Below are 115,343 nucleotides of genomic sequence, written 5' to 3'. Positions count from 1 at the left end.
CGCGGTGGCCATGGGAGCCGCCGCGCTCACCGCACTCCCCGCCACCGCCAGCGCGGCCGGCGACGGGCTGAGCGTCCAGTACCGTACGAGCGCCACCGGAGCCACCGCCGACCAGGCCGAGCCCTGGTTCAAGGTGAAGAACACCGGTACCACCAGCGTGGCGTTGAGCGGCGTCAAGATCCGCTACTACTTCAGGGCCGACTCGGCGAGCGCCACCTACCGCTTCGCCTGTTCCTGGGCCGTCAAGGGCTGCGCCAACGTCACCGGCACCTTCGGCACGCTCGCCAACCCGACCGCCACGGCCGACCGCTACCTGGAGATCGGCTTCACCTCCGGCGCCGGCTCCCTCGCCCCGGGCGCCGACACCGGCGACATGCAGCTGCGCTTCTACCAGTCGACGTGGCAGCCGCTGGTCCAGAGCGACGACTACTCCTTCGGCGCCTCCCAGACCTCCTACGGCGACTGGGCCAAGGTCACCGCGCAGCTGTCCGGCACCACTCTGTGGGGCCAGGCCCCCGCCGGCAACGACCCGACGGACCCGCCCACCGACCCGCCGACCGACCCCCCGGCCACCGGTGCCACACTCTTCGACGACTTCAACTACAGCGCCTACAACGACCCGAAGATCTCGGCGCACGGCTGGAGCGTCCGTTCCACCTCCGGCGGCCCCGGGGTGTCCGGCGCCACCTGGGCGCCCGAGAACGTCACCTTCGCCACCTCCAGCGGCAACTCCGTCATGAACCTGGAGACCTCGACCGCGGGCACCGGCGAGAGCACCAGGCAGACCGAGGTCGTCACCAACGCGCGGAAGTTCAAGAACGGCACCTACGCGGCCCGGGTCAAGTTCGACGACGCACCCAGGTACGGCCCGGACGGCGACCACCTCGTCCAGACGTTCTTCACCATCAACGACCTCACCGCCCCGATGGCGGACGACTACTCCGAGTACGACTTCGAGTACCTGCCCAACGGCGGCTGGGGTGAGTCGTCGAACATCCTCTACACGACGTCCTGGGAGACCTACCAGCCCGACCCGTGGGTGGCGGTCAACCAGCACACCGAGGGCCGGCAGAGCTACGACGGCTGGCACGACCTGGTGCTGACCATCGACAACAACAACATCAAGTACTACGTCGACGGCCGGCTCTTCGGCACCCATGACGCCGCGTACCTGCCGGAGCGGCCGATGTCGATCAACTTCAACCAGTGGCTGATCGACTTCGGCGGCCTGACCAGCTCCACCGCGCGGGCCTACGACGAACAGGTCGACTACGTCCTGCACGTCAAGGACCAGGTCCTCACCCCGGCCCAGGTCGCCGCCAAGGTGACGGCGTACCGCGGCGCGGGCACCACGTTCGAGGACACCGTGCCCAGCAGCTGATCCCGGCGCCGCCGCGCCCCGCGCATCACCGGGACCGGGTGCGCGGCGGCACCGGACCGCTCCTCCGACGCTCCTCAAGTCGCTCGGCACCTACGGAACGTGACCGCCAGGCTGACTCCCGTCCGGCGTGATCCGGCAGCCCTGAGCACGCGGGGCGGCGGAGGCTGCCGAAAGGCGTCGCGCCGCTCAGGACGCGAGGTAGCAGGTCTTGCTCACGCCGGGCAGCGGATCGGCACCGAACGCCGCCGTCGTGCAACCGGCCCCGCCAGTGAACGACTTGTAGAGGAAGCGGCCCCGTGCGCCGTAGGCGACGGTCTGCTGTCCGCCGAAGGCGCACGTGCCGCCTTCGGCGGAGCAGGTGGTGGCGTACCCGGCCGGGCCGCCGGTGGCGGTGTAGCAGGCTTTCGACTCGCCGGGGATCGGGTCGCCGAACGCGGCGTCGGTGCACGGGGTGTCGCCGGTGGCCTTGAGCGTGGTGAACGCTCCGAACGCGCCGTACATCACCGGCTGTCCGGCGGCGGCCGCGCACGTCCCGTTCTGGTCCGCGCACTTGGTCCAGCCGCCGGCCGGTGCTCCGGCGGGCGGCAGATAGCAGGACTTGGCGACGCCGTCGATCGGGTCACCGAAGTGGGCGTTGGAGCAGGTGATGGAGCCGTTGGTGACCTGGTGGACGAAGTTGCCGTTGCCGCCGTAGACGACGTCACGGTTGTAGCCGGGCACGGCGCAGGTGCCGCCCTCGGCCACGCAGGCGGTGTATCCCGGCGGGCCGCCCGCGTCGGCGACGTAGCAGGACTTGACGAGGTTCGGCGCCGGGTCGCCGCGGAAGGAGTCGTTGGTGCAGGCGGTGCTGTCGGTCACCGTCTTGTACGTGTACGTCCCGGCCCCGTAGGCCACCGAGCGGGTGCCGCTGAAGGAGCAGGTGGCGCCCTCGCCCGCGCACCGGGTGTAGCCCGCGCGCAGTGCACCGGTGGTGGCCGGGTCGGCGGGGGCCGCCGGGTTGCCGAGGCCGGTGGCGGTCACGGTGTAGCCGCCCGGGGCGACACCGGTGAGGTGGACGTAGGTGTCGTCCTGGCTCGCGCCGGTGATGCCGGTGGCGGGGGTGAAGTTTCCGTTGCTCCAGACGACGGTGCCGTTCACGGACACCGTGATGTCGCCGCCGCCGGCCTTCGGGACGCCGATACGGCCGGTGGTGCCGGCCGGGCTGGTCAGGTGCGCCGAGTAGGTGCCGGCGGCGGGGTCGCGGGACCAGGACGCCTCGACGGCGCCCTGGGGCAGGGTGATGCGCCCCTCGGCACTGGTCAGGTCGCCGGGGTGCGGGACGAAGCGGTAGGCGCCGGTCGCCGACTCGGGTGCGGTGCCGAGCACGTCGAAGGTGAGCGTGGAGGTGGGCGCGGACGACCAGCCGTGGGCCAGGCTCATGAACGCACCGCCGTAGGCGAGACCGCCGTCGGCCTTGACGCCCTCCCAGAAGGTGCTCCTGGTGCCGATGTCGGTGGTCAGCATGTGACCCCAGGTGCGGCGGATCTGGTCCAGGGCGGTGTAGTCGTCGTTCGCCGTGAAGCGGGCGTTGAGCTCCATGCCGCCCGCGAAGGGCGAGACGTTGCCGCCCCATTCGGGCGTGGTGGGGCCGTACGCGCCCCAGTTCTTCCCGAGCCCCGCGACGACGCTCCGCGACTTGGCCGCGGAGTCGGTCAACCCGTACCAGACCGCGAGGGAGTTGCCGTCCTGCGGGTACAGACCGCTGGTGGGGTTGTCCTTGTACATGCCCTTCGAGGCGTCCCACAGGCGGGAGTTGGCCGCGGCCCTGATCGCGTCCGCCCTGCCGGTCCAGCTCGTGGCGAGCGCGCTGTCGCCCTCGGCCGTGGCCAGAGTCGCGCCGCCCCTGAGCGCGGCGTACAGCAGTGCGTTGGCGGAGATGTTCTCACCGCCCTGGCCGAACCGGGCCCAGTCCTGGGTGCGGGTCACGTCGAGCAGGTTGTTGCCGTCGATCTTGTTGATGATGAAGGCCATCCCGCGCTTGTATCCGGCCCATTCGGAGTCCAGCCACGCCCGGTCGGCGCTGTAGGTGTAGTACGTCGACGTGCCCAGCAGCGTCCAGGTGTGGTACGTGTCCGAGCCGGTGAGGTTGAACGGCGGCCCCGACCAGGGGATTTCACCCGCCGCCGACTGCGCGTCGTACATCGTCGTGAGGGCGTTGCGGGTCGAGGTGAGGTCACCGGAGTACGCGTACTGCGTGGGGACGGCGATGCCCATGTCGCCCGGCCACACCGTACGGTCGCGCTTGGCGCCGTCGACCAGCACGGAGTCACCCACGCCGACGGTCGCGCCGTTGTCCCACGCCGAGCCCGGCGGGGGCCAGGCGCGGCCCTGGTTGGAGGCGATCGTGTTGAGCTGGACCGTGTACGCGCCGGCGTACCAGATGCGGTTGAGGAGGTCGTCGCTGGAGTGGAAGTAGTTGGCGTAGTCGGCCGGGTTCGATTTCCCGGGCGCCGCGGTGAAGCCGAGGCTGACGCCCTTGAGGTCCACCCAGCCGGAGGTGTCCAGGAAGACGGTCAAATAGCGGAAGCCGCCTCGAAGTTGAGCAGCGGGGACCGTGTAGGTGCCGTTGGCGGAGGCGGTGGCGTGGAGGGCGCCGTCCTCACCGTCACGGCCGCTGCTGCGGTCGCTGTTGTTGCCCACGTACAGGGACGACTCGCTGAAGGCCAGACCGACCCGTTGGCCGCCGTCGCTCACACCCCCGAAGGATAACGTTGTCAGGCCGCCGACCTCTTCGTCGAAGTCGAGGGTGATGGCCGACTGCGAGCCGGAGATCCGGGTCGGCTGTCCGCTCAGGACGTTCTGCGGGTTCGCGACGCTGCCGGACGTGCGATAGACGGTGGTCGGCTTGAGGGTGCGTGAGGTCGGCGAGTAGTTCAGGGGGTCGACCGCCGCCGCCCGGACGCCCGTCGGGGTGGCCGTCGCGGACATCGGCACGGCGTCGGTGGAGGGGGCCGGGCCGGCGGCGAGCGCGGTGGACGCGAGGACGGCGAGGCCGAGCAGGTGACGCCGGCCCGGCGGTCTGCTCAGTGGTGAGCGACGGCGCATGGAGACCTCCTGAGTGGGAATGCCTGAGGGAGTGGATGTTCTGAAACGATTCAAAACGGTGCCGCACGAAGCCTGGTGCCTGTTGCGACCGCTGGATGCGCGAGGAGCCTCGCCGAAGTTCCACCGATGATGGGCGCCCGAAAACCGGGTGTCAACCCGTCACGGCCGCCTCTCGACTCCCTTGGAACGGGGCGCACTTACGGCATTGACAGGGCTCCGCCAAGCCGGTTCACTGCCTCGCAGACAGGTATGGACCAGTGCTCGATTCGGCCCGGCTCGACAAGAGCTCCCGGCCACCGCCACGCGCGCCGACCGTCGTCCCCCATCGTGAAATCGAGGCGAGTCCCGGGTGTCCTCACGCAGCTCAGACATCGTTGTCACACCACGCCTTCTCGGCTTCCTCCTGGCGGCCGCGCTCGCGTTCGCCGCCCTGGTGCCGGCCGCGACGCCCGCGTCCGCCGCCACCCAGGTCTGTGTCCTGGCCTGTGACAGGCTCGACCCCTCGCAGGCCCGGCAGGAGACCTTCCCGGTACCGGACAAGGACCTCAACGGCCGCCGCCTGGAACTGCACGTGTCCGACGCGGACGACATGGCGTGGGCCAGCATCGACGCCGGCGTGACCGGGGACTCGGTGTGGCTGGACCGTTCCTGGGACGGCGGCGCCACCTGGGAGGGACTGCTCGGCAAGGCGAGCATCCCGGGCACCTGGACCGGCACCAGGACGCTGATGTACAACATCACCGACCCCCGCGGCCACCGCCGGGGGCTCGTCCGGGCCTGCGGCGACGCGGCAGGCGTCGGCTGCACGAACTGGGTCTATCCCACCGTCTGCGACACCCTCTGCGACGGTACGAGCGCGGGCCAGGCGGCCGGCGACGACCAGCCGGTACCGTCCACCACCCTCTACGGCCGCACCATCCGGCTCCACGTCGACCAGCGGAACTCCATGGCCTGGGCGAGCATCGACACCGGTGGCGCCGGTGACGAGATCTGGCTGGACCGTTCCTGGGACGGCGGCTCCAGCTGGCCCGACGGTTCCTCCCTCGGCCGTACCGCCACACCCTCCGGAGCCACCGGCACCCGTACCGCGATGTACGCCACCCGCGACCCGCGCGGACTGCTCTACGGCGGCGCGGTCCGCGCCTGCGGCCGGGAGGCGAGCCACAACGAGGGCAGCTGCACGGCCTGGGTCAGGCCCGCGCCGACCAGGGCGCGCGCGGCGGCGGACGCGCTGATGACGTCGTACGACCCCTACAACGGCTGGTGGCCGAGCAGTTGGTGGAACTCGGCCGCCACGCTCACCTCCGTCATCGACTTCGCGAGGACCACCGGCACGCACGACTACGACTGGGTCATCGCGCGCACCTTCGACCGGAACAAGGGCGTCTTCGCGGCCGGGACGCGCAGTTCGGACGCGATCGAGGGCGACTTCATCAGCCGTTCCATCGACGACTCAGGCTGGTGGGCGATCGCCTGGATCGACGCGTACGACTACACCCGCGACTCCCGGTATCTCAACGAGGCCGTGACCATCGCGAACTACGTCCAGCAGTACTGGGACACCGGCACCTGTGGCGGCGGCGTGTGGTGGGACCGTGAGCGGACCTACAAGAACGCGGTGACGAACGGGCAGTACCTGTGGCTGACCACCGCGCTGCACCAGCGCATCCCGGGCGACACCGTCTGGCTCCAGCGGGCGAGGACGTCCGCCGCCTGGTACAAGGCCAGTGGGATGATCGGCTCCTCGGGGCTGGTGAACGACGGCCTGACCTCGTCCTGCGCCAACAACGGCTCCACCGTGTGGAGTTACAACCAGGGGCTGGCCATCGGCGGCTTCACCGAACTGTGGAAGTCGACCGGCGACAGCGCGCTGCTCACCACCGCGCGGACCCTCGCCGATGCCGCGATCAGCAGCCCGGCGCTGACCTCCGGCGGAGTGCTCACCGAGTCCTGCGACGTCGGCTCGGCGTCCTGCGACGACAACCAGAAGCAGTTCAAGGGCATCTTCATGCGGAACCTCGCCGACCTGGCGACCGCCACCGGCGCCGCCACGTACCGGAGTTACGTCCAGAAGCAGGCGGACACCATGTGGGCGCAGGACCGCACCTCCCTCAACGCCCTGGGCGAGCGCTGGGCCGGTACCAGCCCCAACCAGACCGACTGGCGGACCCAGGCCAGTGCCCTCGGAGCGCTCACCGCCGCCGCGGGCTGACGGCGGAACCGGCCGACACGGGCGGGCACTGCAGCCCTGGCCGCGAAGGTCTTCGACGCCGTCGCCGGATACGGCGTCCCGCGCATCCACTTCGGCGTCGGCACCGGCGAACTGCTCCTTCCCGCACTCCGGGTAGAACCCGGGCAGGCAAGCTCTTCGAGTACGGCGGCGCTGGTGGTGCCGTTGACGTTCATGAGGGGCCTTCTTTCGGTATGCGCTATGGCGAAGGGGTGGGGCGGGGCAGGTCAGCCGAGCTTCATGACGTAGCCCGCCTCCTCGAAACGAGTGTCCGGCGGCTACGGCAGCCGCCTGACCATCAGGTTCGTGGCCCGGCGGTGCCGGAACCAGGCCGCTCTGTCCCTAGGTGGCCGGCACCCACGATCCGCCCGGCTCGCGATGCTGGGTGCGCGGCACCCAGGAAGCCCTCACCTGGGGAGACGGCGGCCTGGTCGGCACCCCGCCGGGCCGATCGTGGAAGCATGGCCAGCGACGACACGCCCCGCGACCCGCATCCGTACGTCGGCATGTGGGTGACCGCCGACGGATTCATCCGCCAGGAACTGCTCCCGAACGGCCGCTACGACGAAGCCCGCGGCAACCGCCCGAGCGCCTACACCGGGCAGCTACACCGTCGCCGGCGACCACCTCGACTACGCCGACGACACCGGCTTCACCGCCACCGGTGACGTCCGCGACGGTGTCCTGTACCACGAGCACCTGGTGCTCTACCGCGAGGGCGACGAGCGTGCCCGGCGGGAGAACCGGCCATGACCAGGACCCACGGGCCGGCAACGGCCTCCGCCCCCTCGTACGGGACCGCGTGCGGGGCACCACCCGGACCCGGAGGGGGACAGCCGCCGTTCCGTCCCGGGAAGGGATCCGCGGAGATCGGCGGGTCCTGGGCCGCCGGCCGGGTGCGGTCGTAGTCGCCGTCGTCCTCGTCGCGTTCGTGACGGGACAGCGGTTTTCGCCCGAACTCTCCCACGGTGTCTTCGGCGTGCTTATGCTGCTGTCCCAGCAGAACAGCACTGTCCGGGGGGATCGTGTCCGACGCTTTCAGGTCCAAGCCCGCGCTCAAGCGGTGTGTCGTGTGCCGACAGCCGGTGGCCACGAAGAAGCTCGTCTTCGCCACGGACGGACAGCCGGTGCACCGCGCCTGCCGGACGACCACGGACCGCCCGCCGTCCCGCCCGCCGTCCCGTCCGTCGGCCCGTCCGGCGGCGGCTCCGACCCGTCTCACCCGGGCGCCGAAGGACATCAGCCGCGCCGAACTCCTCAAAAGGATCGAGGCGTTGCGGAAGCGCGACGCCAAAAAGAAGCCGGTCGCTGTGAAGACACAGCCCGGCGGCCGTCCGAAGCCGCCGAAGCCGCCGCACCTGGGCAAGCGACCGGTTCCGCCGCCCCAGCCGTACTCCGGTGTGGAGATGAAGTTCATCGGCGGCCGGTGGGTACAGATGCACCCTGACTCCGAATAGTCGCCGCCCGCGGTGCCGGGCCGGTCAGGGCGGACGGGCGTCCTGGAGGCACACCCCGTCACACCTCCGGGCCGGCGGGTGAACCTGACTGTGACGCTTGTCCGTTGACCGTGCGGAAGACCTCGGGGGTGAGCCTCGTATGGCACTCGGCTCGGGAGAGTGGCCTGTGCGGAGCCTGCTCGGGGCGGTGTCCCCGGACGCCCGTGCGGAACTGCTCGACATGGGTGCGGCCACGCGGTTCGAGGTGGGGGAGGCGATGCTGCGCGAGGGCGACGGCGACCGCCATGTGCTGCTCCTGCTCTCCGGGTTCGCCAAGGTGACCGCGCGGGTGGAGAACGGCGAGGAGACCCTGCTCGCCGTCCGGGTCGGTGGCGACAGCGTCGGGGAGATGGCGGCCATGGACGGCGCGCCGCGCTCGGCCACGGTGACGGCCTGCGGCGCGGTGACCGTGCGGGTGATGCCGCCGGACGTGCTGCACGCCTTGCTGGCCCGGCGCCCCGACGTGCACCTGGTGCTGACCGGCATCGTCGCCGACCGGCTGCGCTGGGCCAACCGCAGGCGCCTGGAGTTCCGGGGCTACCCGGTCAAGGTGCGCCTCGCCCGGCTCCTGGTGGAGCTGGCCACCCGGTACGGACGTCCCGGCGAGGGCGGTACGGTCCTCGGCTGCCGCCTGACCCAGCCCGAACTGGCCGCGCTCACCGGCGCCGCCGAGACGACCGTCCAGAAGGCGCTGCGCGAACTGCGCGCGGAGGGCCTGCTGACGACCGGTTACGCCGCGACCGTCATACGTGACCTGCCACGGCTCAGGGACCTGGGGGACCTGGCGCCCGAGGGGTGAGCGGACCGGGTTCGGGGCGGAGCCGGGCCCAGGATCCTGGGCTGCTCCCACCTTCCGAACCCAGCCACAACTTGGGACTTCCGCTGTAAGTTCCCGTAACTTTCCGCATCCCGTATTTCGACGGGGTTCGCGACGCGCGGGGCGTGTACCACTGGCCTACCGGCGTCCGCCTGTGGGGGAGCGGACGTCGGCCTGTACCGTAGCGCGCCCCTCACTGCTCATGGTCCGTCGAGGCATGGGTGCGCTGTCACTGAGTGAGCGGGGATTCCGATCATGCAAACGTTCTGGCGCCGACCGCTGCTGGCGGTCGACGCGAAAGGGTACGGCGGCGTCGACGCCGTGACCCAGCGGCAGCTGCAGGAGGCCATCGAGCGGCTGTTGGCCGACTCGGCCGCGGCGGTCGGCCTGGACTGGGAGCGCTGGAAGCTCCAGGAGGGCGGCGACTCGGTGTTCGCGGTGCTCCCGGAGGGGGCGTCCGAGCCCGACCTCGTCGACCCGTTCATGCGCCGGCTCGACGCCGGGCTGCGCCTCTTCAACCACGGACGCAAGCGGGAGTCGTGGCTGCGGCTGCGGGCCGCCGTGCACTTCGGTACGGCCTCGCCCGGCCCGATCGGCTTCGTCGGCCGCGCGCCCGTGGAGGTCGGACGGATGCTCGACAGCGCGGTGCTGAAGGCGGCCCTCGCGGCCGCGCCGGATGCCTGTCTCGCCGTCGCGGTGTCGCCGACCGTCTTCAACGAGGTGATCGCCCAGGCGTTCACGACCATCCGGACGGAGGAGTTCCGCGAGGTGCGGGTCGTGGAGAAGGAGCACAGCGGGCGGGCCTGGATCTGGGTGCCCGGGTACGACGCGGGCACCCTCGACCTCGGGGCGGCTGCCGGTTCGGGAGCGGCTGGGGCGACTGCCGGTTCGGGAGCGGCTGGGGCGGCTGCCGGTTCGGGAGCGGAGGGGACGGCTGCCGGTTCGGGAGCGGAGGGGACGGCTGCCGGTTCGGAAGCGGAGGGGACGGCCCCTGCCGCGGAGGCGGTGAGCGCGGGGGGTGGTGAAGCTGTCGGCGCGCGCCCCCCGGATGCGCCAACTGCTCCCGGAGACACGGTGGTTCAGGTCTACACCGGAACCATCCATGCTCAGGGGGCCGTCTTTGGGATCTCCAAGTGACCTTGAGTGACGGCTGAGGATGAACGAGGAACCGTGCGAAGAGGGCTCGCCGAGCGAGCCGAGTGAGCCGAGTGAGCCGAGCGAGCAGATGTCCCAGGACGCCCCTGAGTCCGCGCCTTCGGGCGGACCGGAACCGGAACCGGACCTGGACCCGGAACCGGAACCGCACTCCGAGCCGGAGCCGGAGGCGGAACCGGCGAAGCAGGAGGCGGCCCCGGAGGGCGAGGCCGGCCACCGGCCCACGTCCAAGAGCCGTCCCGGCCAGGTTCACCAGAACAACGTCAACCAGTACTTCTACGGAGCCCTCGATGCCTCCGGCGCCCTCTTCGGCGTCGGCGCCGCCGACTCCGGCAACGCTCGCCGCCGTGCCGTCGGCCGCCTGGACGCGGGCGAAGCGGAAGCGCTCATCGGGTCGTATGTGAAGCCCGACTGCTTCGGGGAGGCCCGCCAGGCCCTGGAGGAGACCGGGGTCGTGGTCCTCGTCGGCCCGCCCAGCACGGGCAAACGCTCCGGGGCGGTGGCGCTCGTGGACGCCGTGGCCGAAGGGTCGGACCATGTGGTGCTCTCCCCGGGGCGCAGTCTGGACGACCTGGCCGGTGGTCGGGTCGCCTTCGAGCGGGGCGTCGGCTATGTCCTGCTCGACTGGATGGGCGAGGAGACGTCCGCGACGGCCGACTTCGACTGGCGGCGGGTCAGGGACACCGTGCGGGAGCACGGCGCGCACCTGGTCGTCACCACCGTCCACCCGGCCGCCCGGGTCGAGTCCGTACGGTACGTGCCCTGGGCGCTGCCCGACCTCGCGGCCGTGCTGCGGGCCAGGCTGGCGAACGCGGGGTGCGACGGGGACACCGTGCGGCGGGCCGTCGGCCTGATGCCCGGCGGGTGCAGGATCACCGAGGTCACCGCGGCCGCCGAGCGGATCGCGGGCGGTGCGCGGCCGGCTGAGGTCTGGCAGGAGTACGGCAGCAGCGCGGCCCAGCCGGTGCGCGGCTGGTTCGAGGTGGACCGTACGCCGCAGGAGTGGGCCGAGCTGACCACGCTGGCCTTCGTCACCGGTGCGGGCTACCGCGAGGTCGAGACCTGCCAGAAGCGGCTGGAGCACTGGCTGGAGCCGGCTTTTCCGCCGCCGTTCACCGAGGAGGACCGGGCCGAGGCGGTGCGCCGCGCCGTGGACCGGCGGCAGTCGTTGACCCGTAACGCCCTGATCACCGTGGAAGAGCGCAAGGACGGCGCGCTCACCCGCACCGCGCTGGTCTTTCCGCAGCCCCAGTACCGGCAGTGGGTGCTGGAGGAGCTGTGGACCAGGCGCTCCACGCTGTTCTGGGACGGCGTCCGGGACTGGCTGACGGAACTCGTGTCCGACCAGCCGAGTCTCGCCCTCCAGCTGTCCGTGGCCCAGGGCCTCGCCCTGCTCGCCCGGCCCGCCTTCGACGAGGTGGCCGACAACTACCTCCACTCGTGGGCGGCCGGAGCGGCCGGCCGCTCCGGACAGTCCACCGCGAACCTGGTGCTCCAGTGCATGTGCCTGGAGGAGAACCTCGCCGCCACCGCCCTCGGTGTCGCCCGCGGCTGGGCCCGCTCGATCAGTCCGGCGCTGCGGTCCACGGCCACGGCGGCATTCAGCGGGGCGCTCGGCGTGCGCTTCCCCACGGACGCCGTGCACGGCCTGCTCCAGTTGATGGCGCGGCGTGACGGCCGGCCCATGGAGGCGGCCTACGCGCTGGCCGGGCTGGTCGCGGTGCTCGCCGAGTGCGGCGAGGACACCGGTGCGGTGTTCCGGCCGCTCGCCTACCGGCTGCGTGTCGAGCGCGAGACCCGCACCGGGCGGCTCAACGACCACACCCTCGACGGTGTGCTCACGGTCCTGCGGGCGCGGGACGCCCGCACCGGCCGGCTGGTGTGCGCCACGCTGCTGCAGAACGACCCGCGCCAGACGGACCGGCTCGGCCAGCTGTGGGCGGGCGTCCTGGAGAACCTGCCCCGCCGGCGACTGGCGTTGCGCGGCCTGTACGCCACCCTGCGCCAGCTCCCCGCCGTGTCGCAGGAGCCGAAGACGGTGGCCGAGCGTTTCGGCCGGGCCGTCGGCGCGGCACTGGCGCCGGGCGAGCGGCCCGGACTGCCCACGGCCCTGCGGCAGGCGGCCGTACCGCCCGTGGAGCCGGACGAAGAACTGATCGACCTCTTCCTTACCGCTGTACTGAGCACGGAGGACTGACACTCATGGCTGAGAATTATCCGCTCGTCGAGCAGCGGGAGTACGGACGGCCGGAGAAGCGCGGCGGCATCCTGAAGAAGCGAGCCCGGCGCACGGAGGACGACCTGCCCAGGATCGCCGCCCACCAGGTACGGGTGTTCAGGGTCGGCGAGGAGTACGTGGCGGACCACGGACAGCTGCGCGCGGACGACCCGCTGGTGGTCTCGGCCAGCTCGGTCACGGTCGTCGACCAGCGGGCCGAGGTGCCCGTGGTCGTGGAGACCCGGATCCCCTCCGCGCAGGCGGGCGAGTTCACCGTACGGGTGACGTACTTCAGCAACGTCGTCGACCCGTGCGCGGTCGTGCGGGACGGCGTCACGGAGGTGGAGGCGCTGCTGCTCGCGCAGTTGCTCGCGGTGCCCGGGCTCACCGAGGACGGCAGCGACCTGCCGATCGTGGAGTCCGCGTCGGTGCGCAGCCGCATCGACGCCCGGCTGACCGCCTACCACGAGATGCGGCCGGCCGAGGTGTCCGGCCTCAAGGTGCGCTGCGGGCAGGTGGAGGTCCGTACACCGGAGGAACAGGCCGCGCACCTCACCGAGATGGAGCACGCCGACCTGGTCCAGGAGGCCGCCCTGCGGCGGGAGATCCTGGGCGCGGAGCTGGCTCTGAAGCAGGAGGAGCTGCGCTCGCTGAAGGCCGAGCGGGAGGCGCGCAACGCGCACGCGCTGGCGATGATGGAGGAGGAGAACCGGCAGCGGCGGGACTCGCTGATCAGCCGGTTCAGGCGGTCCTCGGAGTCCGAGGAGCAGGAGCACGACCTCACGCTCCGTGCTCAGCGCAACCGTTCGACCCGCGCGGAGATCCAGGAGGACATCAATCTGCTCGGCACCGACCCGCTCGGCGCGGCCTACCTGGCCTTCCGCAGCGGTGAGATCAGCGCCGACGAACTCTCCAGGCGCCTGCACGAGGCCGAGCGGGACCGGCTCGGGCGCTCGGAGGAATGGACCCGCGAGGACCGCGAGTACGACATGCGGCGGCAGGCCGTGCGGCGGGAGGAGGAGCGCTGGCGCATCGAACGCGCCGACACACAGCGGCAGCTCAACCGGGTGGACCAGCGCGAGGACGCCGCCGCCCAGCGCGCCGAGGACGCCCGTCGCTGGAACCTGGAGCACAAGGACCAGCAACTCAAGCACGAGGAGGGCCGCGCGGACGCCCAGCGGTGGGAGCGCGACGAGCGCGAGTGGGCCCAGCAGCAGCTGGCGGTCCGCGCCGACCTGTACAAACAGGGCATCGCCCGAGGGCTGTTCGACAGCACCGGGTACGACCCTGGCACCCTCATCAACAGCGTCGGGAACGTATCCAGCAGCCCGGGCCGGCCCTCGCGCGACGGCGAGGTGGAGGCCGAGGTCCAGGGCGAGTTGAACGACGGCTCCCGGCCCGCGGACCAGGGCACGGCCGCCGCCGGGCGGGACACCGAGGACGTCGAGGACGCCGAACTGGACTTCGGCGGTACCGACCAGGAGGCCAGCCTTGTCGACTGACACCCCGATCCGCCCCGCCGACCCGGCCTCCGTCGGCGGCCACGGTGACACCGGATCCGAGCGCCGCCCGGTGGCGCTCGCCGACGGTCCGGCGGCCCGGCTGCGCAAGCTGATCGGCGTCGACGAGGGGCTGCTGGCCTGGGTTCCGGAGGACCGCCCCCGCTACACCCGGTACGGGGCCCTGGTGTTCAACACCGCTCTGGTGGGCTCGGTCTCGATGGCCCTGGCCCTCACCAGCTTCCGCTCCGACCTGCCGGGCATAGCCGTGGTCCTGGCGGCCCTGATCTGGTTCTGGGTGGTCCTCACACTGGACAGCTGGCTGGTGTCGAGCACCCACGGCACCTCGGTCAAGAAGTGGACTTTGATGCTCCGCTTCTTCCTGTCGATCCTCCTCGGCCTGTTCATCGCCGAACCGATCCTCTTCCAGATCTTCGACAAGGAGATCCGCCAGGAGATCGCCGTCGGCAACGAGCAGACGGTCGCGGACTACCGGGGGATGCTCGTCTCCTGCAACCCCACCGACGGCGCCGCCACCAGCGACCGTGCGGAGTGCGGCCGCTACCAGCTGAAGGTGGTGGGTTCCCCTGCCGAACTCGCCCGCCAGATCACGTCCGGCACCGCCCGTGCCGCCACCCTGAAGGCCCAGGTCGACGAGTTGTCCAGGGAGCACGACGACAAGCTGGCCACCGAGCAGCGCCTGTGCGGACCGAAGTACTGGATCTGGACGGCCAACGGCCGGGACGTCACCATCACCTGCAAGCGGGCCCGCACGGCTACCGCCGCCGCGGCCAGCGAACTCGCCCCTTACCAGAAGCAGTTGAAGGAGATGACGGCCAAGGGGCAGAACCTGTCCGCCGAGCAGGACAGCGCCGCCAACGCCTACCAGCCGAAGCTCCAGCGGGCCATCGACGCCAAGACCGCGCAGCGGGCCGCCGCCCTGGACACCGACGGCATCCTCACCCGCGCCCACGGCCTCAAAGTGGTCGCCGAGTCGGACGGGTTCGCGCTCTTCCTCACCGTCGTCCTGCACCTGCTGCTCGTGTGCTTCGACGCGATGCCCGTCCTGGCCAAGCTCATGAGCGGCGCGACGGCGTACGACAAGATGCTCGGCAGGCGCTTCGAGACGAGCCAACGGCTGCACGCGGACGAACTCCAGGTGCAGCAGGCCTGCGCGCGGATGGAGCACGAGGCGCAGCGGTACCAGGTGGAACAGGACACCAAGGACCGGATGCGGCGCGTGCAGCGCGGCTACCAGCGGGCCCAGGCGGAGTACGCGGCCGAGGAGCGCGCCGAACTGGAGGCCCGTATGAACCGCATCCTGGCGGCTCGCAGGGCCTGAACCGAACCCCCGGGGTGCGGTGGTGAGGTCACAGGGTCAGCGTGGCGTGCATCTCCCAGGCGAGGATCTCGGCGGGGGTGGTGGCGCTGACCCGGTGACCGCCGGCGGCGGTGAAGCGCACCGCGTCGCCCTCGTCGAGGGTGCCGGTGCCTTCCAGGTCGACGGAACCGCGTGCGACGAACAGGTGCAGGTAGGGGGCCTCGGGGAGAGTCACCCGCTGCCCCGGACGCAGCCGTGCGGCGTGCAGTGCGGCGTGCCGGTTCCGGATCCGGATGGCGCTGGCGTCCCGGTGCTTGTTCATGCCGGAGGCCACTGTGACCAGTCCGCCGGCCAGCAGTTCGGCGTCGATCTCGAGCTGCTCGTAACCCGGGGTGACGCCGGCCTCGTCGGGTACGACCCACATCTGGACGAAGTGCACCGGGTCGGTGGGGGGCCCGCCGGTGGACCGGTAGGAGTCGTTCTTCTCCGAGTGCAGGATGCCGGTGCCGGCGCTCATGCGCTGGGCCAGGCCGGGGTAGATCACGCCGGAGTGGCCGCTGGAGTCCTGGTGCGCCAGGGAGCCCTGGAGCACCCAGGTGACGATCTCCATGTCCTGGTGCGGGTGCGTGTCGAATCCGGTGCCCGGTTGCACCAGATCCTCGTTGTGGACCAGCAGTACGCCGTGGTGGGTGTTGGCCGGGTCCGGCCGACGGGTGCCGAGGGAGAAGGAGTGCCTGGAGTCGAGCCAGGACAACCGGCTGGCCAGGCGTCGGCCGCCGCGTCGCACGTCCACCGTGGGAGTCAGCAGTGCGCTCATGGGGCGCTTCCTTTCACGCAGAGATCCCGCAATGTTCAATGTTCAACCTCTACGGTACTCCGATATCACATGAATGTTCAACTGCTGGAGGTCAGATTCACTGCGTAGTTGGGTCGGATGTTCCGAAACTCACTTGAGTGTTGAAGTGGCTGTTCGTCCGCACCAGCCGCACCAGCCGCACCGGCCGCACCAGCCGCACCGGCCGGTCGCACCGGTCCCCCGGCCCGCGCGCTAGGGGATGGCCAGTTCCGCCCAGATGGTCTTTCCGGACGCGGTGTAACGGGTGCCCCAGCGCTGGGACACCTGGGCGACCAGGAACAGGCCGCGGCCTCCCTCGTCGTCCCGGCGGGCGCGTCGCAGGTGAGGTGCCGTGTGCGCGTTGTCGGAGACCTCGCAGAGCAGGCTGCGGTCCTTGATCAGCCGTAGCATCACGGGACCGGTGGCGTACCGGATGCTGTTGGTGACCAGCTCGCTCACCACCAGCGCGGCGGTGAAGGACAGTTCGGACAGACCCCAGGTCTCCAGCTGGCGCTCGGTGTCCGTGCGGGCGTTGGCCACCATGGCCGGCTCCGGCGGCAGTCGCAGGTCCGCCACACTGGCGGTGCCGAGCCGCCGGGTGCGTACGAGAAGCAGCGTGGCGTCGTCCGCCTGGGGGCCGGGGGGCAGGGTCGACATCGCCCGGTCGCACAGTTCCTCCAACGGGCAGCGCTGCCAGGTGAGCACGTGGGCGAGGCGGTCGATCCCGCTGTCGATGTCGGTGCGCCGGTCCTCCACGACACCGTCGGTGAAGAGCGCCATCACGCTGCCGTCGGACAGGCTCAGCTCGACGTTCTCGTACGGCAGGCTGTCCAGCCCCAGGGGCGGGCCCGGCGGCAGAGCGGACAGGGCCACCGTGCCGCCGGCGTCGGCCACGATAGGCGGGGGATGACCCGCGCTCGCCCAGACACAGCGGCCGCCCACCGGGTCGTAGATCGCGTAGAGACAGGTCACCCCGAGCGCCTTGTCGCTCAGCCCGTCCGCCGCGTCGGGCTCCGCGTCCTGTGCGACCAGGCCGTCCAGCCGGGTGAGCAACTCGGCCGGGTCCAGGTCCAGCAGCGCCAGGGTCCGTACGGTGGCGCGCAGCCGGCCCATCGTCGCGGCCGCGTGCACACCGTGGCCGACCACGTCGCCGACGGTCAGCCCCACCCTGGCGCCGGACAGCGGGATCAGGTCGAACCAGTCCCCGCCGACCCCCACCCGGCTGTCGGCGGGCAGGTAGCGGTACGCCACCTCGACCGCGCTCTGCTCGGGCAGATGCTGGGGCAGCAGGCTTCGCTGCAGCACCAGGGCAGTTGCGTGCTGGCTGGTGTAACGGCGGGCGTTGTCGATGCCGACGGCGGCCCGTTCGGCCAGCTCCACGGCAAGGGTCTGCTCCTCGGGACCGAAGGGGTCGGGGTTGTCGCCGCGCCGGAAGGTGGCGAGGCCCAGGACCGCGTCGCGGGCGAGCAGCGGGACGAAGAGGTTGCACCCCCGGCCTGCCGGGAACCCCTCTCCCGACGACGGGGCGTCATCGACGACGGGGCGGCTGGTGGCCAGGCTCAGGGCCTGCGGTGACGACGGCGGATAGGAGACCGGACTGGTCCGGAACTCCTCCGGGGTACGGCCGTGCATCCGCAGCAGACTGTGCCCCGGCGCGGAACCGGTCGGCGGCTGCCGTCCCTCGATGACCGCCGGCGGCAGATCCACCAGCACCTCGTCGGCCAGCTGAGGCACCGCCACGTCGGCCAGTTCCGCGGCCGTGCGCCGCACGTCCAGCGAGGCGCCGATGCGCTTTCCCGCCCGTACGAGCAGCGACAGCCGTTCCTGGGCGCGGTAGCGGTCGGTGATGTCCAGGGATTCCTCGAACAGCCCCAGCGGTTCGCCCCTGGCGTCCACCAGCCGGTGGTACGAGCAGGACCAGACGTGCTCGCGCACCGGATCGGCGGGGGCGCGCCCGCGATAGTGCATGCCGAGAACCGGTTCGCCCGTCTTCAGCACCTGCTCCATCACCTGGTCCTCGTCCGGGGGGTGATGGCGGGAGATGAACTCGCCCTCGGGAAAGAGAGCCGAGGCGGGCCGGCCGACGTACTGGGCGACCCCGGCCAGCTCCAGATCGGTGGAGGTGTTCCCCCAGACGACGCGCAGGTCCGTGTCGAAGATCGTCAGGCCTACGGAGGATTCGGTCGCCAGTCCCTGCAACATCGCCAGCTGGGCCTCCCAGCCGCGCAGGGCCGCCAGGTCCGCGGCGACCACGACGGTCGCGGCGACGCCCTGGTGGGTGAGCGGGCTGAACGTCACAGCGGCGCGCAGGGTGTGTCCGTCCCGGCAGCGGAGGTCCAGGACCGTGCTGCGGGGCCGGGACGTCTTGCAGAGAGCGGGCAGCCGGGGTTCCGGGGCCGTCGCCAGCAACCGCTCGGCCGACCGGCCGAGCACCTCCTTCGGCGGATGTCCGAGGAGACCCTGGGCCGAGGTGCTCCACCCGGAGATACGGCCTTCCGCGTCCAGTACCGCGGCGGCGGCCCTGGTGAGGTCCAGAGGACTGTGGAATTCGACGTCGGCAGCATTCGGAAAACGATCCATGGCACCGCTTCCCTTCGTGCTCCCTCAGCATCCCGTGCCACGCGACGGACGACAACCGCACGCGTCGGCGCCCCCGTTTCACGCGGGATCGAGCGCGTCGCGCCGTGATGTGCCGTTGATCGCCCCGGCGTGACAACTCGCCCGCACCGCGGCGGAGGTCCTCGCCGTCGTCGCCGTCGACCGGGCCGGCCGGTGGCCCGAGCCGGCCCTGTGGGAGCGCCCGCCGGGGCTTCACCAGCCCCCACTTCAGCAGGGCTTTGGGGAGACATACGGCAGGTCATCGGTGCGGTGGCGGCGGGCGGTCGCCGAGAACGCCCCGGGCCGCGGCCCGAACCTCCTAACCTTTGCGATGACGGCCGGATCGAACCGATGGCCCGAGCGACGATGGAGCACGTATGACCGACGAGGCGATGGGTGACGACGTCTACCAGCCGGACGGTTCGGAGGTGCAGGACGACGCGGGTGTGCTGGACGCGTCGGACACCCTGGACTACCGGGCCGGCGAGGAGGCCCTGGACGAGGGGTACTCGCCGCCGGAGAGGCCCTGGGCCGTGGAGCACACGGGTGTCACGGCGGCGGAGGGACAGCGCGGGGAGACCCTCGACGAGCGGCTCGCCGAGGAGGTGCCGGACCTCGCCGTCCCGGAGGGCGACGACATCGGCGACGCCTGGGACACGGACGGCGAACTCCTCGACGACGAGGTCGGCGACGGCCGCGCCGGACGGCTCGTCGCACCGGACGAGGGCGCCCACGAGAACACCGAGACCGACCTGTTCGCCTCCGACCGCGGCCTGGACGGCGCCGGGGCGTCGGCGGAGGAGGCCGCGATGCACGTGATCCCCGACGCGGACGGCTTCTGACGGTTCCGGACACCGGGCCACCTTGCGGCGTCGAAGCCCGCTGCGAGGTGCCCCGGGTGAGGTGCGCGGGAGGCGCTGTCGTCCGGCGCGGGCGGTGGCGAAGCCCGCGGTGAGGGGGCCGGTGCCGTGTGCAGCCGACGCCGGCGTCCCGGGCGTGCCGTGCCCGTGCCGTCGGCCCGCACGGCGTGGCGGCGGTCGGGGCGCGGGGTGCCGGGGCGTCGGGGCGTCGGGGCGTCGGGTCAGGTCATGTGCCGCAGCAGAGCCGCGACCGCGGCCGGCGGCTCGCCGGGCGGCCGTACCACCATCACCTTCCAGCTCGGTGCGTGGCGGGTGAAGCGGTAGGCGGCCAGGTCAGGGAAGCGATGGGCGATGCTCGGCGGCATGATGCAGACGCCGAGGTCGCCCCGGACCAGTTCGGACGCGGCCACGATGTCGTTGACCTCGAAGGTCGTGACCCGTTCGACGCCGGCCGCCCGGAACGCGCGGTCGGCCGCGTCACGGATCGCCCAGCCGGGGGTGAACTCCACCTGCGGCAGCTCGGCGATGTCGGCCAGGTCGACCGTGCCCTCGGGGCCGCTCGCGGTGAGGCTCCGGCGGGGCGAGGCCACCAGGACCATCTCCTCGTGGGACAGCAGTCTGGTCACCAGCCCGCGCTGCTGCTGGCGGTCCAGCGCCACCACCGCCAGGTCCACCGTGCCCTCCCGCAGCGCCTGACGGAGGTCGATGACCGCGGCCTGCCGCAACCGCACCACCACCCGCGGGTGTTCCGCCCGCAGCGCGGCCAGCGCATGGTGCAGGTTCGCCCAGACCCCCTGCATCGTGCCGACCGTCACCCGGCCGCGCAGCTCCCCCTTCGCCGCGTCGACCGCCTCGCGGGCCAGCTCGGCGGCGCGCAGCGCCTGCCGTGCCGCCGGGACGAACGCCTCCCCGGCCGGAGTGAGCCCGACCCGGTGGGTGGTCCGGGTGAACAAGGGCGTGCCCAGCTCGCGTTCCAGCGCGCGGACCGTGCCGGAGACCGCGGACTGGACCACGTGCAGCCGCCGCGCCGCCGCCGTGAACCCGCCCGCGTCCGCCACCGCGACGACGACTTCCATCTGCCGTAGGTCCATCATCCGCTCCCGCCGACGCAGCGCCCCGTCTCGGCGGGGCGGCGATCTTCGCTGCATCCTAGGCAGGCACCGGCTCCCTCCGGGGCGGACCGGGGGAGTGTCGGCCAGGCGCTCGGCGCAGAAGCGGGCCCGCGGTTCCCCGGTACGGGCCGCACGGCACTATGCCGAGCGCTTCGCGCCCGGCCGGCGCTCGGTCAGCCAGTACAGCAGCGCCAGCACCGGCAGGGCCGCCCCGAAGAGGCTGACCGCGCTCCAGCCGCCGGACCGGTAGGCGATCGAGCCGAACTGCGAGCCGAGGGCGCCGCCGATGAAGAAGATCGCGATGAAGGCGCTGTTGAGGCGGGCCCGGGCGAGGGGATCGAGCTGGTAGACGGTGTGCTGGCCGAGGATCAGGCTGGTCTGGACGGCCGTGTCCAGGGCGACGGCCGCGAGGGCGATCAGGATCACGCTGTGCTGACCGAAGCCGGCTATGGCGAAGGCCAGCGCGGCGAGCGCGAACGCGGCACCGGTCGTCTTCCGGGTCAGCCCGTGGTCCGCCCAGCGTCCGGCGAGCGGCGCCACGGCCGCACCGGCCGCTCCGACCAGCGCGAACACACCGACACCGACGGCGGAGTAGTGGAAGTACGGCCCGGTCAGGACGTACGAGACGGTGGTCCAGAAGGCGCTGAAGGCACCGAACATCGCCGCCTGGTAGAGGCCGCGGCGCAGCAGCGCGGGGTGCGTGCGCACCAGTGCCGCCGTGGAGCGCAGCACATGGTGGTACGGCTCGGACGTGGTCGGCGCGTGCTGGGGCAGGGCCAGCCGCAGGGCCACGCCCAGCAGGGCCATCAGGACGGCCGAGCCGAGGTAGACGACCCGCCAGCCGGCCACACTGGAGACCAGGCTGCTGAGGGTTCGGGACAGCAGGATGCCGGTGAGCAGGCCGCTCATCACCCGGCCGACGATCCGGCCCCGCGCGTGGTCGGGCGCCAGGCTCGCGGCGAACGGAACCAGGATCTGGGCCACCACCGAGGTGGCACCGCTGATCAGGGACGCGATCAGCAGCATGGGGAACCCGGTCGCGAGACCGGCCGCCACCAGGGCGAGCGTGGTGATCGTCAACAGGGCCGTGATCAGGCTCCGCTTCTCCAGCCGGTCACCGAGCGGGACCAGGAAGACCATGCCGATCACATAGCCGACCTGGGTGAGCGTGATCAGCAGACCCGCGGTGGCCTCGCCGATGTGGAAGACACCGCGCAGCTCTGACAGCAGCGGCTGGGCGTAGTACAGGTTGGCGACCGTCATACCGGAGGCGACGGCGAACAGCGCGATCAGCCAGCCCGGCACTCCGTGGGCGGGCTCTGCGGCGGCCTTCCGGCGCGGGGAGCGGATTTCGGACGACGACTGGGACACGGGGACCTTCCTGACAGCAGGTGTGACTCTCATCCCTCACAAGCGCTCCGCCACCCGCCCTGCTTCCCCCTGCCCGGCGCTGGTCCGGGATGTCAGTCATCTTGATCCCAGATGACCGTCGGCCACGCACGACGGGCGGGCGCCGGTCGACGTCGTCACCGGCCCCGCCGCCTTCGGCCTGGGGGCGTCGCGCGCCCCGCCCCCGACCGCAGGGCGGCCGGACACGACGTCGGCCCGGACATCGGCGTCGCCCCGCGCCGGCCGTCCTGCCCTGGTCCCCGCGATCCTCGCCGCCGACGTGGACCCGGACCCGGCCACGGTGCTCGCCGCCTCCCGGCGGCCCCTGGCCGGCACGGCCCGCAGGACCAAGCCGTCCTGGGCCCGGTGGCGGCCTAGCTTCCCGCGCTCGGTTTCCAGTCCTCGGCTAGGAGGCCCAGGAGCACCTCGTCCAGGAACTCGCCCATCACCCACGCCGAGGAGCGCAGTACGCCCTCGCGGACGAAGCCGTTGCGCTCGGCGGAGCGCAGCATCGCGGTGTTGTCCGCCAGCGTCTCGATCTGCAGCCGCCGCAGACCGCGCACGACGAAGCCGTAGTGGCACAGCACGGCGACCACGTCGGTGCCGTAGCCCTTGCCGCGGGCGGACGCCAGCAGCCCCAGCCCGACGTGCGCGGACCGGTGGTGGGTGTCGATGCCCCACAGCACCGCGCTGCCGACCAGCGTGCCGCCGTCCAGCTCCACCACGGAGAACGGGACGTGCCCTTCCTCCTCGTCGTCCACCACGAACTGCCCGGCCTTCGAGCCGGGCGCGATCGGCCGCCACGGCCGGCTCTGGGCCCGCGCGTGGTTGACGACGTCGTCGTGCAGCTCGGCCTGCAGGACCGGGATGTCCTCGTCGTGCCGGGCCCTGAGCCCGACCTTGCTACCCCTCAGCATGCGAGCTTCCTATCCGAGCGGGCCGACCGGCGGCAAGGCAATATGAGGGCAGGGCCCCGAAGGCGGCGCGCGGAACGCCGTCGGCTGTGAGCCGGCCCACCGCACCTGTGAGTTGGACACGCCACCTGTGGATCGCCGTGCGCCTCCCTGACGGACCGGCGCCGGCTGCCAGGATGATGCGCCATGACGGCAGGGTGGTGGGTGCGCACGTTACGGGCCGCGGTGTTCGCGGCCGTCTGCGTGCTGCTCGCCGCCCTGGGCCACGTCATGATGTCCGGCGGTCCGGTGCCCGGCTGGGCACTGGCGGCCGGCCTGCTGGCCACCGGCGCCCTGAGCTGGTCCCTGGCCACCCGTGAACGCGGGCTGCCGCTGGTCGTGTCCGCCGCGGTCGGCGCCCAGACGGCCCTGCACAGCGGCTTCTCCACGGCCCAGGCGGTCACGTCCCAGCGGTTCCCCATGGCCGCCGCGCACATGGACATGGCCGGCGACATGGCCGGCATGCACATGGGTCCCACCCATCTGCCCCCCGTCGCGTACCTGGGCTTCGGCACCGGCGGCACGGCCTCCACCGGCATGCTCGTCGCCCACCTCCTCGCCGCGCTGCTGTGCGGACTCTGGCTCGGCCACGGCGAACGCGCCGCCTTCCGCATCCTGCGGGCCGCCGCCGGCCGTCTCACCGCACCGCTGCGCCTGCTCCTCGCCCGGCCCGCCGCACCCGAGCGGCCGCGCCCCCGCCCGCTCCACCGCCGCTCGGACCGGGCGCCGCGGCTGCTGCTCCTCGTCCACGCGATCACTTCCCGGGGTCCGCCCGTGCGGACGGCTGTCGCCTGACGACAGCAGGTGTTCCGGGGCGCCCCCGCGCGCCCGGACGAACACGGCGGCCGTACGCCCGTGCACGCCCCGCAGGGCCGGCCGTCTCCCCCTCACCTTTCTCACAAGGACACCGAGTGATCACTTCCGTCCTGCCCGCACGCCCCGCGCCGCACGAGAAACGCGACGAGTCGATCACGGCCTGGGCGCTCGCCGCCCGTTCCGGAGACACGGCCGCCGTGGACGCGTTCGTCCGGGCCCTCCACCGCGACGTGCTGCGGTACGTCGCCCATCTGTGCGCCGACCCGCAGGCGGTCGACGACCTCGCCCAGGACACGTTCCTGCGCGCGCTGGGCAGCCTGCACCGTTTCGAGGGCCGCTGCTCGGCCCGGTCCTGGCTGCTGTCGATCGCCCGCCGGGCGGTCGTGGACAGCCACCGCTACGCCGCCGCCCGGCCGCGCCCCGCGGACGTCCCCGACTGGCAGCTCGCCGTCGAGCGGGCCCAGCCGTCCGGGCTGCCCGGCTTCGACGACGGGGTCGCACTGCTCGATCTGCTGGCGGCGCTGCCCGACGAGCGGCGGGAGGCGTTCGTCCTCACCCAGCTCGTCGGGCTGCCGTACGCGGAGGCCGCCGAGGTCAGCGACTGCCCCGTGGGCACGGTCCGGTCCCGGGTGGCCCGGGCGCGCGAGGCGCTCCAGGATCAGCTGGTCTGAGGCGCGTCGGGGGAGTCTCCGAACGCCTTCAGGATCCGCTCGGCCGCCAGCGTCGCCGTCAACGTGCCGTCCCTGACCTGCCGTTCGAGGTCGGGGGCGGCCGCACGGACCGCCGGATGGGCGGACAGCCGGCCGAGCAGCTCGTCCCGCACCATCGACCAGGTCCAGCCCACCTGCTGCTCCCGGCGTTTCTCGGCGAGCCGCCCGGTGGAGTCGAGCAGCGCCCGGTGCTGTTCAAGGCGCTCCCAGACGACATCCAACCCCGTCGACTCACGGGCGCTGCAACTCAGCACCGGCGGCGTCCAGAACGCGTCCCTGCCGTGCATCAGCCGCAGCGCACCCGCCAGCTCCCGTGCCGCGGACCGCGCGTCACGTTCGTGCGGGCCGTCCGCCTTGTTGACGGCGATGACGTCGGCCAGCTCCAGGACGCCCTTCTTGATGCCCTGGAGCTGATCGCCGGTGCGGGCCAGGCTGAGCAGCAGGAAGGAGTCGACCATGTCGGCGACCGCGGTCTCGGACTGCCCGACGCCGACGGTCTCCACCAGGATCACGTCGTACCCGGCGGCCTCCATGACCACCATCGACTCCCGGGTGGCCTTCGCGACCCCGCCGAGGGTGCCCGCGCTGGGGGACGGGCGGACGAAGGCGTTCGGGTCGACCGACAGCCGTTCCATCCGCGTCTTGTCGCCGAGGATCGAGCCTCCGGTCCGGGTGGACGACGGGTCCACGGCGAGCACGGCGACCCGGTGGCCGAGCCCCGTCAATATGGTCCCGAACGCGTCGATGAACGTCGACTTGCCCACGCCCGGCACCCCGCTGATGCCGATCCGCCGCGCCCGGCCGCTGTGCGGGAGCAGCTCGGTGAGCAACTCCTGTGCCAGCACCCGGTGTTGTGGCCGGGTGGACTCGACGAGAGTGATCGCGCGGGCGATGACTGCGCGCTTCTGGTCGAGTACACCCTTCACATAGGCGTCGACCTCGATCACAGGTCGTGCCCGAGATCCGCCGACAGCCGCTTCACCAGGTCGTAGGCCGCGTCCGGGATCACCGTCCCGGGCGGGAACACGGCCGTGGCGCCCATCTCCAGGAGGGTCGGCACGTCCTGCGGCGGGATGACCCCGCCGACCACGATCATGATGTCCGCCCGTCCCTCCTCGGCGAGCTTCTCGCGCAGCGCCGGTACGAGGGTGAGGTGACCGGCCGCCAGCGAGGACACGCCGACCACGTGGACGTCCGCCTCCACCGCCTGGCGGGCGACCTCCTCCGGGGTCTGGAACAGCGGGCCGACGTCGACGTCGAAGCCGAGGTCGGCGAAGGCGGTCGCGATCACCTTCTGGCCGCGGTCGTGGCCGTCCTGGCCCATCTTGGCGACCAGGATGCGCGGGCGGCGCCCCTCGGCCTCGTCGAAGGCGTCGACCAGAGCCCGGGTGCGGTCCACGTTCGGGGACTCGCCGGCTTCGTTGCGGTACACACCGGAGATCGTACGGATCTGGCTCGCGTGCCGGCCGTACACCTTCTCCAGGGCGTCGGAGATCTCGCCGACGGTCGCCTTGGCGCGGGCCGCGTTCACCGCCAGCTCCAGCAGGTTGCCCTCGCCGTCGGCCGCCCGGGTCAGCGCGTCGAGCGCGGCCCGGCACTCGACGTCGTCCCGCTCCGCGCGCAGCCGCCGCAGCTTCTCGATCTGCTGGGCGCGCACCGAGGAGTTGTCGACCTTGAGGACCTCGATCTGCTCGTCGCTGTCCACCCGGTACTTGTTGACGCCGATCACCGGCTGCCGCCCGGAGTCGATCCGGGCCTGCGTCCGCGCGGCCGCCTCCTCCACACGCAGCTTCGGGATACCGGCGTCGATGGCCTGCGCCATACCGCCGGCCTGCTCGACCTCCTGGATGTGCGCCCAGGCCTTGCGCGCGAGGTCGTACGTCAGCCGCTCCACGTAGGCGCTGCCGCCCCACGGGTCGATGACCCGGGTCGTGCCCGACTCCTGCTGGATGAGCAGCTGGGTGTTGCGGGCGATGCGCGCCGAGAAGTCGGTCGGGAGCGCGAGCGCCTCGTCCAGGGCGTTGGTGTGCAGCGACTGGGTGTGGCCCTGGGTCGCCGCCATCGCCTCCACGGCCGTACGCGTGACGTTGTTGAAGACGTCCTGCGCGGTCAGCGACCAGCCCGAGGTCTGCGAATGGGTGCGCAGGGACAGGGACTTGGTGTTCTGCGGCTCGAACTGCGAGACCAGCTTCGCCCACAGCAGCCGGGCCGCGCGCAGCTTGGCGATCTCCATGAAGAAGTTCATGCCGATCGCCCAGAAGAAAGAGAGCCGGGGCGCGAACGCGTCCACGTCCAGGCCGGCTTCGCGTCCCGCCCGGATGTACTCGACGCCGTCCGCCAGCGTGTACGCCAGCTCCAGGTCGGCCGTGGCACCGGCTTCCTGGATGTGGTAGCCGGAGATGGAGATCGAGTTGTAGCGGGGCATCCGCTGCGAGGTGAAGGCGAAGATGTCGGAGATGATCCGCATCGACGGCTTCGGCGGATAGATGTAGGTGTTGCGGACCATGAACTCCTTGAGGATGTCGTTCTGGATGGTCCCGGCCAGCTTCTCGGGCGGTACGCCCTGTTCCTCCGCCGCCACGATGTAGAGCGCCAGCACGGGGAGCACCGCGCCGTTCATCGTCATCGACACGGTCATCTTGTCCAACGGGATGCCGTCGAACAGCTGGCGCATGTCGTAGATCGAGTCGATGGCCACGCCCGCCATGCCGACGTCGCCGGTCACCCGCGGGTGGTCGCTGTCGTACCCCCGGTGGGTGGGCAGGTCGAAGGCGACCGACAGGCCCTTCTGGCCGGCCGCGAGGTTGCGCCGGTAGAACGCGTTGGACTCCTCGGCGGTGGAGAAGCCCGCGTACTGGCGGATGGTCCAGGGCTGGTTGACGTACATCGTCGGGTAGGGGCCGCGCAGATACGGCGCGATGCCCGGGTACGTCCCCAGGAAGTCCAGGCCCTCCAGGTCACGGCCGGTGTAGAGCGGCTTGACCGCGATGCCCTCCGGGGTCTCCCACACCGGGGCCTCGCCGCCGGTGGCGTGCTTGACGGCCGTACGCCACTCCGCGTCACCGCCCTCGGCGACGGGGGTCCCCAGCTCGATGCCGGAGAAGTCGGGGATTCCCATCAGGACACTCCCATGCGGTCAAGGGTCTGGGACAGCACGGCCACGGCGTCGCAGCCCGCGAAGACGTACGCGTCGACGCCGGCGTACTCGCCCCGGCCCGCGAGGAACACGTGCCCGGCACCGGCCGCCTTCAGCGACCGGGCGGTCGGCTCGGCCTGTTCGGCGTAGAGCGCGTCGCTGGAGCAGAGCACCGCCTCGGTGGCGCCGCTCTCCTCGAAGCTGCCCTCGGTGACGGTTTCGATGCCGCCGGCCTGGAAGAGATTGGCGGCGAAACCGGCGCGGGCGGTGTGGGCGGCGGCCGGGCCGATCGTCGCCAGGTAGATCCGGGGGCGGGCGCCGGTCGCCGCGAGGTGCGCGTCCGAGCGGGCGCGCAGCTCCTCGTACGCCTCGTCACGGCGCACCCGGGGGAGCCCGCCGGACGGCGGCTCGGGGGCGGGTTCGCGCACCGGCGGCTTCTCGGTCAGGAGCGGGAACTCGCTGACACCGGTGATGGGTTCGCGGCGCCTGGCGAGCTTCTTGGAGCGCTCCGCCCAGGTCGTCGCGAGGTCCGTGCGCAGCCGGCCGGAGCGCAGCACGGCCGCCTGGCCGCCGTCCCGCTCGATCGACCGGAAGAACTCCCAGCCCGCGTGGGCGAGTTCGTCGGTGAGCCGCTCCACGTACCAGGAGCCGCCCGCCGGGTCGATGACCCGGGCCAGGTGCGACTCCTCGACCAGGATCGTCGAGGTGTTGCGGGCGATGCGGCGGGCGAACGCGTCCGGCAGGCCGAGTGCGTGGTCGAACGGCAGCACGGTGACCGCGTCGGCGCCGCCCACCCCGGCGGCGAGCGTGGCGACCGTGGTGCGCAGCATGTTCACCCACGGGTCGCGGCGGCTCATCATCACCGGCGAGGTGACCGCGTGCTGCACCTGGGCGCCCGCGTCGGCCGCCCCGCTGACCTCGGCGACCCGCGCCCACAGCCGGCGCGCGGCGCGCAGCTTGGCGATCGTCAGGAACTGGTCGGCGGTCGCCGCGTACCGGAACTCCAGCTGCCCGAGGGCCTGTTCGACGCCGAGGCCGGCCTCGGTCAGCTCCCGGAGGTAGGCCACCCCGGTGGCCAGGGAGGCGCCCAGCTCCTGCCCGGCCGAGCCGCCCGCCTCGTGGTACGGCAGCGCGTCCACGGTCAGTGCGCGCAGCCCCGGGAACTCGTCGGCGCACCGTCGCGCCAGCCCGGCGGCCGGGGCGAAGTCCAGGGACTCACCGGTACGCGCCTCGAACCCCAGCGGGTCGGCGCCCAGGTTGCCGCGTACCGCCTTGGGATCGACGCCCTTCTCCTCGTACAGCCGGAACAGCTCGGCGGCCGCCTCCTCCACCTCGCGGCCGGCGTCGAGGACGACCGGGGCCAGGTCGAGGTAGACGCCGTCGAGGGCGCGGGCGAGGCCGGACACCGGGATGCCGCCCTGGCCGACCAGCAGCCAGAGCGAGGTGACGCCGTTCTCCAGGTCGGTCAGGACCGCGCCGTCAGGGGCCGCCGCGTGCCGCTGCCTTATGTCCCAGCCGCCCCCGGTGGCGCCCTCGGGCCGGCCGCCGCGCACATACGGCGCGAAGCCGGGCAGGCCGGGGGCGGGCGCCGTGTCGCGCGCGGTGTAGAGGGGACGGGTGCGCAGCCCGTCCTCCAGCGTCGTGGACAGAGCGTCCTCAGCGGCCTCGCCCGAGACTTCCCTGCCCGACTTGCGCAGCACACCCGCCACGAGGTGTTGCCACTGCTCGTGTGTCGCGTCAGGGAACTCGGCGGCCAGTGAGAGCCCGTCGTCAGGCAGGACCGTCATGCTCGGATGCTAGGGCAGAGCGTCAGAAGCGCACGGGTGACGGGGCTGTGACCTTGCCCTCTTCGTGGTTGTGACCTGAGCCTCCCGCAGGTGAAGTGACCGGATTCGTGCGGTCAGTGCTGGTCCTCCGCGAGCTCCGGCATCAGCGCGCACAGGGCCTCGCGCTGCTCCGGTCCGATGACATGGGCGAACGCCTGCCCGACCGTCTCGGCGAGGGTGGCGGAGGCGTCCCTGAGGAGGCCCCGGGCCTTGTCGGTGAGGGCGACCTCGATGCCCCGCTTGTCGTCGCAGACGGCCTTGCGGGTGACCAGGCCGGCGTGCTGGAGGCAGGCGATCTGGTAAGTGAGACGGGTCTTGGGGCGGCCCAGCAGCGCGGCGATCCGGGTCATCCGCAGGCCCTCGCGCGGCTGCTCGGCCAGCAGGCACAGGATCAGGAACTCGTCGTGCGAGACGTCCAGCGTCCCCTTCACGACCGACCGCAGCCGCTGCTCCACCGCCCCCGTCGCGGCCAGCAGCAGCATCCAGGCGCGCAACTCGTCCGGGAGCAGCCCGCCGCCCGCGTGGGACGGGCATTCGGGCAGCTCTGCGGGGTGTTCCTGGGCGGCGGCCATGGCATCGAGTCTACCTGTTGTCCAAATTTGGATATTGGGCTAGCGTGCAGCCGTAGCGCAGTCATCCAAATTTGAACCATCAATCTCGATCGGAGCACGGCCATGACCGTCACCGTGGAAACCGGCCTCTGGCAGCTCGACCCGACCGCCTCCACCGTCGCCGTCCGGCACAAGTCGGTGTGGGGCCTGGTCACCGTCAAGGGCACCTTCACGGGCGTCACCGGCAGGGGCGAGGTGGCCGCCGACGGCACTGCCACCGGCGCGCTGGTGATCGACGCGGCCTCCCTGGACACCAAGAACAAGAAGCGGGACGACCACCTGCGCTCGGCCGACTTCTTCGACGTCGCGAACCACCCGGAGATCACCTTCGCGGTACGCGGTGCCGAGCGGCAGGCGGGTGACGTGGTGCGCGTCGACGGTCAGCTGACCGTCCGCGGCATCAGCAGGCCGCAGCAGGTCACCGCGAAGCTGGTCTCGGCCGACGCCGGCGGCCTGACGCTGGAGGCGGAGTTCGCGGTGGTGCGCGAGGAGTTCGGGGTCACCTTCAACCAGATGCGCATGATGGGCGGCCCGACCACGGTGACCGCCACCCTCCGCTTCACCCGCACGGCGGCCTGACCGGCCCCTCCGTGTCCCGGGGGGTGTCGCGTGGGCCGCTGGTGGTGCTGTGACCGGAGAGGTTCACCGGCTCGCGACGTCCGGCACGGCACCTCGCCGCGTTGTCGCACCACCCGAGTACATCCAGTACGCGGGTGATGCTCCGCCTTGCGATGCACCGCATCGGACGCCGCGAGCTTCCCGGCAAACCTTTCCGGTCACAGCACTAGCCGACCGTCCCGCGCAGCTTGACGTCCTGGCTGGACAACGTCTGCGGATCCGCGGTGAAGGCGCGCAGCCGGATCCGGGTGCTCGGCTTGGCCGGGATGCCGAACCGGCCGTTCGGCGGCCGGAGTTCGACGCTCGCCGTGCCGTGCCCGGGAATCGTCGCCGGACCCCGCACCAGCAGCCAGTACCTGCTCATGCCCTGGCCGGTGGTGAGCGTGTAGTGCGGGGTGAGCGGGGCGCTCCCCGTGTTCACCACCTTCAGCGTCATCGCCCGGACCACCGCGGCCGATCGCTCGGACCGGCGCAGGGCGGTGATCTCCATCCGCAGCGGCGGCCTGCCGGACACCGCGAGGGCCGCGCTCACCAGCGCCGGGACGAACAGCAGGACGACCGTCGCGACCAGGACGGGCCGGCGGCGGGGGCCGGTCAGGAAGGCCGGGCGCGGCTGCCAGGCGCGCTCGAACTCCGACAGGGGCGCGGTGACGGCGGCCGCCAGCCACAGCGGGGTCATCAGCAGGTAGTAGCCGTCCTGGGAACGGGTCGCCAGGAAGAAGGCGAGCCAGGGCAGCACGGTCGCGACCGGGCCGAGGCGCCGTACGAACAACACGAACAGGGCGAGCAGGGCCGCCGCGAGCAGCATGCTGGCGTGCGAGTACCAGGCGATGCGGTCGCTGCCGTCCGTGAAGTACAGCGTGACGTCCACCAGGCCCTGGCCGTGCAGCACGGCGCCCTGGGTCAGCGGCAGCGCGATCCCGCCCAGCCAGCGGCCGGACTCGGACACGATGAAGTACGTGTTGATCAGCAGCCACACGGTGACGGCGACACCGACGATCCGCAGGACCAGCAGCGCGGCGGCCCGACCGCCCAGCTCCCCGCGCCGCACCGCGTAGATCCCGGCCAGCAGGAACGGCGTGACGAACCACGTCAGTTGCTGCGCCGCGCACGCGGCACCCAGACACGCCGCCCGGGCGATGCCGGCCGCGCCCAGCCGGCCGCCCGCGCCGATCCGCGGCCAGCGCACCACCACCGGGATCAGCAGGGCCAGACCGATGACCGCCGGGTAGCCGACCCGGGCGTACGTCGACAGGAAACCGAACCCCAGGCAGGCCAGTGTCGCCGCGGACCGCCACGGCACCGGGAGCATCCGCCACAGGGTGACCGTGCCGGCGATCAGCGCACCCGTGCACACCGCGGTCGCCGGGGCGCCGGAGTGGCCCAGCCACAGCAACGGGACGGCGAGCAGCGGGGCCAGTGGGGGATAGCCGTACGTGTAGTCGTAGCCGCCGCCTATCGTCGGCGTGACGGCGATGCCGGTGCCGTTGAACAGCCAGGGCCAGGGCTGGCCGTAGACGGCGTGACCGGCGACGAGTTCCCTGGCGGCCTGGGTGGTGAGGACGCCCTCGTCGCCGCCGTTGTGGTTCAGCGCCCAGGCGCACAGGGCGAGGGTCACCGCCGTGACCAGGACCAGCAGGTCGAGGCGGGCCAGCGACCGGGTCCTGCGGACGGTCAGCGTCAGTACGCCGGTCACCAGGATCGAGGCGTAGCAGACCGAGATCAGGGCCGCCAGGACCAGGTGGTGCGTGGCCGCCTGCGTCCACACCGACCGGGTGCCGATGAACAGGCCGATGTCGGCGAGAAGGGTCAGGACGCGGTGCCAGGGGGCGGGGGCTCCGGGACCTTCGGGATCTCGGGGATCCTCCGGGGCGGCGGACACCGCCGACTGTGTCCGCCGGTCGGGTGTCACCTGCTGTGTTTCTGCCAAGTGCACGCACCGGACGCTAATCCCGGGTGGTGAGCGGGGCGCCGCAGGACGAGAAGAGTCCGGTGTGAGGGCGGTAAGAACCCCCCAATGCGCGGCAATCGCCCTAATAGTGACAAGAGCGCTTGTTCCACGCATGAGTGCCCACAGTCGTGCGCGCTTCGTGTCGCTGTTGGGCCGAACGGGTGGCTTGGCGTAAGAATTGGCTGGTGCAGGCAACGAGTGCGAGTCAGGTCAGGGGGAGCCGGTGAGCCGTTACGACGTCACCGATGAACAGTGGGAGGGGCTCGCCCAGGTCGTGCCGCTGCGGGGCCGTGACGCGTGGCCGTCGGCGGTGGACCACCGGTCGCTGCCGGACGCGGAGACCGAGACGCGGCGCCGATTCGTCGTGCTGCGGGTGAACGTCTTCGCCGACGCGCGTGAGGTGGCCGAGACACTGATGGCGGGGATACCGGTGCTGCTCGACCTGACCGGTGCGGAGACGGAGACCGCCAAGCGCGTCCTCGACTTCAGCACGGGCGTGGTCTTCGGCCTGGCCAGCGGGATGCACCGGGTGGACCGCAACGTCTTCCTCCTCACCCCGCCCGGCACGGAGGTCAGCGGACTGATGGAGGGCGCGGGCGTCTCGGGCGGCTGAGGCCCCCGTCCCCTGCCGCCGGGCCTCTTCGGCGGAGGGGGTGGCGGCCGGCGCGGCCTGCTTGGCGGGAAGAGGTGGCGGCCGGCGCGGCCTGCTTGGCGGAGGGTGCGGTGCGGGTCTGCGGGTCTGTTGGGTCTGCGGGTCGGTGGCCGGTGCGTCAGTCGTGGGGTAGGTGCGCCCTCGTCCCTCGATCGTAGGAAGGTCCCGACGGCGGAACGGTTCGCCGGTCACCCGGAGCCCTACGGTCCGCATATGCCCGTGTCCTCCGCCTTGCCCGCGTCCCGCCCCTCTCCGTCCGCCGGTTCCGCCCCAGGCGATACGGCGACGCCACGTGAAGCCGCGCTACCACCGGCACCACCGGCACCACAGAGCGCCCCGACGGCCCCCGTGGCCATGCCCCGGCGCGACCCGCGCCCCCGGGTCACCGAGCTTCGGCTCTCCGCCTTCGCGCGGCATCGTGGGGCGAGTTTTCCGTTCGGGCGGGTCACGCTTCTCGCTGGGCCCAGCGGCAGTGGGAAGTCCGCTGTGCTCGCGGCCTACGAGGCGCTGGCGCGGCTGGGGGGCGGGGCCTCGGTCGCCGAGGTGTTTCCCGATCCCGTCGCGCTGGTGCCAGAGCGGGCGCGGCCCGACGCACAGCGACGGCGGGGGTTTCGCATCGGATGTACGGCCGACGGTGCCGAAGGGCCCGTACGGCTCGATCTCGCCGTGCAGGCCGAGCCCGAACTCCGGATCGTGGGCGAGCGGTTGACCGCCGGCGGCCTCGTGCTGCTGGAGACCGCCCTGCGCGACCCGGGGCGCCGGGCCGTGCAGGCCGCCTGGCACACGGCGGGCAGCTCCCCGGTGACCCGGGCCCCGCTGCCCGACGACCTGCTCGGTACCGCCCTGCTGCCGCTGCGCGTCGCCGGGAAGACCGACGGCCAGCGCCAAGTCCTCGCCGCCGCCGAGCAGATGGTCGTCGCCCTGCGGTCCGTGTTCGCCTGCGACCCGCGCCCCGAGGGCATGCGCACCTCCGTCCTCACCGGCTCGGGGCGGCTGCTGCGCGGTTGCGACAACCTCGCCGACGTCCTGTGGCGCACCCGTTCCGAATGCGGTCGCCGGCACGGACTGCTCGTCGACGCGGTACGCACCGGCTGCGCCGGCCCCGTGACCGACCTGCTCGCCGAGTCGCTCGGCGACGGCACGGTGCGGGCGCTGCTCGACCGCGGCGACGGCCACCGCTCGGAGCTGGCGCGGCTCGGCGACGGCGAACTGCGTTACCTCGCCCTCGCCCTGGTCCTCTTCACCGGCCCCGGCGTCCTGGAGGTCGACGCACCCGGCGAGGTCCCCGACGCCATGCGCAGCCTCACCGTCCTCGCCGACGGCTTCGACCGCTGCCTCGACCCCCGCCAGCGCGCCGAACTCCTGCGCACCGCCTTCCTGATGGGCGAGCGCGGCCACATCCGCTTCGTCGGCGCGGTGAGCGACGCGGCCTGGGCCGCCGAAGCCGGGCCGATCACAGTGGTACACCTCGACGCGTGACCGACGAAGAGCCCCTCGACGTGGCGAAGCTCCAGCACCGGCTGGCCGAGTTCGCCGCCGCCCGCGACTGGCGGCAGTACCACACGCCCAAGAACCTGGTGGCCGCCCTCAGCGTGGAGGCCTCCGAACTGGTCGAGATCTTACAGTGGTTGACCCCGGAGGAGTCCGCCCGGGTGATGGACGACCCCGACACCGCCCACCGGGTCACGGACGAGGTCGCCGACGTCCTGTCGTATCTGCTCCAGCTCTGCGGGGTCCTGGACATCGACCCGCTGGCGGCGCTGGACGCGAAGATCGAGCGCAACGAGAAGCGGTTCCCGCCCGCCTGACGGAAGGACATGGAGTCGGTTCGGTACTCCGGTGTAACGCTCGGTAGCCAAAACCCCGCCCGAATCCGAATTGTTGTCCACAGATTTCCCTCTTCCCCTGGTCCTACGTCTCACATGCCCTCACTCTGGGTAGTGAACTACTGAGTGCTGCAAGGCAGTTCGGACCGACGGGGACGGGGCGACGGATGGACGCGATGCGGCTCATCATGGCGAGCAGACAGGCGCTGGCGAGCGGTGCGGGCGTACCGGAGATGATGACCGAGGTGTGGCAGGCACAGGCTCTTGCCCAGGCGATCGGGAGCCGGCTGGCGGTGTCCGGCCCGCCCGAACTGCGCGGCGAGGCCCTCGGCCTGACCGAGCTGGCGGGCCGGGGGTGCGGGATCCTGGGCGCCCCTGACCTGGATCCCGGCACCCTGCGTGCCGCCCAGCTCACCGAACTGGACGACGCCCGTGCCACGCTTCTCTCCCTCGGCGGCCTCCTTGCCGAGGTCGGCATCACGCTGGTCGGCCTGGCCAGCGCCGCCGCCGACGAGGCGACGTACTGGCAGTGCATGGAGGCCATCGACGCGGCCGACGAGTCCCGCGACCGCGTCCTGGAGATGCTGCGCAAACTGGCGGCACGAGAGGAAGTCCGCGACGGCTAGTGCGGTGACCGGAAAGGCTTGCCGGAAGCTCGCGGCGTCAGGTGCGTGCTCTGGGGGTCCCCCCGGCCGGAGACCGGGGGAGTGCCGGGCGTAGGCCCTTGTACTGGACGTACTTGGGTCTGCGCCCGGTGCGGCGAGTGGGGGCACCTCCCACGCCCTCAAGGCAGTGGGGGAGCGTGCATGGCGTCGCGAGGCAGACGGGAATGGTCAGACAGGCCCTAGGGGGGTCCCTAGCTCAGGTCGGCCTCTTCCTTGGGGGTCCGCTGCAGATCCGCGTCCAGCGCGGAGAGGTCCGCGTTCAAAGCCGCCATGAGTTCCTCCATCTGCTGGAGCAGCCCCTTCGGCTGACCGGCGGGGCCACCCTGCTGTGGAACGGACTCTTCGGACAAGACGGCCTCCTCGGCCCCCCGGCCCGCCGCCGGCGGGCCACACCTGACGCGCGGCGGCGGAGACCGTCCGGCGCGGGTACCGGACGGCCCGGCTCCCCCCACCCAACGATCACCGAAGAGGCCGGTCACTGGCCCGTATCGCCCCGCGCCCCGCCGTTGACGATATTCACCCCGGGCGGGGACGCGCGGGACGGCCGATGCCAATGCGGTTGACGGGACCGCGGCCGTGCAGGATGGACGTATGGACCTTCGCATCTTCACCGAGCCCCAGCAGGGCGCGAGCTACGACACCCTCCTCACCGTCGCCAAGGCGACCGAGGACCTCGGCTTCGACGCCTTCTTTCGCTCGGATCATTACCTCAAGATGGGCGACGTGGACGGCCTGCCCGGCCCCACCGACGCCTGGATCACGCTCGCCGGCCTCGCCCGCGAGACCAAGCGGATCCGCCTCGGCACCCTCATGACCGCAGGAACCTTCCGGCTGCCCGGCGTGCTCGCCATCCAGGTCGCCCAGGTCGACCAGATGTCCGGCGGCCGCGTGGAACTCGGCCTGGGCGCGGGCTGGTTCGAGGAGGAGCACAAGGCGTACGGCATCCCCTTCCCGAAGGAGAAGTTCGGCCGTCTGGAGGAGCAGCTGGCGATCGTCACCGGGCTGTGGGAGACCAAGGTCGGCGAGACCTTCGACTTCCACGGCACGTACTACGACCTGACCGACTCGCCCGCGCTGCCCAAGCCCGCCCAGGCGCGGATCCCGGTGCTGATCGGCGGCCACGGTGCCACCCGGACCCCGAAGCTGACCGCCCGGTACGCCGACGAGTTCAACATGCCGTTCGCCTCGGTCGAGGACAGCGAGACGCAGTTCGGCCGGGTGCGCGCCGCCGTGGAGGCGGCCGGCCGCAAGGCTGACGACCTGACGTACTCCAACGCCCTCGTGGTCTGCGTCGGCAAGGACGACCAGGAGGTCGCCCGCCGCGCCGCCGCGATCGGCCGCGAGGTCGACGAGCTGAAGACCAACGGTCTGGCCGGCACCCCGGCCGAGGTCGTCGAGAAGCTCGGCCGCTACGCGGAGATCGGCTCGCAGCGCTTCTACCTCCAGATCCTCGACCTGTCCGACCTGGACCACCTGGAGCTGATCTCCGCCCAGGTGCAGTCGCAGCTGTCGTAACCCTCCCGGCCTCCCGCCCCCGACCCTTACCGGGCCGGGGGCGGTTGCATTCCGGCGCCGTCGCCATTTCTGACGTCGACCGTAAGAAAAAATTGCACCCGCCCAATTCCGGGCCTTCCGGGCCGAAATGCCGAGGAGTGGGCGGTGGAATTTTGGGAGCGAGTCGCCGTTGCCGTACTTTCCCTGCTCCCACCGGCTTTTTACATTCTCGTTTCCTGGGGGCCTTTGACAATCCGGTGTGCCGGTTCCTATTCTCGGCGGGTATTCAGAGCTCCGGCGCCGTGGCTCTCGGTACTGACCTGGTCGGTGGGGGACGATGTACAGGTACTTGCTCCATCGGTGTTCCGGAATGCTCGATTTCTGTTTCCGAGGTTCCTCCGTGCTGCCCTGCAGAACTCTCTGAGTCTGGGCGCGCGCTTCCGGTGTGGTTTCCCGGAGTTTTTCCTGCCCGGATTCCCCGGCTGACCTGCGCGGTTTCCATAGTTGAACGGTGTGTTGTACGGCCCTGCCCGGCGCACCGTACGCCATTCGATCCGCCGTACCGCCACGGCGCACCCGGCCACTATCCGTGGCCGCCGCCCGCCCTGGCCGCCACCCGTCCACGGCCACCGCACCTCGGCCATCGACGCGACAGGAAGAGAAGGCATCGCCATGACCACAGCCGTATCGACCAGACGGACCATCGTGGACCTCCTGCGCGACGCCGCCCGGAACCACGCCACATCCGGGCTGCGCTACCCCCGGACCGCGAACGATCCCGACGCACCCTTCCAGACCTATCCCGAACTCCTCGACGCGGCCCGTTCCGTGCTCGGCGGCCTGCGTGGCCGCGGGCTCACCGCCGGGGACAAGGCCGTACTGCTCCTGGAGCGGCCGAAGGATTTCCTCGCCGCGTTCTGGGCCTGCCAGCTGGGCGGCTTCGCGCCCTGCCCGATGGCCGCGCTCGGCGGCGACCCGGAGCGCTGGGCCGCCCAGCTCGCCCATGTCGACTCGCTCCTCGACCACCCGCTGATCGTCACCAGCGAGACCCTCGCCGCCGAACTCCCGCACACCGAGGGCCTGTCGGTCGTCGCACTGGACGAGCTGTACGCCGAGCCCGCCGACGCCTTCCACGAGGCCGACCCGAAGGACACCGCCGTCCTGGTGCTGACCTCCGGCTCCACCGGCAACTCCAAGGCCGTGATGCTCTCGCACGGCAATCTGCTCGCCTCCATGGCCGGCAAGAACGGCTACCACCGGCTGACGGCCGCGGACACCACCCTCAACTGGGTCTCCTTCGACCATGTCGCCGCCCTGCTGGAGTGCCACATGCTGCCGCTGTACGCGGGCAGCACCCAGCTGCACGTCGAGGCACCCGTCGTCCTCCAGGAGCCGCTCAACTTCCTGCGGCTCATATCGGGTTTCGGCGTCACCATGACCTTCACCCCCAACTTCCTGCTGGGGCTGATCAACCCGCAGGCCGACCGGCTCGACGAGGAGGACGGCGCGGACCTCGACCTGTCCCGGCTGCGGCACATCATCAGCGGCGGCGAGGCCGTCGTCCGCACCACCGGCGAGAGCTTCCTCAGCCGCTTCGCCCCCTACGGCCTGCGCCCCGACGCCCTCTGGCCCGCCTTCGGCATGTCCGAGACCTGCGCCGGCAGCATCTACTCCGTCGAGTTCCCGGCCGCCGACCAGGGGCAGGAGTTCGCCAACCTGGGCCGGCCCGTCGAGGGGCTGCGCATCCGGATCGCCGACGAGGAGGACCACCACGAGCTGGCCGCGGGCGAGGTGGGCGAGCTCCAGCTCAACGGTCCGATGATCACCGCCGGTTACCACAACAACGAGCAGGCCACCCGGGACGCCTTCACCCCCGACGGCTGGTTCCGCAGCGGCGACCTCGGCCGCCTCGACGACGGCCGCCTCACCCTCGTCGGGCGCAGCAAGGACAGCATCATCGTCAACGGCGTCAACTACTTCAGCCACGACATCGAGTCGGTCCTCGAAGGCCTCGACGACGTGGCCCGCTCCTACGTCGCCGCCTTCCCGACCCGCGCCCCCGGCAGCGACACCGAGCAGTTGGTCATCGCCTTCCACCCGGAGTGCGCCGACGGCGACGAACTCGCCCTGTACCGGGTGCTGACCGCCGTCCGCAGCAGCGTCGTGATGCACTGGGGCTTCCGGCCCGCCCTCATCCTGCCGCTGCCCGCGGACGCCTTCCCCAAGACCAGCCTCGGCAAGATCCAGCGCTCACTCATGCGCAAGCGCCTGGAGGCGGGCGCGTACGACGAGATCCGGGCCGCCGTCGACGACCTGGTGCTGCGCCGGCTCGGCGGCTACAACGCGCCCGAGGGCGACACCGAGACGGTCCTCGCCGGCATCTACGCCGAGATGTTCGACACCGACCCGAAGAAGCTGAGCGCCACCGCCAACTTCTTCGACCTCGGCGGCACCTCGCTGGACATCCTGCGGCTGCGCTCCCTGGTCGCCCAGCGTCTCGGCGCCGCCGACCTGCAGATCATCACCGTGCTGCGGGCCCCGACCGTCCGCGCCCTCGCCGCCCACCTCGACGGCACCGCGAGCGGCGAGCAGGAGTACGACCCGATCGTGCCCATGCAGGTCAACGGCGACAAGACCCCGCTGTTCTGCGTCCACCCCGGCGTCGGGGAGGTCCTCGTCTTCGTCAACCTCGCCAAGTACTTCGTCGGCGACCGGCCCTTCTACGCCCTGCGCGCCCGCGGCTTCAACCCCGGCGAGACCCCCTTCGAGAGCTTCGCCGAGATGGTCGACACGTACGTACGGGCGATCCGTGAACGGCAGCCGCACGGCCCGTACGCCGTGGCCGGGTACTCCTACGGCGGTGCCGTCGCCTTCGAGATCGCCAAGGTGCTCCAGGAACAGGGCGAACGCGTCGACTTCGTCGGCAGCTTCAACCTGCCCCCGCACATCAAGTACCGCATGGAGGAGCTCGACTTCGTCGAGACCGCCGCCAACCTCGCCTTCTTCCTGGAACTGATCGACAAGAAGCAGTCCCTCGAACTCCCGGAGAAGCTGCGGCACCTGGCGAGGGACGAGCAGCTGGCGTACTTCATCGACCACGCGCCCGAGGGCCGGCTCGCCGAACTCGACCTGACCTTCGATAAGTTCCGGGCCTGGGCGGAACTCGCCGACGGCCTCACCAACCTGGGCCGCAGCTACGCGCCCGGCGGCAAGGTCCGTTCGATGAGCGTCTTCTACGCCATCCCGCTGCGCGGCACCAAGGAGGACTGGCTCGCCAACGAACTGCGCCGCTGGGACGAGCACACCACGGAGGAGAACCGCTACATCGACGTACCCGGCGAGCACTACACCCTGATGGGCCCGCAGCACGTGGCCACCTTCCAGTCCATCCTCCGCAAGGAACTCGACCGCGCCCTCGGCGACGCCTGATCACACGGGAGAAATCAGTGAACGGCAAGAAGATCCTGGTCACCGGCGCCACCGGACAGGTCGCCGGACCGGTGGCCAAGGCCCTGGCCCAGGACAACGAGGTGTGGGCGCTCGGCCGCTTCGGCACCCCCGGCGCCGAGGACGACCTCATCCGGCAGGGCATCCGCACCTTCCGCTGGGACATGGACGACACGAGCGACGGCTCCCTCAAGGGCCTGCCGGAGGACTTCACCCATGTCTTCCACTCGGCGGTGCGGCGCGGCGAGGACGGCGACTTCAACGCGGCCGTCGAGGTCAACTCGGTCGCCGCGGGACGCCTGATGACCCACTGCCGTACCGCCGAGGCGTTCCTGTACGTGTCGACGGGCGCCCTCTACGCCCGCCAGACCCTCGACCACAAGTACACCGAGACCGACCCGCTGGACGGCAAGGCCGACTGGCTGCCCGCCTACCCCGTGGTCAAGATCGCCGCCGAGGGCACGGTCCGCGCCTTCGCCCGCACCCTCGGCCTGCCCACCGTCATCGCCCGCCTCAACATCGCCTACGGACCCGGCGGTTACGGCGGCGTCCCGATGCTCTACTTCAAGCGGATGCTCGCCGGCGAGCCCATCCCGGTCCCCGTCGAGGGCCAGAACTGGTGCTCCCTGCTGTACACCGACGACCTCGTCGAGCAGGTCCCGCACCTGTGGAACGCGGCCAGCGTGCCGGTGACCCTGACCAACTGGGGCGGCGACGAGTCGGTGGGCATCACCGACTGCGTCCGGTACCTGGAGGAGCTGACCGGGGTCGAGGCCAACCTCGTGCCGAGCGAGGTCACCCGGGAGACCTACCAGTTCGACCCGACCCTGCGCCGCTCGATCACCGGCCCGTGCCGGGTGCCCTGGCGCGAGGGCATCCGACGGACCGTGGCCGCGCTGTATCCCGAGTACCTCAAGGACTGAGACGGACATGACCGAGAACACCACCGATCCACTGGCCCCGATCCACGCCGCCTACGCGGCCTTCGCCGCCCGGGACGTGGGGGCGCTGCTCGAAGTCTTCGACCCGGACATCGAGTGGGTGCACCCCGACGGCATGGCGAAGTACGGCCTCGGCGGCACCAAGCACGGGCACGCCGGCGTCAGGGATTTCCTGGCGCACGTGCCGACCGTGCTGGGCGGGATGCGGCTGCACCCCGAGGAGTTCGTCCGCGAGGGGAACCGGGTGGTCGTCTTCGGCCACCGGGACGTCGTCTCCCTGTCCGGCCACACCGAGACGCTGCCGTTCACGCACTCCTGGGTGCTGCGCGACGGGCGTGCGGTGCGGATGGAGGACATCTTCGACTCCGTCGCCCTTCACCGCGTCATCGAGAGCTGAGAGAGCCGGCGGCCCGCGATGACCTACGCCTATCTCGGCCCCGAGGGGACCTTCACCCAGACCGCCGTACGCCGGCTGCTGTCGGTGGTCCCCCCGGGCCGGCGGGGCCCGCACCGCCCGTTCCCCACCGTCCCGGCCGCCCTGGAGGCGGCCCGGCGGGGGGAGGTCGAGGCGGCCGTGGTGCCCCTGGAGAACTCGGTGCGCGGGGTGGTACCCGCCACCATGGACCAGCTGGCCGCGGCGGACATGCACATCAACGCCGAGGTCGAGGTGCCCGTGCGGTTCGCGCTGATGGCCCCCGAGGGCACCGGCCCGGCGGACGTCACCGAGGTGCTCAGCCATCCGCACGCGCTCGGCCAGTGCGAGGACTGGCTGCGCGCCCACCTGCCGGCGGCCCGTACCCGGACGGCCGCGTCCACCGCCGCCGCCGCCCAGGAGGTCGCCCGGACCGACATCCCCGGCCGGGCGGCCGTCGCGGCCCCGGCCGCCGCCGAGCTGTACGGGCTGCGGATCCTCGCCGCCGGCCTCGGCCGGGAGGCGGGCGCGGTCACCCGCTTCGTGTCGGTGGCACCCCGCTGGCACCACCCGGCCCGCACCGCGCGCGAACGCACCTCGCTACTGCTGGCCCTGGGCGAGGGCGGCCCGGTGCTGCTCCCCGACGTCCTGCAGGCCTTCCGCGCCCGCGCGGTCGACCTGTCCTGGATCCAGTCCTGGCCCACCGGGGAGGGCCTCGGCCGCTACCACGTGTTCCTCGACGTCGACGCGCACATCGACAGCAGACGGCTGCGACTGGCCATGGCGGACGTCGAGGCGCTGGACGTGGAGGTGCGCTTCCTGGGCAGCTACCCCCGCTGGTCCGCGGCTTCCTGATGTCGTGTCAGCTCGGCCGTGGCCTCCCGCACGGCCGGCAGCAGCGCCGCCACCTGCGGGCTGCGCACGGCGCCCTCGCGCACCACGAGGGTGATACGGCGGATCAGTTCGGGGCCGTCCGGCGTCACCCGGGCGACCGGAAGTCCCGGCCGGGTCGGCACCAGGTCGGGCACCAGCGCCACGCCCCAGCCCAGCGAGACCAGCCCGAACACGGCCTGCATGTCCCCGATGTCGGAGACGATGTCGGGCACGAAGCCGGCCCCGGCGCAGGCGTGCAGGGCCAGCCGGCCGAGCCGTGAGGTCCGGTCGAGCAGCCAGGGCACCTCGGCGAACTCCTCCAGTGGGCGGGGGAGTCCGCCCTGGGCCAGCGGATGGCCGGGGGCGATGATCAGCCGGATGCGGTCGCTGAGCACCTCCTCCTCGTACAACCCGGGCACCCGGGGCTCGGGCACCTGCGGGTAGCCGGCGGCCAGCACGGCGTCGAGGCGGCCGAGCCGCACGGTCTGCCGCCCCTCGTCCGGGGCCACCCCGTGCAGCGTGATGCGCAGCTGCGGATGCTCCTCGCGCAGTCGGTTCAGCGCCGGCACCAGCAGCGCGGGCCCCTCGTGCAGCGGGACGCCCACCCGCAACTCGCCGCCGATCTCCCCGTCCCGGTCCAGCAACTGGACCTCGGCCGCCTCCAGTTGGCTCACGATCTTGTCCGTGTGTGCCACCAGCAGCCGGCCGGCCGGGGTGAGCTCGGCCCGCTTGCTGCCCCGGTCCAGCAACGCGGTACCGGTCTCCGACTCCAGGGCGGACAGCTGCTGGGAGACCGCGGAACGGGTGTAGTTGAGGGCCTGCGCGGCCGCGGCGATGGAGCCCCGGGCGCCGACCTCACGGAGCAGAACCAGTTTCCGTACGTCCAGCACCGTCATCCTCGCTAACGCTTCCGGTTACGAACTGCCACGGCAGATTACGGGACAGCAGCCCCGGCCGGACTTTCAATGGATCGCGGACCGACATGAACGACCCGATCAGACAGGGGTTTTCCGCCATGCCCACACTGCTTCACCTCGACTCCAGCCCGCGCGTGGGCTCGGTATCCCGCCAGATCTCGGGCGAGTTCGCCGAGGCCTGGCGCAAGGCCAACCCCGAGGGCAGCTACATCTACCGCGACCTGGCCGCCGGCCCGGTGCCGCACGTCGACCACGCGCAGATCGAGGTGATGCACCGCCTGGAGACGGAGGGCGTACGCGACCTCGCCGCGGCCCGCGAGGCGGCCACCACGCCCGAGGAGCAGGCCAGTTGGGCGATCACCTGGCCGCTGATCGAGGAGCTCCTCGCCGCCGACACCATCCTGCTCGGCGTGCCGATGTACAACTTCTCGGTGCCGTCGACCTTCAAGGCGTGGTTCGACCGCGTCCTGATCGCCCCGCTGATCGCCGATCCGGCCACCGGCGAGGGCCCGCTGTCCGGCAAGAAGGTCGTGGTGGCCTCGGCGCGCGGCGGCGCCTACGGCCCCGGCACGCCCCGCCAGGACTTCGACCACCAGGAGCCGTACCTGAAGTCCGCCCTCGGCATGGTCGGCCTCGCGGCCGACCTCACCTTCCTGCACGCCGAGCTGACCAAGTCGGCGCACGTGCCCCGGCTCGCCCAGTTCCAGGAGCTGGCCGCGGCGTCGTACCAGAAGGCGATGGAGGGCGCCCGCACCCACGGCGCGTCCTGAACCCCGCTACCTCAGCGGGAAGTTGCGGTCGAAGACGTTCTCCGGGTCGTACCGGTCCTTCAGGGCGCGCAGCCGGGTCAGGGCCGGCTCGGGGAACGCCTCCGCCAGCACGTCCGGGGTGCGCCGGGTGTCGAAGCTGAGGTACATGCCGTTCAGGTGCGGGGCCAGCCGCGCCCAGTGGGAGTCGAGCTCCCGCTCCAGTTCGGGGACGGTCGCGGCGAGCAGCGAGAAGTTCTGGGTGCGGTGGGCGTAGGCGGTGGCCGCCGGATCCACGTCGTTGACCGCCCCGCCCACCGAACGGAACTGCTCCATCAGGACCTGCCCCGAACCCAGGGCGTCCGCGACCGCCCGCGCCGCGTCCGCGGTGAGGTGGTCCAGCAGCCCGGAGCGGGTGGCGCTGAGCTGCTGCTGCCCGTGGTGCGCGGCGCCACTCACCGGCACCAGCGCCGGATACGGCGCCAGCACCGCCCGCTGCTGGAGCAGCGGGCCGATCCCGAGCAGCGGCGTCAACGCCCGCTCGGCGGCCCCGTGTTCCGCGCTCCCCGCGTACACCGCGGCCACATGGGCCAGATGCGGGCGGCCCGGGCCGCCGGGCATGAACGTCAGAAAGCTGGTCAGCTCGCGCGGCGCCGCCTCCAGCGCCGCACCCCACGCCTCGATCAGTGCCGCGGCGTCCACCGCGTCGAAGACGAGGTTGGCGAAGACCACTTCTCCCGTCTCGTACGCCTCCAGCTCCACGGCGGTGACGACGCCGAAGTTCCCGCCCGCCCCGCGCACGGCCCAGAACAGGTCGGGCTCCAGCTCGGCGTCGGTCCGCACCGACCTGCCGTCGGCCAGGACGAGTTCGACCGCCGTCACATGGTCGACGGTCAGCCCGTGCAGTCGCGCGAACCAGCCCATGCCGCCGGCCGTGACCAGCCCACCCACGCCCACGTCACCGGTGTCGCCGGAACTGACGGCGAGCCCGTGCGACGCCAGGACCTGCGCCACCCGCCCCCAGCGGGCGCCCGCCCCGACCCGGATCCGCCGCCGGGCCCGGTCCAGGACGCGTACCTCGTCGAGGCGGGACATGTCGACGACGACACCGCCGTCGTTGGTGGAGCGGCCGCTGATGCCGTGTCCGCCGCTGCGCACCGAGACCACCGAGCCCAGCGAGCGCGCGTACTCCAGCGCCTCGGCGGTCTGCCCGGCGTCCTCGGGCAGCAGCACGGCGGCGGGGGCGCCGCGGTGCACATAGCAGTGCCGCAACCGCTCGTACCGCGCGTCGTTCGGTACGACGATCCGCCCGGCCAGGGACGGCGGGACCGGCGGCAGGGTGGACGTCATGACGGGGAGTTCCCTTCTTCGGCTTCGGCTTCGGCTTCGGGTACGGCTTCCGCTTCGGCTTCGGGTACGGCTGGGGCTTCGTCGAGCGGCTCCAGTGCGCAGCGCAGGGCCCGCGCCAGGTAGCGCACCAGCCGCTCCGGCGCCATCTCGGCCACCGGCCCGCTGCGCAGCACGTACCGGCTGAAGGCGACCCCGATGAGGTGCGCGCCGAGCAGGTCGATGCGCTCGTCGGCGTCGGGCCCGGTCAGCACCGTGCGGTAGGCCTCCGTACTGCTCTGCCGCATCGCCGTGTACAGGGCGGTCGCCGCGCTCTCGTCGGAGGCGGCGCTGCGGATCAGCGCCAGGAACGGATCGGCGCCGTCGGCGTGCTCCATGCGTTCGACGAACGCCCGCGCGATCCGGTCCGGCAGGGTGCCGGGCGGTCCGGGCACCAGCTCCGGCAGGTCCCGGGTGCCGGGCACTGCGGCCAGGAACAGCCGCTCCTTCGACCCGAAGTGCCGCATCACCAGGCCGTGGGTGACCCCGGCCCGGCCCGCGATCTCCCGGATCGTGGCCCGCGCGTATCCCCGCTCGGCGAACGCGGCGCGCGCCGCTTCGAGGATCGCCTCGCGATGCGCCTCGGGCGCCCGCACCCGCTTCCGGGCGGGCGGCTTGCTGCTGGACGTCGTGGTGGTCACGAGCCCTAATGTACATCTGGTCATTAGTGGCCTCCGAGGCTACGCTCGGGCAGATGACCAGTCGTTCAGCGGGGTCCGAAGAGCCGTATCTGCGCGGCCGCAGCGTTCTCGTCGTCGGCGCGACCGGCGGCATCGGGGAGGGCGTGACACGGGCGCTGCTCGCGCTCGGCGCCACCGTGGTCGGGGCCGGCCGGGACCCGGACCGGCTGGGCGCCCTCGCCGACTACGCGGGCGGCATCGGCCCCGGCACCCTGCGCACCCACCTCGTCGACGTGTCGAACCCCGACAGCGCCGCCGTACGCGCACAACTCGCCGAACGTTACGGCCAGTTCGACGGAGCCGTGCTCACCGTCGGCAACTGGGGGCCGCCCGGGCGCACCAGCCTGCTCGAGGTGTCCGACGAGGTCTGGGACGCCATGATCGCCGACAACCTCACCAGCCACTTCCGGGCGCTGCGGGCCATCACCCCGCTGCTCGACCCCGAGGGCGCCCTCGTCCACCTCACCGGCTTCAGCGCCGAGATCCCCTACCCGGGCAACGCGCTCGTCGGCGCCACCAACGCCGCCAAGAAGTCCCTGTTGCGCACCCTGACCGCCGAACTGGGCGGCAAGGGCCCACGCATCCACGAACTCGTCATCGGCCCGATCCGCACCCGCCCCCGCGCGGCCATGGGCGCGGACAGCCCGAGCTGGCTCGGCGCCGAGGACCTCGGCCGGCACGCCGGGGAACTCGTCGCCGGGCGCGGCCCGTGGAGCACCGAACCACTGCAGTACCTGCTCGACCGGGCGTCCGGCGTGCTCACCGAGCTGCCCCGGTGACCGAAGCCGTGACAGCCCTGTGACCGGAACTGTGGCCTCCACCGCCGGGTCGGTCGCGCTCTCCGTGAACGAGTCCTCGCACGGTGCGGACTCCACCCCCGCGATCGAGTGCCGCGACGACTTCCCGGGCGACCGGCTCGTCGGGCAGACCTCCTCCTACCTGCCGCTGCGCTTCGACTGCGTCCTCGACGACGGCAGCACCCACCCGAGCAGCCCCGGCTACTCCTGGATCAACACGCTGATCGCCGTGTTGGCCCTGGCCGCCGTCCTGCTGCTGGTGGCGAAGCGCCACCTCGGAGAGCCCGTAAAACCAATGGTCACGGCGGGGGCGGACCGGGAAGAATCGGACGGGTGTTCCTGACGATCTCCACGAGCGGCACCGCCGCCACCCCGGCCACCGACCTCGGTTTCCTGCTGCACAAGCACCCCGGCAACGCGCAGACCTTCTCGACCTCCTACGGCATCGCGCACGTCTTCTACCCCGAGGCGGATGCCGAGCGCTGCACGGCGGCGCTGCTCCTGGAGGTCGACGCGGTGGCGCTGGTGCGGCGCGGCAAGGGCAAGGGACGCGGCGGCGCACCCGACGCGGCGCTCGCGCAGTACGTCAACGACCGCCCGTACGCGGCCTCCTCGCTGCTCGCCGTGGCGATCGGCAACGTCTTCTCCAGCGCGATGCGCGGAGTGTGCCGGGCCCGTCCCGAAGCCCCGGAGCAGACCAGGCCGCTGCGCGTCGAGGTCCCGGCGCTGCCCGCACGGGGCGGCCCCGACCTGGTACGACGCCTCTTCGAGCCGCTCGGCTGGACGGTGACCGCCGACCCGGTCGCCCTGGACCCCACGTTTCCGGAGTGGGGCGACTCGCGGTACGTCGGTCTCGTCCTGGAATCCGAGGCGCTGACCCTCGCCGAGGCGCTGCGTCACCTCTACGTTCTGCTCCCCGTCCTCGACGACGCCAAGCACTACTGGGTGTCCGCCGAGGAGGTCGACAAGCTGCTGCGCGCGGGCGAGGGCTGGCTGCCCGGCCACCCCGAGCAGAAGCTCATCACCACCCGCTATCTCTCCCGCCGCTGGTCGCTGACCCGGCAGGCGATGGAGCGGCTGGAGCTGGTGCGGCTCGCCGAGACCGACGACAGCGAGGTCGAGGAGATCGACAACGCGGTCGAGGAGGAGACGGAGGCGGAGGAGAAGCCGGCGCCGCTCGCGGTACAGCGCCGGGAGGCGATCCTCGGGGCGCTGCGCCGGGCCGGTGCCACCCGGGTCCTCGACCTCGGCTGCGGACAGGGCCAGTTGGTGCAGGCACTGCTGAAGGACCCGTCGTTCACCGAGATCGTCGGCGTCGACGTGTCGGTGCGGGCGCTCACCATCGCCGCGCGCCGGCTCAAGCTCGACCGCGTCAGCGAGCGCCAGGCGGCCCGCGTCAAGCTCTTCCAGGGCTCGCTGGCCTACACCGACCAGCGGCTCAAGGGGTACGACGCCGCCGTGCTCAGCGAGGTCATCGAGCACCTCGACCTGCCCCGGCTGCCCGCCCTGGAGTACGCCGTGTTCGGCGCCGCCCGCCCGCGCACGGTCCTGGTGACCACGCCGAACGTCGAGTACAACGTCCGCTGGGAGACCCTCCCCGCCGGGCACGTCCGGCACGGCGACCACCGCTTCGAGTGGACCCGCGAGGAGTTCCGCTCCTGGGCCGCCCGGGTCGCCGAACTCCACGGCTACCAGGTCGAGTTCATTCCCGTGGGCCCGGACGACCCCGAGGTGGGCCCGCCCACCCAGATGGCTGTCTTCGAGATGAGCACAGCCGAGCCGAGCACCACCGCTCCCGCCGTGAAGGAGGCGAAGGCAGCATGACCGAGCAGACAGCTGGACGGGTCCTTCCCGTCACCGACCTCTCCCTGGTCGTCCTCGTCGGCGCCTCCGGCTCCGGCAAGTCCACCTTCGCGCGCCGTCACTTCAGGCCGACCGAGGTGATCTCCTCCGACTTCTGCCGGGGACTGGTCTCCGACGACGAGAACGACCAGGGCGCCACCAAGGACGCCTTCGACGTGCTGCACTACATCGCGGGCAAGCGGCTGGCCGCCGGGCGTCGCACGGTCGTCGACGCCACCAGCGTGCAGCAGGATTCCCGGCGCCAGCTGATCGACCTGGCCAAGCGGTACGACGTGCTGCCCATCGCCATCGTCCTGGACATCCCCGAGGAGGTGTGCGCCGAGCGCAACGCGACCCGCGCCGACCGGGCCGACATGCCGCGCCGGGTCATCCAGCGCCATATCCGCGAACTCCGGCGCTCGGTCAGGCACCTGGAGCGCGAGGGCTTCCGCAAGGTGCACATCCTGCGCGGTGTCGAGGAGGCCGAGTCGGCGACCGTCGTCACCGAGAAGCGCTTCAACGACCTGACCCACCTCACCGGCCCCTTCGACATCGTCGGCGACATCCACGGCTGCGCCTCGGAACTGGAGTCCCTGCTCGGCAAGTTGGGCTACGCCGACGGCGTGCACCCCGACGGCCGTACCGCCGTGTTCGTCGGCGACCTCGTCGACCGCGGCCCGGACAGCCCGGGCGTGCTGCGCCGGGTGATGTCGATGGTGAAGTCGGGCAACGCCCTGTGCGTGCCCGGCAACCACGAGAACAAGTACGGGCGATATCTCAAGGGCCGCAAGGTCCAGCACACCCATGGGCTCGCCGAGACCATCGAGCAGATGGACGGCGAGAGCGAGGAGTTCCGGGCCCAGGTACGGGAGTTCATCGACGGGCTCGTCAGCCACTACGTCCTCGACGGCGGGAAGCTGGTCGTCTGCCATGCCGGGCTGCCCGAGAAGTACCACGGCCGCACCTCCGGCCGGGTCCGCTCGCACGCGCTGTACGGCGACACCACCGGCGAGACCGACGAGTTCGGCCTGCCGGTGCGCTACCCGTGGGCCGAGGACTACCGGGGCCGGGCGGCCGTCGTCTACGGCCACACACCCGTCCCGGAGGCTTCCTGGCTCAACAACACCATCTGCCTTGACACCGGCGCCGTCTTCGGCGGCAAGCTGACCGCGCTGCGCTGGCCGGAGCGGGAGCTGGTCGACGTACCGGCCGAGCGGGTCTGGTACGCGCCGGCCCGGCCGCTGCGCGCCGAGGCGCCCGGCGGCCAGGACGGACGCCCGCTCGACCTGGCGGACGTGCACGGCCGGCGGGTCGTGGAGACCCGGTACCAGGGCCGGATCGCGGTCCGCGAGGAGAACGCGGCGGCCGCCCTGGAGGTGATGAGCCGCTTCGCGATCGACCCGCGCCTGCTGCCGTACCTGCCGCCGACCATGGCCCCGACGGCGGCCTCGCGCGTCGAAGGCTACTTGGAGCACCCGGCGGAGGCCTTCGCGCAGTACGCGGAGGACGGGGTCGCCCGGGTCGTGTGCGAGGAGAAGCACATGGGTTCGCGGGCGGTGGCCCTGGTCTGCCGGGACGCCGCGGTGGCGCACAAGCGCTTCGGCGTCGCGCCCGGCCCCACCGGCTCCCTCTACACCCGCACCGGACGCCCGTTCCTCGACGACGAGTCGGTGACCGAGGAGATCCTCGGCCGGATCCGCGCCGCGGCCGACGCGGCCGGACTCTGGGACGAACTGGCCACCGACTGGCTGCTGCTCGACGCCGAGCTGCTGCCCTGGTCGCTCAAGGCCGGCGGCCTGCTGCGCACCCAGTACGCGGCGGTGGGCGCCGCCTCCGGCGCGGTCTTCCCGGGCGCGCTGGCCGCCCTGGAGGGCGCGGCGGCGCGCGGTGTGGACGTCGGCGGGCTGCTCGCCCGGCAGCGTGAACGCGCCGCCGACGCGGCCGCGTTCACCGACGCGTACCGCCGGTACTGCTGGACCACCGAGGGCCTGGACGGGGTGCGCCTCGCCCCCTTCCAGATCCTCGCGGTACAGGACCGCAGCCTCGCCATGCTCCCGCACGACGAGCAACTCGCCCTCCTGGACCGGCTGGTGGAGAACGACCCGACCGGCCTGCTCCGGACCACCCGGCGCCTGTACGTCGACACCGGGGACCCGGAGTCGGTGCGGACCGGTGTCGACTGGTGGCTGGAGATGACCGGCCGGGGCGGCGAGGGCATGGTCGTCAAGCCGCTCGGCTCGGTGGTGCGCGACCCGAAGGGCCGGCTGGTCCAGCCCGGCGTCAAGTGCCGGGGCCGCGAGTACCTGCGGATCATCTACGGTCCCGAGTACACCCGCCCCGACAACCTGGCCCGCCTCCGCAACCGGCTCCTCAACCACAAGCGGTCCCTGGCGATCCGCGAGTACGCCCTGGGTCTGGAAGCCCTGGACCGCCTCGCGGACGGCGAGCCGCTGTGGCGGATCCACGAGGCGGTGTTCGGGGTGCTGGCCCTGGAGTCGGAGCCGGTCGACCCCCGGCTGTGAGGGTGACCGGCACCGGGGTCAGCCGACCAGCCGGAGCCGGTGCGCGCAGGCTCCGACCCGGACCGTCTGCCCCCAGGTCAGCTCCAGGGCGTCGGTCTCGATGCCGTCGCCGAAGGCGATCAGACGGTCCGACTCGACCGTGAGCGTCAGGGCCGCGGAGGCGGTCAGTTCGCCGGCGACCAGGGAGGTCCCGGTCGCCGGCGAGGGCCAGGCCTCCCGGACGAACCACAGCAGGCGGTCCTCGGTGGGGGAGGGCAGCGTCAGCCGGGCGCCGCGCTCCTGCCACAGCGAGCGCAGCCAGCCGGTGGCCCCCGTGCCGGTGCCCACCAGCACCCCGGAGGAAGCCTGGGCCTCGACGACACCCCCGTCGTTCTCGAGGCCCAGGCGGTATCGGGCGGTCTGATGACCGGCGGTTCCCAGATAGATCTCGTTGAGCGCCACGAGCCGCTGCGTGTCGTCGGCCACCGCCTCGACCATGGTCAGCTCGTCGGCGCGGGTGGCCTCGAAAGAGGCCAGCAGCAGGGCCGCGTGCTCCGGCCGGTGCCGTACCAGCACGCCGGGGTTACGGCCGGGGTCGGTGTCGATGCCGATCACCGGCTGGCCGTCCAGGTACTTGGCCACGTTGGCCACCAGCCCGTCCTGGCCGACCACCAGGACCACGTCCTCGGGCCCGAACAGGAAACGGTCCAGGTCGGACCGCTCGACCCGGGCCTGGCGCCAGGTCAGCGGAATCGCCGAGGACACCTCGGCGAGCGCCCGCCCGGTCCGGCGGTGCCGCTCGGCGACCTCCTCGATGTCCCGCCCGCGGGAGGAGAGGAAGAAGGCGGCCTGTCCGTGGGTGCCGTGGTGGGCCACCAACTCGTCGTACTCGGTGGTGCGGTGGACGAGTACCACGCGGGGGGCGAGGCTCATGACGCCGCCTCCGGGGGCCGGCCGAGTGGGGTGGTGGGCCTTGGTGGGACGGCCGGACGGGGTGTGGCTGGTTCTGCGGTCCGGCGGGCGGTCGTGTTCCCGGTGCCTTTCCCGACGGGGGTTCGGTCGAGCCGGGTGGGCTTCGGTGGGGTGGTCGGCCGGGGTGCGGCCGGTGCCGCGGTCCGGTGGGCGGCTGTGTTCCTGGTGCCTTTCCCGACGGGGGTTCGGTCGAGCCGGGTGGGCTTCGGTGGGGCCGCCGACTCGGCGGGCCGCCGGGCGGCCGTGCCCCCCGTGCCGTCCCCTGCCGGGGACCTGCGGGCCGCGTTCACGCCCCCTCCGCCGAGCCCAGCTTCGCCAGCAGTCCCGTCAGCACGTCCGGCGACACGGTCACACTGTCGATGCGCGGCAGGTTCTCGGCGAGCCGGGTGCCCGTGAGGGCGTGCAGCGTGGCCACGTCCACCTCGCCGTGCACCCGCAGCCACGCCGCCTGTGCCGCGGCCCGGGCCTCGCCGGTCTCCCGGGCTCCCTCGGCCTCGGCCCGCGCCAGCGTGACCGCCCGGGCCGCCTCGGCCTCGCCCAGCTTCACGGACCGGGCCGCCTCCGCCTCCGCGAGCCGCACCGTGCGCGCCGCCTCGGCCTCCGCCAGCTTCACAGACCTGGCGGCTTCCGCCTCCGCCAGTTTCACCGACCTCGCGGCCTCCGCCTCCGCGCGCACCGCGTCGGCCGCCGCGTGCTCCTCCGCCTCGCGCCGCGTGTTGGTGCCCCGCTGCTCGACCAACTGCTCCTCGCGGCGGGCCAGTTCGATCTGGCTGGCCAGCTCGTTCTCGGCGATCGCCCGCTCCCGCTCGACGGCCACCGCCCGCCGCTCGTAGGTGGCCCGGTCGGCCTCCTGCTGGATCTGCTCGCGGGCCGGCGTGCGCAGCGCCCGCTCCACCTCCGGCTCCGGCCGCAGCGCCATCACCCGCACGGCCACCACCTCGATCCCGGTGGCCGGCAGCCGGGGCTCCGCGCCCAGCCCCTCGGCGATCCGTTCCCGGACCGCCGTCACCCCGTCGACCAGCGCCTCCGCCAGCGGGGTGCGGGCCAGCACGGCCAGCGCGTGCTGCTGGGCCGTCTCCGTGAGCAGGGTGCCCAGCTGTTCCAGCGGGGTGCCGCGCCAGACACCGGTGTCGGGGTCGATCGAGAAGTCGAGGCGGGCGGCCGCCAGTTCCGGGTCGCCGATGCGGTACGTGACCGTCGCCTGCACCGCCACGTCCTGGAAGTCGGCCGTACGGGCGTGGAAGGTCATCGCCAGTTCGCGGTCGTCGACCGGTATCTCGGAGATCGCCGCGGTGAGCGCGCGGAACCAGAAGCTGATGCCCGGCCCGTCGTGCAGCAGCCTGCCCCCGCGGTGATGCCTGATGTGCGCCGTCGGGGCTCCGCGCAGATGGCGCCGCCCCAGCCGCCGGGTGATGTCGGCCATGAAGTCCCCTTCGCGATTTAGAGTCAACATGACAATAATCGTGTCCGTTCCGCTTGTCGTCAAGAGGACGAGAACAAGAAACGGCCGACCTGGGGGTGAACCCGGTCCGCGATGGTGAGGATGGAGTCATGGGATTCCAAGTCGACTCCGAAGCCGGGCGGCTGCGCCGCGTCATCCTTCACCGGCCGGATCTGGAGCTCAAAAGGCTCACCCCCAGCAACAAGGACGCCCTCCTCTTCGACGACCTCCTGTGGGTGCGCCGGGCCAGGGTCGAGCACGACGGTTTCGCGGACGTGCTCCGGGACCGCGGGGTCGCCGTCCATCTCTTCGGCGACCTGCTCACCGAGACGCTGGCGATCCCGGCGGCTCGCGCCCTCGTCCTGGACCGGGTCTTCGACGAGAAGGAGTACGGCCCGCTCGCCACCGACCATCTGCGCGCCGCCTTCGAGGACCTGCCCGCGCCCCAGCTGGCCGAGGCGCTGGTCGGCGGCATGACCAAGCGGGAGTTCCTGGACGGGCACGCGGAGCCCACCTCGGTCCGCTTCCACGTCATGGACCTCGACGACTTCCTCCTCGAACCGCTCCCCAACCACCTCTTCACCCGCGACACCTCCGCCTGGGTCTACGACGGCGTCTCCATCAACGCCATGCGCTGGCCGGCCCGGCAGCGGGAGACCGTGCACTTCGAGGCGATCTACCGGCACCACCCGCTCTTCCGTGGCGAAACGTTCCACGTCTGGTCGGAGGGGCAGGCCGCCTACCCCTCGACCATCGAAGGCGGCGACGTGCTGGTGATCGGCAGCGGCGCGGTCCTGATCGGGATGAGCGAGCGCACCACCCCGCAGGCCGTGGAGATGCTCGCGCACAAGCTGTTCGCGGCCGGCTCCGCGCAGACGATCGTGGCCCTGGACATGCCGAAGCGGCGCGCCTTCATGCACCTCGACACCGTGATGACGATGGTCGACGGCGACACCTTCACCCAGTACGCCGGGCTCGGCATGCTCCGCTCGTACACCATCGAACCGGGCGCCGGCGAGAAGGAGCTCAAGGTCACCGACCATCCGCCGGAGCACATGCACCGCGCGATCGCCGCCGCCCTCGGCCTCAGCGAGATCCGCGTCCTCACCGCCACCCAGGACGTGCACGCGGCCGAACGCGAGCAGTGGGACGACGGCTGCAACGTCCTCGCCGTCGAACCCGGTGTCGTCGTCGCCTACGAGCGCAACTCCACCACCAACACCCATCTGCGCAAACAGGGCATCGAGGTGATCGAGATCCCGGGCAGCGAGCTGGGCCGGGGGCGGGGCGGTCCGCGCTGTATGAGCTGTCCGGTGGAGCGGGACGCCGTATGAGACCGGACCTGTGCGAACCCGAAGCCGCGTGAGACCGAAGCGGCCTGTATAGAAATGTGAATCGTCGTATAGACTTCCAAAAGTCCCCGCGTCGATCTCTACTGCTGGAGCGCCCCCATGGCGACAGTCCCGACCGCCCTCGCCGGCCGCCACTTCCTCAAGGAGCTGGACTTCACCCAGGAGGAGTTCCGCGGGCTGGTCGAGCTGGCCGCCGAGCTGAAGGCGGCCAAGAAGGCCGGGGCCGAGATGCGGTACCTGCGCGGCAAGAACATCGCGCTGGTCTTCGAGAAGACCTCCACCCGCACCCGCTGTGCCTTCGAGGTCGCCGCCGCCGATCAGGGCGCGCACACCACGTACCTGGACCCGGCGGGCTCGCAGATCGGCCACAAGGAGTCGGTGAAGGACACCGCCCGGGTCCTCGGCCGGATGTTCGACGCGATCGAGTACCGCGGGCACGGCCAGGGTGTGGTCGAGGAGCTGGCCGCGTTCGCCGGGGTCCCCGTCTACAACGGGCTCACCGACGAGTGGCACCCCACCCAGATGCTCGCCGACGTGCTCACCATGACCGAGCACTGCGACAAGCCGCTCACCGGCATGGCCTTCGCCTACCTCGGCGACGCCCGCTACAACATGGGCAACTCCTACCTCGTCACCGGCGCCCTGCTCGGCATGGACGTGCGGATCGTGGCGCCCCGGCTGCTGTGGCCGGACGACACGATCGTCGAGCTGGCCCAGCGCCTCGCCGACGCGTCCGGCGCCCGGATCACGCTCACCGACGACGTGAAGGAGGGCGTGCGGGGCGCCGACTTCATCGCCACCGACGTATGGGTGTCGATGGGCGAGCCCAAGGAGGTCTGGGACGAGCGGATCGCGCTGCTCGGCCCCTACGCCGTGACCATGGACGTGCTGCGCGCCAGCGGCAACGCCGACGTCAAGTTCCTGCACTGCCTCCCGGCCTTCCACGACCTGGGCACCGATGTCGGACGGGAGATCTTCGAGCGCCATGGACTGACCGAGCTGGAGGTCACCGACGAGGTGTTCGAGTCCGAGCACTCGGTCGTCTTCGACGAGGCCGAGAACCGGATGCACACCATCAAGGCGGTACTGGTGGCCACGCTCGGCTGAGGGCCGCCGTAACGCTCCGGCCTCACCAGGCCTTATTCTTTCCGGCGGCCCGGCCCACCCCTGCCGCGGCCGCCCCGGCGACCGACCCGGATCGCACCCGCACCACCAGAAACGAGCACCACCCGCATGCCCCGCATCAAGTCCCCCCACCTGCTGGTCGCCGAATCCGGCGCCGACCGCGCGGGCCACGGCCTCCGCCGCACCATGGGCCTCTTCCAGCTGATCTGCTTCGGCATCGGCGCGATCGTCGGCACCGGCATCTTCGTCGGGCTCTCCGACTCGGTCGCCCAGGCCGGCCCGGCCGTCGTGATCTCGTTCGTCCTCGCCGCGGTCACCTGCGTCTTCACCGCCCTCTCCTTCGCCGAGCTGGGCGGCGCGATCCCGGTCTCCGGATCGTCGTACTCCTTCGCCTACGCCGGCCTCGGCGAGTCCACCGCCTTCCTGGTCGGCTGGTGCCTGCTCCTGGAGTACGGCATCTCCATCTCGGCCGTCGCCGTCGGCTGGAGCCAGTACGTCGACGAACTGCTGCACAGTCTCACCGGCCTCCAGCTCCCGCACGCCCTGTCCGCGGGCCCCGGCGACGGCGGGATCGTGAACCTCCCCGCCGTGATCGTCATCGCGATGGCCGCCGTGCTGCTGGTCCGCGGGGTCCGGGAGAGCGCCCGGGCGACCGCCGCGATGGCGGCCGTGAAGCTCGTCGTCCTGGTCGCCTTCTGCGTGATCGGCTTCAGCGCGTTCAAGGACGGCAACCTGGTGCCGTTCTCCCCGGCCGGGCTCGGCGGCATCGGCGCGGGCACCACCGCCGCGTTCTTCTCGTACATCGGCTTCGACGCGATCACCACGGCCGGCGAGGAGGCCAAGAACCCGCGCCGGGACATCCCCGTCGCGATCCTCGTCTGCATGGGCGTGGTCACCCTGCTCTACTGCGCGGTCGCGCTGGCCGCGACCGGCGCCATCGGCGGCGACCAGGTGGCCGGGCGTCCCGCGGCCCTCTCCTACGTGGTCAACCAGGTCACGGGGTCCACGATCGGCGGCGGTGTGATCGCCTTCGGCGCGGTCGTCGCCATCGCCTCCGTCGTCCTCGCGGTGATGTACGGCCAGACCCGCATCCTCATGTCCATGTCCCGGGACGGGCTGATCCCGCGCGTCTTCGAGAAGGTCTCCCCGAAGACCGCCACCCCGGTCGCGGGCACCCTGATCGTCGCGGTCGTCTTCGCGCTGCCGGCGGCCTTCGCGTCGCTGGACGCGGTGATGAACCTGTGCACCATCGGCACCCTCGCGATCATGGCCGTGGTGAACATCGCGGTGATCGCCCTGCGCCGTCGCGAACCGGCCCTCGCCCGCACCTTCCGGGTGCCGCTCTACCCGGTCGTGCCGCTGCTGGGCGTCGGTTTCTGCCTGTATCTGATCTACGAGACCGGGTGGACGACCTGGATCCAGTTCGCCGTCTTCCTGGCGGTGGGCCTGCTCGTCTACCTCGGCTACGGGCGCCGGCGCTCCACGCTGGCCCTGGTGAAGAGCGACGCGGTCACGCCGGACGCCACTGACGCGGTACTACAGGAAGCCTGAACCACACCGCCTTGCCGGACTCGGTGGGGCGGTGCCCGCAGGACGCGCTGAGGGCGCGGATCAGCAGCAGACCGCGGCCGCCCTCGTCCATGGGATCGGGCTCCTCGATCACCGGACGGGTCAGGTGGCCCGGCGGCGCCGGATCCGGGTCGTGCACCTCGACCTTGCAGCCGCCCGGCATCAGCTCGACGACCAGCTCTATCGGCCCCTTGCCGGCGGTGTGCTCGACGGCGTTGGCGACCAGTTCCGCGGTGAGCAGCTCGGCGGTGTCGGGGTCGGCCGCGTGGCCCGCCTCCTCCATCGCCGAACGCACCAGGGCACGGGCGACCGGCACGGCCGCGACGGTGTGCGGCAGCGCGATGCGCCAGGAGGCGGCGGCGGAAGGTGGTTCGTACACGGCGATTCCGTTCATGGCGCAGGCGATCACTGCTTGTCCTGCTTTCAACTGTAGGAATGGTACGGGCCCCGTCCCGGAGCCTGTCGGCGGGCCCCGGACCGGACCATCGGCCCGACAACAGGCTGCTTACCCCCGCCCGCGGGCGGTCTTTCACGACCGCCCGCTCTGTTACCGCCTTATTGACGCGCCGTGACCTTGTGACCGTCCCGAACGCGCGGAGCCCCCGGCACCCGCCGGGGGCTCCGCGACCGAGGAGGGGATCAGGCGAAGTCGACCATCCCCGCGGTCAGCGTCGCGCCGTCCGCCGGATCGATCAGGATGAACGCGCCGGTGCGCCGGGAGACCGCGTAGGCGTCCAGCGGCAGCGGCTCGGCGCTGCGCAGGGTGATCCGGCCCAGGTCGTTGGCGGTGAGCTCGGCCGCGCCGGCCAGTTCCCGGACGATCGCCTTGACGGTCCGGGTGGTGTGCTTGAGCAGCACCCGGTCGCCGACCCTGAGCGGCCGGTCGGCCAGATGGCACACGGCCGCCGTGACGTCCTGGGTGAGCACGGGCACCTCAGGGCCGGCGGTGATCATGTCGCCGCGGGACACGTCCCGCTGGTCGGCCAGGCGCACCCCGACGGACTGCGGGGCGTGCGCGGCCTCGACCGCGGTGCCGAGCGCGTCGATCGCGGCGATCTCGGAGGTCTCTCCGGACGGGTGGACGGTGACCCGGTCGCCGACCCGCAGCGAACCGGAGACAAGCTGGCCCGCGTAGTGACGGATGTCACCGTGCCGGATCACATACTGGACCGGGAAACGGGCCGGGGCGTCGGCCGCGTCCGCGGCGACCGGGACGTTCTCCAGGAACTCCAGCAGAGCCGGGCCGCCGTACCAGTCCATGGCCGCGGACCGGTCGACGACGTTGTCGCCGACCAGCGCGGAGACCGGGATCGCGGTGACCTCCGGAAGCCCCAGCTCGGCGGTCTGCGCGGTGAAGTCGGCGACGATCCGCTCGAACTCGGCCCGCTCGTAGCCGACCAGGTCCATCTTGTTGACGGCGAGGACGACGTGCGGGACCCGGAGCAGGGCGGCGACGGCCGCGTGCCGGCGGGTCTGCTCGAGGACCCCGTTGCGGGCGTCGATCAGGATGATCGCCAGCTCGGCGGTGGAGGCGCCGGTGACCATGTTGCGGGTGTACTGCACGTGGCCGGGCGTGTCGGCGAGGATGAACCGGCGCTTCGGGGTGGCGAAGTAGCGGTAGGCCACGTCGATGGTGATGCCCTGCTCGCGTTCGGCGCGCAGTCCGTCGGTGAGGAGGGCCAGGTCGGGGGCGTCCTGCCCGCGTGAGGCCGAGGCGCGCTCGACGGCTTCCAGCTGGTCGGTGAGGACCGACTTGGAGTCGTGCAGCAGCCGTCCGACGAGGGTGGACTTGCCGTCGTCGACCGAGCCGGCGGTCGCGAAACGCAGGGTGTCGATGGTCGGGCCCGCAGTGCCGGTGGTCGTGCTCGTGCTAGTGCTGGTCATGCCTAGAAGTACCCCTCGCGCTTGCGGTCTTCCATCGCGGCCTCGGAGAGCTTGTCGTCGGCGCGGGTGGCGCCGCGCTCGGTGAGCCGGGAGGCGGCGATCTCGGCGATCACCTTGTCGATGCCGTCGGCGTCGGAGTCGACGGCACCCGTGCAGGACATGTCGCCGACGGTCCGGTAGCGCACCCGGCGCTTCTCGACGGTCTCGTTCTCCCGCGGGCCGCCCCACTCACCCGCCGTCAGCCACATCCCGCCCCGCTGGAAGACCTCGCGGTGGTGGGCGAAGTAGATGTCCGGCAGCTCGATCTCCTCGCGGGCGATGTACTGCCAGACGTCCAGCTCGGTCCAGTTGGAGAGCGGGAAGACCCGGACGTGCTCGCCGGGGGCGTGCCGCCCGTTGTAGAGGTTCCACAGCTCGGGGCGCTGGCGGCGCGGGTCCCACTGGGAGAACTCGTCCCGCAGTGAGAACACCCGCTCCTTGGCGCGGGCCTTCTCCTCGTCCCGGCGGCCGCCGCCGAAGACCGCGTCGAACTTCTCGCTCTGGATCTTCTCCGTCAGCGGCAGTGTCTGCAGCGGGTTACGGGTCCCGTCGGGCCGCTCGCGCAGCACACCCCGGTCGATGTAGTCCTGCACGGAGGCCACGTGCAGCCGCAGCCCGTGCCGCTCGACCGTACGGTCGCGGTACTCGAGGACCTCGGGGAAGTTGTGCCCGGTGTCGACGTGCAGCAGGGAGAACGGGACTGGCGCGGGCGCGAACGCCTTCAGGGCCAGATGCAGCATGACGATGGAGTCCTTGCCGCCGGAGAACAGGATCACCGGCCGCTCGAACTCGCCCGCCACCTCGCGGAAGATGTGGACCGCCTCGGACTCCAGCGCGTCCAGGTGGGACAGGGTGAAGGTGCTCATGCCAGCCCTCGCTCCACCAGCAGCGCGTGCACCGCGTCCGCCGACTCCTGCGGGGTCTGGTCCTGGGTGTGCAGCACCAGCGCCGGGTCGGTGGGCGGCTCGTACGGGTCGTCGACACCGGTCAGCCCGGTCATCTCACCCGCGGCCTGCCTGGCGTACAGACCCTTCACGTCCCGCTCGCTGCACACCTCGACCGGGGTCGCGACATGCACCTCCAGGTACGGTGTGCCGGTCTTCTCGTGCCGGTCGCGGACCGCCTCGCGGCTGTCGGCGTAGGGAGCGATGACCGGGACGACGGAGAGCACGCCGTTGCGCGCCAGCACCTCCGAGACCAGCCCGATGCGCTGCACATTGGTGTTGCGGTCCGCCCGGGAGAAGCCGAGGCCTGCCGAGAGGAAGCGGCGTATCTCGTCGCCGTCGAGGACCTCCACGCGATGCCCCTGGGCCTTGAGCCGATCGCCCAGGAGCCGGGCGATCGTCGTCTTGCCCGCGCTCGGCAACCCCGTCAGCCAGACCGTGGCCCCCTGAGCCCTTGGCGTGGTGGTCATGCGCAACAGACCTCTTCCCTACCTACTCAAACCCGCGTACGACCCGTCGAAGAGTAGGTAAGAAGTCTGAGAGGAGTGGTTAAGGAAGCTGAGGTTTAGCTGAGTGACTCGTGGTACGCAAGAGGTCACCGGGACGTGCAATGAACATTTCACAATCGGCGAGCCGCTCGCCGCTCTGTTCACAGGCCGACGAAGGCACCGCCCGCATCCCGCAGCCGCTGGTGCAACGCCCGGAAGACGGCGGCCGAACGGGTGCCCGGCCAGTCGGCGGGCAGCAGGCCCGTCGGCAGTCCGGGGTCGATGTACGGCAGATGGCGCCAGGAGTCCAGGGCAAGGAGATAGTCGTGGTAGGCGTCCTCGGGCGGGGTGTCCGTCCGGTGCTCCCAGTCGCGCAGCACCGGCTCGTGGTCGTCGAGGAACTGCTCGTGCGCCTTGGCGATCGCTGTCAGATCCCACCAACGGGCGACCGCCTCGGTGGTGGGCGCGAACCCGAGATGGTCACCGCGGAAGAAGTCCACGTACGGATCCAGGCCGAGCCGGTGCAGGGTGTGCCGGGTCTCCTCGAACAGCCGGGCCGGGGCGATCCACACCCCGGGGGCGGCCGTGCCGAAGCCGAGTCCGGCGAGCCGGGAGCGCAGCACATGCCGCTTCTGCCGCTCCGACTCGGGCACCGAGAACACCGCGAGCACCCAGCCCGCGTCCTCCGGCGGCGCCGCCGCGTACACCCGGCGGTCGCCGTCGTCCAGCAACTGGCGTGCCTCGGCGGAGAGTTCGTATCCGGCGGCGCCCTGGGCGGTGCGGGCCGGGGCCAGCAGACCGCGGCGTTTCAGCCGGGACACCGACGACCGTACGGAGGGCGCGTCCACGCCGACGGCGGCCAGCAGCCGGATCAGCTCGGCGACGGGCACCGGGCCGGGCAGGGAGCGGCCGTACGCGCCGTAGAGCGTGACGATGAGGGACCTCGGGGCGTGTTGCTCGGACACGTTGATCATTTTAGGTCCCCGGCATCGCTGCTGGTCACCTCAGGTACGCGCCTGAACGTGAGTCAGTGTTCCGGGGGCGCGTCGAAGGAGCCGGGGGAGGCGGGCCGGCGGGGGCCCGCGCCGAGTCCCCGGTGATCGATCCGGGCCCTGCCCGCGCTCGGGTCAGGCGGCGACGGCGAGTCGGCCGGCCGGGCCGCGGTGCGGCTCGGTCACGCTGCCGGGGTGCAGCTCGCCGGTGCCATCAGGTATTTGGTTAGACCCCCCGTAGGAGCAGCCTGGAAGGGAGCCCGAGGTAGGCACCCGATGACGATCAAACGAACCCGCCAGGCGGTCATCTACTGCCGGATCAGTGAGGACCGGGAGGGCAAGGAATATGGAGTCGACCGGCAGGAAGCGCACTGCCGCCGCCTGGCTGACCGGCGCGGATGGCAGGTTGTCAGGGTGTTGGTGGACAACGACATCACCGGCACCGGCAGCAAGAACCGGCCCGGCTATGACCAGCTGCTGACCGTGCTGCGGAAGGGCACAGCCAACGCGGTCCTCGCCGTGTCCGACAAGCGGCTGAACCGCAACTACCGCAACGCGTTCGAGCTGCTGGACCTGATCCAAGAGCGGGACATCGCCGTAGAGTCACCAAGGGCGGGCCGGTCAACATGAACACTGCCGAGGGGCGCGGCATCGCCCGGCGCAAGGCGATCGATGCGCAGGAGGAGTCTGAGGAGATCGGCGAACGCGTGGCCGACGCGAAGAAAGACAACGTGGCCAAGGGCATTTACCGGGGCGGCGGCCGACCCTTCGGGTACGAGGCCGACGGCATCACCCCGCGCTCCCTGCTCTGCCCCGAGTGCCAGGCCACCGAGGGTTTCGTGATCACGGTAGTCCGTGAGGATCACACCCATGACGACGGCCCGCCCTGCCCGATCACGGCCGTCACGGTGGCGTGTCCGAATGGCTGCGGCACCGAGCCGGTGAACGCCCCCGGGTCCGAGGCGTGGTACCTGGAGCAGGTCACGCGCGCCATTGTCGACGGCGCGGCGAACCGATCGGAGCTGCGTAAGTGGCACGCGGCGGGCGTGAAGACCCCGGCTCGTCGCAAGCGGAACCCGGACGACACCCGCACCGAACCGAAGCCGGATGAGTGGACGCCGACGACCTTCCTCAAGCTGCTGCGTCGACCGCGAAACGCCGGGCTCATGGAGGTCGACGGAGAGATTATCGGCAAGGGAGCCTGGCCCGCGATTGTGGATGAGGAGACCTGGCAGATCTGTGAGGCCGTCCTGAAGAACCCGGCCCGCCGCACCTCGCCCGGTCCGACCCGCAAGTACCTTGGCGGCGGCCTCTACAAGTGCGGTCTGTGCCCAGCGTTGGCGAAGACGCGTGGGCGCGGCACCGCTCGTAACGGCTCCGTATACGTCTGCTCCGCCGAGGGTTATGTGTCCCGCAATGCAGGTGCTGTGGATGATCTCGTGGAGCGGGTCGTGATCGCGAAGCTGTGCAGTGATGCCCCGGTCGCGGCACAGGCACCCATGGCTGTCCCGGACACGAAGGCTCTGGCGGCCCGACGTACGGCGCTCAGGATCCGGCTCACGGCCCTGGCTGAGGCGTTCGCCGACGATGAGGACTCGGATCCGGTGGAGTACAAGGCGGCGGCCCGGAGGATCAAAGAGAGGATCACTGCCGTCGAACAGGAGATCGCCGACGCGGTGACGGCGGCGGCCGGTGCGTCCAGCCCTCTCGATGATTTCGACCGGACCGAGTTGCTGTGGCCCTACGCCGCCGACCCGGATGAGGCGCTGACGTGGTGGCGCGAGACGTACCCGCTGGAGCAGCGCCGGGACCTTGCCGCAGCGCTGGTCACGGTGACGATCTTGCCCGCAGAGCAAGCCCGTCCGGCCGGATGACGGCTGGGCTCCAAGCACTTCGGCCCCGACTCCGTGAAGATCGAGCCGATCAAGATCTGATCATCCGGACATGACGAAGCCCGGCCGTCGGGGGATGACGGCCGGGCTTCGTTCTGTTCTGCGAGGGTCTGGCACGGTGGGCCGCCGACCATGAGGTGACGGCCCGGACCGCCCGGCTCAGAGCCGGGAGTGGAGCCAGACCAGGAACAGGCTGGCAGCCGTGGTGCTCGCGCCGTACGCGGCTCCGTAGAGCGCCCGCAGAGCGAGGCCACGCCGGTAGCGCCTGGCCCACTCGAATGCGCGGCGGGCCGGGGCTCGCCTGGGCACGCCGGGGCCCGACTGGTTATGGTGCATGGGTCTCCTTCCACACCGGTTGGGGTACGCACCGGGAGCCCGCTCCCGCCCTCGGTTCCTAGGCCAACGGGGCGGTGACAGGGCTCCCTTTGCGTGTGGATGGAGTCTAGGTGGTGGCGGCTGAAGCGCGATTCGGCCGACTGCAAATGGGGCGTCTGTTCGGCCTTGATCATCGGTCGCACCTACCCAACGCCTAGCCATCCCAACGCAACCCGACATTTTGGGAGTTTGCTCCGCCGGAAAAAGATCAGTGTGACGTGCGTCACGGACACAGGGAAGCCCGGCCGCCAGGGGAGGACGGCCGGGCTTCGGTCTGTGCGGGCTACGCCTCGGGGTGCTCCTTGGCGTGATCACTGACCTCGGGGTGATCACTGACCAGGGTCTCGAAGTGATCACACATGGCGTTCAGGCGCCGGGCCAGCCGCCGCGCGTGCCGGACGGCCGACTCCTGGCCGGGGTAGATCTTCGCGCCCAGCGTCCGGCGCGTGTCGGCGGCGGAGATCACCGCGCAGTTCACCGGGGCCGCCCACCCCCGGTCGTCGTCCGGCTTGGTCGCGGCGACCCGTTCCACCACGGGCGTGATCAGCTCCAGATGGCCGCGCAGCGTGCTGATCAAGATCAGCGCCTCGTCAAGGGCGAGATCATCGGCGTCCCCGGCCAGCGACCGGCGCACGGTGGCGCGCATGGTCGCGATGTCCAGCGGCGCGAGCCGGTCGTCCTCTGCCGCTGTGGGCGGGTGTTCAGTAGCTTTCGTCATGTCGTCGCTCCCTCGAAGCGTCGGCCACGCCCCGGGGCCGTTCGCGCGGTCGCCGGGGTCTCATCGGTTCACCGACCATTTCGAGGGACGCTGATTCCGGCCATCCCATGGCCCTATAGCGGCGCCCTATATTCGATCCATGGAGAACATGAGCCCCGATCTGTGGACCCATCCGCAGCTCATCGCTGCGGTGGCCGCCGAGGATTGGGGCGCTGTCTTCCGTACCTACCGGAAGCTCACCGGTCTGTCTCAGACCAGGCTCGGGGAGCGCGTCGGCCTGGTGCAGCCGGACGTCTCGGAGATCGAGCGGGGCCGACGGCGGGTGACCTCCGTCGAGGTACGTGAACGGATCACGGCCGGGCTCCGGATACCGGCCGACCTTGCCCGCGCGGGGTCCGTGACACCGGCTCAGGCGGTCGCCGGTCTGGTCCTCCCGGGGCCTGGTCCCGACGACGATCTGCTGACCCGGGTCACCACCGTTGTCGGCAACGGTCACAAGGTCGACGCGCCCACCCTCGATTGGCTTGACCGGCTCCTGGCCGAGCACCGCCGGGCAGAGGACGAGATCGGTTCACGCCCGCTGGTCGGGATCATGCGCCAGCAACTCGGCACGGTGGTGGACCTGTACGCGAGTGCCCGGGGCCCGCTTGGCGACCGCGTGGTCCGGCTCGCCTCCGAACACGCTCAGTTCCTGGCGTGGATGGCGCAGGATCAGGGGCAGACGGCCGCCGCGCTGGCCTGGTACGACCGGTCCCATGAATGGGCCCTGGAAGCCGGGGACGCCAACATGGCGGCCACCACCCTGTCCATGAAGGCGCACATGGCGTGGTCCGGCGGCCGGGGAGACCGGGCCGTCCGGCTGGCCGACGCGGCGCGCTGGTCGGCCCCCGGGACGTCCCTGGGGATTCAGGGGATGGCCGCGCAGATGGCCGCCCGGGGCCACGCCCTCAACGGCGACGGGGACGACGCGGAACGCCTCCTGGACGAGGCGCAGGACATGATCAGCCGGGCGGCCGAGCACCCCGAGGACGAACCGCCGTGGATGTACTTCTACGGCGAGACCTGGTTCACCCTGCAACGCGGTATGGCCGCCCTCCACTTGGGCGAGTGGCGGGCAGCGGTCGACCACCTGACGATCGGTCTCGAAGCCCTGCCGGACGAGTACCGGCGGGACAAGACCTGGTACCGGACCTGCCTGGCGCACGCCTTCGCGGCGGCCGGGGAAGCCGCCGAGGCCCTCACCGTGGCCCTGGACGCCATCCCGGACGCCTCCGCCATCGGCCGACCGCACGCCTGGAACGAACTCCACACGACGGCCGCCGTCCTCCTGCGCAGGGGCGCCCCGGAGGGCCGCCAGCTCGTGGCCGCGCTGCACACCTACGACTGAACCGCCCGCCCGACCACCACGAGCCGGCAAGTGGACACTAGCTCCACCATCACCAGCTTCGCCGATTGCCATACCGCCCACTGAAGTACCGCCAGAATCATGTTGATGGTTGCACCACCCTCGCCCACTCACTGGTGGGACGACTGGCTCAAGTTCACGCCCGGCTGGCTCGCGTTCGTGGTCACGGTCGGCGCAGGCATCCGCAAGGTGTGGACCCGTTTCCACCGAGTCGCCCTCGGGGCCGATCACGACAAGTTGCGCGAGCAGCTGGCGTCCATGCGTGGCCTCTTCGAAGAGATCACAACTCAGGGAGGCTTGACGTCCTCTTGGTTTCTTGACAAGGACCGGAGGGAGGTTGCCCGGGGACTCCGCGATCTATCCGAGCGACGCACCGACAAGCTCCTCAAGAACGCTTTGTCGAAGATCGCCGAGGCTTGGGATGAGGCGTTCGCCGTCGCTCCACCGGACCGCTGGTCGCAGTCCATCGACTGGGGCGGATATCCGGATACCCGGAGGAGCGCGCAGAGGAAGCCAAGGATCAGGAGAGGTTCGGTCAGCAGATCGCAGTGGTGCGCGGCGGATTTGACCAAGTAGGGGAAGCTCTAAACCGGTTGAACGTGCTGGAGCGCCGCACCATCGGTCGGTCATGACAGGGCGTTGGACTTACCCATCCCGTGCACCGCGAGTGGCTACGCTCTTCAGGCATGAAGCACTACAACGGCACCGCAACGGCCGTTACTGAAGTAGGCGAAGCGCCGGTACGCATCAACGTCCACGAGGAGCCCGCCGGCATCCGCGACCCGTACTGGGCGGGAACCATGACCATCCGCTCGGTGGAGATCTGGAAGACGATCGCCAACAACCCGGAGTCCGGGCTCCGCCTCCCTGACGGCCGGGTGGGCACCTGGCAGGCGGCCGAGGGAACAGGTATGCCCCCGACGGACACAGATCCGACCACGTTTCCGATCACGCGGGTCGACGGCGTGGCCTTCTGAGCACCGGATCAAGACCCAGGGCTGGCGAAGCTCTTGGCTCTGCGGCCGTCTGCGTCGCAGGGCCCCGGGTGCGCGGAGTTGGCCGCCCGAGGGCCCGAACGCGTCTCCTGGCGGCCGGGATGCCCCGGGACGGCGGCAGTTCGGCGGTCAGCCCGCCGCGAACCAGTGCTCTCCGTCCCGGCGGACGCGGCACTGTCCGGCCATGGTCCGCAGGGTGTCGGTGATCCGGCCCGGTCCGGTGACCTTGCCCGGGAAGATCTCGGCGGCGATCTCGTCCACGGTGGCCCCCGGGTGACCTGACAGCTAGTCGGCCACGCGGCTGATGAGCTTGGGGTTGGGCGAGAAGACCGCCCCGAGCTGCTGCACCATGCCGGTCAGCCTACGGCCGCCGCTCGTTGCACCCGGGCTCGTGCAGCTACGGACAACTCCCGGACGCTCCCACGACGACCGCCGCACGTCCGCGACGCGACCGGCGCCTTCGGCCTGATGGGACGCGCCACCGAAGGAGTGACGGTCACGCTTCCCGGGCCGGGTGCCCGGTATCCAGGGCATGCCCCACCCCACGACCTGGGAAGGATGTCATGCCCCTACGCCCCGTCCTCGCCGCGGCCCTCGGCTCCGCAGCCCTGCTCTGCGCCGCCGTCGCCCCCGCGACCGCCGCCCCCGCCGAATCCATCACCGTCGATCCCACCGGCCGTCTCGCCGACGACGGCACGGTCACCCTCTCCGGCACCTACACCTGCACCGATGCCACGGGCCCGGTGTTCGTCAGCTCGTCGGTCAGCCAGGAATCGCCGAACTACCGCCACGGCGTCGGCGGCACCATGGCCGTGTGCGACGGCGCCAAGCACCACTGGGAGAACACCGGCAAGGTGACCTCGGAGAAGCTGAAGACCGGCGCGGCCCATGTCGAGGCCACGATCATGGAGCTGCGCCCCCAGGGCGGCCTGCCGCTGCCCTCGTTCCACGCCGTCCAGCAGCAGGACGTCACCCTCAAGAAGGGCTGAGGCGCGTTCCCGGCGGCGGCCCGGCACCCCGGCGGTGCCGGGCCGCCGCCGGGTGGTGCGGGACACGGATCACCGGGTCAGCAGCTTCCGCAGCGCGGACGTGATCTCGTCCGGTGCCTCCTCCGCCATGAAGTGCCCGCAGTCCACCGTGCGGTGCTCCAGGTCCGGTGCCCAGGCCCGCCACAGCGCGGCCGCGTCGTAGCCGAGGACGGCGCCCCAGTCCTGCTGGAGCACGGTCACCGGCATGCCCAGCACGTTCCCGGCGGCCCGGTCGGCCAGGTCGTGCTCGGTGTCGACACCGGCAGAGGCCCGGTAGTCGGCCACGATCGAGGGCACCGCCGTCCGGCAGGCCGCGAGATAGGCGGCGCGGACATCGGCGGGGATCGCCGAGGGGTCGCGGGTCCACAGGTCGAGGAAGTGACCGAAGAAGAGGTCGGGGGCCGCGCCGATCAACTGCTCGGGCAGGCCCGGGGGCTGGGCCATCAGATAGAGGTGGAAGGCGACGGCGGCGGAGCTGCCGTGCAGTACCTCCCACATGTCCGGGGTGGGCAGTACGTCGAGGAGGGCCAGGTGCGTGACGGCGTCCGGGTGGTCCAGGCCGGCCCGGAACGCCACCAGCGCGCCCCGGTCGTGCCCGGCCAGCGCGAAGCTCTCGTGGCCGAGGGCCCGCGCCAGCGCCACGACGTCGGCCGCCATGGTCCGCTTCGCGTACGACAGCCCGTCCGGGTCGGCCGGCTTGTCGCTGGCGCCGTAGCCGCGCAGGTCGGGACAGATCACGGTGTGATCGGAGGCGAGGCCGGCGGCCACCTGCCGCCACATCAGATGGGTCTGCGGAAAGCCGTGCAGCAGGACGACCGGGCGGCCGGCCCCGCCGACGGCCACGTGCAGGGAGACGCCGTCGGCGACCGGGACACGGTGTGCTGTGAAACCGGGGATGTTCATGAGCCGACACTCCCGCGCGCGAATCAGCAGCCGATCAGCATCTGCCGTGGGACGGGATCTACCGTGGGCGAGTGAGGACGGACCAGGTCGACTTCGGGGTGCTCGGGACCGTGACGGCCGAGCGTGCCGGTGGCCCGCTCGCCCTGAAGGGCCCCCGGCACCGTGCCGTACTGGCGCGGCTGATCGTGGCCCGCAGAAGGGTCGTGCCGGTGGCCCGTCTGGTCGCGGACCTCTGGGACGAGCCGCCGCCCACCGCCGTCGGCTCCGTCCGCACCTTCGTCAACGACCTGCGCCGCGCCCTCGAACCCCACCGCCCGCCCCGCACCCCGGCACGGCTGCTCGTCACCGACGGCCCCGGCTACGCCCTGCGCGCGGAAACGGAAGCGGTGGACGCCTGGCGGTTCGAGACGGCCGTGGAAACCGCCGGACAGGAGGAGCCCGCCCGGGCCGCTCGGCGACTTCGGGAGGCGCTGGAGCTGTGGCGGGGCCCGGCCTACGCCGAGTTCGCCGACGAGGAGTGGTGCGGCGGCGAGCGGGCCCGGCTGGCCGAGCTGCGGCTGCGGGCCGTCGAGCAGCGGGCCGAGGCGCTGCTCGCCGGGGGCCGGGCGGCCGAGGCGGTGCCCGATCTGGACGCCCACCTCACCGGTCACCCGTGGCGCGAGGAGGGCTGGCGGCTGCTGGCCCTCGCCCTCTACCGGACCGGCCGCCAGGGTGACGCCCTCGCGGTGCTGCGCCGGGCCCGCGCGACCCTCGCCGACCAGCTGGGGCTCGACCCCGGCCCGGCGCTGCGGCGGCTGGAGGCCGGCATCCTCGCGCAGGACCCCGCCCTGGACGCGGAGCGGACGGCCGCGGCGGCACGGGTGTGGTCCCGGGCGGCCAAGGCGTACGACCGTACCGTCGCCGCGGGTGCCAGGGCCCGGCTCGAATCGACCGTCGGTCTGCTGCGCACCCTCGCGGTGACCGGATCCGGCGGACTGGCCGCCGCCCGCGAACACCGCCTCGCGGCGATCACCGCGGCCGAGGAGTCCGGCGACCCGGAACTGACCGCACGGGTCATCGGCGCCTACGACGTCCCGGCGATCTGGACCCGCTCCGACGACCCGGCCGACGCCCGCCGCGTGGTCGAGGCCGCCGAACGCGCGCTGGCCCGGATGCCCGCGACCCCGGCCCAGGACACCGCCGGCTGCCGGCTGCTGGCCACGGTCGCCCTGGAGTCACGCGGCACCCGATCGGCCCCTGCTGCCGAGGCCGCCGCCGGGGCGGAGCGCCTGGCCCGCCGCCTGGACGATCCAGCGCTGCTGGCCTTCGCCCTCAACGGCGTCTTCATGCAGTCCTGCACCCGGGCCGGCCTCGCCCCGCGCCGCGACGCCCTCGGCACCGAACTGGTCGCCCTGGCCACCCGGCACGGCCTGGTCACCTACGAGGTGCTCGGCCATCTGATCCGGGTGCAGGCCCGCGCGGGCCTCGCCGACCTCACCACCGCCGACGCACACGCCGAGGCGGCAGATCGGCTGGCGGACCGCCATGAACTGCCGCTGGTCCGCGTGTTCACGGACGGCTACCGGGCGCTGCGGCTTGCCGCGACCAGGCACCCGGAGCGCGCCGAGGCCGCCTACCGGAAGGTCGACCGGCTGCTGGACGGGCCGGGCATGCCCGGAGTGCGCGCCGGGCTGCTCCCGCTCGCGCTCCTCTGTCTCCGGTTGGCCGGGCGGCCGTACGGCATCCGTGCGGCCCTGGACCCGGCCGCCGACTGGGGGCCGTACCTCCCCTGGATCCGCCCGGGGCTCGCCCTCGCCGCGGACGACGAGAAGACGGCCCGCGAAGCGCTGCGCGCGCTGCCCGAGCCTCCCGCCGACCTGGTGCAGGAGGCGCTGTGGTGCGTCGTGGCGGCCGCCGCTCTGGAGCTCGGCGACCGCCAGGCCCTGCGCCGCTGCCAGGACCGGCTGCGCCCGGCCGCCGGCCAACTCGCCGGTGCGGGCAGCGGGTTGCTGACGGCCGGGCCGGTCGACGTCTGGCTGACGGCGATCGAGGAAGCGCTGCGGTAGACGGCCGGCACCTCACCTGCGAGCCGCGTGCGAGTCGAGCCGCGACCGTCGCCAAGTCCGGGGTTTCGGTGGCCGGTTGTTCACCGCGGGCTGCACACCGTCCGCGGCGCGGCTCTGCTGGGGGTGCCCTGTGCGTCCTGTACCCGCTGGACGTCCCGCAGGAGGCCCGGGACGGCGGGGTCCTGGCCGGCCGCGACCCTGGCGATGGTCTGCAGGACGGCCTCGTAGAAGGCGTCCCGTACGGCGGGTGCCATGACGTCCGAGGCGTCCAGGCAGCGCGGCCCCTCGCGGAGCCGTGCGGCGATCTTGTGTTCGACCGGGTGGTTCTGCGGAGTCACCTGCCGGTTCGCCGAGAAGAAGTCCGCCGAGTCGGCCCACTCCTGCTGGCCTGCCTTGGAAGCCAGCCGCCGGACCAGCTCACGGGCCCCGGGACGGTCGCTGAACAGCGCCGCGAAGTCCCCGGTGACCTCGTGGGCCCGGACCTGGCCGCCACCGGGGAGCAGCGGAGCGGAGTCCGTCAGGTCCGCGTGCGGCGCCTCGGTCTTGTAGAAGGAACGCGCGAACGACCCCTGGTGCTCCAGACCGCATCCGCCCCAGCCGTCGAACAGCAGCCCGTCGCTGTCCGGGGCGCCGCGGTGGTCGGTGAGCAGGGCGTGCCGGGCCCTCTTCCGGTCCTGTCCGAGCAGGCCGGTCCAGGCCTGCCAGGCGGAGCGCACCGCGGCGCTCCGCCACCACTGCGTGTCGCCGGTGCCCAGCGCCCAGCTCTCGTAGACGGCCGGACCGGCCCGTTGCAGCACGAGGTCCTCGATCCAGTCGGTGCCGGGCCAGCCGGAGGCGCCGTCGTCCCCCATGCCGATGCACCAACTCGGCAGCGGCGCGGGCGAGTCGGCGGGCTCCTCGCCCTGCCGGTACCAGACGATGCTCTTCAGGTCCGCCTTGACCGGGACCCAGTACACGGACGAGGAGGCGGTGCCGGTCGCGTTCCACGGCGCGCCGTACTGCTGCGGGTCGTAGAGCCCGTTCAGCCGCTTGAGGCGGTTCTGGTCGGCGTACTCGGCTAGTTCGCCGATGCCCGGCATGATCACGATGTCCGGGGGCTCTCCCGCCTGCACCTTGGAGAGCAGCACCTCGCGCTGGGCGGCGGTGCCCTGGTAGCGGAAGGGAATGCCGAAGTCCCGTAACACGGCCTCGAACCGCTCCGCCTGTTCCCCGGTCCAGGTCCCCAGGATCGTCACCGGCTCCCTGTCGTCGTGCTGTGCCCAGGCCACCACCAGCCCGCCGGTCGCGATCAGCAGCAGGACCACGAGCACGACCAGTACCTTGAACCGCCGGGTCACCGCCGCCTCCAGTAGTCGCTGTCGAGCCGGAGCCCGAGGCCCAGCGCGGGCAGGACGACGACCAGCAGGCCGCCGACGACCGTGCTCCGGTACATCCGGTCGGTCCAGCCGCCGTCGGTGAGTTCCTGCCGGACCTCCTCCGACTTCTGCGCGACGCTCTGCTGTGCCCCGGCCAGCCCCGGGCCGGTGTGCCGGGACACCTGGGTGATCTGCCCGAGGTCCCCGAGCGCCTCCTCCAGGCGGTCCTCGGTGGCGGACGTCGTCAGCAGCGGGAACACCGCGAGCAGCACGGTGAGGACGAAGGCCGCGAGCAGATACGGGTTCCAGTCGCGGCCGCATCGGTCGCGCAGCACGAACAGCGCCGAGAGCAGGGTCAACGCCAGTAACGCCAGGGCGAGTTCGGCGAGCCACCAGCCGGCCCGCTGCCACTGCCCCATGGTGGCCGTGGCCTTGGCGTGCCGCAGCTGGACCCGTTGCAGTTCGTTGAGCCGGGGCGCGAGCCCGACCGTGCGGCGGGTGAGCAGCGAGTCCGCCTCGTCGAGTTTCTGCTCCCGCATCAGCGGCTGGTCGCGGTACATGGACGTACCGAGGTTGAGCGAGTTGCCGTAGGTGGCGAGCAGACCGTTGACCGTGCCCAGGTCCTGGTCCGTGCGGTCGGCGATCCGGGACAGGCCCTGGTCGGCGGCGGAGAGCTGGGACCGGTAGGTCTCGCCCGAGCCCGCCACGTCGACGAGGTGCGTCGTCACCAGGGCGTGGGCCTCCTGGTCGGCCCGCAGCGCCGCCAGCCGGGCGGCGGCGAGCCCCTGCACGGCCGGCGCCTCCCGGGCGGCGAGGGCCGCGGCGCCGCGCTGGGTCTGCCGGTAGGAGAAGAACAGGGCCGTCACGGCCACGGCGGCACACAGGAACAGCACCAGCAGATGCGTCTCCAGCAGCCGGCGGGTCCGCCAGCGGCTCAGCCGCCCGCGCCAGAACGCGGCGGGGGAGTGCCCCGCCGGGAAGGCCGTCCGTACGTTCGTCACAGCAGCTTCTCCCCGCAGACGATGCAGTAACGGGCCTCGCTCCCGGCGCGGCTGCGGCAGGTGCCGCAGCGCGGGCCCTGCGGTGCGTCGGCGGCGCCGGCCAGGGGCGCGCCCGGATGGGATCCGGCCCGCAGGATCATCGGGCCGAGGGCGCCGGCGTCGACGGCACGCAGCCGGATCCGCCCCGCGTCCGCGTCCTCGATGTCGGCGACCGTACGGATCTCGTCCAGCACCCAGTCCGTGCCGAACCGCGCGGCCAGCTGGGCCGCCTGCGCCAGGCACTCTCGTGCGGTGTCGGGCCGGTGCTCCTGGAGTGCGGTGAGCCCCTCGCGCAGCGCGCCGCGCATCCGGGCGGTGGCGTTCAGGCTGCGCACGCTGCCGCCGCCCGCCGCCGGGGTGGGCGACTCGGACTGCCCGGGGAGGTGCCAGCGGGCGACGACCGGCGCGTGCACGTCGTTCACGGAGACCATGGCGAACTGCAGCTCGGTCTCCAGCGGGTCGTCGTCGGCGCTGGCGACCAGGGTGAGCAGATAGTCGCGGCTGCCCTGCTCCCACTGGTGGGTGGGGAAGCTCCAGCAGTGCGGCCGTCCGGACTGGGGCAGCCCGACGAGGCGGTGCGGCCGGGGCGCCCTCTCGCTGAGCGAGACCTGACGCACCGAGGGCCGCAGGGTCACCTCGATCGGCAGCTGGGACGTGCGCACCCGGCGCAGCCGTGCGATGGCGTCGGTGACCGCCCGGCCGAGACCCTCGTCCACGAACTGGGCGGTGCCGTGCAGCCGTTCGGCGAGGGCCAGCAGCGGATCAGGGGTCCAGTCGGCGCCCACCGCGAACACGTCGCAGGTGAACTGCCCGGCGCAGGCCTCCAGTTCCTCCTCCAGACGGGTCTCGCCCGCGGCGCTGCTGCCGTCCGTGATCAGCACCAGATGCCGTACGGACAGCGGGCGGCCGGCGAGCAGGGCCCGTGCCCCGGCCGCCCAGGGGGCGTACCCGGCGGGACGTGGACCGTCCCGGTGCAGCGGCAGCGAGCCGGTGGCGAACGCGGCCCGGCGCCGCTGGTTCTGGTCCGCGACGGCCCACTCGTCGTCGCCGAGCGGATAGCACCGGACCGGCTCGGGGCCGCTGCCGAGCACGGCGAAGGAGATCCGGTCGGGCAGGGCGCGCAGCGCCGCCGGCAGGGCGTGCCGCACGGCCGCCCGGTTGGGCTCGGCGACGTCCACCGCGATGATCACGGCGAGTTCGACGGCGGGCAGGTCGGTGGGGGCGCCGTCGGCGGTCACGTCGACCCGCAGATGGGCCTCGATCTTCGCGCTGCGGTGCGGGCGCAGCTCGCCGTCGAGGTCGACGTGGAGCCGGATGCCCGGCTGCGAGGGCCGCATGTGGCTGCTCATGTCCTACGTCACCGCTCCTTCCCTTCGTCGCCGCGGGCACCGCGTGGCCGGTGCTGTGCGGGTGGGTCGTGCCGTTCGGTCCGGTGGTGCCGTTCGGTCCGGTCCTGCTGCGCGTTTCCGCCGTGCCGTGCCGTTGTCGTGCCGTGTCGTGTCGTGTTGTCTCATGCCGTGCCGTGCCGCCTCGTGCCGTGCCGTGTCGTGCCGTGCCGTGCCGTGTCGTGCCGTTCGGTCGTGTCGCGTCGTGCGTGTCCCGCGTGTCGTTCGGTCAGATCCGGGTCTGTGGCCGTACCGCGTGCAGGAGGTCCACGAGGTGTTCGTGGGTGGTGGCCGACTCCCGGTGCCGGGCGGCGAGTTGCCGGTAGAGCGACTCCATCCGCCTGCGCTGCTCGCGCTCCGGCGGGGTCAGGCGTCTCAACCGGCGGGCGTCGAGCCGGCCGGCGCCCGCGCCCGGAGCGGCGGCGCGGTCGCTCTGGTGGTGCAGCGCGTCCAGTTTCCATTCGTGCAGCTCGGTCCTGAGCCGTAGCGCCTCGTCCTCGGACAGGCTCGGCTCGCCCGCGCCCGGTCTGCGGCCCACCAGGCCGGGCAGTTCGGCCAGCGCCGCGTCGACCTCGGCGGGCGCGGGCAGCGGATCGAAGTTCTTCGGTGAGGGACCGACACCCCCGGGCAGCCGCGCCGCGCGGATCCGCAGGGAGGCGATCCGGGCGACGGTGTGGTCCAGGGTGCCGGGCCCCACCCGGCCGAGGACATCGAGGGCGGCTCGCCGGTCGCCCGCGCGCAGCGCCAGCCGGGCCAGCCCCAGCGCGGCGCCGCCGTGCGCGGGGTTGCGGGCGAACACCGCCTCGTAGAGTTCCCTGGCGGTGGGCCCGGTGCCGTCGTCGCCGAGCCGTTCCCCGCAGTAGGCGAGGGCCAGCTTGGGGGCGTACTCGCCGGGCAGTTCGAGGTGGACCCGCAGGAAGTGGGCCTGAGCCTCGGCAACTTGGTGGGGGGTGTCGTGGAGACCGGCGTGGCGCAGCGCGAGCAGCGCGCGGTGCCACTCCAGCCGCCACCGGCGCACCGCGGAGGGCCCGGGGATGGAGTCGGCGGTGTCGAGCTCCACCTGGGCCAGCTCCAGGTCCTCCGTGGTGTTCCGGCCCAGCAGGACACGCACGTTGTGCAGGCAGATCTCCACCGAGGCCGGCTTCTCGTCCTCCTGGTCGAGGAGCAGCCCGGGGTCGTAACCGCTGCTCACCTCGAACCGTGCGGTCTGCGGGTCGCCCGGATAGCGCCGCGGTACCGGCAGACAGCCGGCGATCTCGGTGGGCGTGGGGGCGCCGAGGTCGAGGGCGGGGGCCACGGGCGGCTCGTACCGGTCGCGGCGGGGCCGCTCCAGCCAGTGTTCGATGCCCGGCACCGTGCCGAGCCGGGCGCCGAGCAGCTGCGGGGACGGGCGGAAGTAGTCGGAGGGCTCGGGCGGGTCGCTCTTGCCGCGCAGGGCCCGGATCTCCCGCAGCGCGCCCCGCAGTTGGCCGGCCATCTCGCGGGCGTCGGCGAAGCGGAGGCCGGGGTCGGTCCGCACGGCGCGATCGACGACCTGCCAGAAGGAGCGGGTGCCGAGGCCGGGCACCTCGTCGACGGCCCAGTGGGCGAGTTCCCGCAGGGTGACGCCGACGGTGTGCAGGTCGTGGGCGACGGTGGGCAGACCGGAGAACGCGGTCTCGGGCGCCATGTAGTCGCTGGTGACATGGGGGGCCGGCCGGCTCTGGCCCTCCTCGCGCATGCCGCCGAGGTCGATGACCTTGACGCCGTTCCCGTGGTGCACGACGTTCGAGGGCTTCATGTCCCCGTAGACGAAGACCCGTTCTCCGCCGGCGTGCAGATGCACCAGGGCTTCGAGGATCTGGCAGCCGTACGCCGCCACGTGTTCGATGTCGAGGACCGACTCGCCGCGCCGGGTCTCCTCGGCGACCCCCTCCAGGGTGCCGTCTCCGACGTCGTCCATGACGATGTAGCCTCCGGTGATCTCCCCGGTGTTGTCGCCGCGGGCGACGAAGTCTCGGATCTGGACGATCCGCGGGTGGCGCATGGCGACCAGGTTGCGGCGCTCCACGTCGGCGAGCCGGGCCCCGTCGTGCTCGTACCGGTTGAGCAGGCCCTTGACGGCGACGACGTCGCCGAGATGGGTGTCCTCGGCGAGGTAGACCCAACCCTGGCCGCCGTGTGCGATCGGCCCCATGATGCGGTACTGGTCACGCAGCAACTCGCCCTCGGTGAGCTCCGGTTCGTACGAGTACCGCTCGCCGCACGCCGGGCAGTACCCCGTGATGGGCACCGGGCCCTGGGTGTAGGGCGGGGCGAAGGTGATGCCGCAGTCACCGGCCGAGCAGCTCATGCGGACGCGCAGCGGCGTCTTCGCACGGACGAGGCGGGCCTGGGCGGGGCGGGGCGTGCGGTCGGGGAGCGCGAGGAGGTCGCGGGGGCCGAGGTCCCGTGGGTCCTCGGGCAGGGCGGGCAGCCCGGGGCCCTGCTCCGCGCGGCCGCACCGGTCGCACCAGCCGGTGGGCAGTACGGAGCCCCGGCAGGGGGATCCGTCGAAGTTCCGGTGCGGGCAGCCGGTCATTCTCCCGTCGCCCTCCCTCGCGGCTCGGTCCGGGCGGCGCTCCGCATCACCGGCCTCCCTGGCGGTTCAGGTCGGCGCGCAGGGTCCTGAGCAGTGCGCGCAGCCGGGTGAGCTGCTGCTGCGGGTCCCGTAACGCGGCGATCCGGCGGAGTTGGGCCCGGCGCAGGTCGGCGGTCTCGGTGACGGAGTCGAGGGAGGCGCTGTCGACGACGTCGCGGCGGATCGCGTTGCCGAACTCGGCGAGCTGCAGCCGGCCGAGCAGCGCGTCCGCGTGGTCGACGAGCGCGGGCCGCAGCAGGTCGTCGCGGGCCGTGTTCCAGCCGGTGCCGCCCTCGTGGCGGAAGACGAGCAGCAGCCGGAAACCCAACGTACGTAACCGGCTGAGCAGTTCGAGCAGAGGACCCGGCCGGGGCTCCTCGTCGAGGCCGTCGACCACCACCGTGACCGGCCGGACGGGAGCGGGGAGGGGTGCGGGGGCCACGCCCGTCGGCCGGCGCGCGGTGCCGAGCAGCCAGTCCCAGTACGCGAGGTACTCGCCGACGGGGAAGGAGATCCGGCCCAGGGCGTGGTCGGCGAGGTGCGGTCTGCTGTCGCCACCGCGATGGACGATGTCGGCGCGGTGCAGCAGATGGCGCAGCGAGCGGTCCTTGCCGCTGCCCGGGGGCACCACGGTGATCTTCACGGGGTCCTCGTCCGGATCGTCGTACCACCGGCCCAGCCGCTCCTCGAAGGCGTGGTCCCACGCGTCCGGGCTGCTCAACTCCTTGATGATGGGGGAGAGTTCGGCGATGCGGTCGACCGGGATCAGGTACGAGAAGGCGAGCCGGTTGTTCTCGGGCAGCAGCTCTCCCATGTCTCCGCGCCAGCTGACGACCAGGCCGACCACCCGGGCCGGACTGCCCTCCCGCGGCCGGGTGCACACGGCGGCGCCGCTGAACCCGGCGCGCACCACCTCCGCCTTGGTGACGGCGTCGAGCTGCACCTGCTCACCGCTGGCGCCGCCGATGCGGCCCCACAGGCTCATGCCGTCGTCGAAGCCCTCCGCGTACCCGGTCGCGTACACCTCCATACCGGCCCTGAGCGCGGTTTCCAGCGGAGCGGGGCGCGCCCGCGGACGCGGGCTGTCCAGCCGTAACACGGCGACGTCCGCGCCGTGTTCGCCCTCCGGGAGCCAGCCACCCGCCATGACCCGGGCGGCCACCGGCTCCAGCGCGCCGTTCTCGGCGAACTCCAGCCACATCACGGCATCCGGGCGACGCACCACGTGTGCACAGGTCAGCGCCGTGTGCTGGTCGACGAGTACACCGGCCCCGCAGACGGGGCCGTGCGCGTCCTCGCGTCGCAGCCTGAGTCTCCAGTCCGCACGCAGTTCCCCCATGCTGTCCCACACTACGCGCGGGGCATCGCGCGTCCCTAGACTTGTGACCAGGTTGGATCGGTCGATCAACGGAAGCCGGTGAGTTGCCCGGGGGTGAGGGACGCCCGTTCGGGGACGTCGCTGACGGCCGGACGCCGTGCGCACAATGGCCCGCGTATGCGGGCACCGCACGAGTGAGGCCACAAGAGGGCATGACGCCGGCCGACCGCACCCTGGAACCCGGGCCGTCCGGTACTCCTGTGCGCGGTGCAGGCCAACCGCGACGCCGAACCCGACGGCGACGCCTACCAGCCGCTGCGCGAACCGACCCGCCCGCACCTCAGCTTCGGCGCGGGCCTCCACTACTGCATCGGCGCCACGGCCTCCGAGCGCCAACTGGCGGCCGTACTCAGGGCCCTGGCGGCGCGATTCCGTCCCCCGGAGCCGGCGGGCACCGTGCGCTGGGGCCCGCCGGCCGGAGTGCAGGGACCGATCGAGGTCCCGGTCCGGCTGAACCGGCGTCCGGCGTCGGGCCGTTGAGCTGCGGACGTCATCCCTCGCGCACCACAACCGACAAGGCGCACCCATGCCCGCAGATCCGGTGCCCCCCGGAGACGCCGCCGCACCCCAGTCGGAGCGGGGCGCGGCGGCGTCCGTCGCTCAGATGTCCCGGAAGATCTCGATCTGGGCCCCGATCGTGTTGAGGCGTTCGGCCAGGTCCTCGTAGCCGCGGTTGATGACGTAGACGTTGCGCAGCACGGACGTGCCCTCGGCCGCCATCATGGCCAGCAGGACGACCACGGCGGGGCGCAGCGCCGGCGGGCACATCATCTCGGCCGCGCGCCAGCGGGTCGGACCCTCCACCAGCACCCGGTGCGGGTCCAGGAGCTGGAGGCGGCCGCCGAGGCGGTTCAGGTCGGTCAGATAGATCGCACGGTTGTCGTAGACCCAGTCGTGGATCAGGGTCTTGCCCTGCGCGACCGCCGCGATGGCCGCGAAGAACGGCACGTTGTCGATGTTCAGGCCCGGGAACGGCATCGGGTGGATCTTGTCGATCGGCGCCTCCAGCTTGGAGGGGCGGACCGTGAGGTCGACCAGGCGGGTGCGGCCGTTGTCGGCGACGTACTCGGGCGTGCGGTCGTGGTCGAGGCCCATCTCCTCCAGGACGGCGAGTTCGATCTCGAGGAACTCGATCGGCACCCGGCGCACGGTCAGCTCCGACTCCGTCACCACCGCCGCGGCCAGCAGGCTCATCGCCTCGACCGGGTCCTCGGAGGGGGAGTAGTCCACGTCCACGTCGATGTTCGGGACGCCGTGCACGGTCAGGGTCGTGGTGCCGATGCCCTCGACCCGGACGCCCAGGGCCTCCAGGAAGAAGCAGAGGTCCTGGACCATGTAGTTGGAGGACGCGTTGCGGATGACGGTGACACCGTCGTGCCGGGCGGCGGCCAGCAGCGCGTTCTCGGTGACCGTGTCCCCGCGCTCGGTCAGCACGATCGGGCGGTCCGGCCGGATGGAGCGGTCGACCTGCGCGTGGTACTGGCCCTCGGTCGCCGCGATGTCCAGCCCGAACCGGCGCAGCGCGATCATGTGCGGCTCGATGGTCCGCGTGCCCAGGTCGCAGCCGCCGGCGTACGGCAGCTTGAAGTGGTCCATACGGTGCAGCAGCGGGCCGAAGAACATGATGATCGAGCGGGTGCGTACGGCGGCCTCGGCGTCGATCGACGCCATGTCGAGGTCGGCCGGCGGTACCAGCTCCAGGTCGACGCCCTCGTTGATCCAGCGGGTGCGCACGCCGATGGAGTTGAGCACCTCCAGGAGGCGGTACACCTCCTCGATCCGGGCCACCCGGCGCAGCACCGTGCGCCCCTTGTTGAGCAGCGAGGCGCACAGCAGGGCCACGCACGCGTTCTTGCTGGTCTTCACGTCGATCGCGCCGGACAGCCGGCGGCCGCCCACCACTCGCAGATGCATCGGGCCCGCATAGCCCAGTGAGACGATCTCGCTGTCCAGGGCTTCGCCGATTCGAGCGATCATCTCAAGGCTGATGTTTTGGTTGCCGCGCTCGATGCGGTTGACGGCGCTCTGACTGGTGCCGAGCGCCTCCGCGAGCTGTGCCTGTGTCCAGCCGCGGTGTTGCCGGGCGTCACGGATGAGCCTGCCGATGCGTACGAGGTAATCGTCTGCCATGAGGTTGAGGCTATCTCAGATATGAGATGGTGCCCGTTGGGGGGTCCGTTCGGGTGATGCGCTGTCAGGGGGCCTGGCCGTTCGGCCCGTCGACCGTGTTTCCGATGTGCGCAAGGGCGGGGTGGAGGAACGTCAGGGCGGCTCCCGGTGTTTGTGGTGAATTCCGCCGGCCGCCGTCCGGAGACCTTTCCTTCGTATGCCGGTGGGTGTCCGACGGGCGCCGTCGACATGTGTCGTCAGGGTCAATTCGGAGGTACGGGAAATTTCCCAGGAAGCCACCGAGACAGCCCCGTTCCTCGGAACTCCGGAAGCCCCGGAGATCACCCTGCCCGGTTCCCCTCACGCTGATCGGAGAACGATCAATCCGACCTCCGACGGTGAGAATCCCAAGCCGTTCCTCGCGGTCGTCCATAACGGAATCCGATGCACGCCTCGTTGTGCCGTATGCCGCCGCCGGTTTCCTTCTCGAAGGCATGCCGGTGGCGGTCGCGGTAATTCCCGCACTCTCACCGCACCCAGCGGGGATCGCGCATGTCTCGGAGGATTTGGGTAGCGGGATCGGGTGTCGCCGCGGGTGTCCGCCGTGCTGCTGGAGTGCGGCCGCGTGCCGTCCCGCAGGGACCTGCGGGACATCTCTTCCAGGACCCGCGTGCCGTGGATTCCGCCGGTTTCTTTTCCCGCCGATCCGCGGGTCGCAAGACGCGGTGCGGAAAGGATTTCCGAGAGTGGCATCCCGAGCGGTGCCGCGGCGAACCGCCGGATCATCTCCCAACTTCTCCCGGGTCGCGAAGAAGTACACATGACCGGCCCCGGAACGGATCTCGTCATCCGCTTTCCGGAACAACTCCGGCTCTCCGGCCGTACCCGCCCGGAACTTCTCCCGGACGAACCTTCCGCCATCGGATACCATTTCGAGAGCGCCATGTCGCCGACCGACCTGACCTACCCCATCGACACCGGCCTCACGGTTTTCTGAACATCGCGAACAGATTCCGTACTCGTCGCCGAACACCGTGAATCGTGGGGAGCCCACGCCGATCGATTCATGGCCGGCGCGGAAATCGCGGGGGCGATGCGGACATCCTGTCCGCTCCAGGTGCCGAGCCGGCGCAACCGGCCCGCCGACGGGCTCGGCCCGTTCGCCGACGGCACCCAGGCGACGAGCGGGCCGGAGTGCGGGGGCGCGGTCACCGAGGTTCCCCTGGGCACCGGCGCGCCGTCCGCCGACCGGGTGGACCGGCGCCTGAACCGCCTGCTCAACGCGGGTGCGGCGGACGTCCGTCGGGGGATGGGGAACGGCCTGGCCGGCGTGCACTTCGACCTCGTCTCGCGGGATGCCCGGCTCGACACGCTCTGCCAGCTTTTCCGACACGCCGGCGATCCGCCTTGTGGGTTCCCCGCACCTCCGTCCGGAGCCGTACGACGGCGCCCAGGTGACCGATGACACGACCTTCACCGCTGCCGCGTGAACAAGGTGAACAAGGGCGGCCCTCCTGGAGGTGCTGCCCGAACCGCGCACCGAACAGGCCCCGGCGGCTCCTCACGCCTGCGCCGCCGACTGCTCCCCGGCGGCGGCCTTCTGAGGCCCGGGGCCGCCGGACGGCGCCGGGGGGCGGACCGCCCGGTCTCCGGCCCGCCCCGCGGACGTCACCGGCGGCGCTCCCTGGAGGTGCGCCGCCACCCGAACGGTCCGGGCAGGTCCATCGACGTCGTCCGGCGTCCCGTACTGCTGTGCGTGTGCCGGGGTCCGTGCTTGCCCCCGGTGGTGATGGACCACGAGTGCCGATTGATGTTGAGGCGCACTCCGGGCAGGATCCGGAAGCTCTTCCGGAAGGTGAGCGGCATGACTGGGACTCCTTTCGCTCCGCTCGTCGGCTACCCCCGCTCCGCGAACTGATGGGTGCGAAAGCCGGATTGACTCACGGGCGCCCGTTCGGGCCGGGGTGATTCGCCTCCGGGAGCCGGCCCCGGACACGCCACGGGGACAGCGGAGAGCGGGTCCGGGCATGACCATCCCGCGCCCGTGTACTAGAGTTATCTCGACATCGAGATATCTGCCTAGGCGCACCGTAGCCGCCACCTCTAGTAAGGCCAACCTAACTTAGTCTGACCTTACTGGATCGGCCAAGTCGGCGTGGCGGCACGATTGACGGTGGTACGCGCACATCAATGAAGGAGACTGTCGTGTCGGCGAACAGCTTCGACGCCCGCAGCACGCTGCAGGTGGGCGACGAGTCGTACGAGATCTTCCGGCTGGACAAGGTGGAAGGCTCGGCTCGCCTTCCGTACAGCCTGAAGGTGCTGCTGGAGAACCTGCTCCGCACTGAGGACGGCGCGAACATCACCGCCGACCACATCCGCGCCCTCGGCGGCTGGGACTCGCAGGCCCAGCCCAGCCAGGAGATCCAGTTCACGCCGGCCCGCGTGATCATGCAGGACTTCACCGGCGTCCCCTGTGTCGTGGACCTCGCCACCATGCGCGAGGCCGTCAAGGAGCTCGGCGGCGACCCGGCGAAGATCAACCCGCTGGCCCCGGCCGAGCTGGTCATCGACCACTCCGTCATCGCCGACAAGTTCGGCACCCACGAGGCCTTCGCGCAGAACGTCGAGCTGGAGTACGGCCGCAACCGCGAGCGCTACCAGTTCCTGCGCTGGGGCCAGACCGCGTTCGACGAGTTCAAGGTCGTCCCGCCGGGCACCGGCATCGTCCACCAGGTGAACATCGAGCACCTGGCGCGCACCGTCATGGTCCGGGGCGGGCAGGCCTACCCCGACACCCTGGTCGGCACCGACTCGCACACCACCATGGTCAACGGCCTCGGCGTGCTCGGCTGGGGCGTCGGCGGCATCGAGGCCGAGGCCGCCATGCTCGGCCAGCCGGTCTCCATGCTCATCCCGCGCGTCGTCGGCTTCAAGCTGACCGGTGAGCTCAAGCCCGGCACCACCGCCACCGACCTGGTGCTCACCATCACCGAGATGCTCCGCAAGCACGGTGTGGTCGGCAAGTTCGTCGAGTTCTACGGCGAGGGTGTGGCGGCGACGAGCCTCGCCAACCGCGCCACCATCGGAAACATGTCGCCGGAGTTCGGCTCCACCGCCGCGATCTTCCCGATCGACGGCGAGACCCTGAACTACCTGCGCCTGACCGGCCGCTCCGACCAGCAGGTCGCGCTCGTCGAGGCGTACGCCAAGGAGCAGGGCCTCTGGCTGGACCCGAAGGCCGAGCCCGACTTCTCCGAGAAGCTGGAGCTGGACCTCGCCACGGTCGTCCCCTCCATCGCCGGCCCGAAGCGCCCGCAGGACCGTATCGTCCTCGCGAACGCCGCCGAGCAGTTCAAGAGCGACGTCCGCAACTACGTCGCCGACGACGACGAGGCGGGCAAGGAGTCCTTCCCGGCCTCCGACTCCCCGGCCACCACCAACGGCGTCCCGACCAACCCGGTCACCGTCACCGCCCCCGACGGCTCGACCTACGAGATCGACCACGGCGCGGTCACCGTCGCGGCCATCACCTCCTGCACCAACACCTCCAACCCGTACGTCATGGTCGCCGCCGCGCTGGTGGCCAAGAAGGCCGTCGAGAAGGGCCTGACCCGCAAGCCCTGGGTCAAGACCACCCTCGCCCCGGGGTCCAAGGTCGTCACCGACTACTTCGAGAAGGCGGGCCTGACCCCCTACCTCGACAAGGTCGGCTTCAACCTGGTCGGTTACGGCTGCACCACCTGCATCGGCAACTCCGGCCCGCTGCCGGAGGAGGTCTCCAAGGCCGTCAACGACCACGACCTCGCGGTCACCTCGGTCCTCTCCGGCAACCGGAACTTCGAGGGCCGGATCAACCCCGACGTCAAGATGAACTACCTGGCCTCCCCGCCGCTGGTCGTCGCCTACGCCCTCGCCGGCTCGATGAAGGTCGACATCACCAAGGACGCCCTGGGCACCGACACCGACGGCAAGCCGGTGTACCTCCAGGACATCTGGCCCACCGAGGCCGAGGTCAACGAGGTCGTGGCGAGCGCCATCGGCGAGGACATGTTCAACAAGTCCTACGCCGACGTCTTCGCCGGCGACGCCCAGTGGCAGTCGCTGCCGATCCCGACCGGCAACACCTTCGAGTGGGACCCGCAGTCGACCTACGTCCGCAAGCCCCCATACTTCGAGGGCATGGCGCACGAGCCCGCTCCGGTCTCCGACATCGCCGGTGCCCGCGTCCTGGCCAAGCTGGGCGACTCGGTCACCACCGACCACATCTCGCCGGCCGGTGCCATCAAGGCCGACACCCCGGCCGGCAAGTACCTCACCGAGCACGGTGTGGAGCGTCGTGACTTCAACTCCTACGGCTCCCGCCGAGGCAACCACGAGGTCATGATCCGCGGTACGTTCGCCAACATCCGCCTGCGCAACCAGATCGCGCCGGGGACGGAAGGCGGCTACACCCGCGACTTCACGCAGGCGGACGCGCCGGTGGCGTTCATCTACGACGCCTCCCGCAACTACATCGAGCAGGGCATCCCGCTGGTCGTCCTGGCCGGCAAGGAGTACGGCTCCGGTTCGTCCCGCGACTGGGCCGCCAAGGGCACCGCGCTGCTCGGCGTCAAGGCCGTCATCGCCGAGTCGTACGAGCGCATCCACCGCTCGAACCTCATCGGCATGGGCGTACTCCCGCTCCAGTTCCCGGAGGGCGCCACCGCCGAGTCCCTCGGCCTGACCGGCGAGGAGACCTTCTCCTTCACCGGTGTCGAGGAGCTCAACAACGGCACCACGCCGCGCACGGTCAAGGTCACCACCGACACGGGCGTCGAGTTCGACGCGGTCGTCCGCATCGACACCCCCGGTGAGGCCGACTACTACCGCAACGGCGGCATCATGCAGTACGTGCTGCGCAGCCTGCTCCGCAAGTAAGGCTCCGGTACTCCGGTACTCCGGTACGGCGCTCGGGCCGCACTCCCCGCGACGGGGGGTGCGGCCCTTCGCGTGCGCGTATCCCCGGACCCGGCCCCGCTGGTGACTACACCCAGCCCAGCTGGGCCGCCCGCACCCCCAGCTGGAACCGGCTCGCCGCCCCCAGCCGGTCGAAGAGTGCCAATGCCCGCTTCGGCCAAGGGAATTGGCGCAAAGAACCCACCCCGCGGACCCGGTCGCGGCCGGTCACCCCCGGTCCTGGCGTCCGCATTCCGGCTCCGGCGCCCGTCCTGTCCCACGGCTTCGGCTCAGCAGGAACACAGCATTCCCCCAGGAGACCGGCACAGACTTGCTACATGTCTGCCACCGCAGGGTCCCGAACCGGCCGCGTCCGCGTCCTGATCGTCGACGACGAGCCCGCTCTCACCGAGCTGCTCTCCGTCGCCGTCGCGGAGGCGGGCTGGCGACCCTACCCCGCGCTCGACGGGCAGAGCGCCCTGCGGCTGGCCCGCGGCTGCGCCCCGCACGCGGTGGTGCTCGACGGGATGCTGCCCGACCTCGACGGCCTCCAGGTGCTGCGCAGACTGCGCTACGAGATGCCGAGGCTGCCCGTCCTGATGCTCACCGCCCGCGATGCCGTCGAGCACCGTATCGACGGCCTGGCGGCGGGCGCCGACGACTACGTCACCAAGCCCTTCTCCCTGGAGGAGGTCGTGCTGCGGCTGCGCGGACTGCTGCGCCGGGCCGGCTCCGAACAGCCCACCGTCGACGACTCCGTCCGCGTCCTGGGCGACCTGGTGCTGACCGGGGAGTCCCGCGAGGTGCAGCGGGCCGGCACCCCGATCAGGCTCACCGCCAAGGAGTTCGACCTGCTCAGCCTGCTCCTGGACCATCCCCGCCAGGTGCTCAGCAAGGCCCAGATCCTCGACCACGTCTGGAGCACCTCCTTCGACGGCGGCGGCAACCTCGTCGAGGTCTACATCTCCAGCCTGCGCCGCAAGATCGACCGGGGCCGGGCACCCATGATCCACACCGTCCGCGGCATGGGGTATGTCGTACGGCCCGTGGAGGACGGCAGATGACCGCCCGGCCGCGCAGCCGGTCGCTGCGCACGCGCCTGCTCGTCTTCATCACCGCCGTCCTGGTCTGCGTCTGTGCCGTGATGGCCCTGACCACCGTCTTCGCCCAACGCGCCTACCTGATGGGCAACCTGGACGACCGGGTGAGCGACGCGGCCGAGCGCGGCGTGGGCGGCGCCGCCCTGCACCCGCAGCTCAGCGGCGACCTGACCTTCCTCAACGAGACCGGCCAGCCGGCCGGCCTGCTCGCCGCCCGCCTCGACGCCGGGGGGAACATCATCACCGCGGCCGTCGTCAGCCGGGACGCGCCCCCGCGTTCCCTCAGCACCGCCCAGACCACCGCCCTCAAGGGCATCGTGCCGGACGGCTCGACGCACACCCGCGCGGTCCCCGGCCTGGGCACCTACCGCGTCACCGCCCTGAACGCCGGCGGCATCCGCGTCCTGGCCGGGCTCCCCGTGGACGACGTACTGGACACCATCAGCGGCCTGGTGGAGGTCGAGATCGGGGTCGCGGCGGTCGGCCTCACCGTCGCGGGCTGTGTGTGCGCGGTGGTGATACGACGGCAGTTGCGCCCGCTCGGCCGGGTCGCCGCCACCGCCGTCGAGGTCTCCCACGCGCCCCTCGGCCGGGGTCAGGTCACCGGACTCACCCGGGTGCCCGAGCGGGACACCGACCCCGGCAGCGAGGCCGGCCAGGTCGGCGCCGCCCTCAACCGCATGATCGACCACGTCGAGGCCTCACTGGCGGAACGCCAGCGCAGCGAGGAACAGGTGCGCAGCAGCGAGGAGCGCATGCGCCGCTTCCTGGCCGACGCCAGCCATGAACTGCGTACCCCGCTCGCGTCCATCGCCGGGTACGCGGAGTTGATGAACCGCGGTACGGACCGCATCGAGCCGGATCTGGCCTGGCGCAGGGTCAACGCCGAGTCCGTGCGGATGCGCAGCCTGGTGGAGGACCTCCTGCTGCTGGCCCGCCTGGACGAGGGCCGCCCCCTGCAGGCCGCGGAGGTGGACATGGCCGCGCTGGTCGCGGAGGCGGTGTGGGACGCCAGGGCGGCCGGGGCCGGTCATGTCTGGCAGCTCGAACTCGACCTGGACGGCCTGGCGTTCGTGAGGGGCGACGAGGCCCGCCTGCACCAGGTGGTGGCCAACCTCCTGGCCAACGCACGGGTGCACACCCCCGACGGGACGACGGTGACCGCGACGGTCGGATCCACCGCCGCCACCTGCGTGGTACGCGTCCGCGACGACGGCCCCGGCATCCCGCCCGACCTGCTCCCGACCGTCTTCGAACGCTTCACCCGGGCCGACACCTCCCGCACCCGGGCCGGCGTCCTGGAAGGCGGCTCGGGCCTGGGCCTGGCCATCGCCGCGGCCATCACCACGGCCCACGGCGGCCACCTCGGAGTGGAGAGCGTGCCGGGCCGCACGGAGTTCACGCTGGAACTCCCGGTGGCCGAACTCCCGCCCAACGGAACGGTGCTACGCGCCCGCACGGCGCCGGTCTAGGAGAGCACCGCGCGCCGTGCGGACGGCATCGTCGAAGGGGACTGTCAGGGGGTGGTGGTGAACGTGTCGAAGTCGGCCTCGCCGGTGGTGCCGGAGGCGTGCGAGGTCTGGGTCAGGCCGACGTCCTGGGTGGCCGCGGCGGTCGGGACGGTGACGGTGCCGACCAGGTTCCAGGTGGAGTCGTCGGTGGAGTAGTAGCCGCTGTAGGTGGTGCCGTTGCGGACCAGCTTCAGCCACGAGGGGTAGGTGGCGGTGCCGGTGGAGTCCTGGGAGTCCAGCTTCCCGTCGCCGTCGCTGTCCCAGTCGAGCAGGTAGCCGTTGCCCGGAGTCGCGACCAGGGCCAGGTAGCCGGGGGACGTGTTGGGCTGGGTGATGTCGTTGCGGACCATGATCCCGGCCTTCGCCCAGACGTCCGTGTCCGACTGGGAGTCGAGCTTCACGGTGGTCACCGAGCCGTCGTGCTCGGCTCCGGGCAGATAGACCGTGCCGTATTCGTTGGTGCCGTTGTAGAGGTCCGCGCCCTGGGCCCGGATGCCGAGCTTGCTGCCGGACTCGCTGAAGCTCGCCGTGGTGGAGGCGAACGTCCGGTACGGGGCCGTCACCTGGTGGTTGACGGTGATCGTGTCACCGGCGGTGAGCCGGGTCTTCCCGTCCGACCGGAAGCGGTAGCTCGCGCTCCCCTGGAAGTCGCTGGAGGCGAAGAGCTTCGCCGAGGGCGGGAGGGACACGGAGTAGGTGGCCTTCAGCTCGTGGCCGCCGCGGATCGTCCGGACCCGCGTCGCGTCCTGCGTGGTGATCTTCGTGCCGGCCGGCCCGGTGAGGGTCAGGGCGGCGTCGGTGATCGACCGCGACCCGTTGTCGGACAGCACCGCGGTCACGGTACGCGTGGTGCTGTCGCTCGGCGCGGGCGCCCAGTTGAGCGCCAGCGAGACGTCCGGAGCCGCGGCCACCGTGCGGTGGGTGCCGTGGACCCGGTACAGGACCACGCCGTGCGGCGGCACGTCGGCGGCGATCCGGCCCGCGGACTCGGTCAGCCGCTTGCTCCACAGATCCCGCAGGGAGTAGTCGCGCGCCTTGGCCAGACCCAGCGCGGGCGCGGTCGTGGCGACCTCCCGGGGCGCCGACCCGGTGTTGAACAGACCGACCACGGCATCGCCGTTGGGCTCGGTCTTCGCGAACACCTGGGAGTTCGCGTCCGCGGAGATCCGCTTGGCGTCGATGCCGTCCTGGTCGACCGCGAGGACGTCGGTGTTCTTCAGCAGGGCGAGGTCGGCGGCGTCGAGGTGGGTGAGGTCGGTGCCGAGGACGAGCGGGGAGGCGGCCAGCGACCACAGGCTCATCTGTGTCCTGCGCTCGTCCGGGGTGAGGCCGTTGTTGTCGCCGTTCCCGATCTCGAGGGAGTCGTAGTCGTTGTAGCCGCCGGGGCCGCCGTACGGTGCCCAGGCGGCGACCTGGTCGAACCGGGAGGCCACAGACGCCCAGGTGGTCAGCGGGTAGCTGCTGCCGTCCGGTCCGCAGTAGCACTCGACGTCGCCGCCGGTACGCCAGCCGTTGGAGAGCTTCTTCCAGGTGGCGGCGTTGTTGATGTCGAGGTTGTTCGACAGCTCCAGGTGGATGGGCCGCCCGGTGTGACGCAGCGCGTCCGACCAGGCCTTGACGTCCTGTTGGTCGGGGGTGCCGACGCCGTCGATCTTGAGATAGTCGATGCCCCAGCCGGCGAACTGACCGGCCCACGAGTCGATGAACGTCTGCGCGCCGGGCTTGGTGTAGTCGATGCCCACCATGCCGCCGCAGTTGTAGTTGTTCTCGGTCGTCGTGGTGGCGATGTCCCGGGCGTGGTACGGGGTTCCCTGGATCTCGGTGTTCTGGGCGACCGCCTGCTGGGAGATACCGGGAGTGACGTACAGGCCGAACTTCAGCCCGAGGGAGTGGACGTAGTCGGCCACGACCTGGATGCCGTTCTCACCGCCGCGGGGCGGGAACTTGGCGGGGTCGGTGACCCAGCGGCCGTACTGGTCGACGTCCGGCCCCTGGCTGCCGGGGCACTGATACCAGAAGTCGTCGATATTGGCGTAGATGAAACCATTCTTCGCCAGGCCGCTGGTCTTGAGCGCCTTCGCCTGCGCCTCGATGGTCCCCGCGGTCGGATTGCGGCGGACGAAGCTCCAGCTGCTCCACCCCAGCAGGGGCTTGAGTCCGACACCGTTGTCATCGGCCTGCGCGGGCTGGCCGCCGGTCACGGTGACTCCGGTGGCGAGCAGCAGCGCTCCGGTGAACGCGGCCAGCGCGCCGCGGATCTGTCTTCTCATGAGTTCTTCCTCCATCGCAGCGCCCTGACAGCGCGACGGTCGGTATCGGAAGGTCGAGATTCGGCCCGGCCGGCAGTCATGGTTCGCGTGATGAAACGGTCGCTCCTGCACCGTCTTGGCACGCGGACGTCCGCACGACCACCCGCCTGTCTCAGAAAACGTCAAGAACCAACCCTGTGGACGCGACAAGTGAACATGACCAAACGCCAGCCACCACATAGCGCGCTTGGCCAAAACTGAGTCAAGTCTGTGAGTCCATGGTGGCGTCGCCGAGCAAACACGCCTGTTCGCACTTCGGTTCAGCGAAGCCCCACCGTGTGCGCGCAGCGCCGACAGCGAGGTGGCATCTCCGGCTCGTGCGGCAGATCCGCCCGCCGGGCGACGAACTCGCGCATCTCCCGTAGGCCCGGCAGGAACACGGTTGCCACCCACGGCCGCCACTCGGTCGGTTCCGGCCGTTTACACCTGCCCCCGTCCGCGCTAGCTTCACAGAGGAGTGGGGTGGGAGCGCTCCCATTGAGCCGGCGGACCGGAACCCGCCGGTGCCGGGTGCCCTCCCATCCCACGTGTCCCACGTGCTCATCACCGCGACCCGCGCACGACCGTTCACCCCACACAGAGGCAGATATGTCATGACTATGACAAAACCCGGGGTGTGCCTGCCCCGATTACCCCTCCCCACCCGAGGCCGGGCGCTCTTCCTCACCTCCTCGCCCTGCTCACCACGGTCCCCGCCCTCGCCCTGATCCTGGCCGCCGGCGCCCCGGCGCAGGCGCACGGCACCCCCATGAAGCCGGCCAGCCGTACCTTCCTGTGCTGGCAGGACGCGCTCACCGACACCGGTGAGATCAAGCCCGTCAACCCGGCGTGCAAGGCGGCCCAGCAGGTCAGCGGGACCACGCCGTTCTACAACTGGTTCTTCGTGCTGCGCTCGGACGGCGCCGGCCGCACCCGTGGCTTCGTGCCCGACGGCGAACTGTGCAGCGGCGGCAACCCCAACTTCACCGGCTTCAACCTGCCCCGCGCCGACTGGCCGGTCACCCATCTCACCTCCGGCGCGACCGTCGACTTCTCGTACAACGCCTGGGCGGCGCACCCGGGTTGGTTCTACGTCTACGTCACCAAGGACGGCTACGACCCCACCCAGCCGCTCACCTGGGACGACGTGGAGAACACGCCGTTCCTGACCGTCGACCACCCGCCGCTCAACGGCACCCCGGGCACGGTCGAGGCCAACTACTCCTGGACCGGGCAGCTGCCGGCGAACAAGACCGGACGGCACATCATCTACATGGTGTGGCAGCGCTCGGACAGCACGGAGACCTTCTACTCCTGCTCGGACGTCGTCTTCGACGGCGGCAACGGCGAGGTCACCGGCATCCACGACCCGGGCAACCCCACCGAACCCCCGCCCGGCACCTGCACGGCCGCCCGCACCGCGACCAACAGCTGGCCCGGCGGCTACCAGTCCGAGGTCACCGTCACCAACAGCGGCGACGTCCCGATGCTCGGCTGGATGGTCGACTGGACGCTCCCCGGCGGCCAGTCGGTGGCCAGCCTCTGGAACGGCAACGCCACCTACAGCGGACAGGACGTGATGGTCCACAACGTCGACTGGAACGGCTCCCTGAGTCCCGGGCAGAGCACGACCTTCGGCTACGTCGTCCAGGGCGACGGCGGGGACAGCGCAACCAGCCTGCCCTGTCAGGTCGGTTGACGCGGCTCATGCGCTCTGGGCGGACCCGGTGTCGGTGCACACCGGGTCCGCGAGCCGGGCAGGGAGGGGGGTGGGGTGCCTGCCCGGGGGGAAGTGGCTCGAACTGCCTCTTGCACGCTGTGCTGTTCGGCTTGTGGCGACGCTATGGAACACGACAACGTTGTCTGATGGTCTGTACATGACTCTACCGCCTCAACCGACAACGATGTCAACCGCTTTTGGGTAGCCCGACCGGGTGAACCGGAGTCGTGCCGGGCGGGGTGCAGGCGGTCTTCCGTGCTACGGGTGGCGCACGTTACTGTCCCTGCGGCTTGTGCGACCTGTGGTGCGCGACCCGTCCGGAGGAGGGGCCCGCGTCATGCGTTTCCGTCCCATGTCCCTGCTGCTGGCCGCGGTGCTCGCGACCGGTGGTGCCACCCCCGCCCTCGCGGCGACCGCGAGCGGGCCACCCGAACGAGTCCCTGAGCTGGTCAAGGATCCTACGGCGTACGTGGATCCGCTGATCGGCACCAAGAACGGCGGCGACACCTTCCCGGGTGCCGTCGTGCCGTTCGGCATGCTCTCCTGGAGCCCGGAGAACACCAGAGGCGACGCGACCAGAACAGCCGCGCCCGGCGGCTACCAGTACGACGCCACCCGCATCCGCGGCTTCAGCCTCACCCACATGTCCGGCACCGGCTGCGCGGGCGGCAGCGGCGACATCCCGTTCTTCCCGTACGCCGGGGAGGTCACCTCGTCCCCGGCGAGCGACACCAAGGACGCCGTCTACGCCTCGGACTTCAGCCACGCCGACGAGACCGCCGAGCCCGGCCACTACAAGGTCGGCCTCGCCTCCGGTGTCACCGCCGACCTCACCGCGACCACCCGCACCGGCTCGGCCCGGTTCACCTACCCGGCCGGCAAACCCGCCTCGTTGCTGGTCCGTACCGCCAACTCCGAGGTGGGCTCGGCCGATTCGACGGTCGCCATCGACCCGGCCACCCGTACCGTCTCCGGTTCGGTCACCTCCGGCGACTTCTGCGGCTACCTCGATCCCGAGGGTCAACGCGCCTACTACACCCTGTACTTCACCGCTCAATTCGACCGCGCCTTCACCGCCGACGGCACCTGGCAGGACGACAGGCTCAGCCCGGGTTCGACGACCGCCTCCGGCGGCACCGGCGGCTTCGCGACCGGCGGCCGGCCGGTCGCCGGCAAGGGGGCGGGCGGCTACGTCGAGTTCGCGCCCGGCACCGGCGCGGTGAACGTCAAGGTGGGTATCTCGTACGTCAGTCAGGCCGCCGCCAAGGCCAACCTCAGGGCGGAGAACCCACCCGGCCGCTCCTTCGACGCCGTCCGTGACGCGGCCCACCGTGCCTGGCGCGACCGGCTCGGTGCCATCCGCGTCGGAGGCGGCACGGACGCCGACCGCACCACCTTCTACACCGCCCTCTACCACTCGCTCTTCCATCCGAACGTCATCAGCGACGCCGACGGCCGCTACCGGGGCAGCGACGACCAGGTGCACCGCGTCGGGCGTGGCCACCGGGCGCAGTACGGCACCTTCTCCGGCTGGGACGTCTACCGCGACCAGGTCCAGCTGCTCACCCTGCTGGACCCCGGGACGGGCTCGGACATCGCCCAGTCGCTCTACGAACTCGCCCGGCAGAACGGCGGGATCTGGGACCGCTGGCTGCACGGCGCGAGCGGCACCCACGTCATGAACGGCGACCCCTCGCCCACGGCGCTCGCCGGCATCCGCGCCTTCGGCGGCACCGACTTCGACCTGAAGGGCGCGCTGCACTCCCTGGTGAAGGCGGCGACGGAACCGACCGCACAGGACCTCTCGTCGGCGGGCAAGCCCGTGCTGTCGGCGGGCCAGCGACCGTCCCTCGACAAGTACCTGGACCAGCACTACATGCCGTCCGTGTCCAACGCCTGGGGCGGCGCGGCCGAGACGCTGGAGATGTCCACGGCCGACTTCGCCCTCTCCCAACTCGCCGCGGCCGCGGGGGAGAAGAACACGGCGGCCACCTTCGCCGACCGCTCCCAGTGGTGGCAGAACAACTTCAACATCGCCGCCGACCCCGGCGGCGGCTACATCGCCAACCGCAAGGCCGACGGCAGCTGGGTCACCGGCTTCACCCCGGCCACCGGCAACGGGTTCGTGGAGGGCACGGCCGCCCAGTACACCTGGATGGTCCAGCACAACCCCGCCGGGCTGTTCGCCGCGATGGGCGGTACGGACCAGGCCCTCGCCCGCCTCGACGCCTTCTTCCACAACAGCGACGGCGGCTGGGCCCTCACCGGCAGCGGCGGCGACAAGTCCGAACTGGACAACGAGCCCTCGATCAACGTGCCCTACCTGTACGACTACGCGGGCGCCCCGTACAAGGCGCAGGAGACCGTCCGCGCGGCCATGACCACCCTCTGGTCCACCGGTCCGGGCGGCATCCCCGGCAACGACGACCTCGGCGCGATGTCGTCCTGGTACGTCTTCTCGGCGCTCGGCATGTACCCACAGGTCCCCTCCCGAGCCGACCTCGTCCTCGCATCTCCCCTGTTCGAGCGCGTGGAGATCGACCGCCCGGGTGGCAACGACATCTCGATCCGTGCCCGGGGTGCGGCCGCGGACGCCCCGTACGTCCAGTCCCTGAAGGTCAACGGCCGTACCAGCGACCGCCCCTGGCTCGACAGCTCCTTCGTCCGGGACGGCGGCCGTCTCGACTACACCCTGTCCGCCGCCCCGAACCGCGCCTGGGGGACCTCCTCCGCACCGCCGTCCTTCCGCCAGGGCGAGCAGCCCTACCAGATCGGCGTCGGACCGACCACCGCGCGGCTGGCCCCCGGTGACAGCACCCAGGTCGGCGTCCGTGCCCTGTCCCTCACCGGGGGCACAGGCCCGGAGGTCCGCTTCCGGGTGGAGACCCCGGACGGCGTTAGGGCCACCCCGGCGGAGGGCACGGTGACCGACGGCTCCCAGCAGATCACCCTGTCCACCACCTCCGGCACCCCCCAGGGCTACTACGACGTCCGGGTCACGGTGACCTCCACCGGCACCTCGTACGCCCAGCCGGTCGCCCTGACCGTCGCCGCCCCGGGCACCCTCCTCGCCGCCTACGACAACACCGGTGTCTCGGACGACGTCGGTGACCACGACGAGGCCGACTTCGACGGCGGCGGCTGGAGCTACTCCCGGCAGGCCCTCGCCGCGGCCGGCCTCACCGCGAGCGTCCAGGGCACGGTCGACGGTCTGGCCTACACCTGGCCGAACGCCCCCGCGGGCCGACCCGACAACGCGACGGCAGCGGCCCAGACCATCGAACTCCCCAGCCCCGCAAGCAGGGTGTCCTTCCTCGGCAGCGCCACCAACGGCAACCAGTCCGCCCGGGCGACCGTCACCTACACCGACGGCAGCACCGGCACGGTCGACCTCTCCTTCACCGACTGGACCGTCGGCGGCGGAGGCGGCACCGTCCAGTACGGCAACCAGACCGTGGCGAGGACCGCGTACCGCAATGTCGCGGGCGCCGACAAGGACCCCGTGGCGACCTACGTCTTCGCGACCAAGCCGTTCGAGGCGCCGCCGGGCAAGAGCGTCAGGAGCGTCCGGCTTCCCGAGAACACCGACCTGCACGTATTCACCCTCGCCACCGGCTGAGACGGAGGAACCCAAAAAAAGAGGGGGCGGACCCAACCGGGTCCGCCCCCCTTTCTTTGGCTTCTCCGTGCCGTGCCTCAGGCCAGCAACTCCACCTCCGCCAGCGTCGACGCGCCGTCCAGGACCAGCCGGTAGTGCGCGTACGTCCCGGGCGTGCGGACCGTGAACGCCCGGGTCTGCAGGTTCCAGGCGAAGGCCTCACCCGAACGCCGGTCCACGGTGCGCCAGGTGGTGCCGTCCGTCGAGCCCTGAAGGGTCCAGCCCGTCGGGGCCTTGGTGCGGTCCGCCGGTGAGGTGAGCGTGTACTGGATCCCCTTGACCGGCCGGGACACCGGCAGGTCCACCGAGGTCACCGTCTGCTCCGTCGCCGACGTGTTGTCGAACAGGGAGCCGTCGCCCTTCAGGACGTCCGCGCGCGGGGTCGGGATCTTGTCGTCCTTGGCGATCGAGACCGGTCCCGCGTTCTTGCCCGTGCCCCACGTCGACGGCTTCGGGCCCATCGTGAAGTCGATGATCCCGCCCTTGGAGATGAGCGAGTGGGGGAGCGAGGTCGACGTCCAGATACGGCCGTTGACCCGCACACCCTGCACGTAGACGTTGGTCGCGCTGTTCCGCGGCGCCCGGATCACCAGGTCCCGCCCGTTCTCCAGGTGGACCGTCGCCTTCTTGAACAGGGGGGAGCCGATCGAGTAGTCACCGCTGCCCATCACCAGCGGGTAGAAGCCGAGGGCCGAGAAGAGGTACCAGGCCGACTGCTCGCCGTTGTCCTCGTCGCCGTGGTAGCCCTGGCCGATCTCGCTGCCCAGGTAGAGCCGGGAGACCGCCTCGCGGACGTACGCCTGGGTCTTCCAGGGCTCGCCGGCCGCGTCGTACATGTAGATGACGTGGTGGGCGACCTGGTTGGAGTGGCCGTACATGCCCATCCGGACGTCCCGGGCCTCGGTCATCTCGTGGATGACCCCGCCGTAGGAGCCGACGAAGTCGGGGGAGGCCGTCTCGGGCGTCGCGAAGTACTCGTCCAGCTTGTCGGCGAGTCCGGACCGGCCGCCGTACAGGTTGGCGAGGCCCCGGCTGTCCTGCGGGGCCGTGAAGGCGTAACCCCAGCCGTTGGTCTCGGTGTAGTCGTACCCCCACACGCGCGGGTCGTACGCCGACGAGTCCACCCGCCATCTGCCCTGGGCGTCCTTGCCCTGGAAGAAGCCCGCCTTGGGGTCGAAGAGGTTCACATAGTCCTGGGCGCGGTTGAGGAAGTAGTCCGACTCCTCCTTGCAGCGCTTCTCCCCGGTCTTCTTGTACAGGGCCAGGCCCATCTCGGCGATGCCGTAGTCGTTGACGTACCCCTCCATCGCCCAGGACAGGCCCTCGCGGGTGTCGTCGCTGGTGTAGCCGAGGAAGGGGGAGGTCGCCATGCCCTTGCGGCCGACGCCGGAGGAGGGCGGGACGACCGTCGCGTTCTTCAGGGCCGCGTCGTAGGCCGCCTTCGCGTCGAAGTTCACGCCCTTGACGTACGCGTCGGCGAACGCCACGTCCGAGGAGGTGCCGGTCATCAGGTCGGCGTAACCGGGGGAGGACCAGCGCGAGGTCCAGCCGCCGTCCTTGTACTGCTGTACGAACCCGTCCACCATCTCCCCGGCCTGACTGGGTGTCAGCAGCGAGTAGGCGGGCCAGGTCGTGCGATAGGTGTCCCAGAAGCCGTTGTTGACGTACACCTTGCCGTCCACGATCTTCGCGCCGGTGTGCGTCGGGGTGTCCTGGCTGGTCATCGGCGAGAAGGGGGAGGCGTACTGGTCCTTCGAACCGACTTTCTCGAAGCCGGAGTTGGGGTACAGGTACAGCCGGTACATGCTGGAGTAGAGGGTCGTCAGCTGGTCCGCCGTGGCGCCCTCCACCTCGACCTTGCCGAGCAGCCCGTCCCAGACCTTCTGGGCGCGTGCCTTCACGGTGGCGAAGGAGGTGCCGTCCGGGATCTCCTGGCGCAGGTTGTCCTCGGCCTGGTCGACGCTGATCAGGGAGGTGGCCAGGCGCAGGGTGACGGTGTGGTCGGAGCCGGCGTCGAAGCGGAGGTAGCCCTTGACCCCGCTTGAGTCGCCGCCCGTCACGGGCTTGTCGAACACGCCGTAGACGAAGAGGCGGGTGGCGCCGGTCGACAGGCCGGACTTGACGTCGGAGTAGCCGGTGACGATCCCGTGCTCCTTGTCGAGGGTCAGGCCCGCCTGCTCGGTGACGTTGTCGAAGATCACGCTCGCGTCATCGCCCGGGTAGGTGAAGCGCAGCGCGGCCGCGTGGTCGGTCGGCGCTATCTCGGCCTTGAGGCCGTTCTCGAACCGCACCCCGTAGTAGTAGGGCCGCGCGGTCTCGTTCTCGTGCCGGAAGGCCAGCTCGCGTGCGGTGCGCCCGGTGTCCGGGGTGCCGGTGGCGACGGACGGCATCAGCTGGAAGGTCTGCCGGTCGCCCATCCAGGGGCTGGGCTCATGGCTTGCGCTGAACGCCTGGATCGTCGGCAGGTTGTCGTCGTTGTTCGCCCGTGCGTATTCGTACAGCCAGCTCTCCGAGGACGCGTTGGTCACCGGCGTCCAGAAGTTGAAGCCGTGCGGCAGGGCCGTGGCCGGGAAGTTGTTGCCGCGCGAGAAGCTGCCGCTGGAGTTGGTGCCGCGGGTGGTCAGCGCGTAGTCGGACAGATGCGCCTTGGGCTTCTCGGGGGCGACGCGCCCGATGTTCACGTCGTCGATCCAGCCCCGGAACTTGGCCGGGCCGGCGGGCGAGTCGTAGCCCACCAGGATCCGGTCGACGGTCTTGCCGGACGCGACCGAACCGATCACCGACGACACGTCGTTCCACTGGTTGACGTACAGCCCCTTCGACGCGCCCTGTCCGCGCGGGGAGAGCGCGAAGCCGTGCTGGTCCACCGCCCCGAGGCCGCTCAGATAGGTGCCGTCGGTGAACGCCAGGTCCACGGAGACGTTGGTGGCGTCGTAGTCGAGGTCGCCGTCGGCCATCGAGGGGAAGATCCGGTAGGACAGCCGCGTGTCCCGTCGGACCTTCACGTTCACGTCGAAGACCTTGTTGTACGAGTACGCCCGCCCGCTCGCCGTGTGCCGGCCCGCGTAGCGCAGCGCATGGGTCCCGGTGAAACCGGCCCGTGCCTTCGCGGTCGGCGAGCCGCTCGGGCCCTTGTCGATCAGCGAGAGCATGTCCTGGGGTACCGGGCCGCCGCTGCCGCCGGTGGAGAACTGGACGTCGGCGATCTGCAGGATGTCCGGTGCGCCGTTGTTCTTCGTGACGTCGAGCCGGAAGTGCTGGTACTCGGCGGGTGCCGAGAGGTCGTACGACCTGGTCTGGAACCGTTCGGTGAAGCCTTCGCCGGTGCGGGTGTCGACGGTCTTCCAGTCCTTGCCGTCCGCCGAACCCTGGAGGGTCCAGTCCGCGGGGTCGCGCTCGGCGTAGTCGTTCGCCGAGGTGACGGCGTACGTCACCAGCTTGATGGGCTTGTCGAAGTCGAACTCCGCCCAGCCGGTGGGCGCGAAGGTGAGCCACTTGGTGCCGGGCTCGCCGTCGACGAGGTTCTCCTTGACCTCGCCCGCGCCGGTGTTCTCGCCGCTGGCCCGCATGTCGGTCACATGGTCGGTGACATTGCCGGGGATGCCGGTGCTGTAGCCGCCGTCGACGCCGGAGGCGCGCGGGGCGCCGCCGGGGTCCGTGTCGACCGTGTCGGTCCAGTCCGGTGACGGATCGCCAGACTCGAACGAGGATGCGAACTGCGTCGCGGCGGCCGGTGCCTTGGCCGGCAGGGCGACCGCGGCCCCCTGGGAGCCCAGGGTCATGACGACGGCGGCCGTGATCACGACCGCCGTACCAGATCTGTGTCCTGTTCTTCGCTGCGTTCTCCGCTGCATCACAACGGGTACCCTCCCTGCCACATGAGACAACGTTGTCAGATGCGTGGCGCAGGAACCAGTAGGTGGTCAAGTGGTCCGTGATGTCAAGGGCGTTGGCTGCGGCATTCAGGGGTCTATGTCGGCTCTTTTTCCGGTAAGGCGTACCCAGGTCGCTCAGATTTCCGACAGGTCTCAACTAGGAAAAGACCCATGGCCAACCTTGCATTCGATCTTGCCCCGCTGGCGTGAAGTGGACTATACCTGTCGGCGTTTCCTGAGTGACTTCCTGCACGGCCCAGCACTACCCGACCGCGGTGCCGGGGAGGATCCGGTTCACCGCCTGAGTCCTGGAGAGGGCGAGGACTTGAGCATGGGATCCACATCCGCAGCCAGCCATGGTTCCGAAGGCGTCGGCCGCCGCGATCTGATCAGGCGGTCAGCCGCACTCGGCCTGATTTCGGTCCCCACCGTCGGTTTTCTCTCCGCCTGCGCCAGCAGCGGCGGAGGCGGCCAGTCCAAGGACAAGGCCGGCAAGAAGACGGCCAAGAACCCGCTCGGCGTCAACGACACCGCCAAGATGGAATTCGTCCTCTTCGACGGCGGTTTCGGCAAGGAGTACGCCGAGGACGCGGTGAAGATCTACCAGAAGGACTTCCCGAAGGCCAAGGTCAAGTTCTCCGCCACCCAGAAGATCCAGTCCACCCTCCAACCCCGCTTCAACCAGGGCACCCCGCCGGACCTCATCGACAACTCCGGCGCCGAGCAGATGGACATGGGTGTGCTCGTCGGCAAGAAGCAGCTGGCCGACCTCACTCCGCTCCTCGACGCCCCGTCGTACGACGACCCGAACAAGAAGGTCCGCGACACGCTGCGCCCCGGCATAGTCGAGATGGGCCAGTTCGACGGCGACCCGGTCTGGATCATGTACTACGCCTACACGGTGTACGGCGTCTGGTACTCGCAGAAGGCCCTGGACTCGCTCGACGCGGAGTACCCGCAGACCTGGGACCAGATGATCGCCGTCTGCGAGAAGGCCAAGAAGAAGGGCATGGCCGGCTGGACGTACGCGGGCAAGTACCCGTACTACATCCCCTTCTCGCTGTACCCGATGATCGGCAAGGTCGGCGGCGTCGAAGTCCTGAACGCGATCGACAACCTGGAGCCCAACGCCTGGAAGCATCCGGCCGTCAAGGCGTGTTTCGAGGCCTACTACGAGCTCTACAAGAAGGGCTACATCCTCAAGGGCACCCCCGGCCTGGACCACATCCAGTCGCAGACCGCCTGGGCCCAGGGCAAGGCGCTGTTCATCCCCAACGGCTCCTGGGTGGAGAACGAGTCGGCCAACGTCATCCCCTCCGACTTCAACCTCGCCGTCTCCGCGCCCACCGGCATCGACAAGAACGACAAGATGCCGTTCGGCACCATCTGGGCCTCCGGCGGTGAGCCGTTCATCGTCCCGGCCAAGGCCGCGAACGCCGAGGGTGGCATGGAGCAGCTGCGCATCATGCTCAGCGAGGCATCCTCCAAGAACTTCACGTCGAAGGTGAAGTCGCTGACCGCGTACAACGGCGGCACCGACGGCATCACCCTCACGCCGGGCCTCACCTCCGGTGTCGCCGCCCTGAAGCTGGCCGGGTCGAATGTGGTCAACCCGCGGCTCCAGGACTGGTACGTGCAGCTCCAGAAGGAGAAGATCGGCGTGTCCGGTCTCGGCGAGATGATGGCGGGCCGGCTCACCCCGGCGGAGGCCATCAAGAAGATCCAGGGCTTTGCCGACGAGGCCGCCAAGGACGACTCGATCAAGCACTACAAGCACCAGTAAACAGAAACCCTGACCGCACCGGAGTGGCGATGCAGCACGGCAAGTACCGGTTCATTGTGGGGTTTCTGGCGTTGCCCCTCGGACTGTACGCGCTCTTCGTGGTGTGGCCGTTCATCCAGTCCATCTACTACTCGTTCACGGACTGGACCGGCCTGAGCCCCGAATTCAAGATGGTCGGCCTGGACAATTACAAGAGGATGCTCCACGACGACATCTTCTGGAAGTCCTTGCAGCACAGCTTGATGTTCGCGATCGTGCTGCCGCTGGTGACGATCAGCCTGGCGCTGTTCTTCGCCTTCATGATCAATGTGGGCGGCCGGAGAAGGAAGGGCGGCCCGGTCGTCTCCGGGGTCCGGGGCTCTTCCTTCTACAAGATCGTCTACTTCTTCCCGCAGGTGCTGTCGATCGCGATCGTCTCGCTGCTGTTCGCCTTCGCGTACAACCCGGACAGCGGCGCGATCAATTCACTGCTGCGGGGAATTGGTCTGGACAATATCCAGCCGCTCTGGCTCGGCGACCCGAGCCTGGCGCTGTGGTGCGTGATGGCCGTACTGGTCTGGTCCACGGTCGGCTTCTTCGTGGTCCTCTTCTCGGCGGGCATGGCGTCCATCCCCACGGATCTCTACGAGGCCGCCCTCCTCGACGGCGCCGGCCGCGCGACGACCTTCTTCCGCCTCACCCTGCCGCTGCTCTGGGACACCGTCCAGTCCGGCTGGGTCTACATGGGCATCCTCGCGCTCGGGGCCGAGTCGTTCGCAGTCGTACAGATCATGACGACCGGACCGGGCGGCCCCGACTACTCGACGACCGTGATGGTCCTGTACGTGTACCAGAAGGCGTTCCGGGACGGTCAGGCCGCCTACGCCACCACCATCGGCGTCGCCCTGCTGGTCGTCACGCTCGCCTTCGCGGCGATCGTGATGCGGCTGGGCCGTCGCGAGCGGCTGGAGTACTGAAGCGATGACGACGACCGAGACCGACACCACCGTCACCAAGATCGACCTTCCCGCGCCGAAGCCGCCCCGGCGCAAACGCGAGGGCGGGGTCCTCAACGTCTTCTCCCACGGCGTCCTGATCATCTGGGCGTTCATGGTGGTCACACCCCTGCTGTGGGCGGTGATGACGTCCTTCAAGGACGACCGGTCCATCTTCAGCTCGCCCTGGGCGCTCCCCGACAAGCTCCACTTCGACAACTGGTCGCGGGCGTGGATCCAGGCCAACATGAGCGACTACTTCCTGAACACCATCCTGGTGGTCGGCGGTTCGCTCATCGGCACGCTGGTGCTCGGTTCGATGGCGGCCTACGTCCTGGCCCGCTTCGACTTCCCGGGCAACCGCTTCATCTACTTCCTCTTCATCGGCGGCATGAGCTTCCCGATCATGCTCGCGCTGGTCCCGCTGTTCTACGTCGTGAACAACATGGGCCTGCTGAACACCATCCACGGCCTGATCCTGGTCTACATCGCGTACTCGCTGCCGTTCACGGTCTTCTTCCTCACCGCGTTCTTCCGTACCCTGCCCACCTCGGTGGCCGAGGCGGCCTTCGTCGACGGCGCCTCGCACACCCGCACGTTCTTCCAGATCATGCTGCCGATGGCGAAGCCCGGCCTGATCAGCGTGGGGATCTTCAACTTCCTGGGCCAGTGGAACCAGTACATGCTCCCGACAGTCCTCAACACGGACCCCGACAAGCGCGTCCTCACCCAGGGCCTGGTCCAGTTGGCGGTCAGCCAGGGTTACAAGGGTGACTGGTCAGGCCTGTTCGCCGGCCTGGTGATGGCGATGCTCCCGGTCCTGGCGGCGTACATCATCTTCCAGCGCCAGGTGGTGGCGGGTCTGACCGCGGGAGCTTTGAAGTAACGGAACGTTTGCGCCCCGAAAGGGGCGCGGGGAACTGCGCGACCAGCCACGACGGCGCCGCACCCACACTCCACGCGCGCCCTCCAACCTGCTGACCAGTGGCCTAGACATGTCGAAAGCATGTCCGTCAGGCAACCCCCGAACCGCCAACGATTTCTGTCAAGGACTTGACGGCGGTAACCCGTTCAGCAGAGCTTGGAGTTCATAACTTGTAAGTGACCCGGTTCCAGTGATGTGACTTGGGTCACGTTGGCGGCGCCGTGGCCGCCTCCGATGGCGGGAGTGGATGGGTCGATGGAGACTCCGGGGTCGCAGTCGTCGCTGCACCGAGCCAACCTGGAACGTGTCGTACGGGCCGTACGTCTGGCCGGATCGCTCACGCAGGCGGAGATCGCGCGCACGACCGGCCTGTCGGCTGCGACGGTCTCCAACATCGTGCGCGAGCTCAAGGACGGCGGAACCGTCGAGGTCACGCCCACGTCGGCGGGTGGCCGCAGGGCCCGAAGCGTGAGCCTGAGCGGTGACGCCGGAATCGTCATAGGGATCGACTTCGGCCACACCCACCTGCGCGTCGCGATCGGCAACCTCGCCCACCAGGTGCTGGCCGAGGAGTCCGAACCGCTCGACGTGGACTCGTCGTCCAGTCAGGGCTTCGACCGGGCGGAAGAGCTGGTCAACCGCCTGATCGCGGCGACCGGCGTGGACCGCACGAAGATCGCCGGCGTGGGCGTCGGCGTCCCCGGTCCGATCGACGTCGAGTCCGGCACCCTCGGCTCCAGCGCCATCCTGCCCGGCTGGATCGGCGCGAGACCCGCCGAGGAACTCAGACTCCGCCTCGGCGTCCCCGTGCACGTGGACAACGACGCCAACCTCGGCGCCCTCGGTGAGCTGGTCTGGGGCAGCGGCAAGGGGGTCCGTGATCTCGCGTACATCAAGGTCGCGAGCGGTGTCGGCGCCGGTCTGGTGATCAACGGGAAGATCTACCGGGGCCCTGGCGGCACGGCAGGCGAAATCGGGCATATTACCCTTGATGAATCCGGCCCGGTCTGCCGTTGCGGCAACCGCGGCTGCCTGGAGACCTTCGCGTCGGCCCGGTACGTGCTGCCGCTGCTCCAGCCCAGTCACGGCACCGACCTGACCATGGAGGGTGTCGTACGGCTGGCCCGGGACGGCGATCCCGGATGCCGTCGGGTGATCGCCGACGTCGGCCGGCACATCGGCAGCGGGGTGGCCAATCTCTGCAACCTGCTGAACCCGAGCCGGGTGGTCCTCGGCGGCGACCTCGCCGAGGCCGGGGAGCTGGTCCTGGCGCCGATCAGGGAGTCCGTGGGGCGCTACGCGATCCCCAGCGCCGCCCGGCAGCTCTCGGTGCTTCCTGGGGCCCTCGGCGGCCGTGCGGAGGTGCTCGGCGCGCTCGCTCTCGCGCTCAGCGAGATGGGCGATTCGACCCTTTTGGACGGCACGTTGCCGGCCGTTGCACCTGCCTTCACTTAGAGAACGAATGGCGCCGTTGCCATCTCGTTAAGTATTTACTTCTTGACGTCGCAGTCACGGCCGAGTTGACTTCCAGCCACCTCGGCCGCAGCGTTGCGGCCCTGTCAGGGAGGCACCCCCAATGAACGCAACGATGCGTAGAGTCGTGATCGGCACCGCCGCGGTTTCCATGGCGCTGTCGCTCGCCGCCTGCGGCAAGGCCGGCGATGACAAGAAGAGCGACTCGTCGAGCAGCAGCTCTTCCGGTGGCAGCAAGACCATCGGCCTGCTGCTCCCCGACAGCGTGACCGCGCGCTACGAGAAGTTCGACAAGCCGTACTTCGAGGCGCAGGTCAGCTCGCTGTGTGCCGACTGCAAGGTCGAGTACGCGAACGCCGCCGGTGACGCCGCCAAGCAGGCCCAGCAGGTCAGCAGCATGATCACCAAGGGCGTCAAGGTCATCGTGATCTCGGCCCAGGACTCCGCCGCCATCAAGTCCTCCGTCCAGGCGGCCGTGGACAAGGGCATCAAGGTCGTGGCGTACGACCGTCTCGCCCAGGGCCCGGTCTCCGCCTACGTCTCCTTCGACAACGTCAAGGTCGGCGAGCTCCAGGGCCAGGCCCTGCTCGACGCTCTCGGCTCCAAGGCGACCAAGAAGTCCAAGGTCGTCATGATCAACGGTGACGACGCCGACCCGAACGCCGCCCAGTTCAAGGCGGGCGCGCACAAGGCCCTGGACGGCAAGGTCGACATCGCCTACGAGCAGTCCGGCCTGTGGAAGGACACCGTCGCCGCGCAGAAGGTCAAGGCGGCCATCACCCAGCTCGGTGCCAAGAACATCGCGGGCGTCTACTCCGCCAACGACGGCATGGCCGGTGGTATCGCCAACTCGCTCAAGGGCGCCGGCATCAGCGGCATCCCGCTGACCGGTCAGGACGCGGAGCTCGCGGGTATCCAGCGCATCGTCGCCGGCACCCAGTCCTCCACCGTCTACAAGGCGTTCAAGCCGGAGGCCGACGCCGCCGCCACGATCGCGGTGGACCTGCTGGAGGGCAAGAGCATCTCCTCGCTCGCCACCACCACGCAGACCAGCGGCTCCGGCGACAAGGTGCCCTCCCAGCTGCTGACCCCGGTGTCGGTCACCAAGGCCAACATCAAGGACACCGTGATCAAGGACAAGCTGTACACCGTCGCGGACATCTGCACCGCCGACTTCGCCAAGGCCTGCAAGGCCGCCGGCCTGCAGTAGTCCAGCCCTGGAGCCGTCCGGCTCCGGCCGTCAGCGCCCGGGTGATCGCAGTACGACACCCGGGCCCCGGCCGCCCGACGCACCCGGTCCTTCCGCAAGGGCTCCGTCCGGCGGTCTCGCGAAACCCCTCCGACGCCCGCTCCGGCCTTCATACCCCGCTGCCGGAGCGGGCGTCGGACGGACCCGTTGCCAAGCGCGACGGATTCGCGCATGTTCATCTTGTAAACCACGTGCGTACACCGACCAACCTGAGGTACCGCACGGCCCTCCGCGCCTGGTCAGCAGGCGCGGCATCCCCGCCGGTCAGGCGGCGAAGGAGATGGTTCACGTGTCCGCTACGCCCGTGCTGGCGTTGCGCGGAGTCTCCAAGCGATTCGGTGCGGTCCAGGCCCTCACCGATGTCGATCTGGAGGTCCACGCCGGAGAAGTGGTCGCCCTGGTGGGCGACAACGGCGCAGGAAAGTCGACCCTGGTCAAGACGATCGCGGGTGTCCACCCCATCGATGAGGGCGTCATCGAATGGGAAGGCAACTCCGTCAGCATCAACAAGCCGCACGACGCCCAGGGACTCGGCGTCGCGACGGTCTACCAGGACCTCGCCCTCTGCGACAACCTCGACGTGGTCGGCAACCTCTTCCTCGGCCGTGAGCTGCTGCACCGCGGCGTCATCGACGAGGTGACGATGGAGAAGCAGGCTCGTGAGCTGCTGAGCACGCTCTCCATCCGCATCCCGAGCGTGCGCATCCCGATCGCCAGCCTCTCCGGCGGTCAGCGCCAGGTCGTGGCCATCGCCCGCGCCCTGATCGGCGACCCCAAGGTCGTCATCCTCGACGAGCCCACCGCGGCCCTCGGCGTCGAGCAGACCGCGCAGGTCCTCGACCTGGTCGAGCGGCTGCGCGAGCGCAACCTCGCCGTCATCCTCATCAGCCACAACATGGCCGACGTGAAGGCGGTGGCGGACACCGTCGCCGTGCTGCGGCTGGGCAAGAACAATGGTTTCTTCCCCGTGAAGAGCACCAGCCAGGAAGAGATCATCGCGGCGATCACGGGTGCCACGGACAACGCCGTGACCCGTCGTTCGGAGCGTCGCACCCCGGAGGCGGCAAAGTGAGCGAGACGTCCAAGACCGTGCAGGGCGACGAGTCGCCCAAGATCGAGAAGGCCAAGGTGGCCCAGGCCGCCGAGGCCCCGACCACGGTGGCCCCCGCCGACGACCCCACGGCCGCGCCGGTCACGGTCGTCGACCCGCGCCTGCTGGTCCGTGAAGAGGGCTTCAAGGGCTACCTCACCGAGTTCAAGCGCCGTGTGAAGGGTGGCGAGCTGGGCTCGCTGCCGGTGGTCGTGGGCCTGATCATCATCTGGACCATCTTCCAGCTGAAGAACAGCCTGTTCCTCAGCGCGGACAACCTCTCCAACATCAGCTACTTCCTCGCGGCCACCGGCATGCTCGCCATCGGCCTGGTGTTCGTGCTGCTGCTCGGCGAGATCGACCTGTCCGTCGGTTCGGTCAGCGGTCTGGCGTCCACGGTGTTCGCCGTCTTCGTGGTCAACCACGGGATGAACCAGTGGCTGGCCCTGATCCTCACGATCATCACCGGTATCGGTATCGGCGCGTTGCACGGCTGGTTCTTCGCGAAGATCGGCGTACCCGCGTTCGTGGTCACCCTGGCCGGCTTCCTCGGCTGGAACGGTCTGATGCTGTGGCTGCTGGGCGACAGCGGCACGATCAACATCCCGGCCGACAGCGGTCCGGTGCACGTCCTCGGCCAGAGCTCCTTCTTCATGGACCAGGCCATCATCGGTGCGTACCTGCTGGCCGGTCTCGGTGTCGTGCTGTCGGCCCTGGGCCAGTTCAACGAGCAGCGCCGGCGCCGCGCGGCTGGTGTGCCGTTCCGGCCCACCAGCGAGATCCTGGTCCGTGTCGGACTGCTGGCGATCGCGTCCTTCGTCGCGGCGGCCGTGCTGAACAACGCGTCCGGTGTCTCCAACGCGCTGGTGATCTTCCTCGCGTCCCTGGTGGTCGTGGACTTCGTGCTCCGTCGTACGACCTACGGCCGTAAGGTCTTCGCGGTCGGTGGCGGCATCGAGGCGGCCCGCCGTGCGGGTATCAGCGTGCCGATGGTCCGGATCACCGTCTTCGCGATCTCCGGTGGGTTCGCGGCCATCGGCGGTATGTTCTTCGCCGGTCAGACGGCGAGCGCCACGCTCAACGCCGGTGGCGGCAACACGCTGATGCTGGCGATCGCGGCCGCGGTCATCGGTGGTACGTCGCTGTTCGGTGGGCGCGGTACCGTCTGGTCCGCCCTCCTGGGCATGCTGGTCATCCAGTCCATCCAGACCGGCCTCGACCTGCTGAACATGAACACGTCGATCCAGTACATGATCACCGGTGGTGTTCTGCTGGGTGCCGTCGTCATCGACTCCGTCTCCCGTAAGAGCCAGAAGGCGGCGGGGCGCGGATAGCGCCGGTCGCCGTCGGGGGTGCGGTGCGTGGGCGGCTTCACCGCCGTCGTGGTCGATCGCGACCACGCGGCGGTAGCCGCGAATGAATACAGCCCCGCGCCCCTGAGGTTTCCGACTGTGCCCGGCACTGGACAGTGCCGGGCACAGTCGTGTCCTGGGGGAGGCTCATGACGGGTACAGCCGAGGCGTGACCTATGACCCATGGGCCGGAGTCCGGCCGCCGGGGCGGAACATTAGACTCGACGAGCCCGGCAACAGCTCGATCAGCTCTACTGCAAGGAGGCACGGGTGCCGCTGCTGACCCGTATCAGGGGACCGCGCGATCTGGACGGGCTCAGCCCCGAGGAGCTGGTCCGGCTGGCAGAGGAGATCCGGACCTTCCTCGTGGAAGCGGTCTCCAAGACCGGCGGCCACCTCGGTCCCAACCTGGGCGTGGTCGAGCTCACCATCGCCCTGCACCGCGTCTTCGACTCGCCGAAGGACAAGGTGCTGTGGGACACCGGCCACCAGTCCTACGTGCACAAGCTGCTCACCGGCCGGCAGGACTTCTCCCGGCTGAAGCAGAAGGGCGGCCTGTCCGGCTATCCCTCGCAGGCCGAGTCCGAGCACGACGTCATCGAGAACAGCCACGCCTCCACCGTCCTCGGCTGGGCCGACGGCATCGCCAAGGGCAACCAGCTGCTCAAGAACGACAGCCACGTCGTCGCCGTGATCGGTGACGGCGCCCTCACCGGCGGTATGGCCTGGGAGGCGCTGAACAACATCGCCGACGCCAAGGACCGCCCGCTCGTCATCGTCGTCAACGACAACGAGCGGTCGTACGCCCCGACCATCGGCGGCCTCGCCAATCACCTGGCGACCCTGCGCACGACGGACGGGTACGAGCGGTTCCTGGCCCGGGGCAAGGACCTGCTGGAGCGCACACCGGTCGTCGGCAGGCCGCTCTACGACACCCTGCACGGCGCCAAGAAGGGGCTGAAGGACTTCATCGCCCCGCAGGGCATGTTCGAGGACCTGGGCCTGAAGTACGTCGGCCCGATCGACGGCCACGACATGGAGGCCCTGGAGTCCGCCCTCGCCCGGGCCAAGCGGTTCGGCGGCCCGGTGATCGTGCACTGCCTCACCGAGAAGGGCCGTGGCTACCAGCCCGCCCTCCAGGACGAGGCCGACCGCTTCCACGGCATCGGCCCCATCCACCCGGACACCGGCCTGCCGGTCAAGGCCTCCGGTGCCGACTGGACCTCCGTCTTCGGCGACGAGATGGTCGAGCTCGGCAAGGAGCGCGAGGACATCGTCGCGATCACCGCGGCCATGCTCCAGCCGGTCGGCCTGAAGAAGTTCGCCGACACCTTCCCGGAGCGGATCTACGACGTCGGCATCGCCGAGCAGCACGGTGCCACCTCCGCGGCGGGCCTGGCCACGGCCGGACTGCACCCGGTCTTCGCCGTGTACGCCACCTTCCTCAACCGCGCCTTCGACCAGGTACTGATGGACGTGGCCCTGCACAAGTGCGGAGTGACGTTCGTCCTGGACCGGGCCGGCGTCACCGGCACCGACGGCGCCTCCCACAACGGCATGTGGGACATGTCGATCCTCCAGGTCGTCCCCGGTCTGCGGCTCGCCGCCCCGCGCGACGCCGACCAGGTCCGCGCCCAGCTCCGCGAGGCCGTCGAGGTCGACGACGCGCCGACCGTGGTCCGCTTCTCCAAGGGCGCCGTCGGCCCCGCCGTACCCGCCGTCGGCAAGGTCGGCGGCATGGACGTCCTGCGCGAGCCGGGCACCGACACCCCGGACGTGCTCCTGGTCTCCGTGGGCGCCCTCGCCCCGATGTGCCTGGAGATCGCCGGCCTCCTCGACAAGCAGGGCATCTCCACCACCGTCGTGGACCCGCGCTGGGTGAAGCCGGTGGACGAGACGATGGCCCCGCTGGCCGGGCGGCACCGGGTGGTCGTCACGGTCGAGGACAACAGCCGCGTCGGCGGCGTGGGCGCGGCGATCGCCCAGGCCCTGCGCGACGCGGGCGTCGACGTCCCCCTCCGCGACTTCGGCATCCCGCCCCGCTTCCTCGACCACGCGTCGAGGGCCGAAATCATGACGGAGATCGGCCTGACGGCCCCGGACATCGCCCGTCAGGTGACGGGCCTGGTGGCCAAGCTGGACGGTCAGCCGGCGGACGTCAGCTCGGTGGAACCGGCGAGGGACTGATCTGTAGCGCCCCCGGCCGGGGGGCGCCCCGGCCAGGGGCGCGCGGACCTGTAATCGACATGCGGCTCCGCCGCGTGGGCGCGGTCAGCCTCACCCACCCGCCCCCCCGACGAATCCCGAACCACCCCCATGGGTCGGTCTCTCTCACCCCTCCGGTGGCGAGACCGACCCATCTGCGTGAACCTGCCTTTGCCGGGGCATACGCGTCCCCGGCCCTCTCGATCATGTCGAGGACGACAAACGTGGGAGGTAGGCAGTGGCCAGTACGCTCTTCAGGACCAAGAACGTCGAACAGTCCATCAAGGACACCGAGGAACCGGAACACGCGCTCAAGAAGTCGCTGTCGGCGCTGGACCTCACGGTCTTCGGCGTGGGTGTCATCATCGGCACCGGCATCTTCGTCCTGACCGGCACGGCCGCCAAGAACACCGCAGGCCCCGCCGTCGCCCTCTCCTTCGTCGTCGCCGGCGTCGTCTGCGGCCTCGCCGCGCTCTGCTACGCCGAGTTCGCCTCCACCGTCCCGGTGGCCGGCTCCGCGTACACCTTCTCGTACGCCTCGCTCGGCGAGTTCCCCGCGTGGATCATCGGCTGGGACCTGGTGCTGGAGCTGGCGCTGGGCACGGCGGTGGTCGCCGTCGGCTGGTCGGGGTACATCCACTCGCTCCTCGACAACGCGGGCTGGCAGCTGCCCGCGTACCTCAGCGGCCGGGACGGCGCCCACGGCTTCGGCTTCGACATCCTCGCCGCCGCCCTGGTCCTCGTCCTCACCGCCATCCTGGTCGTCGGCATGAAGCTCTCCGCCCGGGTCACCTCGGTCGTCGTCGCCATCAAGGTGGCCGTCGTCCTGGTCGTCATCATCGCGGGCGCCTTCTTCATCCACAGTGGCAACTACGAGCCGTTCATCCCGAAGGAGCAGCCGGTCCCGGCGGGTGGCAACCTCAAGGCTCCGCTGATCCAGCTGATGTTCGGCTGGGCGCCCTCCAACTTCGGTGTGATGGGCATCTTCACCGCCGCGTCCGTCGTCTTCTTCGCCTTCATCGGCTTCGACGTCGTCGCCACCGCCGCCGAGGAGACCCGCAACCCCCAGCGGGACGTGCCGCGCGGCATCATCGGCTCCCTCATCATCTGCACCTTGCTGTACGTCGCCGTGGCGATCGTGGTGACCGGCATGCAGAAGTACAGCGAGCTGTCCGTGGACGCCCCGCTGGCCGACGCGTTCAAGGCCACCGGGCACCCCTGGTTCGCGGGACTGATCAGCTTCGGCGCCGCCGTGGGCCTGACCACCGTGTGCATGATCCTGCTGCTCGGCCAGTCCCGGGTGTTCTTCGCGATGAGCCGTGACGGGCTGCTGCCCCGGTTCTTCTCGCACACCCACCCGAAGTTCCGCACCCCCTACCGGCCGACCATCCTGCTGGGCGTCGTCATCGCGATCGTCGCAGGCTTCACCAGCCTCAGCGAACTCGCCGAGCTGGTGAACATCGGCACCCTCTTCGCCTTCATCATCGTCGCGATCAGTGTGATCATCCTGCGCAACACCCGGCCCGACCTGGAGCGGTCCTTCCGTACCCCCTGGGTACCGGCGCTGCCGATCGTCTCCGTGCTGGCCTCGCTGTGGCTGATGCTCAACCTGCCGGCCGAGACCTGGCTGCGGTTCGCCATCTGGATGGTCATCGGTTTCGGCGTCTACTTCCTGTACGGCCGCTCGCACAGCCGCCTCGCCGGACAGCAGCGGACCCGCGCCGACGCTCCGTAATCATCAGGCTCGTCACTCCGGCCCCGTATGTCCCGTCAAGGTGGGACTGCGGGGCCGGATAGCGTGCTCCCCATGCTTGTCGCCCCCCTCGTCCCGGCACGGTCCGTAGTCGTACGGAAGGGGTACTGGCCGCGGCTGCTGCCGCTGCTCGCCGTGCTGGCCTGCGTCACCCGGGTGCCGTCCTTCCGCCGGCCGCTGTGGAACCCGGACGAGGGCTTTCTCGCCGTACAGGCGCGCATACTGGCGCGCGGCGGCCAGCTGTACGAGACGGTCGTGGACCGGAAGCCGCCGCTGCTGCCCTGGCTGTACGAGGGGGCGTTCACGGTCTTCGGCTCCGGGTCGCTCACCCCGGTCCGGGTACTCGCCGTGCTCGCGCAGCTGGCCACCGCCGTACTGCTCGCGTCGATCGCCCGACGGCGGTGGGGCGACCGTGCGGGGCGTACCGCCGGGGCGTTGTATCTGCTGGTCTCCGTGGGGCTCAACCCCGAGGACGCGCAGGCGGCCACCTTCGAGGTGTTCATGCTGCCCGCCACGGCGGCCGCGATGTGGTGCGCCGACCGCCGCCGCTGGGGCGCCGCCGGAGCCGCCGTCGCCTGCGCCTTACTCACCAAGCAGACCGGCGGCGCGGTCCTGCTGCCGGTGGTCTATCTCCTCAACCGGTACGGCGGCCCGCGTGCCGGCCTGCTCCGACTGGCGGCCGGCATCGCCCTGCCCGTACTGGGCGTGGCCCTGCTCACCGACCCGGCCGGCTTCGCCTTCTGGACGGTCACGGGCTCCGGCGCCTACGCCTCCTTCGCCGGCTCCGAACTTCACGTCCTGGCACGGGCGTTGACCAACACCGCGATCCTCGTGGCGGCCTGCGCCGGGCTGCTTCCGCCCGTCGCCCGCGCCCTGCGCATCGCCCGTACCGGCGCCGCCGACCTGTGGCTGTGGCTGGCCGCGTCGGCGGCCGCCGTCACCCTCGGCTTCCACTTCTTCGGCCACTACTTCCTGCAACTCACCCCGCCGCTGGCCCTGCTGGCCACGGCCGCCCTGCGGATCCTGCCCAGGGAGCGCACCTCGGCCGCGATCCGCACCTCGGCCTGTGTCTGCGTCCTGTTCCTGACCTGGGGACTCCTGGCCCCGCGCCCCGAACTCGCGCACGCCCAGCGGCTCGCGCTCGCCCTCTCCCATCGCACCGGGCCCGGCGACCGGGTCCTGGTCTGGGGGATACACCCGGAGACGTACTGGCTCGCCGACCGCACCCCCGCGACCCGCTATCTCACCGCCGGCCTCCTCACCAACTTCAGCGGTGGCCGCGACGGTCCGCAGGTCGGCGAGAAGTACGCGGTCGAGGGCACCTGGCCGGTCTTCCGCGCCGAGCTGGCCGACCGGGCACCGGCCCTGGTGATCGACGACTCCCGGGGCAAGCCCTACGGCCCCGACCGCGTCCCCACCCTGCGCCGACTGCTCACGGCCGGCTACGAACAGGTGGACGAGGTGGACGGGGCGGTGCTGTACGCACGGGTGCCGGGGGAGTAGGACCGGGGAACGAAAGGCGGGCGGGCCTGGGTTCCGCGGAGTGGCGGGTGTGGGCGGGTCGGGTTCCACGGTGCGGCGGTCGGGTTCCGCGGTGCGGCGGGTGTGGCTGGGACCGGCT

Annotated in this window: 88 protein-coding genes and 2 pseudogenes (1 of these 90 only partly in view); 55 read left to right on the top strand and 35 right to left on the bottom strand. The window is 71.1% G+C overall.

From position 1 onward, the window contains the following. On the top strand, positions 1 to 1,381 hold the 3' portion of the coding sequence (locus tag AB0N16_RS02835; protein WP_365792326.1) for a cellulose binding domain-containing protein. It extends 47 nt beyond the left edge of the window; 1,381 of the gene's 1,428 nt are visible here — the last part of the coding sequence; the start codon falls outside the window, past its left edge; the stop codon is at positions 1,379 to 1,381. Positions 1,382 to 1,567: 186 nt separating this feature from the next. Here the strand turns inward: AB0N16_RS02835 and AB0N16_RS02830 are convergent, their stop codons facing one another. Then, positions 1,568 to 4,465: an alpha-L-rhamnosidase gene (locus AB0N16_RS02830; protein ID WP_365792324.1), complete on the bottom strand. Its 2,898-nt coding sequence runs from the start codon at positions 4,463 to 4,465 to the stop codon at positions 1,568 to 1,570. 589 nt (positions 4,466 to 5,054) lie between these two features. On the opposite strand from AB0N16_RS02830, the gene AB0N16_RS02825 reads away from it, so the two are divergent. The 8 genes and pseudogenes from AB0N16_RS02825 to AB0N16_RS02790 all read left to right on the top strand — a co-directional run bounded on the left by AB0N16_RS02825 (position 5,055) and on the right by AB0N16_RS02790 (position 15,222). After that, a complete protein-coding gene (locus tag AB0N16_RS02825; protein ID WP_365792774.1) occupies positions 5,055 to 6,677 on the top strand; it encodes a glycoside hydrolase family 76 protein in 1,623 nt (540 codons plus the stop codon). 479 nt (positions 6,678 to 7,156) lie between these two features. Next, a pseudogene (locus AB0N16_RS02820) lies at positions 7,157 to 7,448 on the top strand (Atu4866 domain-containing protein). A 272-nt stretch (positions 7,449 to 7,720) separates the two neighbouring features. Continuing rightward, complete coding sequence (locus AB0N16_RS02815; RefSeq protein WP_365792322.1) at positions 7,721 to 8,152, top strand: hypothetical protein; 432 nt, start codon at positions 7,721 to 7,723, stop codon at positions 8,150 to 8,152. Positions 8,153 to 8,318: 166 nt separating this feature from the next. Continuing rightward, positions 8,319 to 8,990, top strand: a complete 672-nt coding sequence (locus AB0N16_RS02810; protein ID WP_365792320.1) for a Crp/Fnr family transcriptional regulator — start codon at positions 8,319 to 8,321, stop codon at positions 8,988 to 8,990. 273 nt (positions 8,991 to 9,263) lie between these two features. Continuing rightward, complete coding sequence (locus tag AB0N16_RS02805) at positions 9,264 to 10,145, top strand: hypothetical protein (protein ID WP_365792318.1); 882 nt, start codon at positions 9,264 to 9,266, stop codon at positions 10,143 to 10,145. A 19-nt stretch (positions 10,146 to 10,164) separates the two neighbouring features. Further along, complete coding sequence (locus AB0N16_RS02800) at positions 10,165 to 12,360, top strand: hypothetical protein (RefSeq protein ID WP_365792316.1); 2,196 nt, start codon at positions 10,165 to 10,167, stop codon at positions 12,358 to 12,360. A 5-nt stretch (positions 12,361 to 12,365) separates the two neighbouring features. After that, positions 12,366 to 13,883: a hypothetical protein gene (locus tag AB0N16_RS02795; protein WP_365792314.1), complete on the top strand. Its 1,518-nt coding sequence runs from the start codon at positions 12,366 to 12,368 to the stop codon at positions 13,881 to 13,883. Continuing rightward, entirely contained in the window at positions 13,873 to 15,222 is a 1,350-nt protein-coding gene (locus tag AB0N16_RS02790; protein WP_365792312.1) for a DUF4407 domain-containing protein, read from the top strand. The genes AB0N16_RS02795 and AB0N16_RS02790 overlap by 11 nt, the downstream gene beginning before the upstream one ends. A gap of 28 nt (positions 15,223 to 15,250) precedes the next feature. On the opposite strand, the gene AB0N16_RS02785 is transcribed toward AB0N16_RS02790, so the two are convergent. Together AB0N16_RS02785 and AB0N16_RS02780 are read right to left on the bottom strand one after the other, a co-directional pair. After that, positions 15,251 to 16,018, bottom strand: coding sequence for a pirin family protein (locus AB0N16_RS02785; RefSeq protein WP_365792310.1), 768 nt, complete (start codon positions 16,016 to 16,018; stop codon positions 15,251 to 15,253). Between the two features lie 231 nt (positions 16,019 to 16,249). Further along, the gene (locus tag AB0N16_RS02780) at positions 16,250 to 18,616 is read right to left on the bottom strand and encodes a SpoIIE family protein phosphatase (protein WP_365792308.1); all 2,367 of its coding nucleotides are present in this window, start codon (positions 18,614 to 18,616) and stop codon (positions 16,250 to 16,252) included. Between the two features lie 395 nt (positions 18,617 to 19,011). Between AB0N16_RS02780 and AB0N16_RS02775 the strand changes: the two genes are divergently transcribed. After that, a complete protein-coding gene (locus AB0N16_RS02775; RefSeq protein ID WP_365792306.1) occupies positions 19,012 to 19,476 on the top strand; it encodes a DUF5709 domain-containing protein in 465 nt (154 codons plus the stop codon). 239 nt (positions 19,477 to 19,715) lie between these two features. On the opposite strand, the gene AB0N16_RS02770 is transcribed toward AB0N16_RS02775, so the two are convergent. The 3 genes from AB0N16_RS02770 to AB0N16_RS02760 all read right to left on the bottom strand — a co-directional run bounded on the left by AB0N16_RS02770 (position 19,716) and on the right by AB0N16_RS02760 (position 22,912). Next, a complete protein-coding gene (locus AB0N16_RS02770; RefSeq protein WP_365792304.1) occupies positions 19,716 to 20,570 on the bottom strand; it encodes a LysR family transcriptional regulator in 855 nt (284 codons plus the stop codon). Positions 20,571 to 20,744: 174 nt separating this feature from the next. Next, positions 20,745 to 21,977: an MFS transporter gene (locus tag AB0N16_RS02765; protein WP_365792302.1), complete on the bottom strand. Its 1,233-nt coding sequence runs from the start codon at positions 21,975 to 21,977 to the stop codon at positions 20,745 to 20,747. A 392-nt stretch (positions 21,978 to 22,369) separates the two neighbouring features. Beyond that, positions 22,370 to 22,912, bottom strand: a complete 543-nt coding sequence (locus tag AB0N16_RS02760) for a GNAT family protein (protein WP_365792300.1) — start codon at positions 22,910 to 22,912, stop codon at positions 22,370 to 22,372. Between the two features lie 183 nt (positions 22,913 to 23,095). Between AB0N16_RS02760 and AB0N16_RS02755 the strand changes: the two genes are divergently transcribed. Further along, the gene (locus AB0N16_RS02755; protein ID WP_365792298.1) at positions 23,096 to 23,743 is read left to right on the top strand and encodes a hypothetical protein; all 648 of its coding nucleotides are present in this window, start codon (positions 23,096 to 23,098) and stop codon (positions 23,741 to 23,743) included. Between the two features lie 116 nt (positions 23,744 to 23,859). After that, positions 23,860 to 24,435 (top strand): sigma-70 family RNA polymerase sigma factor, encoded by a 576-nt coding sequence (locus AB0N16_RS02750; RefSeq protein ID WP_365792296.1) that lies wholly within the window; start codon positions 23,860 to 23,862, stop codon positions 24,433 to 24,435. On the opposite strand, the gene meaB is transcribed toward AB0N16_RS02750, so the two are convergent. The 4 genes from meaB to AB0N16_RS02730 all read right to left on the bottom strand — a co-directional run bounded on the left by meaB (position 24,423) and on the right by AB0N16_RS02730 (position 30,008). Then, on the bottom strand, positions 24,423 to 25,421 hold the full coding sequence (meaB, locus tag AB0N16_RS02745; protein ID WP_365792294.1) for a methylmalonyl Co-A mutase-associated GTPase MeaB: 999 nt from the start codon (positions 25,419 to 25,421) through the stop codon (positions 24,423 to 24,425). The genes AB0N16_RS02750 and meaB overlap by 13 nt on opposite strands. Beyond that, entirely contained in the window at positions 25,418 to 27,592 is a 2,175-nt protein-coding gene (scpA, locus tag AB0N16_RS02740) for a methylmalonyl-CoA mutase (protein ID WP_365792292.1), read from the bottom strand. The genes meaB and scpA overlap by 4 nt, the downstream gene beginning before the upstream one ends. After that, a complete protein-coding gene (locus AB0N16_RS02735) occupies positions 27,592 to 29,397 on the bottom strand; it encodes a methylmalonyl-CoA mutase family protein (RefSeq protein ID WP_365792290.1) in 1,806 nt (601 codons plus the stop codon). Before AB0N16_RS02735 ends, scpA begins: the two co-directional genes overlap by 1 nt. 113 nt (positions 29,398 to 29,510) lie before the next feature. Further along, positions 29,511 to 30,008 (bottom strand): MarR family transcriptional regulator, encoded by a 498-nt coding sequence (locus tag AB0N16_RS02730; protein ID WP_365792288.1) that lies wholly within the window; start codon positions 30,006 to 30,008, stop codon positions 29,511 to 29,513. A 102-nt stretch (positions 30,009 to 30,110) separates the two neighbouring features. On the opposite strand from AB0N16_RS02730, the gene AB0N16_RS02725 reads away from it, so the two are divergent. Continuing rightward, positions 30,111 to 30,626: a YceI family protein gene (locus AB0N16_RS02725; RefSeq protein WP_365792286.1), complete on the top strand. Its 516-nt coding sequence runs from the start codon at positions 30,111 to 30,113 to the stop codon at positions 30,624 to 30,626. A gap of 205 nt (positions 30,627 to 30,831) precedes the next feature. On the opposite strand, the gene AB0N16_RS02720 is transcribed toward AB0N16_RS02725, so the two are convergent. Then, positions 30,832 to 32,547 (bottom strand): hypothetical protein, encoded by a 1,716-nt coding sequence (locus AB0N16_RS02720; protein WP_365792772.1) that lies wholly within the window; start codon positions 32,545 to 32,547, stop codon positions 30,832 to 30,834. A gap of 292 nt (positions 32,548 to 32,839) precedes the next feature. Here AB0N16_RS02720 and AB0N16_RS02715 point away from each other — a divergent pair, with 292 nt between their 5' ends. From AB0N16_RS02715 to AB0N16_RS02700, 4 genes are all read left to right on the top strand, one after another. Further along, a complete protein-coding gene (locus AB0N16_RS02715; protein WP_365792284.1) occupies positions 32,840 to 33,229 on the top strand; it encodes a cell division protein SepF in 390 nt (129 codons plus the stop codon). A gap of 393 nt (positions 33,230 to 33,622) precedes the next feature. Next, positions 33,623 to 34,747: an ATP-binding protein gene (locus tag AB0N16_RS02710; RefSeq protein WP_365792282.1), complete on the top strand. Its 1,125-nt coding sequence runs from the start codon at positions 33,623 to 33,625 to the stop codon at positions 34,745 to 34,747. Beyond that, positions 34,744 to 35,076, top strand: a complete 333-nt coding sequence (locus AB0N16_RS02705) for a nucleotide pyrophosphohydrolase (RefSeq protein WP_365792280.1) — start codon at positions 34,744 to 34,746, stop codon at positions 35,074 to 35,076. Before AB0N16_RS02710 ends, AB0N16_RS02705 begins: the two co-directional genes overlap by 4 nt. Before the next feature lie 185 nt (positions 35,077 to 35,261). Further along, the gene (locus AB0N16_RS02700) at positions 35,262 to 35,720 is read left to right on the top strand and encodes a DUF6099 family protein (RefSeq protein WP_365792279.1); all 459 of its coding nucleotides are present in this window, start codon (positions 35,262 to 35,264) and stop codon (positions 35,718 to 35,720) included. A 230-nt stretch (positions 35,721 to 35,950) separates the two neighbouring features. Here the strand turns inward: AB0N16_RS02700 and AB0N16_RS02695 are convergent, their stop codons facing one another. After that, positions 35,951 to 36,109, bottom strand: coding sequence for a hypothetical protein (locus AB0N16_RS02695; RefSeq protein WP_365792277.1), 159 nt, complete (start codon positions 36,107 to 36,109; stop codon positions 35,951 to 35,953). A 241-nt stretch (positions 36,110 to 36,350) separates the two neighbouring features. Here AB0N16_RS02695 and AB0N16_RS02690 point away from each other — a divergent pair, with 241 nt between their 5' ends. From AB0N16_RS02690 to pheA, 5 genes are all read left to right on the top strand, one after another. Continuing rightward, positions 36,351 to 37,274: an LLM class F420-dependent oxidoreductase gene (locus AB0N16_RS02690; RefSeq protein WP_365792275.1), complete on the top strand. Its 924-nt coding sequence runs from the start codon at positions 36,351 to 36,353 to the stop codon at positions 37,272 to 37,274. A gap of 651 nt (positions 37,275 to 37,925) precedes the next feature. Continuing rightward, the gene (locus AB0N16_RS02685; protein ID WP_365792273.1) at positions 37,926 to 40,682 is read left to right on the top strand and encodes a non-ribosomal peptide synthetase; all 2,757 of its coding nucleotides are present in this window, start codon (positions 37,926 to 37,928) and stop codon (positions 40,680 to 40,682) included. Between the two features lie 17 nt (positions 40,683 to 40,699). After that, complete coding sequence (locus tag AB0N16_RS02680) at positions 40,700 to 41,623, top strand: NAD(P)-dependent oxidoreductase (RefSeq protein WP_365792271.1); 924 nt, start codon at positions 40,700 to 40,702, stop codon at positions 41,621 to 41,623. A 7-nt stretch (positions 41,624 to 41,630) separates the two neighbouring features. Next, entirely contained in the window at positions 41,631 to 42,038 is a 408-nt protein-coding gene (locus tag AB0N16_RS02675; protein ID WP_365792269.1) for a nuclear transport factor 2 family protein, read from the top strand. 18 nt (positions 42,039 to 42,056) lie between these two features. Beyond that, positions 42,057 to 42,908, top strand: a complete 852-nt coding sequence (gene pheA / locus AB0N16_RS02670) for a prephenate dehydratase (protein ID WP_365792267.1) — start codon at positions 42,057 to 42,059, stop codon at positions 42,906 to 42,908. On the opposite strand, the gene AB0N16_RS02665 is transcribed toward pheA, so the two are convergent. Beyond that, complete coding sequence (locus AB0N16_RS02665) at positions 42,881 to 43,822, bottom strand: LysR family transcriptional regulator (protein WP_365792265.1); 942 nt, start codon at positions 43,820 to 43,822, stop codon at positions 42,881 to 42,883. The genes pheA and AB0N16_RS02665 overlap by 28 nt on opposite strands. Before the next feature lie 119 nt (positions 43,823 to 43,941). On the opposite strand from AB0N16_RS02665, the gene AB0N16_RS02660 reads away from it, so the two are divergent. Next, positions 43,942 to 44,613: an NAD(P)H-dependent oxidoreductase gene (locus AB0N16_RS02660; RefSeq protein WP_365792263.1), complete on the top strand. Its 672-nt coding sequence runs from the start codon at positions 43,942 to 43,944 to the stop codon at positions 44,611 to 44,613. A 6-nt stretch (positions 44,614 to 44,619) separates the two neighbouring features. Here the strand turns inward: AB0N16_RS02660 and AB0N16_RS02655 are convergent, their stop codons facing one another. Next, a complete protein-coding gene (locus AB0N16_RS02655) occupies positions 44,620 to 45,939 on the bottom strand; it encodes an FAD-binding oxidoreductase (RefSeq protein ID WP_365792261.1) in 1,320 nt (439 codons plus the stop codon). Next, positions 45,936 to 46,616, bottom strand: coding sequence for a TetR family transcriptional regulator (locus AB0N16_RS02650; protein ID WP_365792259.1), 681 nt, complete (start codon positions 46,614 to 46,616; stop codon positions 45,936 to 45,938). Before AB0N16_RS02650 ends, AB0N16_RS02655 begins: the two co-directional genes overlap by 4 nt. Before the next feature lie 53 nt (positions 46,617 to 46,669). Between AB0N16_RS02650 and AB0N16_RS02645 the strand changes: the two genes are divergently transcribed. The 4 genes from AB0N16_RS02645 to AB0N16_RS02630 are packed head-to-tail and all read left to right on the top strand — an operon-like array spanning position 46,670 to position 51,816. Next, positions 46,670 to 47,434: an SDR family oxidoreductase gene (locus AB0N16_RS02645; protein WP_365792257.1), complete on the top strand. Its 765-nt coding sequence runs from the start codon at positions 46,670 to 46,672 to the stop codon at positions 47,432 to 47,434. Between the two features lie 19 nt (positions 47,435 to 47,453). Then, a complete protein-coding gene (locus AB0N16_RS02640; protein WP_365792255.1) occupies positions 47,454 to 47,795 on the top strand; it encodes a hypothetical protein in 342 nt (113 codons plus the stop codon). Further along, positions 47,786 to 49,276, top strand: coding sequence for a 3' terminal RNA ribose 2'-O-methyltransferase Hen1 (locus tag AB0N16_RS02635; protein ID WP_365792253.1), 1,491 nt, complete (start codon positions 47,786 to 47,788; stop codon positions 49,274 to 49,276). Before AB0N16_RS02640 ends, AB0N16_RS02635 begins: the two co-directional genes overlap by 10 nt. After that, on the top strand, positions 49,273 to 51,816 hold the full coding sequence (locus AB0N16_RS02630; RefSeq protein ID WP_365792251.1) for a polynucleotide kinase-phosphatase: 2,544 nt from the start codon (positions 49,273 to 49,275) through the stop codon (positions 51,814 to 51,816). Before AB0N16_RS02635 ends, AB0N16_RS02630 begins: the two co-directional genes overlap by 4 nt. 18 nt (positions 51,817 to 51,834) lie before the next feature. On the opposite strand, the gene AB0N16_RS02625 is transcribed toward AB0N16_RS02630, so the two are convergent. After that, positions 51,835 to 52,728 carry a hypothetical protein gene (locus AB0N16_RS02625; RefSeq protein WP_365792249.1) on the bottom strand — a complete coding sequence of 298 codons (894 nt, stop codon included), beginning with the start codon at positions 52,726 to 52,728 and terminating at the stop codon, positions 51,835 to 51,837. Between the two features lie 325 nt (positions 52,729 to 53,053). Continuing rightward, a complete protein-coding gene (locus tag AB0N16_RS02620) occupies positions 53,054 to 54,190 on the bottom strand; it encodes an SPFH domain-containing protein (RefSeq protein WP_365792770.1) in 1,137 nt (378 codons plus the stop codon). A 128-nt stretch (positions 54,191 to 54,318) separates the two neighbouring features. On the opposite strand from AB0N16_RS02620, the gene AB0N16_RS02615 reads away from it, so the two are divergent. The 3 genes from AB0N16_RS02615 to AB0N16_RS02605 all read left to right on the top strand — a co-directional run bounded on the left by AB0N16_RS02615 (position 54,319) and on the right by AB0N16_RS02605 (position 58,236). Beyond that, positions 54,319 to 55,542: an arginine deiminase gene (locus AB0N16_RS02615; protein WP_365792247.1), complete on the top strand. Its 1,224-nt coding sequence runs from the start codon at positions 54,319 to 54,321 to the stop codon at positions 55,540 to 55,542. A gap of 117 nt (positions 55,543 to 55,659) precedes the next feature. Next, complete coding sequence (argF, locus tag AB0N16_RS02610; protein WP_365792245.1) at positions 55,660 to 56,667, top strand: ornithine carbamoyltransferase; 1,008 nt, start codon at positions 55,660 to 55,662, stop codon at positions 56,665 to 56,667. A gap of 126 nt (positions 56,668 to 56,793) precedes the next feature. Next, positions 56,794 to 58,236, top strand: a complete 1,443-nt coding sequence (locus AB0N16_RS02605) for an amino acid permease (RefSeq protein WP_365792243.1) — start codon at positions 56,794 to 56,796, stop codon at positions 58,234 to 58,236. Here the strand turns inward: AB0N16_RS02605 and AB0N16_RS02600 are convergent. The 5 genes from AB0N16_RS02600 to AB0N16_RS02580 all read right to left on the bottom strand — a co-directional run bounded on the left by AB0N16_RS02600 (position 58,196) and on the right by AB0N16_RS02580 (position 62,583). Beyond that, positions 58,196 to 58,648, bottom strand: a complete 453-nt coding sequence (locus tag AB0N16_RS02600; protein WP_362180619.1) for an ATP-binding protein — start codon at positions 58,646 to 58,648, stop codon at positions 58,196 to 58,198. The two genes, AB0N16_RS02605 and AB0N16_RS02600, sit on opposite strands and share 41 nt — an antisense overlap. A gap of 245 nt (positions 58,649 to 58,893) precedes the next feature. Further along, positions 58,894 to 60,138, bottom strand: coding sequence for a GTP-binding protein (locus AB0N16_RS02595; RefSeq protein ID WP_365792240.1), 1,245 nt, complete (start codon positions 60,136 to 60,138; stop codon positions 58,894 to 58,896). A 2-nt stretch (positions 60,139 to 60,140) separates the two neighbouring features. Continuing rightward, entirely contained in the window at positions 60,141 to 61,043 is a 903-nt protein-coding gene (gene cysD / locus AB0N16_RS02590) for a sulfate adenylyltransferase subunit CysD (RefSeq protein ID WP_365792238.1), read from the bottom strand. Continuing rightward, on the bottom strand, positions 61,040 to 61,591 hold the full coding sequence (gene cysC / locus AB0N16_RS02585; RefSeq protein ID WP_365792236.1) for an adenylyl-sulfate kinase: 552 nt from the start codon (positions 61,589 to 61,591) through the stop codon (positions 61,040 to 61,042). Before cysC ends, cysD begins: the two co-directional genes overlap by 4 nt. Before the next feature lie 179 nt (positions 61,592 to 61,770). Further along, on the bottom strand, positions 61,771 to 62,583 hold the full coding sequence (locus tag AB0N16_RS02580) for a PaaX family transcriptional regulator C-terminal domain-containing protein (protein WP_365792234.1): 813 nt from the start codon (positions 62,581 to 62,583) through the stop codon (positions 61,771 to 61,773). A 294-nt stretch (positions 62,584 to 62,877) separates the two neighbouring features. On the opposite strand from AB0N16_RS02580, the gene AB0N16_RS02575 reads away from it, so the two are divergent. Continuing rightward, the gene (locus tag AB0N16_RS02575; RefSeq protein ID WP_365792232.1) at positions 62,878 to 63,231 is read left to right on the top strand and encodes a recombinase family protein; all 354 of its coding nucleotides are present in this window, start codon (positions 62,878 to 62,880) and stop codon (positions 63,229 to 63,231) included. Next, positions 63,228 to 64,475 carry a recombinase family protein gene (locus tag AB0N16_RS02570; protein WP_365792230.1) on the top strand — a complete coding sequence of 416 codons (1,248 nt, stop codon included), beginning with the start codon at positions 63,228 to 63,230 and terminating at the stop codon, positions 64,473 to 64,475. Before AB0N16_RS02575 ends, AB0N16_RS02570 begins: the two co-directional genes overlap by 4 nt. Before the next feature lie 177 nt (positions 64,476 to 64,652). Here AB0N16_RS02570 and AB0N16_RS02565 read toward each other — a convergent pair whose 3' ends face one another. Continuing rightward, positions 64,653 to 64,829, bottom strand: a complete 177-nt coding sequence (locus AB0N16_RS02565) for a hypothetical protein (protein WP_365792228.1) — start codon at positions 64,827 to 64,829, stop codon at positions 64,653 to 64,655. Between the two features lie 322 nt (positions 64,830 to 65,151). After that, complete coding sequence (locus tag AB0N16_RS02560) at positions 65,152 to 65,586, bottom strand: DUF6415 family natural product biosynthesis protein (protein WP_365792226.1); 435 nt, start codon at positions 65,584 to 65,586, stop codon at positions 65,152 to 65,154. A gap of 148 nt (positions 65,587 to 65,734) precedes the next feature. Between AB0N16_RS02560 and AB0N16_RS02555 the strand changes: the two genes are divergently transcribed. From AB0N16_RS02555 to AB0N16_RS02545, 3 genes are all read left to right on the top strand, one after another. Further along, on the top strand, positions 65,735 to 66,973 hold the full coding sequence (locus AB0N16_RS02555) for a helix-turn-helix domain-containing protein (RefSeq protein WP_365792768.1): 1,239 nt from the start codon (positions 65,735 to 65,737) through the stop codon (positions 66,971 to 66,973). A gap of 99 nt (positions 66,974 to 67,072) precedes the next feature. Next, a complete protein-coding gene (locus AB0N16_RS02550) occupies positions 67,073 to 67,567 on the top strand; it encodes a hypothetical protein (RefSeq protein ID WP_365792224.1) in 495 nt (164 codons plus the stop codon). Between the two features lie 110 nt (positions 67,568 to 67,677). Further along, positions 67,678 to 67,968 carry a hypothetical protein gene (locus tag AB0N16_RS02545; protein ID WP_365792222.1) on the top strand — a complete coding sequence of 97 codons (291 nt, stop codon included), beginning with the start codon at positions 67,678 to 67,680 and terminating at the stop codon, positions 67,966 to 67,968. A 147-nt stretch (positions 67,969 to 68,115) separates the two neighbouring features. On the opposite strand, the gene AB0N16_RS02540 is transcribed toward AB0N16_RS02545, so the two are convergent. After that, positions 68,116 to 68,247, bottom strand: coding sequence for a hypothetical protein (locus AB0N16_RS02540; RefSeq protein ID WP_365792220.1), 132 nt, complete (start codon positions 68,245 to 68,247; stop codon positions 68,116 to 68,118). A gap of 302 nt (positions 68,248 to 68,549) precedes the next feature. Here AB0N16_RS02540 and AB0N16_RS02535 point away from each other — a divergent pair, with 302 nt between their 5' ends. After that, complete coding sequence (locus AB0N16_RS02535; protein WP_365792218.1) at positions 68,550 to 68,975, top strand: DUF6299 family protein; 426 nt, start codon at positions 68,550 to 68,552, stop codon at positions 68,973 to 68,975. A gap of 69 nt (positions 68,976 to 69,044) precedes the next feature. Here the strand turns inward: AB0N16_RS02535 and AB0N16_RS02530 are convergent, their stop codons facing one another. Beyond that, positions 69,045 to 69,917: an alpha/beta hydrolase gene (locus AB0N16_RS02530; protein ID WP_365792216.1), complete on the bottom strand. Its 873-nt coding sequence runs from the start codon at positions 69,915 to 69,917 to the stop codon at positions 69,045 to 69,047. A 71-nt stretch (positions 69,918 to 69,988) separates the two neighbouring features. Here AB0N16_RS02530 and AB0N16_RS02525 point away from each other — a divergent pair, with 71 nt between their 5' ends. After that, complete coding sequence (locus AB0N16_RS02525; RefSeq protein ID WP_365792214.1) at positions 69,989 to 71,962, top strand: BTAD domain-containing putative transcriptional regulator; 1,974 nt, start codon at positions 69,989 to 69,991, stop codon at positions 71,960 to 71,962. Positions 71,963 to 72,042: 80 nt separating this feature from the next. On the opposite strand, the gene AB0N16_RS02520 is transcribed toward AB0N16_RS02525, so the two are convergent. The 5 genes from AB0N16_RS02520 to AB0N16_RS02500 all read right to left on the bottom strand — a co-directional run bounded on the left by AB0N16_RS02520 (position 72,043) and on the right by AB0N16_RS02500 (position 79,680). Then, on the bottom strand, positions 72,043 to 73,299 hold the full coding sequence (locus AB0N16_RS02520; protein ID WP_365792212.1) for a carbohydrate ABC transporter substrate-binding protein: 1,257 nt from the start codon (positions 73,297 to 73,299) through the stop codon (positions 72,043 to 72,045). After that, the gene (locus tag AB0N16_RS02515; RefSeq protein WP_365792210.1) at positions 73,296 to 74,318 is read right to left on the bottom strand and encodes a hypothetical protein; all 1,023 of its coding nucleotides are present in this window, start codon (positions 74,316 to 74,318) and stop codon (positions 73,296 to 73,298) included. The genes AB0N16_RS02520 and AB0N16_RS02515 overlap by 4 nt, the downstream gene beginning before the upstream one ends. Then, positions 74,315 to 75,706 (bottom strand): VWA domain-containing protein, encoded by a 1,392-nt coding sequence (locus AB0N16_RS02510; RefSeq protein WP_365792208.1) that lies wholly within the window; start codon positions 75,704 to 75,706, stop codon positions 74,315 to 74,317. Before AB0N16_RS02510 ends, AB0N16_RS02515 begins: the two co-directional genes overlap by 4 nt. A 265-nt stretch (positions 75,707 to 75,971) precedes the next feature. Beyond that, the gene (locus AB0N16_RS02505) at positions 75,972 to 78,302 is read right to left on the bottom strand and encodes a tetratricopeptide repeat protein (protein WP_365792206.1); all 2,331 of its coding nucleotides are present in this window, start codon (positions 78,300 to 78,302) and stop codon (positions 75,972 to 75,974) included. A 46-nt stretch (positions 78,303 to 78,348) separates the two neighbouring features. Further along, positions 78,349 to 79,680, bottom strand: coding sequence for a serine protease (locus AB0N16_RS02500; RefSeq protein WP_365792204.1), 1,332 nt, complete (start codon positions 79,678 to 79,680; stop codon positions 78,349 to 78,351). 246 nt (positions 79,681 to 79,926) lie between these two features. Here AB0N16_RS02500 and AB0N16_RS02495 point away from each other — a divergent pair, with 246 nt between their 5' ends. Beyond that, positions 79,927 to 80,199, top strand: a complete 273-nt coding sequence (locus tag AB0N16_RS02495) for a hypothetical protein (protein ID WP_365792202.1) — start codon at positions 79,927 to 79,929, stop codon at positions 80,197 to 80,199. 120 nt (positions 80,200 to 80,319) lie between these two features. Here the strand turns inward: AB0N16_RS02495 and AB0N16_RS02490 are convergent, their stop codons facing one another. Next, on the bottom strand, positions 80,320 to 81,849 hold the full coding sequence (locus tag AB0N16_RS02490) for a UDP-N-acetylglucosamine 1-carboxyvinyltransferase (protein ID WP_351728919.1): 1,530 nt from the start codon (positions 81,847 to 81,849) through the stop codon (positions 80,320 to 80,322). A gap of 574 nt (positions 81,850 to 82,423) precedes the next feature. Between AB0N16_RS02490 and AB0N16_RS02485 the strand changes: the two genes are divergently transcribed. Further along, the gene (locus AB0N16_RS02485; RefSeq protein WP_365792200.1) at positions 82,424 to 82,825 is read left to right on the top strand and encodes a hypothetical protein; all 402 of its coding nucleotides are present in this window, start codon (positions 82,424 to 82,426) and stop codon (positions 82,823 to 82,825) included. Between the two features lie 69 nt (positions 82,826 to 82,894). Further along, positions 82,895 to 83,293 (top strand): hypothetical protein, encoded by a 399-nt coding sequence (locus AB0N16_RS02480; protein ID WP_365792198.1) that lies wholly within the window; start codon positions 82,895 to 82,897, stop codon positions 83,291 to 83,293. A gap of 203 nt (positions 83,294 to 83,496) precedes the next feature. Here AB0N16_RS02480 and AB0N16_RS02475 read toward each other — a convergent pair whose 3' ends face one another. Continuing rightward, positions 83,497 to 83,694 (bottom strand): DUF4236 domain-containing protein, encoded by a 198-nt coding sequence (locus AB0N16_RS02475; RefSeq protein ID WP_351728923.1) that lies wholly within the window; start codon positions 83,692 to 83,694, stop codon positions 83,497 to 83,499. Between the two features lie 339 nt (positions 83,695 to 84,033). Between AB0N16_RS02475 and acnA the strand changes: the two genes are divergently transcribed. The 3 genes from acnA to AB0N16_RS02460 all read left to right on the top strand — a co-directional run bounded on the left by acnA (position 84,034) and on the right by AB0N16_RS02460 (position 89,338). Next, positions 84,034 to 86,748 carry an aconitate hydratase AcnA gene (acnA, locus tag AB0N16_RS02470; protein WP_365792195.1) on the top strand — a complete coding sequence of 905 codons (2,715 nt, stop codon included), beginning with the start codon at positions 84,034 to 84,036 and terminating at the stop codon, positions 86,746 to 86,748. A gap of 356 nt (positions 86,749 to 87,104) precedes the next feature. After that, a complete protein-coding gene (locus AB0N16_RS02465) occupies positions 87,105 to 87,830 on the top strand; it encodes a response regulator transcription factor (RefSeq protein ID WP_365792193.1) in 726 nt (241 codons plus the stop codon). Beyond that, positions 87,827 to 89,338 carry an ATP-binding protein gene (locus tag AB0N16_RS02460; protein WP_365792191.1) on the top strand — a complete coding sequence of 504 codons (1,512 nt, stop codon included), beginning with the start codon at positions 87,827 to 87,829 and terminating at the stop codon, positions 89,336 to 89,338. Before AB0N16_RS02465 ends, AB0N16_RS02460 begins: the two co-directional genes overlap by 4 nt. A gap of 44 nt (positions 89,339 to 89,382) precedes the next feature. Here the strand turns inward: AB0N16_RS02460 and AB0N16_RS02455 are convergent, their stop codons facing one another. Continuing rightward, complete coding sequence (locus tag AB0N16_RS02455) at positions 89,383 to 91,647, bottom strand: NEW3 domain-containing protein (RefSeq protein ID WP_365792189.1); 2,265 nt, start codon at positions 91,645 to 91,647, stop codon at positions 89,383 to 89,385. A gap of 638 nt (positions 91,648 to 92,285) precedes the next feature. Between AB0N16_RS02455 and AB0N16_RS02450 the strand changes: the two are divergent. Together AB0N16_RS02450 and AB0N16_RS02445 are read left to right on the top strand one after the other, a co-directional pair. Next, a pseudogene (locus tag AB0N16_RS02450) lies at positions 92,286 to 93,364 on the top strand (lytic polysaccharide monooxygenase). 358 nt (positions 93,365 to 93,722) lie between these two features. Continuing rightward, the gene (locus AB0N16_RS02445) at positions 93,723 to 97,004 is read left to right on the top strand and encodes a GH92 family glycosyl hydrolase (protein WP_365792187.1); all 3,282 of its coding nucleotides are present in this window, start codon (positions 93,723 to 93,725) and stop codon (positions 97,002 to 97,004) included. A gap of 77 nt (positions 97,005 to 97,081) precedes the next feature. Here the strand turns inward: AB0N16_RS02445 and AB0N16_RS02440 are convergent, their stop codons facing one another. After that, positions 97,082 to 100,825, bottom strand: a complete 3,744-nt coding sequence (locus tag AB0N16_RS02440) for a GH92 family glycosyl hydrolase (RefSeq protein WP_365792766.1) — start codon at positions 100,823 to 100,825, stop codon at positions 97,082 to 97,084. 424 nt (positions 100,826 to 101,249) lie between these two features. Here AB0N16_RS02440 and ngcE point away from each other — a divergent pair, with 424 nt between their 5' ends. From ngcE to AB0N16_RS02390, 10 genes are all read left to right on the top strand, one after another. Further along, complete coding sequence (gene ngcE, locus AB0N16_RS02435; protein WP_365792185.1) at positions 101,250 to 102,701, top strand: N-acetylglucosamine/diacetylchitobiose ABC transporter substrate-binding protein; 1,452 nt, start codon at positions 101,250 to 101,252, stop codon at positions 102,699 to 102,701. Between the two features lie 29 nt (positions 102,702 to 102,730). Next, positions 102,731 to 103,657, top strand: coding sequence for a sugar ABC transporter permease (locus AB0N16_RS02430; RefSeq protein WP_365792183.1), 927 nt, complete (start codon positions 102,731 to 102,733; stop codon positions 103,655 to 103,657). Between the two features lie 4 nt (positions 103,658 to 103,661). Beyond that, positions 103,662 to 104,561, top strand: a complete 900-nt coding sequence (locus tag AB0N16_RS02425; RefSeq protein WP_365792181.1) for a carbohydrate ABC transporter permease — start codon at positions 103,662 to 103,664, stop codon at positions 104,559 to 104,561. A gap of 294 nt (positions 104,562 to 104,855) precedes the next feature. Then, the gene (locus AB0N16_RS02420) at positions 104,856 to 106,055 is read left to right on the top strand and encodes an ROK family transcriptional regulator (RefSeq protein WP_365792179.1); all 1,200 of its coding nucleotides are present in this window, start codon (positions 104,856 to 104,858) and stop codon (positions 106,053 to 106,055) included. Between the two features lie 121 nt (positions 106,056 to 106,176). Next, the gene (locus tag AB0N16_RS02415) at positions 106,177 to 107,283 is read left to right on the top strand and encodes a substrate-binding domain-containing protein (RefSeq protein WP_365792177.1); all 1,107 of its coding nucleotides are present in this window, start codon (positions 106,177 to 106,179) and stop codon (positions 107,281 to 107,283) included. Between the two features lie 319 nt (positions 107,284 to 107,602). Further along, the gene (locus tag AB0N16_RS02410; RefSeq protein ID WP_365792175.1) at positions 107,603 to 108,394 is read left to right on the top strand and encodes an ATP-binding cassette domain-containing protein; all 792 of its coding nucleotides are present in this window, start codon (positions 107,603 to 107,605) and stop codon (positions 108,392 to 108,394) included. 41 nt (positions 108,395 to 108,435) lie between these two features. Further along, positions 108,436 to 109,746, top strand: coding sequence for a sugar ABC transporter permease (locus tag AB0N16_RS02405; RefSeq protein WP_365792764.1), 1,311 nt, complete (start codon positions 108,436 to 108,438; stop codon positions 109,744 to 109,746). Positions 109,747 to 110,034: 288 nt separating this feature from the next. Further along, the gene (gene dxs / locus AB0N16_RS02400; protein WP_365792173.1) at positions 110,035 to 111,951 is read left to right on the top strand and encodes a 1-deoxy-D-xylulose-5-phosphate synthase; all 1,917 of its coding nucleotides are present in this window, start codon (positions 110,035 to 110,037) and stop codon (positions 111,949 to 111,951) included. 256 nt (positions 111,952 to 112,207) lie between these two features. Further along, a complete protein-coding gene (locus tag AB0N16_RS02395; protein WP_365792171.1) occupies positions 112,208 to 113,704 on the top strand; it encodes an amino acid permease in 1,497 nt (498 codons plus the stop codon). 72 nt (positions 113,705 to 113,776) lie between these two features. Beyond that, positions 113,777 to 115,225 carry a glycosyltransferase family 39 protein gene (locus AB0N16_RS02390; protein WP_365792169.1) on the top strand — a complete coding sequence of 483 codons (1,449 nt, stop codon included), beginning with the start codon at positions 113,777 to 113,779 and terminating at the stop codon, positions 115,223 to 115,225. Positions 115,226 to 115,343: the final 118 nt, after the last annotated feature.

It is taken from the genome of Streptomyces sp. NPDC051105 (genome assembly GCF_040682795.1).
GTDB lineage: Bacteria > Actinomycetota > Actinomycetes > Streptomycetales > Streptomycetaceae > Streptomyces.
Note: the sequence above shows the minus strand (reverse complement) of the source record. Positions and strands in the feature narration are given on the sequence as shown.

Coding starts and splice junctions, on each gene's coding strand:
- AB0N16_RS02830 (WP_365792324.1), bottom strand. CDS start 4,465: ATGCGCCGTCGCTCACCACTGAGCAGACCGCCGGGCCGGCGTCACCTG.
- AB0N16_RS02825 (WP_365792774.1), top strand. CDS start 5,055: ATGGCGTGGGCCAGCATCGACGCCGGCGTGACCGGGGACTCGGTGTGG.
- AB0N16_RS02805 (WP_365792318.1), top strand. CDS start 9,264: ATGCAAACGTTCTGGCGCCGACCGCTGCTGGCGGTCGACGCGAAAGGG.
- AB0N16_RS02800 (WP_365792316.1), top strand. CDS start 10,165: ATGAACGAGGAACCGTGCGAAGAGGGCTCGCCGAGCGAGCCGAGTGAG.
- AB0N16_RS02795 (WP_365792314.1), top strand. CDS start 12,366: ATGGCTGAGAATTATCCGCTCGTCGAGCAGCGGGAGTACGGACGGCCG.
- AB0N16_RS02785 (WP_365792310.1), bottom strand. CDS start 16,018: ATGAGCGCACTGCTGACTCCCACGGTGGACGTGCGACGCGGCGGCCGA.
- AB0N16_RS02780 (WP_365792308.1), bottom strand. CDS start 18,616: ATGGATCGTTTTCCGAATGCTGCCGACGTCGAATTCCACAGTCCTCTG.
- AB0N16_RS02775 (WP_365792306.1), top strand. CDS start 19,012: ATGACCGACGAGGCGATGGGTGACGACGTCTACCAGCCGGACGGTTCG.
- AB0N16_RS02770 (WP_365792304.1), bottom strand. CDS start 20,570: ATGGAAGTCGTCGTCGCGGTGGCGGACGCGGGCGGGTTCACGGCGGCG.
- AB0N16_RS02760 (WP_365792300.1), bottom strand. CDS start 22,912: ATGCTGAGGGGTAGCAAGGTCGGGCTCAGGGCCCGGCACGACGAGGAC.
- AB0N16_RS02755 (WP_365792298.1), top strand. CDS start 23,096: ATGACGGCAGGGTGGTGGGTGCGCACGTTACGGGCCGCGGTGTTCGCG.
- scpA (WP_365792292.1), bottom strand. CDS start 27,592: ATGGGAATCCCCGACTTCTCCGGCATCGAGCTGGGGACCCCCGTCGCC.
- AB0N16_RS02735 (WP_365792290.1), bottom strand. CDS start 29,397: ATGACGGTCCTGCCTGACGACGGGCTCTCACTGGCCGCCGAGTTCCCT.
- AB0N16_RS02730 (WP_365792288.1), bottom strand. CDS start 30,008: ATGGCCGCCGCCCAGGAACACCCCGCAGAGCTGCCCGAATGCCCGTCC.
- AB0N16_RS02725 (WP_365792286.1), top strand. CDS start 30,111: ATGACCGTCACCGTGGAAACCGGCCTCTGGCAGCTCGACCCGACCGCC.
- AB0N16_RS02710 (WP_365792282.1), top strand. CDS start 33,623: ATGCCCCGGCGCGACCCGCGCCCCCGGGTCACCGAGCTTCGGCTCTCC.
- AB0N16_RS02700 (WP_365792279.1), top strand. CDS start 35,262: ATGGACGCGATGCGGCTCATCATGGCGAGCAGACAGGCGCTGGCGAGC.
- AB0N16_RS02690 (WP_365792275.1), top strand. CDS start 36,351: ATGGACCTTCGCATCTTCACCGAGCCCCAGCAGGGCGCGAGCTACGAC.
- AB0N16_RS02685 (WP_365792273.1), top strand. CDS start 37,926: ATGACCACAGCCGTATCGACCAGACGGACCATCGTGGACCTCCTGCGC.
- AB0N16_RS02675 (WP_365792269.1), top strand. CDS start 41,631: ATGACCGAGAACACCACCGATCCACTGGCCCCGATCCACGCCGCCTAC.
- pheA (WP_365792267.1), top strand. CDS start 42,057: ATGACCTACGCCTATCTCGGCCCCGAGGGGACCTTCACCCAGACCGCC.
- AB0N16_RS02665 (WP_365792265.1), bottom strand. CDS start 43,822: ATGACGGTGCTGGACGTACGGAAACTGGTTCTGCTCCGTGAGGTCGGC.
- AB0N16_RS02660 (WP_365792263.1), top strand. CDS start 43,942: ATGCCCACACTGCTTCACCTCGACTCCAGCCCGCGCGTGGGCTCGGTA.
- AB0N16_RS02655 (WP_365792261.1), bottom strand. CDS start 45,939: ATGACGTCCACCCTGCCGCCGGTCCCGCCGTCCCTGGCCGGGCGGATC.
- AB0N16_RS02645 (WP_365792257.1), top strand. CDS start 46,670: ATGACCAGTCGTTCAGCGGGGTCCGAAGAGCCGTATCTGCGCGGCCGC.
- AB0N16_RS02630 (WP_365792251.1), top strand. CDS start 49,273: ATGACCGAGCAGACAGCTGGACGGGTCCTTCCCGTCACCGACCTCTCC.
- AB0N16_RS02625 (WP_365792249.1), bottom strand. CDS start 52,728: ATGAGCCTCGCCCCCCGCGTGGTACTCGTCCACCGCACCACCGAGTAC.
- AB0N16_RS02620 (WP_365792770.1), bottom strand. CDS start 54,190: ATGGCCGACATCACCCGGCGGCTGGGGCGGCGCCATCTGCGCGGAGCC.
- AB0N16_RS02615 (WP_365792247.1), top strand. CDS start 54,319: ATGGGATTCCAAGTCGACTCCGAAGCCGGGCGGCTGCGCCGCGTCATC.
- argF (WP_365792245.1), top strand. CDS start 55,660: ATGGCGACAGTCCCGACCGCCCTCGCCGGCCGCCACTTCCTCAAGGAG.
- AB0N16_RS02605 (WP_365792243.1), top strand. CDS start 56,794: ATGCCCCGCATCAAGTCCCCCCACCTGCTGGTCGCCGAATCCGGCGCC.
- AB0N16_RS02600 (WP_362180619.1), bottom strand. CDS start 58,648: ATGAACGGAATCGCCGTGTACGAACCACCTTCCGCCGCCGCCTCCTGG.
- AB0N16_RS02595 (WP_365792240.1), bottom strand. CDS start 60,138: ATGACCAGCACTAGCACGAGCACGACCACCGGCACTGCGGGCCCGACC.
- cysD (WP_365792238.1), bottom strand. CDS start 61,043: ATGAGCACCTTCACCCTGTCCCACCTGGACGCGCTGGAGTCCGAGGCG.
- cysC (WP_365792236.1), bottom strand. CDS start 61,591: ATGACCACCACGCCAAGGGCTCAGGGGGCCACGGTCTGGCTGACGGGG.
- AB0N16_RS02580 (WP_365792234.1), bottom strand. CDS start 62,583: ATGATCAACGTGTCCGAGCAACACGCCCCGAGGTCCCTCATCGTCACG.
- AB0N16_RS02575 (WP_365792232.1), top strand. CDS start 62,878: ATGACGATCAAACGAACCCGCCAGGCGGTCATCTACTGCCGGATCAGT.
- AB0N16_RS02570 (WP_365792230.1), top strand. CDS start 63,228: ATGAACACTGCCGAGGGGCGCGGCATCGCCCGGCGCAAGGCGATCGAT.
- AB0N16_RS02565 (WP_365792228.1), bottom strand. CDS start 64,829: ATGCACCATAACCAGTCGGGCCCCGGCGTGCCCAGGCGAGCCCCGGCC.
- AB0N16_RS02560 (WP_365792226.1), bottom strand. CDS start 65,586: ATGACGAAAGCTACTGAACACCCGCCCACAGCGGCAGAGGACGACCGG.
- AB0N16_RS02555 (WP_365792768.1), top strand. CDS start 65,735: ATGAGCCCCGATCTGTGGACCCATCCGCAGCTCATCGCTGCGGTGGCC.
- AB0N16_RS02550 (WP_365792224.1), top strand. CDS start 67,073: ATGTTGATGGTTGCACCACCCTCGCCCACTCACTGGTGGGACGACTGG.
- AB0N16_RS02545 (WP_365792222.1), top strand. CDS start 67,678: ATGAAGCACTACAACGGCACCGCAACGGCCGTTACTGAAGTAGGCGAA.
- AB0N16_RS02535 (WP_365792218.1), top strand. CDS start 68,550: ATGCCCCTACGCCCCGTCCTCGCCGCGGCCCTCGGCTCCGCAGCCCTG.
- AB0N16_RS02530 (WP_365792216.1), bottom strand. CDS start 69,917: ATGAACATCCCCGGTTTCACAGCACACCGTGTCCCGGTCGCCGACGGC.
- AB0N16_RS02510 (WP_365792208.1), bottom strand. CDS start 75,706: ATGAGCAGCCACATGCGGCCCTCGCAGCCGGGCATCCGGCTCCACGTC.
- AB0N16_RS02505 (WP_365792206.1), bottom strand. CDS start 78,302: ATGACCGGCTGCCCGCACCGGAACTTCGACGGATCCCCCTGCCGGGGC.
- AB0N16_RS02500 (WP_365792204.1), bottom strand. CDS start 79,680: ATGGGGGAACTGCGTGCGGACTGGAGACTCAGGCTGCGACGCGAGGAC.
- AB0N16_RS02490 (WP_351728919.1), bottom strand. CDS start 81,849: ATGGCAGACGATTACCTCGTACGCATCGGCAGGCTCATCCGTGACGCC.
- AB0N16_RS02480 (WP_365792198.1), top strand. CDS start 82,895: ATGGCCGGCGCGGAAATCGCGGGGGCGATGCGGACATCCTGTCCGCTC.
- AB0N16_RS02475 (WP_351728923.1), bottom strand. CDS start 83,694: ATGCCGCTCACCTTCCGGAAGAGCTTCCGGATCCTGCCCGGAGTGCGC.
- AB0N16_RS02465 (WP_365792193.1), top strand. CDS start 87,105: ATGTCTGCCACCGCAGGGTCCCGAACCGGCCGCGTCCGCGTCCTGATC.
- AB0N16_RS02460 (WP_365792191.1), top strand. CDS start 87,827: ATGACCGCCCGGCCGCGCAGCCGGTCGCTGCGCACGCGCCTGCTCGTC.
- AB0N16_RS02455 (WP_365792189.1), bottom strand. CDS start 91,647: ATGAGAAGACAGATCCGCGGCGCGCTGGCCGCGTTCACCGGAGCGCTG.
- AB0N16_RS02445 (WP_365792187.1), top strand. CDS start 93,723: ATGCGTTTCCGTCCCATGTCCCTGCTGCTGGCCGCGGTGCTCGCGACC.
- AB0N16_RS02440 (WP_365792766.1), bottom strand. CDS start 100,825: ATGACCCTGGGCTCCCAGGGGGCCGCGGTCGCCCTGCCGGCCAAGGCA.
- ngcE (WP_365792185.1), top strand. CDS start 101,250: ATGGGATCCACATCCGCAGCCAGCCATGGTTCCGAAGGCGTCGGCCGC.
- AB0N16_RS02430 (WP_365792183.1), top strand. CDS start 102,731: ATGCAGCACGGCAAGTACCGGTTCATTGTGGGGTTTCTGGCGTTGCCC.
- AB0N16_RS02425 (WP_365792181.1), top strand. CDS start 103,662: ATGACGACGACCGAGACCGACACCACCGTCACCAAGATCGACCTTCCC.
- AB0N16_RS02420 (WP_365792179.1), top strand. CDS start 104,856: ATGGAGACTCCGGGGTCGCAGTCGTCGCTGCACCGAGCCAACCTGGAA.
- AB0N16_RS02415 (WP_365792177.1), top strand. CDS start 106,177: ATGAACGCAACGATGCGTAGAGTCGTGATCGGCACCGCCGCGGTTTCC.
- AB0N16_RS02410 (WP_365792175.1), top strand. CDS start 107,603: ATGGTTCACGTGTCCGCTACGCCCGTGCTGGCGTTGCGCGGAGTCTCC.
- AB0N16_RS02390 (WP_365792169.1), top strand. CDS start 113,777: ATGCTTGTCGCCCCCCTCGTCCCGGCACGGTCCGTAGTCGTACGGAAG.